Genomic DNA, 113322 nt, shown 5'->3' with positions numbered 1-113322 from the left:
TTGGCGACGGCCTCCTCGATCTGCGCGTTCTGCGCGAACTGCCAGAACGGGCTGCCGGTCGCGGTCCGCGTGATCTTCTCGGTCCACTCGGCGCTGAACGTGTCCTTGGCGACCTGCGGGTCGGCCAGGCCCTTCGTGGTCGACGGCGGCAGGGCGCGCTCGGTGAAGTACTGGGCGACGGTCTTCTGGTCGGAGGTGGCGTGCAGCGCGAAGTCCGTGGCGGCGTCCTGGCCCTTGCCCTTGACGATCGCGATGACTCCGCCCCACAGCAGGGCCTGCGGGGTGTCACCGGACTTCAGCACCGGACGCTTCATCGGCTGCATCGCGTCGGCCAGCGTCTTGTCCTTGGACTGGGAGGCCGTCACGCCCTTGCCGATGATGGCGTCGTCGTAGAAGGCCGCCTTGCCCTGGCTGAACAGGGCGCGGGCGTCGAAGCGGTCCACGTCGGCGGCGATCAGCCGCTCGTCGTGCAGCTTCTTGTACCAGGTGACCGCGTCGACGGAGGCGTCGTCGCCGAGGGTGACCTTCTTGCCGTCCAGCAGCGTGCAGCCGAAGGTCTGCATCCACGGGAAGATGTCCTTGAGCTGCGCGACCTTGGTGGCGGCGGCGTAGGGCACGACACCGCCGCCGAGACCCTTCAGCGCCCGCAGCGCGTCCTCGAACTCCTCGACGGTGACCGGGTGCTTCTTGATGCCCGCCTTCTCCAGGAGCTTGGAGTTGGCGATGACACCGATCGAGCCGGTGTTCCACGGCAGGCCGTACTGCTTGCCGTCGTACTTCCCGCTGTCCAGCGCCACGTCCGTGTAGCCGCCCTTGCCGGCCACCGGTCCGAGGTCGGCGAGCTTGCCCATCTGGGCCACCGCGGCGAGCCAGGCGATGTCGAGGTGGACCGCGCCGGTGGTCTCGCCGCCGCCGAGCTTGAGGGTGAGCTGGCTCAGGTACTCGTTGTACGGGTACGAGACCGCGCGGATCTTCGACCCCTGCTCCTTCTCCCACGCCTTGATGATCTTCTCGATCGACGGCTTGGCGGCCTCCTCGTTGAGCGACCACGACGTGAAGTCGAAGTTCTTCGACTTGGTGTCGCCGCCGTTGGAGGAGGTGCTGGCGCCGGACGGGGCGCAGGCGCCGAGCGCGCCGACGCCGGCCACGCCGAGGGCGCCGATGCCGAACATGCGCAGCGCACCGCGACGGCTGATGCCAGAGGTGGTCATGGTGTCTCCATGGGGAGTGAAAGGGAGGGTGAGGTGCGTGGGGGAGCAGCGGGGAAGGTCAGCTCTTGACCGAGCCGGCGGTCATGCCGCCGACGAGGTAGCGCTGGAGGAACATGAAGGCGACGACCACCGGGACGGACACGACCAGCGAGGCGGCCATCAGCTCGGGCCAGGCCGTCTGGAACTCGCCGATGTAGGTGGAGACGAGGCCGGGCGGCAGGGTCTGCTTCTCCTTGTCGGCGAGCGTCACCGCGAAGATGAAGTCGTTCCAGCCGCGTACGAAGGCGAAGAGACCGGCGGCGATCATGCCGGGCGCGGCGAGCGGCGCGACGATGGAGTGCAGGGTGCGCCAGCGGGACGCGCCGTCGATGGACGCGGCCTCCAGGAGGGCGTCCGGGATGGTGTCGAAGATGCCCTTCAGCATCCACACGCACAGCGGCATCGTGAACGTGGTGAAGGACAGCACCAGCGCGGTGTACGTGTTCAGCAGGCCGAAGCTGGAGAACACGGCGTACAGCGTCACCAGCAGCAGGGCCTGCGGGAACATCTGCGAGGCGAGCACCAGGTGCATCAGGGAACGCCGGCCGCGGTAGCGGAACTTGGAGAACGAGTAGCCCATGTACGTGGCGACGACCACGCTCAGGACGGCGGTGATGGTCGCCACGATCAGCGAGTTGACCAGGTACTTGATGAGCTGGTCGTTCTCGGCGAGGGCCGTGAAGTTGCCGAGGGTCAGATCGGTGGGGATCAGCTTCGGCGGGAACTGGAAGGTCGAATCGGGGCTGCTGAGGGCGGTGGCGAGCAGCCAGTAGACCGGCAGCAGACCGAAGGCGCCGATGACGACGACCGCGGTCCAGGCCGCGATCCGCGAGCGCAGCAGGTCCTTGCGTATCCGGCGGCGCGAGGTGCGCCCGGCCGGCGTGACGGCCGTCGGAGCCGTCGAGGTGGCTCGCGTCATGGGGGTCGTGGAGGTCATCAGGCGTCGTCGCCCTTCCGCTCGCTGATTCTGAGGTACACGACGACGAGGACGAGCAGGAGCAGCATCCACAGGCCGCCCAGCGCGGTCGCCCGGCCGATGTCGAAGCCCTTGAAGGCGGTCTGGTACACGGCGGTCGCGAAGGTCTCGGTGGATCCGGCCGGGCCACCGCCCGTGAGCACGTAGATGGTGTCGAAGTGCTGGAAGTTCCAGATGAACTCAAGGAGCAGCACGATCGAGGCGACGCCGCGCACCTGCGGCCAGGTGACGTTGAAGAAGCGGCGGATCGATCCGGCGCCGTCCATCGAGGCCGCCTCGTGCAGTTCCTTGGGCACGGTCTGGAGCCCGGCGAGCAGCATCACCATCATCCAGGGGAAGCTCGCCCAGGTCTTGGTGACGATGACGGCGAGCATCGCGGTGCCGGACTGGCCCAGCCAGGACACCGACTCCTCGATGATCCCGGCCTCCATGAGGATGCCGTTCAGGACGCCGTAGTTGGCGTTGAAGATCCACATCCACAGGAAGGAGACCACGACGCCCGGGATCACCCACGGGAAGAGGAACAGACCGCGCAGGAAGCCGCTGCCCTTCAGGCCCGTGTTGAGGGCGAGTGCGAGGGCGAAACCGAGGACGAAGGGGACGATCGTCGCGCCGACGGTGAAGATCATCGTCTGCTTGAAGATGGTCAGGAAGTCGCCGTCCAGCCAGTACGTGAAGTTCTCCAGCCCCACGAACTCGCGGCCCGGCAGCCGCAGGTCCTGCTTGAAGAACCCGGTGAACAGCGCCGACAGCAGCGGATAGATGATGATCGCCGCGAACAGGGCGAGTCCGGGGGCGGTCAGGAGCAGGGCGAACGCGCCGTTGGAGAGCCGTCCGCCGGTCCGCTCGCGGTCCCGCCGACGCGGTGGAGCCACCTTCTGGGGAGGTGCGGCCGTACTCATGGGTGTGTCCTCTCGAACGGGGCGGGAGCGCCGGGGCCCTGTGTGAACGCCAACCATGCTCCATCGAATGCCAGTTGCAGCATGCGGGATCGTTCTCCATATAGCGCGACGGAGTCAACCCTTTTGGTCGGTGAATCGTCGCTTCTGTACGGGACCGCTGAACTCGTCCCACCTGCCAAGAACTTGTACTGCGGCTCGTGCCGGCCACGTTCGGTGGCCGCGCCGGAAACTTACAACGAATCCCACTGTCGGAACAGTGTTTGCACAATATGGATGTGATGTACGTTCAAGGCCGCTCCGTTGCGCGGGGCGTATCCCAGCTGCACACCAAGGAGGCCGCACCGTGCGGGAAGAAGAGGTCCATTACGACATCGCCGTCATAGGGGGCGGGCTGGCGGGGACCTGCGCGGCCATCGCCGCGGCCCGGCTCGGCCGCCGTGTCGCCCTGGTCAACAACCGGCCCGTGCTGGGCGGCAACGCCAGCAGCGAGGTCCGCGTCTGGGTCTGCGGCGCCACCGCCCACGGCGTGCACCGCTGGGCACGCGAGACCGGCATCATGGGCGAGCTGTACACCGAGAACCAGTTCCGCAACCCCGAGGGCAACCCCTACTACTGGGACCAGGTCGTCCTCGACGCCGTCCATGCAGAGCCGAACCTCGACCTGTACCTCAACACCGATGTGCGCGAGGCCGACGCGAGCGGCCCCGAGGACGCCCGCGAGATCCACTCGTGCACCGGCTGGATGATGGGCTCCGAACGCCGCATCACCTTCCACGCGGCGCAGTTCCTCGACTGCACCGGCGACGGCCTGCTCGGCCACCTCGTCGGCGCCCGCCACCGCATCGGCCGGGAGGCGCGCGAGGAGTTCGACGAGCCCTGGGCGCCCGCCGAGGCGGACCGGGCGCTGCTCGGCTCCACCATCCTGTTCCACACCAAGGACACCGGCCGCCCGGTGAAGTTCGTACCCCCCGCCTACGCCAAGGACCTCTCCACCACACCCATCCTGCGCAACCGGGTGCTGCGCACCGGCGACAACGGCTGCGACTACTGGTGGGTCGAGTGGGGCGGCGAACTCGACACCGTCCACGACAACGAGCGCATCCGCGACGAGCTCCAGGCCGTCGTCATGGGCATCTGGGACCACATCAAGAACTCCGGCGAGTTCCCCGACGCCGAGAACCTCACCCTGGAGTGGGTCGGCAGCCTCCCCGGCAAGCGCGAGTACCGCCGCTTCCTCGGCGACCACGTCCTCACCCAGCAGGACATCCTCCAGCAGCGCCAGTTCGACGACCGCGTCGCCTTCGGCGGCTGGTCCGTCGACCTCCACCCCGTCCAGGGCATGTACGCGGACGAGCCCGGCGCCCGCCAGCGGTACGCGGACGGCGTCTTCCACATCCCGCTGCGCTCCCTGTACTCGGTGAACGTCACGAACATGCTGATGGCCGGCCGGAACATCTCGGCCACCCACATCGCCTTCGGCGCCACCCGCGTCATGGCCACCTGCGCCACGCTCGGGGAGGCGGCGGGCACAGCGGCCGCGCTGTGCGTCACCGAGGGCCTCACCCCGCGCGAACTCGCCACCAAGCGGCCCGAGTTGGTGCGGCGCACGCTGCTGCGGCAGGACGCCTCCGTCATCGGTCTCGCCGACGACGACCCCGACAACCTGGCCCGCGCGGCCCGCGTCAGCGCCTCCTCACAGCTCACCCGCCTGGCCGCCGAGCCCACCCCGGACACCCCCGGCGAGCCCCACCCGCTCACCCGCGACCTCGCGCTCCTGCTCCCCGTCGACCCGGCCCTCGACACCCTCGACCTGCTCGTCCACGGCGCTCCCGCCGAACCACGGGACCTCACCGTCGAGTTGTGGTCGACCGGCACCCCGGAGAACGCGGTCCCGGTCGACCGTCTGATCACGACGACCGTGACCGTCCCGCCCGGCGGGCCGCACTGGGTCACGGCGCCGCTCGGTCACCGCCCCGACGCCCCCGACAACGTCGTCGCGATCGTGCGGGCGTGCCCGGACGCGGCCCTGGTCCTGCTGCCCGACCGCACCGACGGCGTCCTCGCCCTGCGCAGCCGCGTCGAGGGCGACGCGGCCGTCGACCACGACATCCCGGAGGAGGACGGCCAGTTGGTCCTGGAATGGCAGGCGCGCGGGCTGCGCCGCCGGTCCTTCGCATTCCGCGCGACGCCGGACACCGCCGCGTTCCTGCCCGAGCGCGCCGCCGGAAGCTACCAACGCCCGTACGGGGGACCGCAGATGTGGTCCTCGGCGCCAATGCCCGACCCGGCGCGGGCCGAGCAGTGGCTCCGCCTCGACTGGGACACGGAGCAGCAACTCACCGAGGCCCGGCTGGTGTTCGACGACGACGTCGACGAGTACCTCAACAACCTGCACCGCCACCGCACCCCGTACGAGGTGATGCCGGAACTGGTCCGCGACTACCGCCTCCAGAGCCGCGACCCCGACGGCACCTGGCGCACGCTCCTCACGGTGACGGACAACCGCCGCCGGCACCGCGTTCACGCCCTGCGGGACGCGGACGGCGGGCCGGTGCGCACCGACGCGCTGCGCCTGGTGGTGGACGCGACGCACGGGGCGCGGCACGCGCACGTGATCGCGTTCAAGGCGTTCGGCGCGTAACGCGCACCGCGTCACGCACAGCGCTCAGCGCTCAGCGCGAAGGGACCCGGTGAAGGCCGACGCCTTCACCGGGTCCCCTGGTGTCGTACGGGTCAGAGCGCGCCGAGCGCCTGACTGATGGCGTCCGCCGCCTCGATCACCTCACGCACCAGCTCGGGCCGCTGCCCGTCGCCCTCGTCGCGGTTGCCGAGCAGTGAGGTCGGCCCCCACAGGGAGATGGCGGCGACGACGTCGTCCGAGGCGTCCCGCACGGGCGCGGCCAGCGAGGCGCGGCCCAGGGCGCGCTCCTCCGCCTCGATCGCGTAACCGGTGCGCCGCACGGTCTCGATCTCGGTGTCGAGCAGATCGTGGCTGGTCGTCGTGTAGTCGGTGTGCGCGCTCAGCGGTTCGGGCAGCAACGTGCGCCGCTCCTTGGGGCCGAGCCCGGCGAGCAGGCACTTCCCGATGCTGGTGGCGTGCAGCGGCGCGGTGTGCCCCGCCTGCGTGTACGACTTGGGGGCGCGGGCCCCCTCGAAGTTGCACAGGAACATCAGCTCGGTGCCGCGCCGGACCGCGACGTTGGCCCCGAGCCCGGTGCGCGTCGCGAGGTCCTGCAACACCATCCGGGCGGCGCGGTGCACGGGGTGGCGGTTGGCGGCGGTGGCGGCGAGCGGCAGCACGCCGAGGCTCAGCCGGTAGAGATTGCTGACCGGGTCGCGCTCGACCATGTCGAGGCGCTCAAGGGTGGACAGCAGACGAGAAGTGGTCGAGGATCCGAGACCCGTGAGTTCGGCGACATCGGAGACCCGCAGTTCGGCGCGGCCGGAGTCGAGTGCACGCAACACCGAGACCGCTCGTTCGACGCTCTGGTTCGTCCCGGCGTCGGACGTCCGATTGGCCATGACCCTCCTCGCATTCTGCAAATCGCTTGCACTATCTGCATCAGCATATCGCGTGGACCCGCGGGCGTGGGTGGTTCGGGACGTCACCGCGCCTGCCTGCGGGCCTCCCGCAGCTCCCGATCGACGGCCCAGGCGTCGGCGACCGGGCCGAGGTGACCGAGCTTGTCCGGATTGAGGACCGAGCGGACGGTCAGGACCTGACCGTCCAGCACGTCGAGGACGAAGACGCGCAGGATCCTCCCGTCGCGGTCGTGGAAGAGCGCGCCCGGCTGCCCGTTGATCTCGCGGGGCTCGCAGGTGATACCGGTCCGCGCCATGAGCGGGTGCACGGTCGCGAGCAGCCGGGCCACCTTCGCGGCACCGGCCACGGGCCGGGCCAGCTGCGGCGCCTTGCCGCCGCCGTCCCCGACGAGCTGGACATCGGCGGCGAGCGGACTCCGCAGCCCGTCCACGTCACCCTCGAAGAGCGCCTCGAAGAACCGCTCGGCCAGCTCCTGCCGCTCCTTGCCGTCCGCCTCGAACCGGGGCCGCCCCTCGCGCATGTGGCGCCGGGCCCGGACGAGCAGCTGACGGCACGCCGCCTCCGAGCGGTCCACCGCCGCGGCGATCTCGTCGAAACCGAAGGCGAAGACCTCCCGCAGCACGAATACCGAGCGCTCCAGCGGGCTGAGCCGCTCCAGGAGCACCAGCGCCGCCATCGACACCGACTCGGTCAACTCGGCGGCGCGGGCCGGGTCTTCGTACGGGTCGTCGAGCAGGGGCTCCGGCAGCCACGGCCCGGCGTACTGCTCACGGCGTACGCGGGCGGAGCGCAGCACGTCGATCGCGATGCGGGTCACCGTCGTCGACAGGAACGCCTTGACCGACACCGGGCGCGTGGAGGAGGCGTCGTAGCGCAGCCAGCTCTCCTGCACCGCGTCCTCCGCCTCGCTCACGCTGCCCAGGATCCGGTACGCGATCGAGAACAGCAGCGGCCGCAGCTCCTCGAACTCCTCCACCTTGCCCACGCCAACTCCCCCTCAGCGGTGCGGGATACGCGCCCGCCCGCCCTGATCATGTCTCCCCGGACGGGATCGCGGCGGCGCTTCGGCCGGATCCGCTCGCGCCGTACCGGAACATGTGGGGGCACAGTCGGGCGGGTCGGTTTCGTTGCAGCCATGGGGAGTTGCGCGATAGGGGCGCGGCTGGATGAGGTCGCCGATGACGAGACCCGCGCCGCGCAGCACCCTGACCCTGACCCAGCCGCCGTAGGTGAGTAGGTAGTTGGCAGCGCCGTCGCCCAGGCGCCCACCGCGGCGCAGGGGAGTTGTTCCGCTGAGCCCTGCACCAGCGGGTAGGGGGGGCCGACCCCATCGTGCGGGCCGCTCGGGGCGAGGCACCGATCCGCGGACCGCGCGCGTGCTGGTAGTCGCCGCTGATCCGGTTCCAGAGCCGCCGGTTGGCAGGGATGCTGTCCACGCGGCGACTCCAGCACCTTCTCCCGGGATCGGTCAACGCGATGGGCCCACGCGGAACACTCAGCCCAGCGTCAGATCGACCTGGATCGGTTCCGCGGCCCCGGCCGGGCGGCCCGCTTCGACGGAGACGGTGGCCTCGGCCGTGCCGGACGAACCCATGAGGGGATCCGCCCGGCATGTGAGGGTGTACGCACCGGGCGCCGGGGCCCCCAGTGAGAAGCGTCCCTCGGTGTCCGTCAGGGCAGCGATGTCCGGCAGTGGGCGAGGGCCCGCGGTGAACAGGACGTGCGCACCGGCCACCGGTGCGCCGGACGCGTCGCGCACGACACCGGTGATCTCCACTCCGGAGCTGCTGCCGTTCATGGGGTTCGGATCACGCCTTCCACGCCACGTAGTTGTTGTAGACCGGGGTGGTGAACCGCGTGCCGGAGTTCACCCGGGAACCACCGTAGGCGTGGATGGCGAAGCCGTAGCGGTTGTTGTTGTCGATGCGGTACACGGAGCTGCCGCTCTGCCCACCGGCGGTGTCGATGTCGTAGTACACCTTGCGCGCGGCGACCGAGTCGACGCCGCGGGCCGCGTACCACATGGTGCCGGAGGGCTTGTCGCCCGGATAGCCAGCGATGTTGCCGGTGGTCTTGAGCAGGTCCGAGTCCGAGTACACGCCGAAGCCGAACCAGCCCACGGTGTCACCGATGTTGTTGGGCGTGATGATGGCGCCGTAGTCGAAGTTCTCGTCGCCGTCGTTCGTCCAGCCGAGCACGGAACGGAAGCTGGTGCAGGTGATGCTGCCGTACGGCAGCGAACCGCCGTTGCGGCCGGGCATGACCTGGATGCTCTTGACCCACCCGTCGCGGCCCGCGACACCGCTGCCCTTGATGTACACGCAGTGGCCGGCGGTGGCGAGGGTGTGCGGCCCGAGCAGCCAACCGGTGCCCTGATACAGGGCGTTGTCGCGGGCCGTGATCAGCAGATAGCAGTGCACCCGCCACGGGTACACGCTCGTGTTGGCGATCTGTACGCGGTCGTCGGGGCCGTGCACCGTCTCCGCGGACGGCGGCGGCGGGCCGAACGACGCCTCTCCGATGTCGGGCAGCGAGGCGGTCGGGGCCGTCCAGGCCTCCGGCGCGAAGTGCTCCGGGCGGCGGTAGCCCTCGATCTGCTCCAGGCCCTCGTCCGTCGCGTGCTGGGCGGAGCCGGCGGTCCCCTGGGACGCGGGCTGGAGTACGGCCTCCTGCTCGGCGGCGATCGACGTGGTGCCGTCCTCGGGTTCGTTGCTCACTGCGCTGTGCGGGTCCTGCGGCATGCTGGATCACCTTGCTTCTCTGAGAGCTGCGAAGAGCTGTGATGTGATGCCTTGCTGGACGCCGCGGCCGCAACGTATCGGGGTAATGCTTCTTCTACTGCCGCCGGACAGACGGGGCAATGTGTCGATTGCGCCGTCCCGCCACGGCGACGGCGCGCTCGCCGGCCCGGTCCGGAACACACGAATCCGCCAACTACGTGGCCACGTACGGCACTCGGCGTGACAGTGGCCCCCGCCCCCTCACCGTGCCCGCCCGAGCCGTTCCCCAGCAGTCACGCCAAGAGCCCCGCACCCCACGTGTCGTGGGGGCGGGGCACCGTGTGCCGGGTCGGTGACACGGCGAACATGGCTCAAGCCCGTGCCGCCACCGCTCGCGTCAGAGATCGTTGCGATGGCGTCGGACGGACCGTTTCTTCAGCCACAGGGGAAGGACGTACCAGCACAGGGCGAACCAGAGCAGTACGGACCCCGCGAAGATCTCGGCGAGCAGGTCGGGCAGCACCACGTGCAGTATCAGCAGCACCGTCCCGCTGATGGTCAGCGACAGCAGGACGAGCCCCGTCACCATGAGCCGCCCGGCGATCGTCACCAGGTCGTCCTTCATCTGCTGGCCCGTCAGGATGCGGTGCAGGGAGACGGGGGCGATGAGGGCGCCGGTGGCCGCGGCGCCCAGGATCACGGTCGTCACGTAGACGTGGGTGTCGAAGGCGCCGAGATCGTCGAAGCGCGGGGTGAAGGCCACGCTCAACAGGAAGCCGAAGAGGATCTGCACACCCGTCTGCGCCACCCGGGTCTCCTGCAGCACCTCCGCCCACCGCCGGTTGACCCTCTCGTGGGCCTCCTCGACGGAGCGCCCCGGGGACGTCTCCGGCCTCACCATCTCGTCCGTACTCACCGACAACCTCCATTCCGGAAACGGCAGTTGACCACGCGCACCTGTATCGTGCGACTCCCCGCGTACTCGGCTTGCGCGCTCAGCGCCGACGCGACGACCGGCTGCTCGCCCAGCCACCGGCGCCCGCCAGGTGGAGGGCCAGAACGGTGAGCCCGAGCAGCATGATGTTCACGGACGAGAAGACATCATTCGTCGAGATGTCGGCGGCATTGATCAAGAAAGCCACGAAGAACAACACGGCGGCGGCTACGGCGAACATGGCAACTCCCTCAACTCGGCGCTGTTTTGGCGCCGGAGTAGGCGCCCGCACCGCCCGTATGCCCGCTTTCGTGTTCTCTACCGCATCCCGGGTAGTCGCACAGCGAGCGGTGCCGCGACGGAGCGGAACCCCGCCGTACGACACCATGGAGGAGCCATGCCCGGAATTCTCAACCGGATCAAGCAGTACAGCCGCACCCCGCAGGGCCGCCGCACCATCGCCGCCGCCCGCCGCACCGCCTCGGACCCCCGCAGGCGCGCCCAGGCCCGCTCGTGGCTCGGGCGGCTGCGGCGTCGGTGACCTGGAGCCTGACAGCCGAGGCATGCCGTCGCGGGACCTCAGAGCGAGGCCGGCCCTTCGTCGGGCTGGGCCGCGGCGGCCCCGATCCGGTCGTAGATCCGGACGGCCAGCCTCAAGTCGGCCATGCAGCCCTCGAAGTCGCCGGAGAGCAGTCGGCTCCTCGCGGCGCCCTCCAGTGCGGTCGCTTCGTCGAGGGGACAGTGTGCCCGGCGGGCGAGGGCCAGGGCCCGGTGGTGCGCGAGGAGTCCGTCCCGGGGCGCGCCGGTGCCGGTCCGCAGCGCCCCCAGGCTGTTCCAGACCTCTGCTTCGCCCTGCGGGTCTCCCACTTCCTGGAAGAGCCGCAGGGCCTGCTCGTAGAGCGCCACGGCCGTCGTGTGCTCGGACTTCGCGCAGTGGGTGCGGCCGAGGTCATGAAGGGCGTTGGCCTTGCCGTGCCGGTTGCCGATCGCGTCGCAGAGGGCCAGGGCCCGCCGGTGCAGGGCGGCCGCGCCCTCGAAGTCGCCGGTGGCGAACCGCTGACGCCCCAGGTGTATCAGGCCGTTCGTCTGCCCGTGCCGGTCGCCCAATTCCTCGAAGAGGGCCAGCGCGCGCTCGTGGTGGTCCGCGGCCGCCGCGTAGTCCCCGGTCACGTACCGCACGCGCCCCACGTTGTTCAGACCGTTGGCCTGCCCGTGCCGGTCGCCGAGTTCCTCGAACAGGGCCAGGGCCCGTTCGTGGAGGTCCGCGGCGGCGGCGTAGTCCCCGGTGATGAAGCGCACCCGGCCGAGGTCCTGGAGCGCGCTCGCCTGCCCGTGCCGGTCACCGAGCGCTTCGAACGACGCCAGTGCGCGTTCGTGGAAGTCCGTGGCCGCGGCGTACTCCCCGGTCAGGTAGCCGACGAAGCCGAGACCGAGCAGGACATTGCACTGACCCCGCAGATCACCCAGCGCGCTGAACAGTGTCAGTGCGCGCTGGTTGAAGTCCGTCGAGGCCGTGTAGTCAGCCGTCATGTACCGGACGCGGGCCAGACCGTGCAGCGCGGTGGCCTGACCGTGTCGATCGGCGAGTTCCTCGAACAGTGACAGCGCCCGCTCGTGGTGGTCCGTCGCGGCCCCGTAGTCGTCGGTGGTGGCGCGCACCCGGCCCAGATGGTTGAGGGTCGCGGCCTGCCCACCGCGGTCACCCAACGCCTCGAAGAGGGCCAGGGCGCGCCCGTGGAAGCCGATCGACGCCGCGTAGTCGGCGGTCATGTACCGCACGAGGCCGATCCGGTTGAGGGCATGGGCCTCACCGTGCCGGTCCCCGAGCCGGTGTGCCATGTCGGCGGCGCGTTCGTGCAAGGCGGTGGCCTGGGGCCAGGGGCCCTCGCGCAGCAGGAGCGGGGCCAGGGCCGTATCCAGTTCGACCACATGCACCGCCAGGCCGTGGGCGCCCGCGTGATCGAGGCACGCGAGGATGTTGGCGCGCTCCGTCCGCAGCCACGTCAGCGCGCTGTTCGCGTCGGGCAGCGGCGGCGTCCCGCGGCGATGGGCGGCGATGACGTCCTCGGCCGACTCAACGGTGCGCCGGTAGTACGCCAGGAGCCGTTCCAGCGCGAGATCGCGTTCGTCGGCGGGCTCGTGGTCGGTGCAGCACGTGGCGGCGAACTCGCGGAGCAGATCGTGGAGGCGGTACCGCCGCGGGGCCACTTCCTCCAACAAGTGCCCGGTGTAGAGCGCTTCGAGCGCGCGGACCGCTCGCTCGTGCGGGACGCCGTCCAGGGCGGCCGCCGCGTACGAGTCGATGTCCGGTCCGGGGTGCAGGCTCAGTCGGCGAAAGAGCCGCTGCCCGGACGGGGGCAGATTTCGGTACGACAGCCTGAACGCGGCATCGACGGCCCGCGTACCGGCCGCCAGATGGCCGATCCTGTCCTTCGCGTCGGCGAAGTCGGCCGCGAGGTCGGCCACGGTCCACGCCGGACGGTGGGCCAGGCGCCCGGCGAGCAGCACGATCGCCAGCGGCAGGTGACCGCAGAGCCGCACCAGATGGTCCAGCACGGCGTACCCGTCCGGGTCGGAGCGCAGCGGATCCTGGCGGGCCAGGAGACGGAACAGAGCGACCGCCTCATCGTGCGGCAGCGTCTCCAGCGACAGCAGTTCGGCGCCGTCGAAGTCCACCAGGCGGCTGCGACTGGTCACCAAGGTCAGACAGGTGGCGCCGCTCGGCAGCAGCGGCTCGATCTGCTCGCTGTCGGCGGCATCGTCGAGCACGAGCAGAACGCGTCTGCCCGCGACTTGGTCGCGCCACAGGCCGCTGCGTCCGTCCAGGGTCGCGGGCAGGCTGCGGGGATCGATACCGAGTCCGGCGAGCAGATTCGCGAGGACGTCGTGCGGATCCGCGGCGGACTGGCCCTGGGCGTGGGCGCGCAGATCGACGAAGAACTGCCCGTCGGGGAACTGTTCCCCAAGGAGATGCGCGGCCCGGGTGACGAGGGCGGTCTTGCCGACGCCCGGCATGCCGCTGACGGTGCGGATGCGTACCCGGCCCGAGGCCGCCGCGTGCAGAAGCCCCTTCAACTCCCGCTCACGGCCCGTGAAATAGGGCGAGTCGCGGCGCAGGCCCCGGATGACGGACGGTCGTGCCGGAGCCGGCGCCTCGTACACGTGGGTGGCCCTGTGCACGTCCCGGCCCGCCTGGTTGACCTCCGCGGACCCCGAGGCCGTCGCACGCTGCTCGACCCGTGTCGAGGGCGGATGCTCCGAGCCGGTCATGGTGGCGGAGCGACGGGGCCGTGCACATCCCGGCCGGCCTGGATGCTCACGCCGCCGGACACCGTGGCGTTCTGCGCGACGGACCGCACGGCGACCCGTTCGCGCTCGCTCAAGGCGGGCACCAGATGCACGTCGAGGAGATGCCGCAACTCCGCGTACGAGGACGGGTCTTGGTGGAGCAGCTGGTGCAGGCGGAGACGGCACGCGCCGACCAGCGCCTCTTCCGCGTGCGCGTCGCCCTCCCCGCGGGCCTGTACGACCTGGCTCCTCAACTCCTCGAGCTCCGTGACGGCTTCGGCGGCCCGCTCGGGGCTCATCCGTCGCCACAGCGCCGCCGTCGCCTCGCGAATCTGCCCCCAGGCATCCGTGGCCATCGCCCCCACCAGAGCGGTGCCGGCTGCCACGACCATCGGGTCCATCTCCACGTCCTCTCCGAGAAGCCGCCGCGACAACTCTAGAAGCGACCCGGGTGGAACATGAGGGTTCAGCGCGTATTGGACGGTCGAATCCCGTAATAACGTTACGTGCGCGGGGAGTTGAGCGGAGCCGTCGCGGTGATGGGCCGACTGTGACCGCGCTGTGCGCCGCCGTCGGCCGCACCGGGAGCGTGGGCGGCGAGAGCCGCATCGGTGGCCGTCAGATGGTCGGCGACCGGGCCGAAGGTGAGCAGGCCGCTGCCGGCGCCGGCGTACTCGGTTTCGGCGGCGGTCAGTTCGGCGCGGGCGCGGCGCAGGACCGGCAGGTGGCCCACGGCCGCGGCGGCGCGGGCGAGGACGCACCACAGGGCTTCCTGGAGGAGGTCGTGCGGTGGCCGGGGGACAGCCGTCAGGGCGTCGTACGCCTCGGTGGTGGCGCCGGAGGCGGCCAGCAGCAGGGGGTCGAGCCAGGGGCGGTACGGGCCGGCGTCGAGGTGGGCGAAGTCCGCCGGGTCGGGCAGGGCTTCGCCGCGCAGGGCGGGGACCAGTGCGACGAGGGCGGCGGCACCTTGGGCGAGGCCGGACATGCCGGAGTCGGCGGTGTCCGCGAGGACGGACTCGTACCGGGGGCGTGCTGCCGCCCAGCCGTCGGTTTCGGTGGTGCGCAGCGCCCGGTACCAGGAGGTGAAGACGGTGGCGAGCGGGCGTTCGTTGCGCAGCGCGAGCCGGTCGATCTCCTCGGCCTCGGTGTCCGCGGCGGCGAAGTCGCCCAGCCCCGCGAGAGCCTGGAGGCGGACGATGCGGCCGAGGACCTCGTGCCCGGGAAGCTGATGGTCGACGGCCAGTCGGGTCAGTTCCGCGCCGAGGGCGGCCCGGGGCGCGGCCGAACCGCAGTGGGCGTACGACTGCATGAAGGCGCCGTTGAGGGCGAACGCGAGGAGCGCGGGATCGCCCAGGCGGCGGGCGAGCCGGACGGCTTCCTCGGCGGCGCGTTCGGCGCGCAGCCGCCACGGTTCGGTGGCGGGCGCGGCGGCCGCCCGGGGGAGCGGCGCGTCGGCGGTGGCGTCGCCGCGTGACTCCACCGCCACGACCGACAGCAGCCGGGCGCGCAGCGCGGCGGGGCCCTCGGGGCCGAGCCTGGCGGCGGCGCGGGCGGCGGCCCGCGCCAGCTCACCGGCGCCGGCCGGGTCGTCGGCGCGGGTCCACACCGCCGGGACGTCGTAGGAGCCGATGATCCGGGCGGCCAGCTCCGTGTCGCCGGTGGTCTCGGCCACCGCGACCAGGTCTTTTCTGTGTCGGCGGGCTTCTTCCAGGCCGTCGGCGCCGGTCACCGCGAGATCGCGCAGCAGTCCGGCGGTGGCGTGCAGCCGGGCCCGGGACCGCGCGGGCACCGAGCGGTCCCAGGAGGCCGCCGCCCGGCCCCAGACGCTGTCGGCCGCACCGGCGGGTTCGGCCGGAGTCGGCGTGGTCGCGCTGAGGATGCGTGCCTCGGTCCGTGCCAGGGCGGAGCCGCTCCCCCCGGCGGCACGTGCCTGGGCCAGCGCCTCCCGTGCCTCGCCGCGCCGCCCGGCCCGGTCGAGCGCGGTGGCCAGCAGCACCCAGCCGTCCTCCCGGCCGGGATGCGCGGCGACGTGGGCCCGCAGATCGGCGACGGCGTCGCGGGCGGCGCCGGTCGCCAGCAGGGCGTCGGCCCGCCGTTCGACCGCGTCGAGGCGGAGCGCGTGGAGGCGGGCCCGTTCGGCGGCGGCCCAGTCGGCGGCGGGGAAGTCGGCCAGCACCGGCCCCCGCCAGCAGGCGAGCGCCTCGTCCCACAGGGCGACGGCGGTGCGGGGCGGCGCGTCGGCGGCCTGCGCGACGGCGTCCTCGAAGCGCCAGGCGTCCACCGCCTCGCGGCCCGCCCGCACGGCGTAGCCGGGGCCGTCGGTGATCAGCAGGCGGGACGGCTGCCGGGGTGGACGGCCCGGCTCCAGGGCGCGGCGCAGCGCCGCCACGAAGGTGCGGACCGCGCCGACCGCCCCCGCGGGCGGCTCGTCGCCCCACAGGTCCGCCGTCAGCCGGCCGACCGGTACGACGCGGCCGCGGGCGATCAGCAGCCGCCCGAGCACCTCGCGGTGGCGCGGTGCCCCGAGCGGGAGCGGCGAACCGTCGCCGTCCCAGGCGGCCACCGGCCCCAGCAGTCCGAACTCCACGCCCACGACAGGGTCCTTCCGCGGGCGGCGCCGTCCCGAAACGGGTGCCGCGTGCTCACTCATCGATCGCTGATCCGGGGCCCACACCCTGGGTGACGTCCCCGGAACGAACCGGACCACCGAGGTCAGCGGTCCGGGACGTCCACTCTGCCACGAACCTCACGCACCACAGGAGTCACTGTGACCACCCCGACCGCCCCGACCACCCCGACCATCCCTGGCTTCACCGAGCACCAGGTCCGCGTCGACGACGGCGACGCCAACGGCGGCGACAACAACGGGCACGCCGACGGCGTCACCCTGAACGCGGCCGTCGGCGGCCAGGGCAGCCCGGTCGTCCTGCTGCACGGCTTCCCGCAGACCCGTCTGATGTGGCGGCACGTCGCGGCCGACCTCGCCGCCGACCACACCGTCATCTGCCCCGACCTGCGCGGCTACGGCGCCAGCGACAAGCCCGCCGAGACCGGCCCCGACGTCTACTCCAAGCGGACCATGGCCCGGGACGTCGTACGCCTCGCCGCCGAACTGGGACACGACCGCTTCACGCTGGCCGGCCACGACCGCGGAGCCCTGGTCGCCTTCCGCGCCGCGCTGGACCACCCGGACGCCGTCTCCCGCGCCCTCTTCCTCGACGTCCTGCCGACCCTCGACATGTGGGACGCGCTGCGCGGGGTCTCCGGGGCCGTCGGCTTCCACCTCTACCTGATGGCCCAGGCCCCCGGACTGCCCGAGGAGATGATCCGGGCGGCCGCCGACCCCTTCTTCGCGTACTTCCTCGACGCCTGGACCCAGGACCCGGACGCCATCCCCGCCGACGTACGGGCCCACTACCTCGCCGCGTCCGCGGCGGCCGTGCCGTCCATCGTCGCCGACTACCGCGCCTCCGCCGGCGTGGACGTGGACCACGACACCGCCGACAGGGCGGCCGGCAACCGGCTCGCCATGCCGGTGACCGTCCTCCAGCAGGACTGGGGCGCCGCGCTCGGCTACCACGCCCAGGGACTGTGGAGCGCCTGGGCCGACGACCTGGAGCACCGCACGGTCTCCTGCGGCCACTTCATGGCCGAGGAGGACCCCCAGCTGATCGCCGACGAGATCCGGGCCCTCGCCGACCGCTGAGCGGGGGCCGATGTCACGCCCCCGTGCCCTGATCGAGTGCGGGTGGTTCGTGAACGGGCTCAACGGCTCCTGCGCGGGTACGTGGTTCCGGACCTGAGACGGTCGGCCCGCAAGGGGCGACCCGGAGTGTTCGGCCTGAGGCGGGAGGGGTGGCGGTGGCGTTGCGGGAGGTTCCGCTGGTGGGGGGTCCGGTGGAGTTCCGGGGTGCGCTGGACCTGGAGAGCAGGCCGGCGGGGGTGATGCCGCGCCGGCTGCCCGCCTGGACCGCGGAGCAGTACCAGGACCCATCGGTGCACGGGGTGACCGTGATGCCCTCGGGGGTGCGGCTGGTGTTCCGTACCGACGCCCGGACGCTGGAGTTCGAGGTGCTCACCACCACCGGGCAGCTCGAGACCGACGCCGAGCCGCGTCCCACCGGGATGCTGGAGCTGGTGGTCGACGGCGTCGTGACCGGGCGGCGGCAGGCGCCGGTGGGCAACGTGCTGCGGATGGCGGGCCCCGGGGACGTCCAGGAGGCGGTGTCGGGGGAGCCCGGGACCGTACGGTTCACCGGGCTGCCGGCCGGGATGAAGACCGTCGAGCTGTGGCTGCCGCAGCAGACCCCCACGGAACTGGTGGCCCTGCGCGCCGACGGAGAGGTGCTCGCGCCGCTGCCGGACGGACGCCGCCGGTGGGTGCACCACGGCAGCTCCATCAGCCACTGCGTCGAGGCCGACGGCCCGACCGGCACCTGGCCGGCGGTGGCGGCCGCGCTCGGCGGCGTGGAGGTGATCAACCTCAGCCTGGCGGGCAACGCGCTGCTCGACCCGTACGTCGCCCGGACGATCCGTGACCTGCCCGCCGACCTGATCAGCCTCAAGGTCGGCATCAACATCGTGAGCCTGGCCGCCTTCCGGGCGCGGACCTTCGGCCCGGCGGTGCACGGGTTCCTGGACACGATCCGGGACGGCCACCCGGACACCCCGCTCCTGGTGGTGTCCCCGGTGAGCTGCCCCGCCGTCGAGGACACCCCCGGCCCGACCGCGGTGGGACCGGACGGGAGGATCGCGGCCCTGGGCGACCCGGAGGACGTGGCCACCGGGGCGCTGACCCTGTCCGTGGTCCGCGAGGAACTGGCCCGGATCGTGGCGGCTCGCGGCGCACACGACCCGCACCTGCACCATCTCGACGGCCGTGAGCTGCTCGGCCCCGACGAGGCGGGCGACCTCACCGACGGCCTTCACCCCGACGCCGCCGCGTACCGCCGGATGGGCAAGCGCTTCGCCGCCCACGCCTTCGCGGACGACGGCCCCTTCGGCCGCTCCGCGGAGTAGGGGGCGGCCCGGCGTGCCACCCCGGGGCGACCGGAGGCGTGCGGCGGGTCGACCGCCCCCGGGACGGACCTCCCGAGAGGCGCACCGGCGGAACCTGTGAGTGCCTGGGTGGTGACGGGATGCGTATCCGTCACGCTTCGTCTCACTCAAGGAGTCTTCATGAAGCCCATGATCAAGCTGGGTCTCACGGCCGCCGCGGCCGGTATCGCCGTCCTCGGAACCGCCGGGATGGCCGCCGCGGACACCGACCCGTTCGGCGTGGCGCAGAACTCGCCCGGTGTGGTCTCCGGCAACGTGGTCCAGGTACCGGTGGAGGTGCCGGTCAACGCCTGCGGCAACTCCCTGAACGTCGTCGGCCTGCTCAACCCGGCCCTCGGCAACGCCTGCTTCAACGGGTGACGCGAACACCCTTCTTCCGAGGCCCCCGGGACACCGTCCCGGGGGCCTCTCGCCCTTGCCGCGGGCCCAGTTGGACGTGCGGCCCACCCCCTTGATCGCCTCTGGGGCGGCACCTAGGCTCTGGTGCCCATGGGGACAGGGGCGGGGCCGGGAAGAGGGCTCGTACGTCGCGCGGCGGTGGGCCTCGCGGTGGTGGCGGGGCTGGTGGCCCTGGCCACGGTGTTCGTCGTACTGCCCGGGGTGATCGTCGACCACGATCTCGGCGGAGCGAGCGTCGCCGCGAAGGAACGCCTGAAAGCGGTGAACGACGTCCGTACGACGCTCCTGCAAGTGGTCGGCGGCCTGGTCGTCCTCTTCGGCGCGTACGCCACCTGGCGGCAACTGCGCGTGAGCCAGGACGGGTTGAGGGCCACTCAGGAGGGCTACGTCACCGACCGGTTCAGCCGGGCAGTCGACCAGCTCGGCAGCGACAAGCTGGACGTGCGCATCGGCGGGCTGCACGCGCTGTGGCGGATCGCGGAGCAGTCCGGCCGCGACCGGGAAGCCATCATCTCCATCCAGGCCGCGTATCTGCGGACCCACCTGCCGTGGCCGCCCACCGCTGCCGAGGCACCCGCGGCGGACGCGCCCATCAACGACATCGCGCCCCTGGAGACGCGCACCGCGGACGCCCAGGTGGCACTGACCGCGCTCGGCGTGCTGTGTCAGCACCGGGAGCAGTCCTGGGTCAACCTCAGCCTCACCGATCTGCGCCGGGCCGACTGCGACGGACTGTGGTTCCCCGAGGTCAACTTCGACCGTGCCTGCATGGAGGCCGCGGGTCTGTACCGCGCCAACCTGACCCAGGCCTCGCTGGTCTCGGTCAACCTCCGGCACGCCGACCTCACGACCGCCGTCCTGCGCCGGGCCCGCTGCGTCCTGGCCGACCTGCGGGCCGCGAAGCTGGTCCACACCGACCTGCGCGACGCCGAGTTCACCGAAACCGACCTGCGCGAGGCGAACCTCCGCAAGGCCGATGCCCGCGGCGCCGTCTTCCACCGCGCAGACCTCCGTACGGCCGACCTCCGCGGCACCGACCTGAGCACCGCCGACCTCGCCGGAGCGCGGCTGACCGGTGCGCTGGCCAGCGACCGGACCCGCTGGCCGGCGGATTTCGACCGTACGGCCGCCGGAGTCGTCGACGGCGAGGACCCGGGACCCGAGCCCTCGCCGCTGCTCCAGCCGCCCGGCATGACGTGGCAGGCGCCTCCGCTGCGGTCCACTCCCTAGGTCGTGTCTTCAAAGTGGTCGGAGCCAGAGCAGTGTGGCGGCGAGGGTGATGACGGCTTCGAATGAGGTAGCGGTCTTGTCGTAGCGGGTGGCGATGGCGCGGTAGTGCTTGAGCCGGTTGAAGCAGCGTTCGACGACGTTGCGGCGCCGGTAGTGGGCTTTGTCGAAGCCGCAGGGACGTTCGCCGCGCCTGATCCGTCCGTTGAGCTGGTCGATGCGCTCGGGAATGGTGTGCTTGATACCGCGTCTGCGCAGGTAGGCGCGGATCGAGCGGGAGGAGTAGCCCTTGTCGGCGACCACACGCGCGGGGCGGGTGCGTGGCCGTCCCGGGCCGGGGCCTGCGACGCGGATGCGGGCCATGACCTGCTCGAACTGCGTGCAGTCATTGCGGTTGCCGCCGGTCAGGACGAACGCGAGGGGACGGCCTCGGCCGTCGCAGGCCAGGTGGAGCTTGGTGGTTAATCCTCCGCGGGATCGACCGAGGGCGTGATCTGCCGGTTCGTCCCCCGCCCGGCCCCCTTTTTCGCGCCGGCGGCATGCTGGTGGGCATGGACGAGTGTCGAGTCGACCGCGACGAGCCAGTCCACGTCCGCCCTCGCCTGCCGGTCAGCCTGAACCGCGGCGAGCATCCGGGTGAAGGTGCCGTCCAGGGCCCATCTGCGAAAGCGGGTATAGAGCGACTGCCAGGCCCCGTACCGGGCCGGCACGTCCCGCCAGGCGGCACCGGCCCGAATCTTCCACACGATTCCGTTCAGCACCGTTCGGTCATCCGCACGCGGGCGACCGAACGACCCGGCCGGAAGGAGCGGGCACAACAACTCCCACTCCTCATCCGTCAGTTCATAGCGACGACTCACCGACCCATGGTCTCGCAAACCCACTTTGAAGACACGACCTAGGGCCTGATCCAAACGACAGGCCCTAGGTCGTGTCTTCAAAGTGGTCGGAGCCAGAGCAGTGTGGCGGCGAGGGTGATGACGGCTTCGAATGAGGTAGCGGTCTTGTCGTAGCGGGTGGCGATGGCGCGGTAGTGCTTGAGCCGGTTGAAGCAGCGTTCGACGACGTTGCGGCGCCGGTAGTGGGCTTTGTCGAAGCCGCAGGGACGTTCGCCGCGCCTGATCCGTCCGTTGAGCTGGTCGATGCGCTCGGGAATGGTGTGCTTGATACCGCGTCTGCGCAGGTAGGCGCGGATCGAGCGGGAGGAGTAGCCCTTGTCGGCGACCACACGCGCGGGGCGGGTGCGTGGCCGTCCCGGGCCGGGGCCTGCGACGCGGATGCGGGCCATGACCTGCTCGAACTGCGTGCAGTCATTGCGGTTGCCGCCGGTCAGGACGAACGCGAGGGGACGGCCTCGGCCGTCGCAGGCCAGGTGGAGCTTGGTGGTTAATCCTCCGCGGGATCGACCGAGGGCGTGATCTGCCGGTTCGTCCCCCGCCCGGCCCCCTTTTTCGCGCCGGCGGCATGCTGGTGGGCACGGACGAGTGTCGAGTCGACCGCGACGAGCCAGTCCACGTCCGCCCTCGCCTGCCGGTCAGCCTGAACCGCGGCGAGCATCCGGGTGAAGGTGCCGTCCAGGGCCCATCTGCGAAAGCGGGTATAGAGCGACTGCCAGGCCCCGTACCGGGCCGGCACGTCCCGCCAGGCGGCACCGGCCCGAATCTTCCACACGATTCCGTTCAGCACCGTTCGGTCATCCGCACGCGGGCGACCGAACGACCCGGCCGGAAGGAGCGGGCACAACAACTCCCACTCCTCATCCGTCAGTTCATAGCGACGACTCACCGACCCATGGTCTCGCAAACCCACTTTGAAGACACGACCTAGCGCGAGACCCCGCACATGGTGTCTCGCGCCGGGCGTCAGTCCTCGACCTTGCTGCGGCTCTGGTAGGCGAGCTCCTGGTACTCCGGGTGTCGGGCCATCCAGCCGGACATGAACGGGCACACGGCCAGCACCCTGAGCCCGTCCGCCCGCGCGGCGTCCAGGGCCGCGCGCGCCAGCGCCGAACCGACGCCCTGCCCGTTGTACTGCGGGTCGACCTCGGTGTGGGTGAAGACGACGAGCCCGCTCTCCTTGGTGCGCATGTACTCGGCGACACCCGCGCGCTGCCCGTCGACTCGGGCCTCGAAGCGGTTGTCGTCGGGGAAGTCGGTGATCTCGATGGCCATCGTGGGCCCTCCATGTCGTGTGGTCGGTACGTGTGTGGTCAGTACGTGGGTGGTCGGTACGTGTGGGGTGGGGTCGGTGCCGCTGGGGGCGTACGCGTAGTTTCACCCAGTGAGGAAGGTGAGGGTGCGCGGTGGGTGTATCGGGTCACTGGACCGCCGGGTTCACCATGGCGGCCTGGCGTACGGGGTGCTTGCTGAGGATGGAGACCCGGTTGAAGGCGTTGATGCTGATCGCCGCCCAGATCGCCGCGGAGAGCTCCGCCTCGTCGAACACCTCCCGGGCCGCGCCGTACGCCGACTCCTGCGCGACGGCGTCCTCCGGGTGTGTCACCGTCTCGGCCAGCGCGAGCGCCGCCCGCTCCCGCTCCGTGAACACGTCGGTGTCCCGCCACCCCGGCAGGACCCCCAGACGCAGCGGTGACTCGCCGGCGCGCAGGGCGGCACGGGTGTGCGTGTTGAGGCAGAAGGCGCAGCCGTTGATCTGAGAGACCCGTATGTTGATCAATTCGAGCAGGGCGGGCTCCAGTCCGGCCTCGACGGCCGTGGCACGGACCGTCTCGGCCGCCTGCCGGAAGGCCTGGTACGCGTCCGGGGACTGCTTGTCGATGAAGACGCGGCGTCGGTCCTGTCCGCCGGTGGTGGTCACCGTGCTGCTGCTCATGGCTGAGCCCTCCCTCGTTCGGGGCCGCCGGGGGAGTGGCGGCCCACGCCAATATAGTTTACATTTCAAGCACCTTGCTACGGGCAAGATCCACAGAGGGGGCAGAGCACCATGGCCGCAAACGAGCAGGCGCCGACCGACACGCGCCGCACGACCGTGACGCCGCATCAGGGCGGGGTCGAGGGGCGCCGCGTGGAGGTGATGCCGGCCCGCGAGGTACCGCTCGGCGGCCCGCGGGCGATGACCGTACGGCGCACCCTTCCGCAGCGGCAGCGGAGCCTGATCGGCGCGTGGTGCTTCGCCGACCACTACGGGCCCGACGCCGTCGCCGCCACCGGCGGGATGGATGTCGCGCCGCACCCGCACATCGGTCTCCAGACGGCGAGTTGGCTGTTCGACGGGGAGATCGAGCACCGCGACAGCCTGGGCACGCACGCCATGGTGCGGCCGGGCGAGCTGAACCTGATGACCGCCGGCCGGGGCATCAGCCACTCCGAGGTCTCCACCCCGGACACCACGATCCTGCGCGGCATCCAGCTCTGGATCGCGCTCCCGGACGAGCACCGCGACGTGGCACCGGCGTTCCGGCACCACGCCCCGGAGGCCGTCGCCCTCGACGGGGGAGAGGCCAGGGTCTTCCTCGGCACGCTCGCCGGTGACACCTCCCCGGTCGCCACGTACTCCCCGCTGCTCGGCGCGGAGATCGTGCTCGAACCGGGCGCGCACACCACCCTCGCGGTGGACCCGGCCTTCGAACACGGCGCCCTCGTCGACGAAGGCACGGTGCGGGTCGACGGGACCCCGGTTCCGAGCGGCGAGTTGGGCTACCTGGCTCCGGGCGGTGACACGATCACGCTCACCAACGAGGGCAGCGGCCCCGCCAGACTTCTGCTGCTGGGCGGCACGCCGTTCGGCGAAGAGATCGTGATGTGGTGGAACTTCATCGGCCGCAGCCACGAGGAGGTCGTCGCCGCGCGCGCCGACTGGGCGGCCGCCGCGGAACGCTTCGGCACGGTCTCCGGCTACCCGGGCGCCCGTCTGCCGGCCCCCGAACTTCCCAACAGCACCCTCAAACCGCGCGGCAACCACAGGCCCCACTGACCACGCCCAGAACACACCACGCCACACACCCACCGGTACCGAGAACCGCAAGGAACCAGGAGCCCAGCGTCATGACAACTGCCACCCCTCCGGTCGTGGAACACCGCCCCGACGAGCAGCGCTACGTCATCATCGTCGACGGTGAAACGGCCGGTTTCACCGAGTACCGCGACCACGACGAGCAGCGTGTCTTCTTCCACACCGAGGTCGACGAGCGCTTCGCCGGACAGGGTCTGGCCTCGATCCTGGTGACCGAGGCCCTGGCCGACGTCCGCGCCACCGGCAAGCGCGTCGTCCCGGTCTGCCCGTACTGGGCCAAGTACGTCAAGAAGCGCGAGCAGGAGACGGCCGACGTCGTCGACCCGGTCACCCGGGACATCATGGGCTGGCTGCGGGGCCGTATCGGCTGAGCCCCCGTACCGGGGGTCGATGGCCCCCGGTACGGACCGTGGGGCCGAGGCGGCGGATCAGCGCGCCGCCGCGGTCAACCGGTCGCGCAGCACCGCGAGTTTCGCGGCGGCGTCGGTGTGCGGAGCGGCCCAGTTCAGGACGATGTGCAGGTCGGCGCGTTCGATGGTCAGGATGTCGCAGTCCAGGACGATCCCGCCGAGTTCGGCGTGCACGACCGTCTTGCGCGAGCGGCCGATGGGCACGGTCTCGTAGCGGTCCCAGAGGTCCGCGAAGCGCGGATTGGTCTCGCGCAGGCCGCTGATGAGTTCGGTGACGGCGCGGTCGTCGGGATAGCGGTCGGCGGCCCGCCGCAGATCGGACACCATCATGCGTTCGAACGCGTCGGCGTGCGCCGCGTCGCGCTCGATGCGGGACGTGCCGACCGCGTCCGGGGCGCTGCCCGGAGCGGCGAAATGGCCCCGGATCAGATTGGTCGGCGCGGCGTCGGGCCCGGCAGGTGTACCGAACAACGCGCCCCAGAGCGGGTTGCTCTGCACGGTGTCCCACGCGGCGGTGAAGACCGCCAGCGGGGTGTCGCTCATCCGGTCGATCATGCGCTGGACGCCGGGCGGCACCTCGCGCGGCACCGACCCCGACGGCGGGACCACCGCACCGGCCAGCCGGTAGAGAAGCTCCCGGTCCACGGCGTTGAGCCGCAGCGTCCGCGCGAAGGCCCCGAGCACCTGGGGCGAGGGGTTCCCCGCGCGGCCCTGTTCGAGCTGCACGAGGTAGTCCACGGAGATGCCCGCCAGGACGGCCAGTTCCTCGCGGCGCAGCCCCGGAACCCGCCGGTTGCCCGCGACCGGCAGGCCCACGTCGGCCGGACCGATGCGGTCGCGCCACGCACGCAGGGCCGGGCCGAGCTCGGTGTGAGTGCTCATGGGCCCAGTATGCGCCGGGGTGTCAGCAAGCTGGGTGGTACTCGGACTACCAGGGACGGCGGCGCCTGGTGCGCCCCTGGGGGCAGGCCGAACATCGGCTCGTGGGTCCAGAAGCGGGGAGGACGCGAGACACCTCCCGCCGGACTCGCATCCCTGCCGTGAGCTACGAGAAGGACATCAGTGATGACGCGGACCATCGGAATCATCGGATCCGGCCTTGTGGGTGGCGCCGTCGCCCGCCTGGCCGTCGACGCGGGCTACAAGGTCGTGATCAGCAACTCGCGGGGCCCGGAGACCCTTTCGGAGCTCGTCCGGGAGCTCGGTCCGCTCGCGCGCGCCGGAACCGTCGACGAGGCGATCGAGGCCGGTGACATCGTCACCCTCCCCCTCCCGCTCGCGACCTACGAGGCACTGCCCGCCGACAAGCTCGCCGGGAAGGTGGTCATCGACCAGACGAACTACTACCCCGAGTTCTGGCGCGACGCCGAACTCGACGAAGGGGAACTCACCTCGACCGGGCTCGTGCAGCGCCACCTCAAGGACTCCTTGGTCGTCAAGGGCCTGCACAACCTGGACTGGAACCACATGTACTCCAACGCCCGGCCCAAGGGCGATCCCGAGCGGACCACGCTGCCGATCGCCGGCGACGATGCCGCCGCGAAGGAGATCGTCACGCGGTTCCTGGAAGCGGTCGGCTACGACGTCGTCGATGCCGGTTCGCTCGCCGACAGCTGGCGCATCGAGCCCAACACCCCCATCTATTTCTGGCCTTACGCTCCCGCCGTGCCGGACGGGCTGACCGCGGACGAGGAGAAGACCTACTACCTCGAACACGCGGTCCCGCCCGTCACACCCGAGGCCGCCCGGCGCATGATCGACGACGCGGAGCGCCCGTCGCCCGCGGGAGGCACGCTCGCAGGCATGCCGCCGGCCCACGTCGCCATCTTCATGGACCTCGCGAGCGCGAACACCGTACGGAAGTAGCGCGTTGATGCACCGATCCCACACGCCCATGCCTTCGGTCGTCGGAGGCGCGGGCGTGCGGGCTCCCTGCGTACTATGCGTAACGTGAGCGCTGTGAAACCTTACCGATCGTCCAAGCGGAATGGTGCCGTCGGCTCCGGCGACCCCATCGTCGACGTCCTGAAGCTCCTGCGCACGCAGGCCGTCGTTCCGGCGCCCGTGCACGCCGCCTCGCCGTGGGCGGTGCGCTTCGAGCCGTACGCGCACGTCAAGCTCGGGGTCGTTCTCGAGGGCGAGTGCTGGATGAGTCTCACCGGGTGCGAGCCGGTGCTCCTGCGCGAGGGGGACTTCTTCCTGCTGAACAACCCGCCGGGCCACACGCTCGCCAGCGCGCTCGACGTGGCACCGCGCGAGGCCGCCGACCTCCAGGAGCGCGGGACGGTCGGGGGAGAGGTGCGTGTCGGGGCGGAGGCCGACGAGGACACCTACGTGTGCTGCATCGACTTCGCGTTCCAGGAGGCCAACGCCTCCGTGCTGTTCGACGTGCTTCCGCCCCTCGTGCTGGTCCGCGCCGGCGACCCGCGCGGAGCGCTCCTCACCCACCTGTCCGCGCTCACGGTGGCGGAGATGGAGTCGGCCGGCGTCGGCCGCTCCCTCGTGCTCGAACACCTCGCGCAGCTCATCCTCGTTCACATGCTGCGGGTCCATGCCGACGCGACCGAACGGCCCGTCGGCTGGCTCGGCGCGCTGGTCGAGGACGGCATCGGCGCGGCGCTGCGCGCGATGCACGCGGACGTGGGCCGACGCTGGACGCTCGACGAACTCGCCGCGATCAGCCACATGTCACGTTCGGCGTTCGCCGCCGCGTTCAAGGCCAAGGTCGGCACCGCCCCGCTGACGTATCTGATCGAGTGGCGCATGAGCCTGGCCCGCGACGCCCTGCGCGGCGACACCCGGTCGATCTCCGAACTGGCCGCCGCGACGGGTTACGAGTCCGAGAGCGCCTTCAGTACGGCATTCCGGCGCGTGGTCGGGCTCTCGCCCCGCCGCTTCAGAGCGACCGCCGCACGCGGCGTGGACGATCGGTAAACTTTCCCGGACTGTACGTTATGGAACGTACTCGGCCGTTCCTGGAGAGTGAGGAAAGGGAGCAGCGCACCAATGCGCGGCCCTTTTCATCTGCCAAGGAGTTCCGAATGTCACGGCCACTTGCTGGAAAGACCGCCCTCGTCACCGGAGGATCGCGAGGCATCGGACGCGCGATCGCCGAACGCCTCGCACAGGACGGGGCGACCGTCGCGCTCACCTACAACGCTAGCAAGCGCGGCGCCGACGAGACCGTCGAGGCCATCGAGAAGGCGGGCGGCAGCGCATTCGCGCTCCACGCGGACCTCGCCGACGCCGACGCCATTCCGGAGCTGTTCACGCGACTCGACGCCGAATTCGTACGACGCACCGGCAGCGAAACCCTGAACCTGCTGGTCAACAATGCCGGAAACGCGGGATGGGGCGGCCTCGCGGACGCCACGCCGGAAAGCTGGGACACCATGTTCGCGGTGCATGCCCGCGCCCCGTTCTTTCTCGTGCAATCAGCCCTGAGCCGCCTTTCCGACGGCGCCCGGATCGTGAATGTCTCCTCCGCCGCGGGTACGCGGCCGATGCAGGCGGTCCCCGTCTACTCCATGGCGAAGGCGAGCATCAACAACCTGACCCATGCACTCGCCATGGAGTTGGGTCCGCGCGGAATCACGGTCAATGCCGTGGCGCCCGGCTGGGTGCGCACCGACATGAATGCCGCCGTCCGCGAAAACGCCGGTATGACCGCGGCCATCGAGGCGGACACCGCACTGGGGCGTTTCGGTGAGACCCCCGACATCGCCGCCGTCGTCGCCTTTCTCGCGTCCGACGAGGGGCGTTGGGTGACCGCCCAGGTGATCGAGGCGAGTGGCGGCTACAAGCTCTGACCGCAGCCGCAGCCGCAGCCGCAGCCGCACCCGCACCCGGACCCATCGGTCACGAGGACTCCCGCACCACCAACTCCGTATCCAGCACCAGCCGGGTACGCGGAGCCGCGGGATTCTCGATCTCGCGCAGCAGCGTGCGCGCGATCGTGCCGCCGATGTTCTCCGTCGGCTGGCGGACCGTCGTGAGCGGCGGGTTGGTGTGGCGGGCGAGGTAGGAGTCCTCGAATCCGACGACCGAGACGTCCTCCGGCACCCGGCGTCCCTGGGCGCGCAGTTCGAGGAGGACGCCCGCGGCCATCAGGTCGGAGGCGGCGAACACCGCGTCCAGGTCCGGCGCACGTTCAAGTAGCGAACGCAACGCCACGCGGGCCCCCTCCTCCGTGAAGTCCCCGACGGCGACCAGGTGTTCCTCCGCGGGGACGCCGGCCCGCACGAGCGCTTCCCGGCAGCCGCGGAGCCGGCTGCGGCCGACCTCCATGTCCTGGGGCCCCGCGACGGTGGCGATACGGCGCCGGCCGCGGTCCAGGAGATGGCGTACGGCGGCGGCGGCCCCGCCCCGGTTGTCGGCGCAGACGTAACTGAGCGGGTCGTCCTCGCGGCGGCGGCCCGCGAGGACGGTCGGCAGCCCCGCCGACTCCAACAGGCCCGGCAGCGCGTCGTGTTCGTGCACCGAGACCAACAGCACGCCGTCGACCCGGCGTTCGGCGACGGACTGCGTGAGCTGGTCGCGTTCGGCCTGGTCGCGGACGAGCATCAGCTGGAGCTGGGTGCGCGTGTCGGCGAGCGCGGCGCTCACACCGCGGATCACGGCCGAGAAGTACGGCTCCGAACCGAGCCGGCTCTCCGACTCCGGAATGACCAGGGCGACGGCGTTGGTACGGCTGGTGACCAGGCCGCGGGCCACCGAGTTGGGAACGTAGCCCAGTTCCGCGATGGCCTTGAGCACGGCCTCCCGCGCCTTCTCGCTGACCAGCTCCGAACCGTTCACCACACGCGAGACGGTGGTGCGCCCGACACCCGCACGGGCCGCGACGGTCTTGATCGTCGGCCGCCCGCCGGAGCCCCTGCCGACGTCGCCGCCCGCATCGTGACTCCCGCCGCGTCGGCCCTCGCTCCGTTCACGGCCCGGCGTCCGTCGTGTGGTGTCGCCGCTCATCGTCCCGGTTCCTCCAATTCGCCTCCACGGCCGCCCCGTTGCGTGCCCGACCCTCCCGGCCTGCGCATTCTGCCAGGTGCCACCCCGATTCTGCCCGCCCCGCGGCCCCTCCCGGGAAGCGCCCGTCGATAACGAGGTGGAAACGAGCTGGATTCGACTTCTTGACACGGGAGTTGTCGGGCGGCCACTCTTCCAGCAACTCAGTGGGCACGTTCCCACCAACTCTCCAGCAGGCGGACCAGAGGCCGCGAACCATGTTCGTCGGCCTCCTGCAAACCTGCTCTGAGCTGGGAACTCGATGATGCCCACCGCGGGCGGCCGCGCTTCTGGCCGACTCGTGCCACCGATGCGTCGGCGCCGTCTCATGGAGGACGTTCATGCTCAAGGTCGAGCGGAAACTGCGTACAAAAGTCACAGCTGTGCTGGCCTGCACGGCGGCGAGCGCCCTGCTCGTGGGCTGTGGCGGAGAGGGCGCGGGCGCCACAGGCGGTGGCGTCAAGGACGGCAAGGTCACCATCACCATGGGCCTGTACGGCGTGATGGGCTTCAAGGAGACCGGCCTGATCGAGAAGTACGAGAAGGAGAACCCCGACGTCACCATCAAGGTCGAGGCGGCCGGTGACGAGCAGACGTACTACACCGCCCTTCAGACCCACCTCGCCAGCGGCTCCGGACTCAAGGACGTCCAGGGCATCGAGGTGGCGCGGGCGAAGGAGATAACCGAGACGCAGGCCGACAAGTTCGCGGACTTCGCCGGCACCAAGGGCACCGACCACTTCCAGCCGTGGAAGCAGGCCCAGATCACCACGGAGGACGGCAAGGTCCTCGGTCTCGGCACGGACACCGGGCCGATGGCGGTCTGTTACCGCAAGGACCTGTTCGAGAAGGCCGGGCTGCCCACCGACCGCGACAAGGTCGGCAAGCTGTGGGAGGGGGACTGGAAGAAGTACGTCGAGACCGGCGAGAAGTTCGCCAAGGGCAACAAGGACAAGAAGGTCTCGTACCTGGACTCCGCCTCCGGCCTGTTCAACGCCATGGTCTACGGCAACTCCGAGCAGTACTACGACAAGTCCGGCGAGCTGATCTACAAGACCAACCCGGCGATCAAGGAGGCCTGGAACCTCGCGACCGACGCCGCGCAGAAGGACCTCACCGCCAAGTTGCCGCAGTTCCAGCCCGGTTGGGACCCGGGGCTCGCCAACGGCACCTTCGCCACGACGGTCTGCCCGGCCTGGATGCTCGCCCACATCAGCGACAAGGCCGGCAAGGCCAACAAGGGCAAGTGGGACGTCGCCAAGGCCCCCAAGGGCGCCAACTGGGGCGGCTCCTTCCTCGGGGTCACCGAGAAGAGCCCGGTGAAGGCCGAGGCCAAGAAGTTCGTGGCGTGGCTGACCGCCCCCGAGCAGCAGGCCCACCTCTTCGAGAAGCTCGGCAACTTCCCGTCCTCCAAGACCGCTCTTGAGGACCCGAAGGTGAAGGACGCCAAGGCGGAGTACTTCTCCGACGCCCCGACCGGCCAGATCTTCGGCGCGGCGGCCAACGAGGTACCCGCCGAGCAGGTCCTCGGACGCAAGGACGGCACCATCAAGGACGCCTTCTCGCAGGGCCTCCAGCTGGTCGAGAACGGCAAGTCCCCGGCCGAGGCGTGGAAGACCACCGACGAGCGCGTGAAGAAGGCCGTCGGCTGACGCGTACGGCACCGGGCGGGTGCGGCCGGAGTCTCTCCGCCGGCCGCACCCGCCCCGGTGCACCGCTCGCCCCGCCAGCTCGCCCGCCCGACGGAAGGACCCCGGTGGCCCCCTCCACTCAGCTCGGCTCGTCCGCCGAGCCGCCCCCGACAGCCGGCTCACCCGCGAAGCCGGATCGCGTTCCGGATCCACGCCCCGGCAAGCCCCGCCGAGACAAGTCCGGTGCCGGCACGGCCCATTCGAAGGTTCCGCTGCTGCACCGCCTCGACGTGAAGGGCGCGCCCTACGCGTTCGTGGCCCCCTTCTTCGTCATCTTCGCGGCGTTCAGCTTCTACCCGCTGATCTACACCGCGTGGATCTCCTTCCACCAGGTCGAGCTGTCCACCTTCGACGTCATGACGTGGCAGGGCCTGGACAACTACACGGCGCTCCTCGCCGACGACCGGTTCTGGAACGCGCTGCGCAACACCATCACCATCGGTGTGATCTCCACGGTGCCGCAGCTGCTCATGGCCCTGGGCCTGGCGCACCTGCTCAACTACAAGATGCGCGGCTCGACCTTCTTCCGGGTCGCCGCCATCACCCCGTACGCCACCTCGGTCGGCGCCGCCGCGCTCGTCTTCACGATGCTCTTCCAGCGCGACTTCGGAATGATCAACTGGGGCCTCGGGCTGATCGGCATCGACCCGATCGACTGGGAGAACTCCACCGGAGCCTCCCAGACCGCCATCTCCACCATCGTGATCTGGCGCTGGACCGGCTACAACGCCCTGCTCTACCTGGCCGCCATGCAGGCCGTGCCGCTGGAGCGCTACGAGGCCGCCGCCATCGACGGCGCCAACCGCTGGCAACAGTTCCGCACTGTCACCGTCCCCGGCATCAGGGCGACGATCGTCTTCACCATCGTCCTGTCGACGATCGGCGCCACCCAGCTCTTCGGCGAACCACTGATCTTCGGCCAGGGCCCCAACGGCGTCACCGGCGGCACCGACAACCAGTACCAGACGCTCGGACTGCTGCTCTACGAAGAAGGCTGGAAGAACTACCAGATGGGCCGCGCGGCCACCGTGGCCTGGGCGATGTTCCTGCTGCTCGTCCTCGTCTTCGTCCTGCAGCGCGTCATCGCGCGCCTGCGCAACCGCACGCACTGACCGGGGAGCCATGCCATGACCACCGACACCGCTCCGGTCCGCACCCGCGCCGCAGGCCGCGGCACCGTCGCACCGTTCGCGCCCGCCCGCCGAAGGCGTTTGAGGCAGGGCGCCGGAAAACAGCACCACGCCGGGCCACTCGCCTACATCCTGCTCGGGATCACCGCGCTGGTCTCCCTCTTCCCGCTCTACTGGACGCTGGTCGCGGCCTCCACGGACAGCGCCCGGATCTCGCGGACACCACCGCCGTTCCTGCCGGGACCGAACCTCTTCACCAACCTCTCCCGGGCCTGGACCGAGGCCGCCATGGGCAAGGCGATGATGAACTCGCTCATCGTGGCCGGGGCCATCTCGCTGTCCACGGTGCTGTTCGCGACCCTCGCCGGTTTCGCCTTCGCCAAGCTCCGCTTCAAGGGCCGCAACGCCCTGCTCATGATCGTCATCGGAACCATGATGGTGCCGCCCCAACTGGGCGTCGTCCCGCTGTTCATGATGATGAGCGACCTCGGCTGGGGCCAGCAGCTGCCGTCCGTCATCTTCCCGACGCTGGTCAGCGCGGTCGGCGTGTTCTTCATGCGGCAGTACTTCGCCGAGGCGCTGCCCGACGAGCTCGTCGAGGCGGGCCGCGTCGACGGCGCGCACTCGCTGCGCATCTTCTGGTCCATCGTGCTGCCGATCGCCCGCGCCCCCATGGCCGTGATCTTCATGATCACGTTCGTGCACGCCTGGAACGACTTCTTCTGGCCGTTCATCGCCCTCGACATGACCAACCCGACCGTGCCCGTCGCCCTCACGCAGCTGAGCGCCGGCTACGTCCGCGACCAGTCCCTGATCATGGCGGGCGCACTGCTCGGCACACTGCCGCTGCTCGCCATGTTCATCGTCTTCGGCCGCCAGATCGTCGGCGGCATCATGCAGGGCGCCGTCAAGGGCTGAGCCCTGCTTCCCGGCCGCCAACTCCCGTACCCGTCCCGCCCGTTCTCCCCGGAGGAGCCCTCCATGTCATCCGCGCTCACGTTCCCCGCCGACTTCCTGTGGGGCACGGCGACCGCCTCGTACCAGATCGAGGGCGCCGCCCAGGAGGACGGCCGTACGCCGTCCATCTGGGACACCTACGCACGCACGCCCGGCAAGGTCCTCAACGGCGACACCGGTGACATCGCCTGCGACCACTACCACCGGTGGGCCGAGGACGTCGACATCATGGCCGACCTGGGAGTCAAGGCGTACCGCTTCTCGCTGGCCTGGCCGCGCATCCAGCCGACCGGCCGCGGCCCCGCCCTCCAGAAGGGCCTCGACTTCTACCGGCGCCTGGCCGACGCGCTGCGCGAGAAGGGCATCAAGCCGGTCGCCACGCTCTACCACTGGGACCTGCCGCAGGAGTTGGAGGACCTGGGCGGCTGGCCGGTCCGCGAGACCGCCGAGCGGTTCGCCGAGTACGCGGCGCTGGCCGCCGAGGGCCTGCGCGACCACGTCGACACCTGGACCACCCTCAACGAGCCCTGGTGCAGCGCCTTCCTCGGTTACGCGTCCGGTGTGCACGCCCCCGGCCGCACGGAGCCCGTCGCCGCCCTGCGCGCCGCCCACCACCTCAACCTGGGCCACGGCCTGGCCGTTCAGGCGCTGCGCTCCCAGCTGCGCCCGTCCGCCCAGGTCTCGGTGACCCTCAACGTGCACCACGTGCGCCCGCTGACCGACGAGGCCGGGGACACGGACGCCGCCCGGCGCATCGACGCGCTGGCCAACCGGGTCTTCACCGGACCGATGCTGCGGGGCGAGTACCCCGAGGACCTGCTCAAGGACACCGCGGGGCTCACCGACTGGTCCTTCGTCCAGGACGGCGACCTGACCGAGATCCACCAGCCGCTCGACTTCCTGGGCGTCAACTACTACTCGCCGACGCTGGTCTCCGAGGGCGACCCGGCGCACGGCAGCGACGGCCACGGCGCCAGCGCGCACAGCCCCTGGGTGGGCGCGGACCGCGTCGCCTTCCACCCCACGCCCGGCGACCGGACCGCGATGGGCTGGACGATCGACGCCTCCGGCCTGGAGGAACTCCTGCTCCGCCTGGGCGCCGACCACCCCGGCCTGCCCATGGTGATCACCGAGAACGGCGCCGCGTTCCACGACTACGCGGACCCCGAGGGCAACGTCAACGACCCGGACCGCATCGCCTACGTCCGCGACCACCTCGCCGCCCTGCACCGCGCCATCGCCGCCGGCGCGGACGTCCGCGGCTACTTCCTCTGGTCGCTCCTGGACAACTTCGAGTGGGGCTACGGCTACAGCAAGCGCTTCGGCATGGTCCACGTCGACTACCCGACCGGCACCCGCACCCCCAAGGCCAGCGCCCGCTGGTACGCGAAGGTAGCGACGACGGGCGAGCTGCCGCTGTAACGGCCGCGTGGGCCCGGCCGTCCCCGGGCCGCGCGGCCGCAGACGGTCACCACCAGCCGAAGGCGAAGCGGGCCAGGGCGCCTCGACCGGGCGGGCCTCCACGGGGCCGGCACAGCAATCCCCTACGTGTCGCCGGAGGGCTCCCGGTCGAAGCCGGGGGCCTCCGCCGCGATGGTGGTGCTGGGGCCGTGGCCGGTGTGGACGACCGTGTCGAGCGGCAGGGTGAGCAGGCGGCGCCGGATCGAGTCGACGATCGTCGGGTGGTCGGAGAACGACCGGCCGGTGGCGCCGGGACCGCCCTGGAAGAGGGTGTCACCGGTGAACACCACCCCGAGGGCGGGCGCGTACAGGCACACCGCGCCGGGTGCGTGGCCCGGTGTGTGCAGCACGTGCAGTTCGACGCCGGCGACGTGGACGACCCGGCCGTCCGCGAGGTCGCCGTCCGGCTTGCGGCCGGGGTGGGTCAGCTCCCACACCGGCAGGTCGTCGGGGTGCAGGAGGACCGGGGCGCCGGTCCTCGCGGACAACCGCGGGGCCTCGCGTACGTGGTCGTCGTGCGCGTGCGTGCACACGATGGCCTTCAGGGTGCGCCCGCCGACGGCCTCGGCGATCGCGTCCGCGTCGTGCGGGGCGTCGATGACGACCACCTCGGTGTCGTCGCCGACGAGCCAGACGTTGTTGTCGACCTCCCAGGTGCCGCCGTCTAGGCTGAACGTGCCGGAGGTGACGAGGTGTTCGACGCGGGCGCCCATCACAGGACCACCACCGAGCGCAGGACGTCGCCGTCGTGCATCCGCGCGAACGCCTTCTCGACGTCGTCCAGGCCGACGGTCTCCGTCACGAAGGCGCCGAGGTCCAGGCGGCCCTGCCGGTGCAGGTCGATCAGCATCGGGAAGTCCCGCGACGGCAGGCAGTCGCCGTACCAACTGGACTTCAGCGCGCCGCCGCGGCCGAACACGTCGAGCAGCGGCAGCTCGACACGCATCTCGGGAGTCGGCACGCCGACGAGGACGACCGTGCCCGCCAAGTCGCGCGCGTAGAAGGCCTGTTCGTACGTCTCCGGGCGGCCGACCGCCTCCACGACGACATCGGCGCCGTTGCCCCCGGTCAGCTCCCGGACGGCCTCGACGGCGTCCTGCGTACGGGAGTTGACGGTGTGGGTGGCGCCCAGCGCGCGGGCCTTCTCCAGCTTGTCGTCGTCGATGTCCACCGCGATGATCCGCGCGGCGCCCGCGAGCCGGGACCCCATGATCGCCGCGCCGCCGACACCACCGCAGCCGATCACGGCGACGCTGTCGCCGCGGCCCACGTTCCCGGTGTTGATGGCGGCGCCGATGCCCGCCATGACACCGCAGCCGAGCAGGCCCGCGACGGCCGGCGAGACACTCGGGTCCACCTTGGTGCACTGCCCGGCGGCCACCAGGGTCTTCTCCGCGAAGGCGCCGATGCCCAGGGCGGGCGACAGCTCGGTGCCGTCGGCGAGGGTCATCTTCTGCCGCGCGTTGTGGGTGTCGAAGCAGTACTGCGGGCGCCCGCGCCGACAGGCCCGGCACTGCCCGCACACGGCACGCCAGTTCAGGACGACGAAGTCACCCACGGCGACCTCGCTCACCCCCTCGCCGACGCTCTCCACGACACCCGCCGCCTCGTGGCCGAGGAGGTAGGGGAACTCGTCGCCGATGCCTCCCTGCTTGTAGTGCAGATCGGTGTGGCACACCCCGCACGCCTCGACCCGCACCACGGCCTCGCCCGGTCCCGGATCCGGGACCACGACGGTGGTGACCTCCGCCGGGGCGTCCTTGGCGGTGACCACGACTCCGCGAACCTGCTGTGACATGTGACGTCCTCAAAGTACGGGATACGGAATTCGGCCCACGAGAGGCAGGCACGGGGCGGTGCGACGGCCGCCGCCCCCGGGACTTACGATCACGCAGCACGCCCGCCCCACCCAGCCGGCGCGGGAAAAGCGGCAGACACCGTCACCAGTGGAGGGCAGCGTGACCGATACCAGCATCCCGGACCGGCTCGACCGGCAGCTGCTGCACGCGTTGCAGCTCGACGGCCGCGCCCAGTTCCGTCGCATCGCGCCCGTCCTCGACGTCTCCGAGCACACCGTGGCCCGCCGCTACCGGCGACTGCGGGGCGCGGGTCTGCACATCGTGGGCGAACCCGACGCCGAGCGCCTCGGCCGCACCCGCTGGCTGCTCCGCCTGCGCTGCGCCCCGGACGCCGCCCTGCCCATCGCCGAGGCCCTCGCTCGCCGCCCGGACACCGGCTACATCAGCCTCGCCTCCGGCGGCACCGAACTGCACTGCACCATCCACACGGGCGGCGCCGAAGAGGACGAAGAGGTCTTGCTGCGCGCCCTGCCCCGCACCCCGCGGATCATCTCCTTCGACGCCCACTGCTTCCTGCGCACCTTCTGCGGCAACCCGCCGCGCTGGTACACCAAGCTCGGCGCCCTCACCGTGCAGCAGCACACGGCCCTCATGCCGGAGCACACCCCGCCGCCGACACCGCCCGTCCCGCCGCTCGCCGACCTCGGCACCGCCCAGCAGACCGTCGAACTCGACGCGGCCGACCAGGCGCTGGTCGAGGCGCTCGCCAAGGACGGTCGCGCCGGCCTGCCCGAACTCGCCACCGAGACCGGCCTCTCCCCGTCCAGCGCCCGCCGCCGCCTCGAACGCCTCCGCGACACCGGCGCGATCCGCGTCAACGTCGACTTCCCGCCCGCCCGGCTCGGCTACCGCAAACGCGCGATGCTGTGGCTGCGGGTGGCGCCGGGCGCGCTGCAACGCGTCGGCGAAACCCTGAGCGCCCACCCGCAGACCGACCTCGTCGCCGCCACGACGGGCCCCTCGAACCTGATCGCCACGGTCATCTGCCGCAACGCCACCGAGCTGTACCTCTACCTCAACCACCACATCGGCGCCCTCCCGGACATCCAGTCGATCGAGACCGCCCCGGTCATCCGCGAGATCAAACGCCTGACACCACGCACGCCTGCTTGACGCCCCTGAGGTGTGGGCGAAGGACCCTATCGGTCCTCAGCGCCCCGGTGATCCAGTTCCCGGAATGTGAGGACGTCGACCGTCGCGGCACTCTAACTTCCGTGCCTTCAAGCCGCATTGAGCCGAAAGGGCACCCACCTGTGAAGAACGTCTTTCTGGCGCTCCTCCTCTCCACCGCAGCCATGGCCCCCCTCGCACTCGCCGTCGGCGCGGGCCAGGCGTCGGACCGGCGTACCACCGCCAAGACCGTTCCTGGGCAGTGGATGTGGAGCGGAGACCAGTGGATGTGGAGCGGGGATCAGTGGATGTGGGACGAGGAGGTGTCGGCCGAGGCCCGCGTGAAGGTCTGACACGGCGGATGTCAGCCCCGGTCCGTGAGGAGCCCCGACGTGCGGGTCAGGCCGTCCTCGGCCCGGCCCGTCGCCAGGCCCGCCTCACGGGCCACCGCCAGCGCCTGCCGGTAGAGGTGGCGCGCGGCGTCGCGCTTTCCCGAGTCGTGGTGGATGTCGGCCATGCAGAGCAGGGCCCGTTGCCGCTCGTAGGCGTCGTCGATGGCTCGGGCCGCTTCCTCGGCCCTGGTCAGATGCAGGAGTGCCTCGCCCCTGTGGCCCGCCGCGGCGTACGAAGTGCCCATACTGATCAGTACGTTGACCTCTCCGAGGGTGTCGCCGGAGGCCTGGTGCGCGGCCAGGGCCTTGCGAAAGCGGGCGAGGGCCCGGTCCGGGTGCCCGGTCGCCTGGTGGACCGCGCCGAGGTTCGTGTCCAGGATCGCGGACTCCGCGGGGCCGCCGTGGTGCCGCGCGAGGGCCAGCGAGCGCTGGTAGCAGTGCCGTGCCTCGTCGAAAAGTCCCTGAAGGAAAGCGAGTTCGCCCAAGTTGTTCCAGGCGCGCATGCGGCCCGGTGCGTCGCCCAGCTCCTCGTAGAGGCAGAGGACCTCGGTCGCGGCCTGCCGGGCCTCGGCATGCCGGTCGCTGTAGTGGAGCGCGAGCCCGCGCACGTTGAGGCAGTCGGCCTGCCCGGCGAGGTTCCCGGCGGCGCGGAAAAGGGCCAGCGCCTTGTCGAACTCGTGGAGCGCGGGAGCGGGGCGGCCCGCCGCGAGGCGCGCGCGGCCCGACTGGAGATACGAGTCGGCGCACCCCGCCTCGTCGCCGAGGGCCAGGAACAACTCCTCTGCCCGATCGGCGTATTGCTGTGCCGTGCCAGGGTCCAGCTGGGCCGTGATGTCGGCCAGTTCGATCAGCGTGCGGGCGAGCAGCGGGCGATCGTGGCGGGACGCGTACGCTTCGGCGGCCCGACGGTACAGATCGGTGGCGGCTTCCCGCATCCCCCACAGCCGCAGCGACGGCCCGAGGGCATGCGTGAGGCGGTGGCCCGAGCCGTGTCCGTCGGCCGCGGCCGTGGCTGCGCGCGCCAGGGCCAGCAGGTTTCCGCGTTCGAGCGACAGCCAGACCGTGGCCGCGTCGGCGTCGGAGAAGTCCGGTGCGTACGCGCAGGTGTGCCGGGGCGGCAGCGGCAGGGTACGGCGGTGCGGTCGCAGGACCCGGTCCGCCCGGTGAGCTGCCGTCAGATAGTGGTTGAGCAGCCGACCGAGCGCAGCGCGACGCGGGTACGCGCCGCCGACCGACTTCGCGAAGGACCGGGTCAGGTCGTGGAGGCGGTAGCGCTCCCGTACGGACTCCTCCAGGAGGTTGCGGTCGAGAAGTGCCCCCAAGTCCCGTCGTACGTGGGCGAGATGGTGCTGCGCGGTGACCTGGTCGGGGCGGTGCGTGAGTGCCGCCGCCGCGCCGACGGTGATGTCCGGACCTGGATGCAGGGACAGCGAGCGCAGCAACTGCGCCTGGTGCGGCGTCAGCTCGGTATACGACAGCCGGAAGGACCGGGCCACGGTCTCCTCGAATGCGTCCGGCGGGCTTCCGGTGGGCCGGGCGAGGTGGGCGGCCAGGTCGTCCAGGCTCCAGCCGCGCCGGTGCCGGAAGTGCCCCGCGACGAGGTGCAGCGACAGGGGGTGACGGCCACAGGCCTCGACGACGTGGCCCAGCGCCGCGCGGTCCCCGGCCCCCGCGTCGGCACCCGACACCGAAAGGAACAGGGTGGCCGCCTCGGCCGATGACAGCACGTCGAGGTGCAGGGGAGTGGCACCGCCGAGCCCCGGGAGGCGGTGCCGGCTGGCCACCAGGGCGCGGCAGCGGGCCGAGCCCGGCAGCAGCGGAGTGACCTGCTCCATGCCGCGGGCGTTGTCGAGCACCACCAGGACCCGGCGCCGCGACGTCCACTCCCGCCAGCGCGCCGCCCGCTCGTCCACGGTGTCGGGCAGCGGGTCGGGGACGCCCGCCGCGTGCAGGAGCGCGGCCAGGGCCTCCGCCGGCGCGACGGGTGGGCGACCGCCGTACCCGTGCAGGTCGAGGTAGAAGCGGCCGTCCGGGCAGAGGTCGCGCATCCGGTGCGCGGCGTGCACCACGAGCGCGGACTTGCCGACGCCCGGCATCCCGTCGACGGCGACGACCGCCAAGGCGCTGCCGCCCCCGGCGCTCAGCATGTGGCCCAACTCCGTTGACCGGCCGGTGAACTCACCGATGTCGCGGGGGAGCGTGTCCGGCGGGCCCGGTGCGTCCGCGGCCTCGACCCGGGCCGTCCCCCGGTCGGCCGGCTCGGGCGGGGGAGCGGCGGCGGCTGGAGGGTTCGGGGGCGCCGTGGCGGGCGCGGCCGACGTGTGTGGTGTGTGGGGGTGCAGGAGTTCGGGGTCCTGCCGGAGGATGCGGTGGTGGAGGTCGCGCAGCGGCGCGCCGGGCTCCATCCCCAGGGACGCGCGCAGCCGCCGGTGCGCGTCGCGGTACACCGCGAGAGCCTCGTCGTGGCGTCCGCACCGGTACAGCGCCACCATGAGCGAGCAGAGCAGGGGCTGGGCCAGCGGATTCCGCGCCGTCAACTCCCGTAACTCGCCCAGCAGATCGGCGTGCCGACCGTCGTCGAGCTCCAGCCGGATCCGTTCCTCCTGGACATGCCGGTGATCCTCGAAGAGACGGTGCCGGACGGCGGTGGTCCAGCTGCCGTCGAACTCAGCGAGCGGATCGCCCCGCCACAGGGCCTCGGCCGTGTGCAGCAGTCCGATCGCCAGATCGAGCCGACCGCCGTCCGCGGCGCGTCCCGCGTCCCGCCGCAGGCGGGCGAAGCGCAGCAGGTCCAGGTCGTTCGGGGCGACCCGCAGCCGGTACGTACCGCGTGACGGACGTTCCAGCACGGCCCGGTCGCCCGCGGCTCGGGCCAGGTGCCCGCGCAGCCGTGACAGGTAGCTGTGCAGGGTGTCGAGGGCGGTCCGCGGCGGTTCCCCGTCCCAGACGCGGTCCATGAGGGTGTCGGCGCCGACCGCGCTGCCGCGGGCGTGCACCAGCACGGCCAGGACGCAGCGCTCCTTGAGGGAGCCGAGGTCGTGCTGCTGCCCGTCCTGCCACAGTTCGAGAGGGCCCAGAGCGAGAAGGTCCACGATCACCCCATCCGGGTGCACGTACACGTGGCACTCGCGTCCGAGTGCCATCCGTACAGATGTACGGACTTGAACGGGTTGCCGCCATGGGGGAGTCGGGGGCGCAAAAGGGCGCATGGGAGTGAGCTGAGCGCATTGGGGGGCGTGCAGGGTGAGTGCAGGATTCCTGCAAGCCGGGTGCGGGAGCGGCCGGTCATGGTCCGGGTTCAGAGCAGGTGCCGGGACATCCGACCCGGCACCGACGACCTACGGGGGACCGACGCTCATGAGTGACATCGCAGCGCACCCGCACAGCCGGCCCGTGCCGGTGCGCCTCGACGCCGACCGGTGGGCCAGCCGCAGGATCCGCAAGCGCGTCCTGGCCGTCGTCCACACGGTGACCAGCGGGCAGCGCCTGATGGACGCCGTCCGGCTGCTGGAGGGCGATGCCCGGGTACAGGTGTGCTTCACCGCCGCGCCGGACGTCTTCGGCCACGGCGTCGACGACTTCCTGGGCGGACTCGGCGGTCTGGTGGTGCCGTGGGAGCAGGCCGTCCAGACCCCGTTCGACCTGGCGCTCGCCGCCGCCTACGGGGGAGTGCACGACCTGTACGCGCCGGTGATCGTCCTCCAGCACGGCGTGGGCCACAACAAACTCGTCGCGGCCGCCCGGCCCGGCCGGCCGACGGCGGAGCCCGCCGCGTACGGGCTGAGCCGCCAGCGTCTGGTGCGCGACGGCGCCGTCGTACCGCGCGCCGTAGCCCTCGCCCACCACGACGAACTGGTCAGGCTCGGGCGCGAGTGCCCCGAAGCGGTGCCCGTCGCAGAGGTGGTCGGCGACCCGGCGTGCGACCGCATCGCCGCGAGCGCCGCCTGCCGCGCCCTCTACCGCAAGGCCCTGCGCACCGGCCCCGGCCGCACGCTGGCGCTGGTCACCTCGACGTGGGGGCCGCACTCGCTCCTCGCGCACGACTGGGAACTGCTGGAACGGCTCGTGACCGAACTGCCCCCGGACGAGTACCGGATCGCCCTCACGCTCCACCCGAACGTCTGGAACGCCCACGGTGCCTGGCAGGTGCGCAGCTGGCTCGCGGGCCTCGCCAGGGCCGGCCTCGTCCTCGTGGACCGGTACGCCCACTGGGAGGGCGCGCTGATCGCCGCGGACGTCGTCGTCGGCGACCACGGCTCGCTTCCCCTGTACGCGGCCGCGGCCGGCGTCCCCGTGGTGCTGGCGGGGGCTGGGGACGCGCAGCTCGACGCGGACTCGCCGATGGCCCAACTGCGCTGCCGCGCGCCACGGTTGAGGGTCGACCGGCCGTTGCGGGGGCAACTCCGGCGGGCTGTCGCGACGTACGACGGCCAGTCCCACGCGACGGCGGCCCGGTGCCTCACCTCCCACCCCGGAACCTTTGCCACCCGCATGCGGACCCTGATCTACCGCACCCTGCGCCTGCGTGCCGTGGGCACCGCCCCCGCGCCGGAACCGGCCCGGCTGCCCCTCACCGTCGCGTACGACGATCCCGGCAGCGTGACGACATGACATCGACCGGACCGAAGACACGCAGGGTCGAGGTGGCCGTCGTCGACCTCGCGGCCGGGACCGCCGCGTACGACGAGCACCTGCGCGCGGAACCCGGAGCGGACGCGAGGTGGCTGGCGCTCGCCGACGTCGTGATCGGTGAGGCGGACGATGCAAGGGCCGAACTGCGCCGCCTGGCCGGCGCCTGCCCTGGCGCGCAGGTCGTCGCCGTACCGCAGGGGGCCCGGTGCTGGGTGGCGCTGGGGAGCGCCGGAGGCGGCCGGGTCGCGACCCTGGTCCGCTTCCTCGGCCCACCACCGTCCAGCGAGCTCTGGGCGCTGTGGGGTTCCGCGGCGCACGCCTGGGTGACGAGGGGCTTCTGAACCGGGCCTGGACGAACGAGCCGCCTCGCACCCCGGGGCTTCAGGGCGCGGGCGGCTCTCCGACGCGTTCCAGCCGGGCCCGCGCCGCTCGTGCCTCCGGTGCGTCCGGCCGCCCGGCCACGTCAAAGAGGGCGAGTGCCTCCTGGCAGCGCTGTGCGGCGGTCGCGCTGTCGCCGCGCAGCTCAGCCAGTTCGGCAAGACACTCCAGGGCGCGCGCCGTTTCGTAGTGCGCGCCCATCCCACGCAGCAGATCGCCCGCGACGGACAGCCGCTCCTGCGCTGCAATCAACCGCCGAGCCATCAACTGCGCCTTGCTTGCAACCAGTTCAGCACGCGCCGCGTTGTAGGCGTCGCCCGCCTCGCGGAGGACGGCGCCCGCGGCCTCCGCGTCCACGACGGCCTGCTCCGGGAGGGCCCGCGCGAGAGCGACGTCCGCGAGATTGAGCCGGGCCAGTGCGCCCGCCCGGACGTCTCCGCACGCGGGCAGCCGCTCGGCCGCTTCGGCGAACAGTCCCCCGGCCTCGTCGAGGTGGCCCAGGCGGCGGTGGGCGAGGCCGCGGCCGAGCGCGTCCCGCTGCCCGCGGAAGATCGCCGCCGCACGCTCGAACATCTCCAGCGCGTGATCGGCTCTCCCGCGGCCCAACTCGCCGAGCCCGCCCGAGGTCAGCATGCGGCACTCGGCCTTCGCGTCCCTCAACTCCCGTGCGGCGGCCAGCCCTTCGCCGTACGCATGGTGCGCGCTGTCGTGCATCTTGCGGCGCAGGAACAAGGGCCACATCGCGTCCGTCAGCTGCCAGGCCACGGTCGGGAAGCCGTGGCGCCGTGCGGAGCGCACGACGGCCATGAGGTTGGGAAGCTCCAACTCCAGCCAGTCCAGAGCCTGTTCCGGTCCTTCGAAGTCGTCCCGGTCGAACGTCGGCAGAGGGCCGGGGCCGTAGTCGCGTCGCATGGTGCGGTGCTGCGGATCGGCCACCTCCTCCGCGCGTGTGGCCGTGGCCAGATAGTGGTCGGCGATCCGGCGCAGGGCCGCGGCGCGCTCGGGCGCCGTCTCGTCCCGCTCGGCGCATTCGTGGGCATGCAGCCGTACGAGATCGTGCATCCGGTAGCGGTCGTCGTCGCCGTGCGCCGCTCCGACCAACAGGTGTGTGTCATAGAGGGCTTCGAGCGCGGCGTGGACATCCCGTACCTCCCGCGCGCCCAGCGCCGCGGCCGCCGCCGGGGCGGCGAACTCGGTTCCGGGATGCAGGCCGAGCAACCGGTACAAGCGGGCGGCGCCGGACGGCAGCGCCTCGTACGCGAGCGAGAGCGCCGCCCGCACGTCCTTGGAACCGTCGTCCCCCGCCACGGTCAGCAGGCCGAGACGGCGGTGCGCGTCGGTGAGCGAGCGGACCATCGCGCCGAGCCTGCGGCGGGGCCGGGCCGCGAGCTGGGCCCCGGCGACCCGCACCGCGAGCGGCAGCCCCGCGCACAGCTCTACCAGGGCGCGGGCGTCGTCCGGCTGGGCGGCCACCCGGCCGTCGCCCAGGACGAGTCCGAGCAGCTCCAGTGCGGCGTCGGACGGCAGGGGATCCAGATCCAGTGCGACGGCCCCGTCGACGACGAGCCCGGTCAGCCGCCGCCGCGCGGTCACCACCGCGACCCCCGTGCCGCCCGGCAGCAGCGGCCTGACCTGAGCGGCGCTCACCGCGTCGTCCAGCAGTACGGCCAAGTGGCGTCCCGCGGTCAACGAGCGGTAAAGGGTAGCCCGTTCGGCGAGCGACACGGGAACCGCGTCATGGGGAACACCCAGCGCCCGCACGAATCCGCCCAGCACCTCGCCCGGATCCGTGGGGCCGTCCGGGGCGTGCCCGCCCAGTGCGGCGTACAGCTGCCCGTCGGGCAGGTCCTCGCGCAACCGGTGCAGCCAGGCCAGCGCGGTCGCCGTCTTTCCGACCCCGCCGAGTCCGCTGAGCGCGACGACGACCGGTCGCTGCTCGGGCAGGGCGCGCTGCCGGTGCCGATCGAGGATCGCCAACTCGGAGACCCGGTCGACCACCCGCCCCGCCGGCGGCAACTGCCATGGCGGCGGCGGCCGCTCACCCGCGCGCGCCGCCTCGATGCGTACGTCCCCGTGGACGACCCCTGCCTGCACGACGGCTCCGTGCGTCCCACCGCGAACACTGTTGCGCGTACTGCTGTCGCGCGTACCGCCGTCCGCCTGCCCCGCCATCCGCCCGTCCCCCTCGCCCCCGCGACGCCCCTGCCTCTGCATCATTTCCGTACGCATGAGCGATATCCATGGCTGGGACGTGGTTCGGCCGACACCACCCACTGCTTCCGGCCTGCCGCGTGCGCGCCCCTGTGCGGTCTCCGGCTTCCCCTTCGGCGGGGCGCCGATGAGCAGGGTCCCGCTGATCCGGACCCAGGCCCGGCGCTCCGCGATGTCGGTCAGGAACGGTCGCAGTCCCGCGGCGAATACCACCAGCGCGAACCACCGCGGCAGGACGGCGTACGCGTCGGGTCCGCGCGCTGCTAGGTAGGCATGCATCACCACACCCAGAAAACCGAGCAGGCTCGCCCGGGGTGAGGCACCCAGTTCACGCCGGAGCGCCTCAGCGTCGACCCGCCTCAGTGGCTCGCGCCGAGAGCCCGCTCAAGCGCATCGAGGGTGACGTCGACGATGGCGCGCAGCTGCCGCGTGCTCGTACCGGCTCTGCTCATCACCGCGAGGGACTGGTTCACGGCCGCGAGGTGGGTCGCGAAGGAGTCGGCCGCCTCGTCGGGCAGTCGGGCGGCCTTCAGCGCGGCATGCAGGCGGGTGTGCTGGAGGCCGATCGCCTCCCGTGCGCGCGCCGCGACGTTCGCGCTCAGCGCCGGGGTCGCCATGACCGTCTGCGCCACCAGGCACCCGTCGGGCAGGCCGGGGTCCGCGATGCGGTCCAGGGTGATGCCGAAGAAGGCCCGCGCGGCAGCCACGGGCCGTTCGGCGGCGCAGGACAACGCGGCGTCGTACTTGTCTCCGTAACGCGTGGTGTACCGCTCCAGGCAACGGATGAAGAGCGTGTCCTTGTCGCCGAGGGAGGAGTAGATGGAGCTGCGGTTGAGCCCGGTGGCCCGTGAAAGGTCGTCCAGCGACGTGTCCGCGTAACCGGCGCGCCAGAACTGGATCATCGCGGCGTCGATCGCCGTGGCGATGTCGAACTGCTTCTTGCCTGCCACGCCGCACCTTCGTCTCGTCTGCCGGGAGGGGCCATCGTCTCATCTTGAACTGACCAGTTCAAGATGAGATACGGTGAAGGCCCGAGTGTGGGCCGAGGCCCCTCGGAGAGCGCCACGACGCAGCGTCGCGCGCACACCAGCGAAGGAGAGTCATGAACGACCCCGCCAGCGCCACCCGTGACCGAGGCAACCCCGTCCGTGATCTGCCGCTGCCCGACCTCCCCGGTTTCGCCCACCACTGGGTCGACGCGGGCGGCGTCCGGCTGCACGCGGTCGAGGGTGGTCGGCCGGACGGGCCGGCGGTCGTGCTGCTCGCCGGGTTCCCGCAGACCTGGTGGGCGTGGCGCGCGGTGATGCCGCACCTGGCCGACCGGTTCCGCGTCATCGCGATCGACCTGCCGGGCCAGGGGCACTCCGAGCGTCCGGACATCAGCTACGACACGCACACGGTCGCCGCGCACGTCCATGCCGCGGTCGAGGCGCTCGGCGTCCCGTCGTACTGGCTGGTCGCCCACGACATCGGCGCGTGGGTCGCCTTCTCCCTCGCCCTGAAGCAGCGGAGCCGGTTGCACGGCCTGGCGCTGCTGGACGCGGGCATCCCGGGCATCACACTCCCCGACGCCGTGCCCACCGACCCCGAACACGCCTGGAAGACCTGGCACTTCGCCTTCCACCTCGTGCCCGACCTGCCCGAGACACTGCTCGCGGACCGCGAACGCGCGTACGTCGACTGGTTCCTCAAGGCAAAGGCCCGCTCCTCCGACACCTTCGACGACACCGAGATCGACCACTACGCCGCTTCAGTGGCCGCCGACGGCGGTCTCCGCGCCTCCCTGGCGTACTACCGGGACGCCGCCGAGTCGGCACGGAGGAACCACGAAGCGCTGGAGCGGCAGCGCCTGACGGTCCCGGTTCTCGGGATCTCCGGCAGCCACGGCTCCATCCCCGACATGGCGGCTTCCCTCAAGCCGTGGGCCGACCGCGTCACCGGTGTCGTCGTGCCGGACGCGGGCCACTTCATCCCCGAGGAGCAGCCCGCCGCCGTCGCTGCCGCGCTGGTCGACTTCATCGCCGAGAGCGCGTGAGGCCGAGCCGAAGCGAATGCGCGGGTCGCGAGGCCCCTTGCGCCCGTCGACGGCCGGAGCGGCTACGGTGAAGGGCACCAACTACGGGGAGGATGCGGCATGTTCCTGGCAGCGGAGAAGGGCGACATCAACACGATCATCGGCGGGATCGCCCCCGACTGGGGCCCGTTCGGCGCCCTGGGTACCGAGGCCCGCACCATGGTCCAGGTCATCATGGCCATCGCGATCCTGATCTGCCTCGCCCTCGCCATCTGGGGCGCCGCGAAGCAGCGCATCGGCGCCACCGCCCTGCGCGACACCTTCAGCGCCGAACAGGGCAAGGGCCTCATCGTCGCCGGCCTCACCGGCGTCTTCATCATCGGTTCGCTCGGCACGATCTTCACCATCGTCTACGGCATGGCCGTCTGACGCTCCCGCCGGACACGCCCCGCGCCACGGACCACCGCCTAGAGCTGCGTCACGCCACCATCGACGACCAGCTCCGCACCCGTGGTGAAACTGCTCTGGTCGCCCGCCAAGTACAGGGCGGTGGCGGCCACCTCGTCGGGGTGGCCGACGCGGCCGAGCGGGGTGGCCGCGTCGCTCCCGTCGTCGACGGGGAACGCGGCGCGGAGTGCGTCGCCGCCCGGCGTCTCGACGGGGCCGGGGGTGAGCGTGTTGACGCGGATGCCGCGAGAGGCGAGTTCGGCGGCCCAGGTGCGGGAGAGGCTGCGGATCGCGGCCTTGGTGGCGGCGTAGACGCCCAGGCCGGGCTCGGCCCGCAGCGCGGCGCTGGAGGACAGCAGCGTCACCGAGCCGCCGGACGTCAGCAACGGCAGCGCCTTCTGCACGGTGAAGACCGTGCCCTTGAGGTTGATCGAGGTGGTGCGGTCGTACTCCTCCTCGGTGATCGTGCCGAGCGGTCCGTAGTCCCCGACCCCGGCGTTGGCCACGACGATGTCCAGGCGACCGCTGCGGTCGCCGATCTCCGCGAAGAGCCGGTCGAGGTCGCCGAGGTCCGAGGCGTCGCCCTGTATGCCGATGCCCCGTTCGCCGACCTGCGCGACGGCGGCGTCCAGTTCGGCCTTGCGCCGGCCGGTCAGGTACACGGTCGCGCCCTCGGCGGCGAAGCGGCGGGCTATCGCCAGGCCGATGCCGCTCGATGCCCCGGTGACGAGGGCGGTCTTGTTCTCCAGCTGTCCCATGGGATTCTTCCGTTCGTTGATGTAACCATTGCTGTTACGTTTCTGAGCGCGAAAACCGAACGCCGAAAACCGAAAACCCAAAAACCGAAAACGCCGAGGCGTGCGGCGAAGTTCTCAGGCCGCGCTCAAGACGTCCCGCAGCACGTCCTCCAACGTGGTCTTCGCCAGTTCCCGGCGCAGCGCCGCCTCCACGTCGTCGTACACGGCGGTCATCGCCGGTCCGATGCCGTGGCCCACGACGCACTCGGGGTTCGGTGTCGCGCGGTGCAGCGCGAAGACCGGTCCCGGCTCGATCGCTTCGTAGACGTCGAGCAGGGTGATCGCCGCCAGGTCCCGCGTGAGCATCCAGCCCGCGCCGGCCCCGCGCCGGGAGTCGACCAGGCCGGCCTTGCGCAGTTCGCCGAGCAGGCGGCGGATCACGACCGGGTTGGTGTTGACGCTCGCCGCAATCTGCTCGGAGGTGGCGACCTCGTTGCCGCGCCGCTGGTACAGCCCGATCCAGGACAGGGTGTGTGCCGCGATGGTCAGTCTGCTGTTGGCGCTCATGCCGGTCGCCGCCTCCTCTCGTTCTCGAACGTAACCATATTGGTTACGTCGGCGTTCGGCAAGCAAGGCGGAGGAGATGCCTCACGGCGCAGCGGGTGGAGGCGGGGGGAGTGGCGCGTACGCGGGGAGTCGGGCGCCCGCCCCGTCGCCCGGCCGGGAAGGGCGAAGCGGCTGTCCTTCCCGGCCCGCAGAGGATGTCGCGGTCGGCGGCCGCCTCCCCACGGCGTGGAGCCGACGGCTGAGGGGAAGGCGGCGCGGACATTCTCATGCCGGGTGTCAGTGGACCACCGCCGGGACGGCCGCGGGAGGCCTCTTCACCCGTTCGCCCGCAACGTCACCCCAATTGGGGCCGCGGGGCACGGGCGCTCGGTTTCGTTCCGTACAAGGCCCCGTGGATGAACGGAGGTTGTGTGCGCGAGGCGAATCCGGCTGTTCGGTGGGCGCTCACCCATGAGGGTGACGGGAGGCGGTCGTCGAGCGGCGCACGAATGGCGTCATACACATTCATATGACTGAGTGTCAGGAATGGAGCGAGTGCGGAACGAGGAGAAGGCATGGACGGAAAGCCTCATTGGACGAGCCGGAGACGGCTGTCGCTGATCGCGGCGGGCGTACTGATCCCGCTGGTGGTCGCGGCAGGACCCGTGTCCATCGAGCGCGCGGACGCCACCCCGCGCAACGGGCCGGGCCCGTCCGGCCCGGCCGCCCCCTCATCCTCGCCCTCGCCCCCGGTCCCCGCGAGTCCGGAGCCGTCGGCCTCGGAGAGCGCGTCGGCGAGTGCGTCCGCGAGCCCCGACGCGACCCCCAGTCCGAGCGCGTCCACGGGGACGGACTCCAAGCACGAGTTCCCCGCGTTCGGCGCCTATCTGGACTACGGCCCCGACGGCGTCACCCGGATGAAGGAGCTGTCGAACTGGCTGGGCGGGGCCGAACTCCGCGTCGGACACACCTATCTGCCCGGTGACCGGTGGAGCAACATCGAGGGCGCGCCGACGTTCCTCGACAGCTGGGCCGACTGGCGCAGGAAGAGCGACGACCGGCTCTTCGTGCTCAACGTGCCCATGCTGGAACGCAACGAGGAGGGCGTGCCCGACCCGCAGGTGCGAGCGCTGCTGCGGCGCGGCGCGGCAGGCGAGTTCGACCAGCACTTCAAGAAGCTGGCCGAACGTCTGGTCGACCTCAAGGTGCCGGACACCGTCGTGGTGCTCGGCTGGGAGATGAACGGCGTCACCTACACGCACCGCTGCGGCCCCGACCCCGAGGCATGGAAGAAGTACTGGAACCGCATCGTCACGACGATGCGCTCGGTGCCGGGCCAGAAGTTCCGCTTCGACTTCACCCCGAGCCGGGGCCGGGACGCCGTGCCGTGGACCGAGTGCTATCCGGGCGACGACGTCGTCGACATCGTCGGCCTCGACTCCTACGACCAGCCGGAGGGCAGGTCCTTCGACGAGCAGGTGTCCGAGCCCTACGGACTGCAGGCGCAGGTCGACTTCGCGAAGGAGCACGACAAGCCGATCTCCTACCCGGAGTGGGGGCTGTTCCGCAACGGCGACAACCCCGAGTACATGCGGCGCATGCTCGCCTGGATGGACAAGCACAAACCGCTCTACAACACCCTGACCGACTACTGTCCGCACGGTGTGTGGCAGTGCGACGAGAACCCGGAGACGTCGAAGGTCTACCGGGCCACGCTCACCGGACGGGACAAGCCGGTCGCGCCCGAGCCGCCGGTGAAGCCGACACCCCCGCAGAAGTGTCACCGCATCGACCTGGGCGACTGGGTCGAGCGCTGGCTCGGCGGCTCGGTGTGCATCCGGTTCGACTGGCTGGATGGCATGTCCTGAGGGAGCGCGCGTCCTGAACCCGTTTCCTGGGTCAGGACGGCCGCTCGCGCGGTGGTGGCCCGGCTGTTACGCCGGGCCACCACCGCGCTCACGCCAGGCGCGGCGCACCCGCTTGGCGACGGACCGGGCCCGGACACCGGCGAGGAGCGCGGCCAACTGGGGTGCGGAGCCGGTCCGCGCCAGCAGGAGCCGCTGGTTGACGAGCTGTTCGGGCCGCCAGTGCAACTTGTACGGCTCCGTGCCGCGCAGCAGGCTCAGCACCTCGGCCCGCGACCCCTCCTGGAGGTGCTGGGCGCACGAGCGCAGCAGCATCGTCGCCACATCGACCTTGCGCTCCCGCAGCTGCGGGTGGGCGCCGTAGAGATAGCCGCCCGCGAGACGCGGGGACACGAAGGTCAGGTCGGCCGCCACCACGGCGCCGTCCAGCGTGAACTCCGTGACGACGGCGTCGCCCGCCTCCGCCATCAACGTGGCCGAGCGCGACAGGTGCTCCGCGAAGCGCGGCTTCACGTGCTCGGTCGTCACCTTGCGCCCCTGCCACTGCAATTGGTGCAGGTCGAGCAGGCGGCGCACCGACGGACCGACCTCCGCCGCGGGCACGACCCGGCGCTCGATCCCCGCGGCGTCCAGCTTGCGCATCTTGGCGCGCGCCCGCTGCGCCCTGGGCCGCGGCAGACGCTGCACCAGGTCGTCCATCGGCAGGGCGGGCAGCTCCAGGCACGCCGAGTCGTCGAAACGACGGCGCGCACCCGGCCAGTTGGCGTGCAGGGCCTCCGCCGCGCTGCCCGGCCGGACCTCCCGGAGGTCGATCACCGCGCCCCGGGCCAGCCTCCACAACCCCGCGCCCAGCGCGTCCACCGCGTAACCGGTCGCCTCCTCGTCGACCAGTACGTCGCCGAAGTCGGAGATGCCCGCCCCGAGCGGCGTCAGCACGGGGAAGGGGCGCAGCAGCCGCATCAGCGGGGCGGCGGCGACGAGCCGGCCGTCCCGGCGCACCAGGACGACGCGCAGCCGGCCCGCACCGCCGTACGACAGCCACCACGAGTGCAGCCAGGCGTGGCTCTGGAACGGTGTCGCGGTCGGCGAGGACCGGTGCAGCCGGTTCCACTCCTCGCGCAGCGCACCGAACTCGGCCGGGTCCGTGCACACCGTGACGGACGTCCCGGACCCGCCCCGTGTCATCAGGCGCCACCCCGCAGTCCACCGGCCGTGGCGGGGCCCGGCACCGCGGCCGTCGCGGCCCCGGTGTCGCGCCGCGGGCGGACCAGCAGCGCGAGCCCGCCGAGCAGCCCGCCCGCGCACCCGCCCACGAGGGTCGTCAGCGCGGTCGAGGGCGTCGACGGCTCCGTCGGCGCCACGGCCTTGGTGAAACGCAGCAGCTTCACGTGGGTGTCGGACTTGGCCTCGCTCGCGCTGCTGGTGAGGGCGCGGGCGACGGCGTCGGCCATCGTCTTCGCCCGGTCGGGCTCGGCCGCCGTCGCTGTCAGCGCGACCATGGGGGCGTCCGGCGACGTCTCCGCGCGCACCTGCGACTTCAGCGTCCGGACCGACACGCCCGCGGACTCCTGGGCGTCGGCCAGCACCGCGACCTGCGTGGCGACCCGGCTGTAGGCCTGGGCGAAGCCGAGCGCCGACATCGGGTCGGACTTCTTCGTGGGGACGGCGATCACATAGCTCGTCGCCGTGTACTGCGGTGCGCTGACCGCGCCGTAGGTGCCGCCGGCGAGGGCGCCGACGACGATGCCCACGGGCAGCGGCCACCAGCGCGGCAGCCGCCTCGTGCTGGTGCCGATCCGGGCGAGCGGCGTGCGCGGGGCGTCGGTGTCCGGTGCGGTTTCGGTCTTCACGTGTTCACTCCTGATGAGCTGATGCCGATGTCGGTGCGTCCCAGCGCCGTCGCGTACACCTCGTGGTGCAGGGCGGCGCTGCGGGCGATGCTGTAGTGGAGGGCGGCCTGCGACGGCAGCCTCGGGCCCGCCGAACCGGCGCGGATACCGCGGACCTCGCGGGCGAAAGCGGCGGGATCGCAGGGCAGGCGCACGGCGTGCGCCCCGGTCCCCTCGGGCAGGTCGTCGACCGCCGGGCAGTTGACGTAGAGCACGGGCAGTCCGCCGGCCTGCGCCTCCACCACCGCGAGGCCGAACGCCTCGTCGGCCGAGGGGGAGGCCAGGACGTCCATCGCGGACATCAGGGCCGGCAGATCGGTCACCGGGCCGGACGGGCCGGTGGCGCGAGCCGTGTGCGGGCGCTCCCCGGCGAGCACGACCCGGTCGAGCACGCCCGCGCGGCGCGCCGCCTCCCGCAGGGACTCCTCCCGTGGTCCGGTGCCGACGAGCAGCAGGCGCACATCGCCGGGCAGGTCGCGCAGCGCGTCGATCAGCACGTCGAACCGCTTGCCGTCGACCAGTCTGCCGACGCCGCCGACCACGAACGCGTCCTCGGGCAGGCCGAGTTCACGGCGGGTGGCGGCGCGGGCCGCCGCGTCGAAGGCGAACCGGTCGACGTCGACTCCGTTGGGGACGACATGTACCCGGTGCCGCGCCACCCCCCATCGGCGCAGCCGCTCGGCCACCGCCGGGGAGACGGCGATGGTGGCCCTGCCCAGCCGCTCGCCCGCCAGGTACAGGGCGCGTACCCCCGCCGTGAGGGGACGCCCCTCGATCTGGGCGTCGCCCAGGGAGTGCTCCGTGGCGACGACCGCCCGGACGCCCGCGAGCCGCGCCGCGACACGGCCGTACAGACAGGCCCGGTAGAGGTGGGTGTGGACGAGGTCGTAGCGCCCGGCCCGGATGAACCGCACCAGGCGGGGCAGCGCCCGCGCGTCCCGGTTGCCCGCCATGCCGAGGTCGGCGACGCGCACCCCGTCGCGGCGCAGCGCGTCGGCGACCTGCCCGGGATTGGTCAGGGCCAGCACGTCGTGGGTGCCCGGCAGATGGCGTACGAGCAGGCGCAGTTGCTGTTCGGCGCCGCCCGCCCCCAGGCCGGTGATGATGTGCAGGACCTTCACCGGGCGCCCTCCTGGACCCGCCAGGCGGGCTTGCGGCCCGGGTGGATGCGGCGCTTGAGTTCGAGCCGCCACGGCGTGTCGCGCTGTCCGACGAACACGCGCGGCATGGCGTGCACACCGGCCAGCGGGCCGGGGGAGACGGCACAGCCGTAGCGGTAGCCCGCGCCGCGCACCGCTTCCACGGTCCGCGCGTCCACACGTCCGTACGGGTAGCAGAAGCCGTGCACCGGGCCGCCGATGAGCTCCGAGAGCTGCGCCTTGCTGCGCTGGATCTCGGCCCGGCGCTCCGCTTCGTCGACCTGCGTGAGGTCGACGTGCAGGAGGCCGTGCGAACCGATCTCCATGCCGGCCGCCGCGGCCGCCCTGATGCCCTGCGCGGTCAGCAGGGGCTTGCGCGGGCCGGAGGTGTCCCACGCGTTCTCCCCGCCGAGCCGGCCGACGAGCACGAAGACGGTGGCCGAGCACTCGTAGTGCTTCAGCAGCGGCAGGGCGTTCTCGACGAAGTCGCCGTAGCCGTCGTCGAAGGTGAGGCCGACCAGGCCGCGCCCGGCTCCGCGCTCGCGGGCGTCGAGGAGTTCGGCGACGCCGACGCCGCGCAGGTTGCGCGAGCGCAGCCAGCTCAGCTGCTGGCGCAGGCGCTCCGGGGTGACGGTGACGTTGTAGGGGTCGTCGGGGCAGTCGTCCACGGAGTGGTACATCGCCACCCAGGGGGACCTGCCGGGCAGCAGGCTTCTCGAGCGGGCTCCACAGGGTTCTGGGATCGCTGATTCAACGGGCATTGCGGAGCTTTCTGGTCGCGATGCGGACGGCGGGCAGGAATGCCTGGACCTTCAGGGCCCACAGAAGGAGGCCGAACACGGCCCCGATGGCCAGGCATCCGACGGCGAGGGAGCCCAGCGGCTGCGCGACGCGGGCCGCGCACAGCAGCCCCGCGGCCGTGGCGGCCACCGCCGCGAGCAGCGTCTTGACGAGTTCGAGCAGCACCACGGGCAGCCGTACGGGCACACTGCGCTTGTTCATCTCCGCCAGGAGCAGTACGGCGGTGAACGTGATGCCCAGCGCGTTGGCCGCGGCGATGCCGCCGACGCCCCAGGCGCCGACCGCCCACGTCCCGGCGCCGGCCGTGAGCGTCATGCCCAGGGCCATGGCGGCCACGGGGTACCAGCTGGGCCGGCCGGCGGAGAAGTAGGAGCGCACCAGCGCCCCGACGAGACAGTGCCCCAGCAGGCCGAGCGAGTAGACGCGCATCACGGCCGCGGTGTTCGCGGTGTCCTCGGCGGTGAACGCGCCGTGCTGGAAGAGCAGTTCGATGATCTGCGGGGCGCAGGCGAACACCACGGCCGCGCCGGACAGGACGACGCAGGCCGCGAGCGCGATGTCACGTTCCACCCGGTGCCGGGCGTGCTCGACGTCGCCGCGCGCCATGGCCTTCGCCACGACGGGGAAGGTGACGGTGCACAGCATCAGGGAGAGCACCATCGGCAACTGCGCGACCTTCTGCGCGTAGTTGAGCTCGGAGATCGCCCCGGAGGGCAGCGACGAGGCGAGGAAGCGCTCGATGAAGACCTGGGCCTGCCGGCACAGGGCGAAGAGCAGCACGGTGGCGATCATCGCCAGGTTCATCGACTGCCGGTTCTGCGCCTTCGTGTCCGCGCCGTCCGCGAGGGACTGCGCGGCCGTGCCCCGCAGCCGCCGCCGCAGCGACGGCGCCTGCACGAGCACCATCAGACAGCCGCCCACCGCGACCCCCGCCGCCGCGGCCCGCACGCCCCAGCGGTCGGCCAGCACCAGCAGCGTGCCGATGATGCCGATGTTGTACGCGACGTAGATGGCGGCCGGGGAGAGGTAACTGCTGTGGGCGCGCAGCGCGGCGCTGCAGTACCCGGCCAGCCCGAAGGTCAGGACACAGGTCGCGGTCAACCGCGTGCAGTCGACGGCCAGTTGCGGATCCGGCAGCCCCGGGGCCAGCAGCGCGACCAGCGGCCGCGCCCCGATCATCAGCAGCGCGGCGCACGCCAGGAACGCCAGCGTCAGACGGGGCAGTGAACCGGCCACCAGGGCGCGCACCGGGTCCTGCCCCCGCGGGTTCGCCCCGTCCGCCGCGCGCGCGGCGATCGCGGCACTGAACGCGGGCACGAGCATGAAGGCGAGCCCGTCCTCGATGAGGAGGGTCGACGCCACCTCGGGCACGGTCCACGCCACCAGGAAGGCGTCCGTCTCACTGCCCGCCCCGAACAGCCGGGCCAGGGCCTGGTCGCGCACCAGCCCGAGCAGCGACCCGGCGGCCGACAGCCCGGCGGTCAGCAGGGTGACGCGCGCCAGGAAGGAGTTCGACGCGCGGTGTCCCTCACCGCCCGGACCGGCATCGGCCGGAGCCGGCATCTGGGCCGGCACCGCGGACGACAGCAGAGCCTTGTCCCGGCCGGGCAGAGTGCGCTTCACCGCTCACCCGCCGTCCGGGCCGCCGCCGGGGACAGACCCCACCAGGCGGCCAGACCGAGCACGACGGCGGTGAGCACCGTGGACGGCCCCCCGATGTCCGAGTAGAAGAAGTCGGTCATCTGCCAGGCCAGCAGCCCGCATCCGATGAGCCCGCAGTCGAGGCCGTGACCGCGGCGGCGCGCCGTGACGAGTCGCCGCGCCCCGCACACCAGCAGCGCCAGCCAGGACCCGGCGACGGCGCACAGGCCCAACAGCCCCTGCTCGCTCAGGACCAGCAGGTACATGTTGTGCGGCGACAGCAACGGCTGCCGCTGGTACGCCGCTCCGGCACCGGCCACGTCGCTCCCCGCGGACAGGGCGATCGACGCGTGGCTGTCGCGGTAGGCGGGGAAGTTCTTGAGCCCGACCCCGGTGGCGGGATGCTCCTGCCACATGTCGATCGCCGCCGCCCACATCGTGTACCGGTCCGTGACGGACTGGTCCGGGGCCGCGGTGACCTGCGTGATGCTGCTCAGCCGCTCCTCCAGCATCGACGTGCCCACCCCGAACCCGCCGACCAGGACCACCGCCGCGGCGACCGCGCCGGCCAGCAGCCGCAGGGCACGGCGCAGTCCGCCGAGCACGATCTGCGCCACACAGACCACGGCCGTGGCGATCCAGGCGCCGCGGCTGAAGGACAGCGCCAGCGGCACCACGAGCGCCAGGGCGCAGACCCGGGCGGTGATCCGCACGCGCGGCGTCTCCCCGCCGAGGGCCAGGGCCACCGCACACACCAGCCCGTACGAGACCACGGTGGACATGCCCATCACGTCCGTGGCGCCGAACGTGCCGACGGCCCGGATGTCCTCACCTGCGTACGAGGCGCCCGTCCCGGTCAGGTACTGGTGGACGCCGATGGCCCCCTGCCACAGGGCGAGGGCCACCAGCGCCCAGCCGACGAGCCGGAAGTCGTCCCGGTCGCGTACGAGCAGCAGCACGGCGGCGGGGACGAGCACGAGGATCTGGTAGTAACGCGCCAGTCCTCCCAGGGCGTTGGCCGGCGAGTCCGCCCCGAGGGCGGCCACCGCGACGGCCACCAGGGGCAGCCCCAGCACGAGGAACGCGGTGCGGGTCAGCGGTCGCTCCCGGCTGCGCGCGAGCCGCACGGCGCACAGGACGACGACCAGGCCGGAGACGGCGTCGGCCGGAGAGGCCCCTTCGCCGCCGCCCACCGGCAGGGCGAGCATGCCGACCAGGAGCAGTACGGCGAGCACGGGTCCGGTACGGCGCACGCGCCGCAGTCCCGCGCCCAGGGGGCTGGTGCGCGGTCCGCCGTAGGCGGGGAGAACGGTCACGTCGTCAGCTTCCCGTCGGCCGGAAGAACTCGGTCGCCGTGCGCAGCAGGATGGTGATGTCCTGCCACAGCGACCAGTTGGTGATGTACGCGTTGTCGAAGCGGCAGCGGTCCTCGATGGACGTGTCGCCGCGCAGCCCGTTGATCTGGGCGAGCCCGGTGATCCCGGTCTGCATGCGGTGCCGGTCGCCGTAGCCCGGGTGCGACTCGCTGAACTGCACCACGAAGAACGGGCGTTCGGGCCGGGGGCCGACGAGGCTCATGTCGCCGCGGAAGACGTTCCACAGCTGGAGCAGCTCGTCGAGCGAGGTGCGGCGCAGGAACCGGCAGAACCACGGCATGTGGTTCTCGTTGGCGACACTCCAGCGCGTCGCCGACTCGATCGGGTCGGCGGGGCGGTGCGTGCGGAACTTGAGCAGGGTGAACGGCCGGCCGTCCTTGCCGATGCGCTCCTGACGGAAGACGACCCCCGGCCCCTCGCTCACGCGCAGCCACAGGGCGCACGTCGCCAGCACCGGCGAGGCCAGCACCAGCAGCAGCGCGGAGGCCGCCATGTCCAGCGCCCGCTTGCCGGGGTGCGGCCCGAGGCGCGGCCCCACCAGAGGACGGCAGCGGAACCCCGCCAGGTGGTGGACCGGCTCGCCCGGCCGCGGGACGTACGGCGACGGGTCCGGGTCCAACTCCCACACCTCGCACCGCAGTTCCGACAGGCCGTGCAGCCAGGCGCGCTGCTGCGGGGCGCTCGCGCTGCCCAGCACGATCGCCCGCCGGACACCGTTCTGGATCACCGCGCGCCGCATGTCCTCCACGGTCGTCAGCACCGGCAGGGCGGCCGCCGCGACGTCCTGCGGCTGCTGCTCCACGGCCCCGCCGTCACCGACGATGCCCACGACCCGGACCCCGCTCGCGGGGTGGCGCTGCAACGCGGAGGCGACGCGCGAGGCGGCCGGCTCCGGACCCACCAGAAGCGTCGTGCACGGCCGCCGCACCAGGGCCGCCCGCCGCCGCCAGTGGACGAGGCCGCGGCCCGCCAGCGTGACGACGATCTGCGCCGCGCAGCCCAGGAGCAGGTCCCGCACCGGAAGTTCCGGCAGCAGGGACAGCCCCGCACAGACCGCCGTGAGCACGCACCACGCGGCCACGGTGCGGGCGACGACCGCCGGGCAGTCCTCCAGCATGCGCTGCTCGAGGGCGAGCCGGTACAGGCCCGCGCCCCGGAACAGCGCGAGGACCAGGACGACGAACCCGGCCACCAGCAACGGGTGCGCTCCGAGCGGCGTGAGGACCACCGGGCCGAGCAGCGCGGCCGAGCCGTCCGTCGCGAGCAGCAGCGCCCGTGACGGGTCCTTGGGCGCGCCGCCGGTTAGGGTGACCCCGGAAGTGCCGGGGCCGCGTTGGGTGATGACGACGGCGGAGGCTCCCGTGTCGTCCCCGGCGGACTGCCGGGCGGGCGAAGAGACGGTCCGTTCCCGGCTCACGTCGTGATCGGCTCTGTGCACTCGATGGTCTCCAGCCCCAGAAGTTCTCTGTACACGTCCGCGACCGCCGAGGCGGTCCGCCGGACGTCGTGATGCGCGCGTACGTGCCGGCAGCCGTCCCGGCCCAGTGCCCGCAGCCCCTCGGCGTCGCGCAGCAGATCCACCAACGCGCCCGCCAGGGCCGCGGGATCGTCGGGGGCGGTCAGGCAGCGCGGCGCCAGGTGCGGCGGCAGACTCTCGCGGGCGCCGTCCACATCCGTGGCGAGGACCGGGCTGCCGCAGGCCATGGCCTCCAGCGGAGCGAGCGCCATGCCCTCCCACCGGGACGGCAGCACCACCAGGTCCGCTGCCCGGTACCAGGGCACCGGATCGTCCAGCGCCCCCGCGAAGGTGACCGAGTCCGGCGCCGTCGCCCGCAGCCGCGCCGCGTCCGGCCCGTCCCCGACGAGGACGAGTCCGGCCCCCGGCACCGCGCGGAGCACCTCGGGCCACGCTTCGAGGAGAACGTCCTGGCCCTTCTGCCGGCACAGCCGCCCCACGCACACGACGAGCGGTCCCTCCCGGGTGCGGCCGGGGAACGACCGCTCGGCCGGGCCCTCCGGGTGGAAGCGGTCGAGGTCCACGCCGTTCGGCACGAGCCGCCACTGCGCCTCGATCCCGTGGCTCCTGCCGGTGCGCTGCTCGGCCCGGCTGACGCACAGCAGCCGGGAGGCCCAGCGCGCTCCGCGCCGCTCCCACGTCCGGGCCAGGCGCGCGCCGATCCCGTCGACCGCCTCGAAGGACCAGGCGTGCGGCTGGAAGACGGTGGGGACGCGGCCGCGCACCACGAGCCGCGTGACGAGGCCCGCCTTGGCGCTGTGGGCGTGGATGACGTCGGGGCGCACCCGCGACACCACCTCGGCGAGCCGGCGCCCTTCGCGCAGCAGCCCCTTCCCGGGGGACCGCGAGGCCTCCCACTCCAGGACCTCGCATCCGAGGCCGGCGACGCTGCGCCGCAGACCGCCGGAGGTGGGGCAGGCCACCGAAACGGCCATGCCCGCGGCCTGTTGCATGCGCACCAGGTCGGCCACCACGCGCGCCACTCCGCCGTCGGCCGGCTGGGTCACGTGCAGGACCCGCGGCAGCAAGGGTGCGGACGTCACGCGCATCGCCGCCTGCATGTCGCCGTCACGCGGTGGAGGAAACAGCCTTTCGAATTGGGCACGGCCTGCTTCCCTTTCAGGAATGTGTGGGCGCTCTGCGGCGCCAGGAGAGAACTGAGAAAGTCATATTTTCCGGCGGCATCCTCGGTGGATGTCGCCCCCGAATGCGGGGGTGGATGTGAAGGCGCCGGGGTGTGGCTTCACTTGATACACCACTGTGTTGGACTTGTGAAATTGTCTCCCATCGCGCAACTGGGCTTCGGTGTGCGCGTCAATGACGAGGCCTTTATTCACTCGACCGGAGTCGAAACTCCTTCGGTGCTGACCCGTTGTTGGGTATGTCGGACACCGGTCCCGCCTGAAGTGGGGAAATGTCCATGTCGTGTTCATGTCTCATCTCAAGAAGGGCTTTGACGAAGCCTTTTCATGAGAACGTCGGGCGGAAGGTTTCAGCTACGGCGTGACTATGTTGGAGTTGTGAATGTCGCGCCCGGCGTGCGACGGCGCCGCCCGGCGCGCGCCCTTTGTCGAACAGGCATTCATGTTTGCGCGGGCCACCGGACTTACGAGGAGGAGATGATCGTGAATCCCCATGCGCTGCCGGCCGGCGCACAGCCATCGTGGACGAGGCCGCTCCTGACCCGGCGCAGCGTGGGTCTGATTCTGCTCGGAGCCGTCTCCAGCGCGGCCGCGGTCCTCGGGGTCCGCCCGTCCGGACGCGGGGAGCCGAGGGCGGCCGAAGGGTTCGACGAGACGTACCTGGGCCGGCGGATCGTCGGCGCCCGGCTGCCCGGTGCGGCGGCGGGGGCGGCCGCGTGGCACGTCACCGTCGACGGACGCCCGTTGCACCTCATGGGCCGCGCCGACGGCACGTATCTGAGCATGGTCGACCACTACACCTGCCATCCCACCCCGCTGGCCGCCGCCAAGGCGGCCGTGGCCGAGCTCGGCGGTCAGGAACTGCGGCCCCACGAACCGGAGATGTGAGGTACATGGTCCACACACGTCAGAACCAGCGCACGCTCACGAAGGCACAGAAGCGGCGCTTCGTGGACGCGGTGCTCGCCCTCAAACGCTCCGGCCGGTACGACGAGTTCGTCCGCATGCACATCGACTTCTACGTGGGGGACGGGGACGGTGGCCTGCGGGTCGCGCACATGACGCCGTCGTTCTTCCCCTGGCACCGCAAGTTCCTGCTGGAGTTCGAGAAGGCGCTGCAACGGGTCGACTCGGGCGTCACGGTTCCCTATTGGGACTGGACCGCGGACCGTACGCCCGCCGTCTCCCTGTGGGGCGACGACTTCCTGGGCGGCAACGGCCGCCGCTCCGACCGGCAGGTCACGTCGGGCCCCTTCGCGCACCGGAGCGGGCACTGGAACATCACGGCGGCGGTGACCGACGGGGACTTCCTGATGCGGGACTTCGGCCGGCCGCAGTCCCCGGTCGACCTGCCGACCAAGGCGGACCTCGCGGGCGCCATGGACGAGACCGAGTACGACGTGGAGCCGTGGAACTCGCTGGCGCCGCGCGGCTTCCGCAACAAGCTGGAGGGCTGGCCCCTGCGGCGCGGCGGCGCCTGGTTCAACCACAACCTGGTGCACCGCTGGGTCGGCGGGCACATGCTCGGCGCGGCGTCCGTCAACGACCCCGTCTTCTGGCTCCACCACGCCTTCGTCGACCTGTGCTGGTCGCGATGGCGGCAGCGCCACGAGAAGGCCGACCGCTACCTCCCCGCGCGGCAGCCCGGCCTCGGTGACGCGCAGCGCGGTCGCGTGCTGGCGCTGGGCGACACCATGCCGCCGTGGGACACCCCGCTGCGCGACATGCTCGAACACAAGTCGCTGTACCGGTACGACTGACGGCCCCCACGGGCAATGGCCCCCGGCACGGTGTGCCGGGGGCCATTGACAGAGTTCAGCGCGAGCTTCAGCCGCCGTAGCCGTAGCCGGCGTCGTCGCCGTAGCCGCCGTCGTCGTGACCCGCGTCGCCGTTGACGCAGGTGTTGCCGAAGGCCGGGTTCAGCGCACCGATGACGTTCACGGTGTTGCCGCAGACGTTGACCGGGACGTGGACCGGGACCTGGAGCAGGTTGCCGGACAGGACGCCCGGCGAGTTGCTGGCCGAGCCCTGAGCGCCCGCGTCAGCCATGGCCAGGCCGGCACCACCGAGCACCACGGCGCCCGTGCCGAGCGCGACAGCGGCTGTCTTCGCGATGCGAGACATCACGTTCTCCTTTTGTTCAGCAAACGCGGCCGCGTGGTCGCAGCCGTCGGCTCATTCAACGGCGTCCCCCGCACGGGGACACGGTTGATACGCGGATACATCCTGAAAAAGACAAGAATTCAGCCTCAATGGGTGATCATTCCGCGAACCCCTCAAGAACCTGACGGCCGCCGGGTCGTTTCGCCTTAGTGTCAACCGGCACATCCGCGAGAGAGCGCCGCGTCCTGCGGCAGAAGAGAGCGCACATGAAGGTGGTCTGCGCCGGCGGCGGACCCGCGTCCCTGTACCTGGCCATCCTCCTCAAGCTGCACGACCGCGGCTGGGACCTCACCGTCCACGAGAAGAACCCTGCTGGGTCGACCTACGGCTGGGGCGTCACCTACTGGCCGGACATGCTGGGCCTGCTCGCGGAGCACGACGCGGTGTCCGCCCGCGCCATCGAGGAGCACTCGGTCCGCTGGAACGACGGCGTGGCGCACGTCGGCGACCGGATCACCACCCACCACGGCGACGAGGGCTTCGCGATCGGCCGCCACCGCCTGCTGGAGATCCTCACCGAACGAGCGGACTCCCTGGGCGTCGACGTCCGCTTCGGCCGCCCGGTCACGCCGTCGAGCCCCGAACTCGAAGGCGACGTGATCGTCGCGGGCGACGGCTCGCGGAGCGCGCTGCGCGAGCAGCACGCCGAACACTTCGGCACGCGGACCGCCTTGGGTGCCAACCGGTTCATCTGGCTCGGCACCACACGGGTGTTCCGCTCCTTCACCTTCGCCTTCGTGGAGACCGAGCACGGCTGGCTGTGGTGCTACGCGTACGGGTTCGACGGCGAGCACAGCACCTGCATCGTCGAGTGCTCGCCGGACACCTGGACGGGGCTCGGGCTCGACTCCCTGGAGCGGGGCGTCGCCCTGAAGCTCCTGGAGGGCCTCTTCGCGGAGGTGCTGGAGGGCCACCCGCTCATCGGGCGCACCGACACCGACGGCCCGTCGCAGTGGCAGCGGTTCCCCACCGTCACCAACCGCGTCTGGTCCCGAGGCAACCTGGTCCTGCTCGGCGACGCCGCCCACACCACGCACTACTCCATCGGCGCCGGCACCACGCTGGCGATGCAGGACGCGATGGCGCTCGCCCGCGCCCTGCGACAGCCGGACCCGCTGCCCGCCGGGCTCGACCGCTACGAGCGGGCGCGCCGACGCGAGTTGCTGCCGATGCAGAGCGCGGCCCGGCACAGTGCGAACTGGTACGAGAACCTGACGCGCTACATCCACCTGGAACCGCACCAGATGTTCGCCCTGCTCGGCCAGCGCCACTCCCCGCTGCTCCCGTACGTCCCGCCCCAGCTCTACTACCGGGTCGACCGCGCGGTCGAACACACGCAGGCGCTGCGCTCGCTGAAGCGCTGGCTCGGCCCGCGCGTCGCGCGGATCCTCCAGAACAAGTGACCTAAGGGCGGGGGCGTGCGGCGGCCGCGGTCCGCGGGGAGAGGGCCGGAGCGAGCCAGCGGTCGAGGAAGGCGCGGAGCCGGTCCTCGTCCCGCGGGGTCTCGCCGGGGTGCTCAAGGAGCGAGGTCAGCAGGCGCATGATGATCTCGGCGAGTCCGTCGAGATCGTCCTCGCCGATGCCCGCGGCCGCCCAGTCGACGGGGAACCGCTGGAGCATCTTGGCGCCGTACGTGAGGGTGTCACTGGTGGTGGCGCCGCGGCCGAACGCGGTGGTGTCCCCGCGTTGCAGCAGCAGGCTCAGGCGCGGTTCGGTGGGGATGGTCCGTACGCAGAAGACCATGCCCTCGACCACGGCCTCGGCCGGATCGGTGATCCCCTGAAGGTGAGCGATCATCAGGTCGACGAAGGATTCGGCGCCCTGGGCCGCCACCTCGGCGATGATGTCGCCGACGCCGCTGAAGTGTCGGTACACCGTCTGGCGGGTGACGCCGAGTTCGCCGGCGACGTCGGACAGCGTCGTCTTCGTGACACCGTGCCGGTCGATGCAGCGGGCGGTCGCGTCGATGATCCGCTGCCGTGCCTCCGCATCCGATGCGGGAGGGCGGCCTCCCCAGCCGTGGTGACCCATGTCCTCAGGATCGCACAGGCTCCTCGGCCCGCCGGGGCACGGTCGCGCGGACCGCCGCCACGACGAGAACGGTCGCGGCGACGACGCACAGCGCGGTGTACCAGAGGCTGCCGACCGGGGTGCTCTGCGCGGTGACACCGTCGGAGGCGTCGAGGAGGGCGGGCAACGCGACCAGCCAGAACACGACATGAACGCCGAGGTACAGCGCCGGACAGATCCGGGCGAACCACGGCGACGCCACCGGGCCCGCGGCCGTGCGCCGCGCGCGCCACGCGTCCGCGAGCAGCCACAGGCCCACGGCCCAGACCAGGCCGATCTCCACGCCCAGGATCGCCCGCTGGATCCCCAGGTGGTCCCCGCCCCGGAAGAGGTTGCTGGGTATCCCGGCGATCCCCATGGCGAGAGGCGTCAGGGCACCGGCGGCGAGCGTGCGCAGCGCGATCCGGCGCCCGGTGAGCGGGCCCCGGCCGCCCCGCGCGCCGACCAGCCGTACGACGAGGTAGGCCAGCGCGCCGAAGGACACCGAGGCGAAGAGGAACATGCTGTTCATCGGCACCGAGGCGAGCGCCGGCTCGTTGATCGTCCGGTTGCCCGGGTTCCAGGCCCACCACTTCAGCTGGGGGCCGAGCTGATCGAAGATCTCGTAGAACACCTGGCAGACGAACGCGACGGCCAGTGAACCGGCCAGCGGGCCGCGCCGCGTGAACACGCCGAGGACGCGCACCAGTTCGTAGGCGAGCTGCGACAGGGCCGGGTAGAAGGCCACGATGTACAGCGGCAGCCGGTCGTACATGAACTGCACGGTGAACACGTTGTGGGAGAAGATGAACCCGACGTGTTCCTGAAGGCCGAACCAGCTCGGGAAGTAGAGCGGCGGCTCGATCACCGCCAGGTAGACCACCGAGGCGCACCACAGGGAGATGTTGACCGGGTCGCCGTCGCGTCGCCAGCGCCGCCACGCGTGGACGAGGGCGAACAACGCGCTGCCGATGACGAGGAGTTCGAGGAACGGCATCGTGCCGTGCTCGAGTCCGAACGGGTCGCGGACGTCCACGACGGGAGCCGCGTCGTGGCAGGAGAAGCCGAGCCCTTGCGCGAGGCGCTCGGCCGCGGCGTCGCAGGAGTAGCCCATTCGTCGCTCCTCGGTTCGGTGGGGCCGGACGGCTCAGTCGTTGACGAGGCCGGAGTCGGTGGCGGGCGTCCGGCCGGCGCGGGCGCGGACGGTGCCGTCGGTGAGATCCGTGAAGTCGGTCGCGGGCGGGTCCTGCTGGTCGTCGAAACCGCCTGGAACGACGGTGCGGCCGAGGAGTTGTCGCACCTTGTAGCGGGCGATGCGCAGCCAGAACCGGGGATCGGTGGCCATCTCGCGCAGCGACTTGTCGAGGTTGAAGACCTCGGCGAACGTCCGCTCCACGTAGGCGTCCTCACGGCTCGTGGCGGTGATGGCGTTGAAGACCGGCCAGCTCATGCGCGCGGCCAGCTTGCGACGCCAGGCGGCCACGACCTCGCTCCCGGTCGCGAAGTCGTACGCCTGGTCGCGGGCCATGGCGAGCATCCACGGGACGTCGAGGGAGGTCTTCTGCCGGTCGAGGAAGTCGCGGAAGAAGGCCGCGTCGAGGGTGTTCCGGCCGGTGAGCGCCTCGTCGAGGATGAGTGCGGAGCGGGCCGCCGAGCTCATGCCCTGGGCGTAGAACGGGTTGAACGCGCAGATCGAGTCGCCGATGCTCACCAGGCCGAGGGGCGGCCGGTCGAGCAGGTCGAAGCGGCGCCACTTGTTGCCGGTCGAGCGGGTGAGGTGCACCTCGGAGGTCGGCGTGCAGGTGTGCATCGCCTGCCCGAAGGCCGTCGCCCGTACGCGGTCCGCCGCGGCCTCGAACGTCTCCACCTCGCGGGGCATCCGCAGGCCCCACGCGCCCATGCACACGATCGCCCGGTCGCCTTCGATGGGGAAGAAGTTGCTGAGGAACTCGTGCTCCTCGGGGTGGTCGCCCGTGTCCTGTGTCGGCGTGACGACCAGGTGCTTCCACCACCACGATGCGGGGCGCCGGTCGGCGGGCGGCAGGTCGTACCACCGCGAGGTGTAGGTGACCTTGGCGTCGAGCGTCTTCTCCCGCGTCGCGGGCCACCCCGCCGCCGACAGCCACTCCGCCACCGACGAGCCGCGCCCCAGCGCGTCGACGACCAGGCCCGCGGCGAGATGGCCCGCGTCCTCGTCGTCCGTACGGAAGTCGACCCCGTCGACGCGTCCGGCCGTGGTGCCGCCGCCGGTGGAGCGCAGCCCGGTGACGGTCACCCCCTCGCGGACCTCGATGTTCGTCAGCTCACGGACCTTGTCGCGCAGGACCCGCTCGATGAGCACGCGGGAGCTGTAGACCATCGTCATCGAGCCGGCCTTGCGCGGGGCGTAACCGTCGTTCTCGCAGTACGCCGCGTCCAGCGACGGCATCAGGAGCATCCCGCCCGCGTCGATCAGCGCCTCCTCGAAACCGGGGAAGATCTCGCCGATCGCGCGACGCCCGGAGTTGAGAAGGAAGTGCGGGTGCTTGCTCTGCGGCACGCCCCGCCGGTGCCGCGCGTCCGGCGGCAGCCGGTCCCGCTCCAGGACGATCACCTGCTCGAAGTGGCGCGCGAGCACCCCCGCCGCGCACAGCCCCGCCACGCTGCCGCCGAGCACCACGGCCGTCTGTCCCTGCATGCCTGCTCCATTCATACACATCATGACTGAATGTATGATCGATGGAGGGGGAAGCTAACAGGCGCGGCGTGAAGGTGCCAGCCTTGTGCGGCCAACTTCTGTGCGGAATCGCGGAGTTGACGGCTCACCAGTCGTGCAGCGAACCGTCCTGGAGCCGGTTGACCGGCAGGTAGGCCTGGTCGTAGGGGTGGTGGGCGGCCAGGGACTCGTCCAACTCGACGCCGAGACCGGGCTGTTCGCCGGGGTGGAGATAGCCGTCGGTGAAGGTGTAGGCGTGCTGGAAGACCTCGTCGGTGCGGGCGGTGTGGCCCGAGTACTCCTGGATGCCGAAGTTGTGGACGGCGAGGTCGAGGTGGAGTGCGGCGGCCAGGCCGACGGGGGAGATGTCCTCGGGGCCATGGGTGGCGGTGCGGATCTGGTAGAGCGCGGCGAAGTCGAAGAGCTTCTTCAGCGGGGTGATGCCGCCGAAGTGGGTGACGGCGGAGCGGACGTAGTCGATGAGGCGCTCCGTGATGAGCGTCTGGTAGTCGTGGACCGTGTTGAAGACCTCGCCGACCGCCAGCGGAGTGGTGGTCGCGGCGCGGACCTGACGGAACGCCTCCTGGTTCTCCGCGGGCGTGCAGTCCTCCAGCCAGAACGGACGGTACGGCTCCAGATCGCGCCCGAGCCGCGCCGCCTGGGTGGGGCTGAGACGGTGGTGCGCGTCGTGCAGCAGCGGCAGTTCGGTGCCGAACTCGGCGCGGACGGCCTCGAAGACGCTCGGCAGGTGGCGCAGGTAGGCCTCGGTGTCCCAGTCCTCCACCAGCGGGCGGCGCTGCTGGTGGGCGACGCCGGCATGCACTCCGTAGACCGCCTTGAGGCCGGGGATGCCGGTCTGGATGCGGACGGCCCGGTAGCCCTCGTCGAGGCGGGCGCGCACCGAGTCGAGCAGCTCGGGGAGGGTGGCGCCGTTCGCGTGCCCGTAGGCGCGGATGCGGTCGCGGCTCGCCCCGCCGAGAAGCTGATACAGCGGCATGCCCGCCGCCTTGGCCTTGATGTCCCACAGGGCGGTGTCCACGGCGGCCACGGCGGCCATGGTGACCGGGCCGCGCCGCCAGTACGCGCCGCGGTAGAGGTACTGCCAGGTGTCCTCGATGCGGTGCGGGTCGAGGCCGGTGAGCAGGGGGGCCACGTGGTCCTGGAGGTAGCTCACGACGGCGAGTTCGCGGCCGTTGAGGGTGGCGTCGCCCAGGCCGGTGAGGCCTTCGTCGGTGGTCAGCTTGAGCGTGACGAAGTTGCGGCCGGGGGAGGTGACGACGACCTTCGCGTCAACGATCTTCATGGGTCACTTTCTGTGGAACGGGGACGTGCCGAGGGCGGGAAAGGAGTGGCTCAGCCCTTGGCGGCGCCCGAAGTGAGCCCGGCCACCAGGTACTTCTGGCCGAGCAGCGCCGCGATCAGCACGGGCACGGTGATGAGGGTGGCGGCCGCCATCAGGCCGCCCCAGTCGGTCGAGGCGTAGGACATGAACTGGAACAGCGTCACCGGCACCGTCTGCGTGGTGTCGTCGGCGAAGACCAGGGCGAACATGAAGTTGTTCCAGCTGAAGACGAACGCGAGCAGGCAGGCCGTGGCCGTGCCGGGCGCCGCCAGCGGCAGCGTGATGCGCCGGAACGCGCCGAACGCGCTCAACCCGTCGGTGCGGGCGGCCTCTTCGAGCTCGACCGGCAGTCCCGCGAAGAAGCTGATCATGATCCAGAGGATCAGCGGCACCGAGACGAACATGTGGCTCAGCACCAGGACCGTGTAGGAACCGACCAGGCCGAGCTGTGCGAAGAGGTAGTACCAGGGAACCAGCAGTGAGATGGCCGGGACGATGCGGGCCACCAGGATCAGCGAGCCCGTGCGGTGCATCCCGAACCGCCCCACCGCCCACGCGGCCGGTACCGCGATCACGGCGGACAGCACCGTCGACACCACGCCGACGAGCAGCGAGTTGCCCATGGAGCGCAGGATCGGGCTGTCGGTGAGCACCGTGCGCAGGTTCTCCAGCGTCGGGGTGAACCACAGCCCGACGGACGGGTCGGTCACCTGCACGTTCGTCTTGAACGCGGCGGCGAACATCCACACCATCGGCAGTGCGAAGACCAGCATCACGCCCACGATCGCGGCGGCCCGGAGCCGTCCCAGCCAGGCCCTGCCGTGCGCGGTGCTCATACGTCGTTCCTTCCGCTACGGCGCCGCAGGGCCACCACGACGCCGACGATCACGAGGGTGAACAGCACCAGCAGCGCGGCGGCGAGGCCGTACTCCTGGTAGTCGAAGGTGAGGCCGTACGCGTACACGTTGAGGGTCTCGACCTCGAAGTCGGCGCCGCCGCCCGGCCCCTTGGTGGCGTACAGCAGGTCGAAGGTCTTCAGCGCGTCCACGGCCCGCAGTACGAGCGCGGTGCCGAGCGCGGGGGCCAGCATGGGAAGGATCACGTGGCGGAACCGCTGCCAGGGCCCGGCGCCGTCCACGAGCGCCGCCTCCTCCGGCTCCTCGGGGAGCGTGGTGAGGCCGGCGAGCAGCAGCAGTGCCATCATCGGCGTCCACTGCCACACGTCGATCAGCATGAGCGTCGGCAGCGACTGGCCGACCGAGCCGAGGAACTCCAGTCGGGGCAGGCCGAGTCCGGACAGCAGGTGGTTGGCGATGCCGTTGGTCGGGTCCAGGATCAGCAGCCACAGGATGCCGATGGCGACCGGCGTCGTCAGCAGCGGGATGATCAGCACGGTGCGGACCCAGCGGATGCCGCGGAACGGCTTGCGCAGCAGCATCGCGACGGCCAGACCGAGCACGGTCTCCAGCAGCACGGCCACGACGGTGAACTGGAGGGTGCGCCAGGCGGCGGGCCAGAAGCGCCGGGTGTCGGTGAGCAGGTCGCCGAAGTTGCGCAGCCCGACGTGGCTCGACCCGGCGTTCACCGCGCCGAACGCGTCGGTGAGGGACAGGCCGACCGTGTACGCGAGCGGAAACACGATCATGAGGCCGACGAAGAGCAGCGCCGGGGTCAGCATCGTCCACTTCAGCCGCCGGTTGGCCGACTCGAAGGAGCGCGGGGGTCTGTGCGCACGGCCCGGTCCGGACGGCTGCTTCCGGGTGCGGCCGGGGATCTGGAGGGTCGCCATCACGACTCCTTGTGCCGGTTGTCGCGGACGAGGAACTCGCCGAACTCGGCGTCGGCGTCGCGGGCCACCGAGGCCACGTCCTGGCCCAGGATCCCGGCCACCAGCGGGCGGCCGACGATGTCCCGGGCCCGCCCCACCTGGAGCACCTGGGGCCGGTCGTGGCCCAGGCCGTGCGCGGCGTTGACGCGCATCGCGGCGGCCAGATCGTCGGGGAAGGCCCCGAGCGTACGGGCGTCCTCCCACACCGAGCCGCGGGCGCCGGGTATCCCGGCCGCCTGGAGGGTGCGCGACATCTGTGGCCCCGCCGCCCAGCGGATGAACTCCCAGGCGTCGTCCTGGAGCCGGGAGAAGCGGTTGATGCCCAGGCTCCACGACGGGATGTTGTGCGGCCTCGCCCCGGCCGGGCCCGCCGGGAACGGCGCGAAGCCCACATGCTTGCGCACGGTCGACACCTTGGGGTCCAGGAAGCTGCTGTACACGGCGTCCGCGTCCACGCAGAACGCCGCCTTGCCCTGCGCGAAGATCGGGGTGACCTGCTCCAGGCTCATGTTGGTGGCGCCGGGCGGACCCGCGCGGTGCAGCAGCCGGCCGTAGTAACGGTAGGCGGCGAGCGCCTGCGGCGTGCCGATGCCGGAGCGGCCGTCGACGGTGAAGTCCCCGCCGTGCGAGTACAGGAAGCTCGACCACTGGGAGACCGCGCCGTTGCGCTGGCCGCGGCCGGTGTAACCGTAGAACTGCCGGTCCCGGTCGGTGAGTTCGAGTGCCTGCCGCATCAGGGCGTCGAGGGTGCGCGGCGGGTCGGCCAGGTCCTTGCGGTAGTAGAGCACCGGCCGTTCGGTCACGACCGGCACGCTCAGGATGCGGCCGCCGGTCACCGAGGCCCGGCGGGGCGCCGGCTGGAAGTCCTGCCAGTCGAAGGCGCGGTCGCCGCGGATCCGGTCACCGAGATCGGTGAGCCAGCCGTTGTGCGCGAAGACCAGCTGGTCCTGGAGGGCGCGGACCATCATCACGTCCACGTCGGTGCCGGACGCGTTGAGCTTCACGTTGTAGCTGCTGGTGAGCTGGTCGGCGGTGAGCAGGGTGATGCTGACCCGGCGGCCGATCCGCTCCTCGAACTCCGCTGCGCGGCGGCGGACGGCCTGCGACCAGACGTGGTTGATCGCCATGATCCGCAAGGGGGTGTTCGCCGAGGGCGGCCCGCCGGAGCGTCCGCAGGCGCTGAGCGCCCCGGCGGCACCGACTCCGGCCGCGAGCCGGACGAAGCCGCGGCGGCCCGTCCTGCGTCGGCCCATCGTGTCCAGGGGGGACATCGTCGTCTCTTCCTCTGAAGTCCGGTCCAACTGGTAGGACCAGTTGGGATGCGAGTGGACGCTAACAGCCCCCGGGGCGGGTGGGAACCCCTTGTTTTGGAATACGGACGGCTCGGCGCCGACGGGTCAGCCGGTCCGGCCCTCGCCGAGCAGGGTCTCGATGTGCCGCCTCGCCATGGTGTCGAGCTGGACGTCCAGGTCGGCGCCGTAGGTACGCAGCCCCAGGCTCAGGTGCTCGCGCATCCGGGAGCACGCCAGGTCGGCGTCCCGGGCCTCCAGGGCGGCGTAGATCTCCGGGTGGTGCGGCACGCCGGGCTCGCCGATCGACGGGTCGGAGTTCGACCGCAGCATCATCTCGAACATCATGCCGCTGATCGACGACAGCATGATCCGCAGTACCGGATTGCCGCTCGCCATCGCGATGGCGTCGTGGAACTCCAGGTCCGCCCGTGCCTTCGTCACGACGTCCGTGGCGCTCTCCGTCGTCTCCATGGCGGCCCGCACCGTGGCGAGGTCCTCGTCCGTGGCGCGTTCCGCGGCGAGCCGGATGATCTCCACCTCCACCGGCAGCCTGGCCTCGATGAGCTGCCGCACGGTGGGCCGCTCGGCCCGGTACAGGGCGTCGTACCCGCGCGCCTGCTCCGAACCCTGCTCCCGCACGAACGAGCCGCGCCCCGGCGCCACTTCGATGAGGCGCTTGGCCTCCAGCTGCCGCAGCGCCTCCCGTACGACGTTCCGGCTCGACCCGAACTGCGCGGCCAGCTCCCGTTCCGACGGGAGCTTCACGCCGACTTCGAGGGCCCCGGAGCGGATGTCGTGCTCCAGCCGGCGCGCGATGCGCTCGGTGAGAAGGCCGCTCTGACCGGAAGGTGTGGACATGATCAGCAGGATACCGAGCGATGGCGCGGCGGGCGTGGGCGGTGCGCGGGTGCCGGTGGGGCGGCCCCGCCGGTCAGAGGCCGAGGGAAGCGCGTACGGCGTCGATCTCGTCCAGCAGTTCTTCCATGATCTCGGGGGCCCGGTCCTCGTCGACGTCGTCCATGTCGACGCCGCACTCGATCTGGCGGGCCCGGGTCAGTGGGTGGTCCGGCAGGTGGAGGGGGAAGGCCAGGGGGTCCAGGCCGGGGGCCTCGCGCTGGAGTTGGCGGACGGTGTCGTCGTCGTTTCCGGTGCCGTCGCCGATCGTGAGCCAGTGATGGTGCTCGGCGTCGTACCGTACGAAACCGGCCTCGATGGCCTGCGTCCACGTCGTGAAGAGCGCGGCCGGGCTCGTGGCCGCGCGGGACGCGTCCCAGCTGTCGGGCGGGAGCGTGTAGCGCCAGATCTCGCCCGCGTGGTCTCCGTCGAGCACGATCGTGAAGAAGAGCGATTCGAAGTGGAACAAGGGCAGTTGGTGCCGCCAGGGGAACGGGACGCCGACCGACAGCGCCAAGTCGTCGAGCGCCGTGCCGTCCTTCGGCCACGGCAGGGCGAGCCCGCCGCCCGGCAGCAGCCTGCGCCCCTCCCAGCCCTGGTTCATGAGCCATGTCACCTGCTCCGGGACGTGTTCCACGTCGAAGAGCCGGTGGACCAGCTCGGGCGGCCGGTCCTCGGCGACGGCCGCGGCCTCCGGCCAGGCGAGGCCCGCGGCCGTGGCCGCCGCCCGGTAACCCGCCACCGCTTCACGCAGCACGGACATGTCGTCCAGCACGGTCAACCTCCTTGTTTCGCACTGTTCTTGGACAGCGGTCCGCCCGCCGGGCCGACGTGCGGCTCGGCGGGCGGACCGCCTACGTACCGGCGTACCCGCTCACTACGGTTTCGCGGGCGCCATGCACAGGTTGGCGCCGCTTCCGTTGACCCGGAAGCCGAAGCTCGGCGCGCCCGCCTGCACCCACGACTTGACGGGCAGCACGATGAACTTCTCCGCGTCCTTCACCTTGCACTTGCGGTAGAACCCGGAGATGTCGGAGCCCTGCGGCCCCGCCTCCGCCAGCGGCACCGGCTTCATCGACGCCGTCGGGCCCGACAGGTTGACCGCCTGGGTCGTCGTCCAGAACGGGAACTCGTCGCAGACCTTCGCCACCCGGCCCGTGCAGTTGTTCGGCTGGAACTGCGCCGTGTCGAACCAGCCGCGCGAGAAGCCCGCGGTCCGCGCCGCCTGGCCGCCCTGGCTGCGTCCCGGCGCGAGCCACTGGATGCGCTGCGGGGCCTGCGGCTGCTGGTAGTCCATGGCGTCCACGATGTGCTCACCGGTCTGCTGCATGTCCCTGAACCGGTAGTTCTTCCCGCCCGGGACGTAGAAGGCCACGTCGTCGTCGCACGCGGCGATGCTGCTCGACGCGCCCTTCTGCTTGGCGCACGCCTCGTCGATGGTGCGCCGGATGCGGGAGTCCTCGGCGCTGGTCCAGGCGAACGGCAGGTTGAACTCCTTGGTCAGGTCCTTCGTCGTTCTGATCAATTGAGCGTACGCCGCCAGGCTCTGGTACCACTGCCCTTCTTCGAGCCCCCAGTCCTCGTAGGTGTCGAAGTCGGTGGTGTGGTCGATCGGGTACTCGAGGAGCCCGCCGATGGCGATCGGGGACGCGTCGATGATCGACCAGAGCGTTCCGAGCAGCACCCCGACGATGATCGCGCCGGCGATCACGACGACCCAGTAGATGACCGCGGCGAGCACGGACGACACGGCGGCGCCGGCCGCCGCCTCCACCGGGGGAGCGAGCAGGATCGTGCAGGCGCGCGTCTCCAGGCACCAGACGACCGGCTGGATCGGATTGCCGGGATTGAACAGCGGTTTCACGTCGCCGGAGGAACCGCTCGACGACGGGAGCGAGGAGAGGGCCGGGCCGCCACCGGGTGACGTGACGTCGCGCAAAACCTTGGTGACGTCGTCCGAGCAGTCGAACTTCTCGTCCTCGTCCGGCGGCATGTGCTCGTCGACGCAGCTGGCGTCGGCGACCTTGTAGCAGCCGGGGAACACCTCGGTGCTGCCCTCGGGCGCCGTGACGTCGGCGCGTACGCTCTGCGCGGCGTAGAAGTCACCGCCCTGAGCCACACATTGCGAACTCTCGCTGGTGACCTGCTGCGTCACCGAGTCCGGAACCGCGGGCGCGACCGTCTTGGTGGTGAAGTCGCCCGAGAAGTCCCGCCACTTCGTGCCGTCCTCCTGCACCGCTTCGACGCGGAACGAGTACGAGGTGGCCGACTCCAGCGACTCGATGGGATAGGTGACGGTGCTGTCCGCCGTGCACGGATCCGCCGGTTCGCCCGCGTCGTCCAGGCAGTACTGCTTCATCGGGAACTCGCCCAGCAGCTCGCCGTCCAGGTACGTGCGGTATTTGGCGTCCCCGTTGGGGTCGGGCTGCCACGTGGCCGTGGCGCCGCCGTCCTCGATGTCGAGCTTCAGCTCGGGATCGGGATCGGGCGGCGTCGCGGCGGTCCGGAACGTCTTCGTCGCCGGGGTGGCCGACTTGTTGCCGGCGAGGTCGACGGCGACGACGGACACGGTGTGCTCGGTCTCCGGGGGCAGACCGGTCATCGTGTACGAGCGGGTCGCGCTGTTGGTGCGGACCGCGGGGCCGCCGTCGACGCTGATGTCGTAGCCGGCCAGGCCGTAGTTGTCGGTGGCCGCGGACCAGCTGGCCGTCGCCGAGTTGTGCGTGATGTCGCCGACGGAGAGGCCGGTGACGTTGCTCGGCGCGATCTTGTCGACGATGTTGAAGGAGCGCAGCACGCGCGCGTACCGCTTCGGCTCGCGCTCGGCGCGGGCGCACACCAGGTTCTCGCCGAGCTGCGGCGGACGCAGGCGCGTCTTCCACGACGAGGCCCACCCGGCCACGCCGTCCGGCGCGTCACCGATGGCGAAGTCGGTGGTGACCGTGCGGCCCATCGAGACGTCGACCATCTTCGCCTGCTTGTGCAGGACGCCGGAGAGGTCGATCTTGCCCTGTTCGTCGACCGCCACGTCCTCCGTGGGGGCCGGAAGGTCGAGCCGGACGGCGGCGTGGTTCTCGTCGTCGACCGAGTTCCCGTCGTCCCCGGGCGCGGTCATTCCGGCGCACGCGGACGGTGGCAGCTGTGCCTTCTCGGCGGCCTGCGCCTCGATGGCCGGCAGGTTCACCAGCGCCACGGGTATCGCGAGCGACAGCAGCAGCGCCTTGATTCTTAAGCGGGATCGGTCCCGTCTCTTGCGTGTCTTCCGTGCCTTGCGCATAGCCCCTCCCCTTGGGTCGTTCCGGTTTTTTCCGGCTTTTCGGCTGGTTCCGCCGTGTGCGACGCGGCGCGGCACGGCGGTGGAGCGTGTGGGGGGAGGTCGAACACGCGCGATGGCCCGCGGGCCACGGCGGGGCTCCTGAGGCTAGGGCACGGCGTTGCGTCTTGTCTGCGTACAGACAAGAAAGGCGGCACGTTTCGCGTTGCGGGCGGCGATCGCCCCCGCTGCGTGCGACGCCTGGGTAACAAGCGGTGGCAGGGGATCGATGCGCACCGTCCGACGCCCATAGGATGAACCCCGCACGGTCAACGCGACTTGACGGTGCCGGACGGACAGGACAACGGGGGAACGATGACCAGCCCGACCACCCAGGCCTCGCCGCGGGCCGAGGACGCCTACGAGCCCCACCCGTACATCGGGGGACGCAACGCCGTGCTGCGCGCCCTCGCCGCGTGGCGGATGGAATGGCCCGGCGCGCCCCGCGTCGTCGTCCTGACCGGCAGTCCGGGCACCGGCTGTTCGCGGCTGCTCACGGGATTCCTGATGCTGTGCGACCCGGAGTACCGCAAGGAACTCGACCTGGACGCGTTCGACCCCGCGACCGTGCCCCCGGACCTGCCCGCGCCCGCGGTGCCGAGCACGGTCGGGCTCACGGCGGCGCAGACCCTGTGGCTGCTCGCCGACCACTACCAACTGTCCGCGACCCGCACCGCCGACATCTTCCCCGAACTCGGCCGACTCCCCGCCGCCGGACGCCCGGTGACCATCGTGGTGCCGGACGTGGACCGGGCGGGGCCCGTACGGGCGGCGGGGGAGCCCGCGCGCCTGGTGCGGGAGGTGCTGAAGCCCCTCGCCGCCGTCGAGTCCGTACGCCTGCTGGCCGACGTGCCGAAGGAGCACGCCGCCGAACTCACCGAGGGACTGCCGCCCGGCGTGGCCCAGATCGTCGACCTCGACGCCCCCGAGTGGGCCGACGCCGAGGGGCTCGCGCGGCAGGCCGAAGCCGTCCTCGATCCCCGGTTCGGCGCCCCGGAGCTGCCGTTCACGGTCGAGCCCGGCGCCCGCCGGGCACTTGCCGAAACGATCGCCCGGCGCGCCGGGGACGGCGCCGGCAGCCGCCTGACCGTCCACCTCGCCGTGCAGTCGATCCTCACGCACCCGGACGGATTCGATCCGCACGACGAGAACCAACTGCCGGGCAGCGTCGGCGAAGCACTCGATCTGCACGCCCAGCGACTCGGCGCCCACCCCCGCACCCTGCGGCGGATCCTCGCGCCCCTCGCCCTCGCCGAGGGTGACGGCCTGCCCGTGCGGCTGCTGGTCCCGCTCGCCTCGGCCGTCGCCGAACGGGACATGAGCGACGACATGACGCGCGGCATGCTGCTCGCCGCGCCCTTCATCCGCCCCGTCGAGCGGGCGGGCGACGACATACCCGAGGACGAGCGGACCCTCGTGGCGCTGCGACACCCCGGCATCGGCGAGGCCGTTCGCGCGGGCATCGCGGACGTCCCCGGCGCACAGGCACGTATCGCCATGGAACTGCTGGAGGCCGTTCCCGACCAGGACTGGTCGAAGGCCGACGCGTACGTGCGCGACCACATCGCGGGCCACACCCTGGAGGCCGGGCTGCTCCCGCGGCTCCTCACCGACCCCAACCTGTTCGCCCACGCCGACCCCGTGCTGTTGCGGGCCGCGGTGGAGGCCGTCCCGCTGGAGCGACTGGACGCGGCCGCGCGTACGTATCTGCGGACGGCCCCGCTGCTGACGCGCACCCAGGCGCCCGCCGTGCTGCGGGCGGCGCTGCTGGAGACGGCGTTCGTGGAGGACGGGCTGCCGGAGTACGCGGCGGTGTTGCGGCGGGCGCTGCCCGAACTGCCCTGGCACACCGTGTGGAGCGTGCCGGTGGGCGGGGTGGACGCGGTGACCGCGGGCAGCCTGCTGCCGGGCGCGGGCGCGGGCGAAGGCGCTGAGGAGGCTCCGCGGCCGGTCGCCGTGTGCGTCGTGCCGCAAGGCACCCCCGGCGCACGGCCGTTGGGGGACGGCGACCCCGCGGCCCCGGCCGTCCTGGTGCTGGATCTCGCCACCGGCTCCGCCCTCGACGCCGGCCCGGCCCGCGTCCGGCGCCCCTCGGACGACGAGCGCGCCGCGCTGCCGCTCGGATTCAGCCGCGGCGCCGACTACGTACGTGTCTGGCGGCGCGGCGAGCGGAAGGGAGACGAGAGGATCGTCGCGGCGCTGATCTCCGCCGCGCCCTTCACGGGAACCGACATCACGCCCGAGGGCATCCTTCTTGTCGCCACGGAGAGCGGCGTGAAGGCGCTGCGGATCCGCCCGGAGCGGACCGATAGCCTCGCGCCGGAAGGCGCCGACGACCGGACCGCACGGCTGTAAGGCCGCACATCCGCGTGGCCGAGTGGCCGCGCGGCCGGAATGCCTCCGGAAGAAGGCGCCCGTACCAGACCGCCTGCACCCAGGCCCGAAGACTTGATGGGAGTTCCCGTGATCAGCCAGGAGCAGGCGCTCACGACCGCCGAGGGGTGGCTCAACCCCGAGGGACAGCCGCGCCGTGAGGTGCGTGTCCACGAGTTCGACCTGGGCTGGGTGGTGTGGGCCGCACCCCCGCCGCTGGAACGCGACCCGGTCACCGGCAAGCGCCGCCCGCCCGCCACGATCGGCCACTCCTGCGGTGTCGTCGACCGACGCACCGGCGAGCTGAGCACCTGGCCGTCCGTGCCGGTCGAGGAGGTCGTGCGGATGTACCAGCAGAAGCACGGCGGCGGTGAGGAGGCCGCGCCGCCCGCGCCACAGCCGGTCACCGGCCCCGGCAACACCACCGTCTTCACGTACGTCGACCCGGGCACCGGCGAGGAGACGAGCCTCGTCAAGAACTCGGCGCCCGGTGAACCGCACTCCGAGTACCAGGCCCTGATCGAGCTGGAGGACCTCGGCGTCCCCGCGCAGAACGTGGTCGCGATCCACACCGACCTCAGCTCCAGCCCGCTCCCCGGCGGCTACCCGGGCCTGCTGCTCGGCCGTCGCTTCCCCCACGCCACGTTCACGTGCGTGCAGCAGTACGGCCTGCGGGGCGAGGAGCGCGCCGAGGCGGTCGCCGGACTCGTCGAGCACGTCGAGCAGATGCACCGTGTCGCGGGCCAGCAGCCGCCGCCCCGGCCCCACCGGACGCCGGTGCCGACCGACGTGGAACCGGCCGAGCCGCTCCGCGACGTGGCTCTGGGCCGGGAGCTGACGGAGGCGTTCGGCGCCGACGGAGTACGTCGCTACGACGCCGACGACGTGGCGGGCACCCCGCTCCCGGAGGCGGCCAAGGCCACGCTGACGTGGGCCGGGCTGCCGTCCGACGTCCCGTTCTTCTTCACGGCCGACAACGCGGAGGCGGGGCTCCCCGGCGGGCTGTTCGGCAACGCCGCCGCCCACCTGCGCGAGGTCGGCTCCGGGGCGGGCGACGCGGCCCTCGCGTTCCTCGAAGGTCACGTCCGGATCGGCACCGACGGCGTCGCGCTGATCACCGTGCAGTGCACCGGATCCGAGCTGGAGGGCGAGCCGGTCGGCCAGGTCTGGGCCGTCACCCCGGAGACCGGCGCGGGCCGCCGCGTCAACACCTCCGTCTCCGCCTTCGCCCGCTCCCTCGCGCTCCTGAACACCACGCGCGCGGAGATGATCGCCCTCGACCCGGCCCTCGCGGGCGACGCCGTCGCCGCCCTCCAGGAACACCTCGTCGCCATCGACCCGTCGTCCCTCGACGACCCCAGGAACTGGTGGTCGGTCATCATCGAGCAGATGTGGCACGGGTTGTTCTGACCGCCCGCTGTCGAGCCGAGCGAGGACGAGGTGCGGGTGACGCCTTCCGTTGGCGGACCCGCCAACGGGGCCTCTGCCGCTCGCCCCTGAGCCGCCGCGGTCGCCCCTGGTGCCGGCCGCTCATTCGTTGACGAAGACGTACTCCCAGGCGAGCGCCTCGCCGCCCGCCGGTTCGATCTCCGTCAGTGCGGCGGCGACCTTGCCGAGGATCGTGGGCTTCTCGGGGTGGGGGAGGGGGAGGGTGTCGCGGGTGCGCAGGCCCGTGACCCACCAGCCCACCATCGTCAGGAACGCTTCCAGGCTGTGTGCCGCCGGGAGGGCCGCGAGTTCTTCCTCGTCGGGTTCCGTGGGGACACGCAGCACATGTCCCGTGGGACCGTCGATGACGATCTCGGCCCCCATCCACTTGCCGATCTGGAAGAACGGCCCTGTCTCGTCGACGGGGTCGATGTCGTCCGGCCAGGACGGCATCATTTCGAGGAGTTCGACGTCCCAGTCGCAGTAGGGAAGGACCCGCATCCCACCCTCGTCCACGTCGGGGAGGCCGAAGTCGAGGAGGAGTTCGCGGGTCGGTTCGTGGGCGAGCTCGTCAGGGAGTTCGTCGGGTTCGACCGGGAAGATGTCGTCGAACAAGAAGGACAGCACGGTGTGGTCGGTTCGGCCAGGGGGTGAGGCGTCGACCGGCATGCTCGCGCCGGCGTCCGAGTAGGTGTCGAGCAGGGACCGGCCGCGGGAGCCGATGGTGGTCACGTCCGTGGAACCGGTGGACTCCAGGGCGATCAGCCCCGCGTCGCTGCCGAGGACGGTGACGTCGCCGACGGTCAGCGGGCCACAGGGCAGGAGGTAGGAGTGGGCGCTGCGGCGAGCGGGAGCCGTAGAGAACAGCTCCCGGGAGGTGGCGGGGTTCGCAGAGGTCCCCTCGGCCGGCAGCGTGAGGCTCTCGCGGTGCTCCGCGGGGATCTCGTCACCCTCCCAGGGGCCGGCGAGGCGATCGCCGGTCTCCGCGTCCCAGACGGAGGTGTACGTGTCGTGCGAGTCGACCACGAACGAGCGGTGTCTGCCCGCGACGGCCAGGCGTCCCTGCCAGCGCACCTCCGTCAACGCGTCGATCTTCCCGGAGCGCAGGTAGGCGGGGTGAAAGCCGCCCGGCGGGCGCCAGTTCGTCCACTTCGCCCGCCACGGCAAGGACACACCCGAGGCGGCGATCGCCTCCGCTGCCTCGTGATCGCCGCGCGCGCGGGCCATCAGATGCAGCCAGGAGGCCCATGCCCCCTGGCTGTCCGGGGTGATGCCCCACGTCCACAGATGCATCGCGTCGGCGGCCGGGCTGTCTCCCGGAGCGAAAGAGCGCAGTGCGGTGGCACCGGAGTCCATCAGCACGCTCTGCGGGATGTTCGCGATCGTCTTGCCGTCCCGCAGCAACGCCTTGTACGTGCCCGCCTGTACGGCGTGCATGGCGAGGCCGGTCGCGGCGTACAGGCCCAGAGCGCCGCGTCTCGCCCACCCCTCGGGGTGGCGCAAGGCGGGCACCGAGCGGAGCAGCCAGTCCACCAAGTGCCGGTTGACGCGCTGGAGTTCGTCGGACGCGACCTCCGCGCGGAGGGCCTCGGCCACGCCCTCGTCGATGAACGAGACACCCAGGGGGCCCGGCCGGACGACCTCACTGTGCTCCCGTACGAACGCGGTCAGTTCGTCGTGGGTGACCGTCGTGCCGGTCGAGGCGGCGACGAGTTCGGCCCACACCTCCAGGGGGACCACGCGTGGCTCGGCGAGGGCCAGGGCGCGCAGAGTCGACGAGTCCGGCGCCGGAGCGGCGGGGCCCGACGCGGGCAGGTGGAAGACGGCCTTGGGGTTCGTACCGCGCAGGATCAGTTCGGGCAGTGCGTCGGTCAGCACCGCCAACTTGGGGAACGCCAGGGAGCGGAGAGCGTAGGTGATCAGTAGCTCGGGCTCGTGCGAACGCCTGGTGGGCCCGGCTCGATGGGCGTTGGTGACGAGCAGCAGGCGCTGCTCGGTCCAGGCGCCTCGCGCCTGCCACCAACCGCGCCGCTTGTCCGCGGACAGCTCGACTCCGAACGCGGTGACGGCCTGGTGCAGGACCTGTTCCGCGGTGAGACCCGTGGCGTCGACGAGCACACTGCCCGGGATGCGGTCGTGCACCTGACGTACGGCCGAGGCGGCGTCGGCCCCGGGAGCGGAGACGACATGGGCGACACCGACACCGCTGTCCTGCCGGACCTCGTGCCACCACTCCGTGACGTCGTCGACGATTCCTCCCGGAGAGGAAGGCGTTGTCGGCTCTGGCATGTCACTCCTTGACGTTGGTTCTCGCGTCCCCCGTCACGGTATTACGGCCCCGGGCGCCGTATGACCGGCGGGCATGCGGCCCTAGACCGAAGCCGTCGAGACGCGACGCAGCTTGACGATCCAGTCGTCCTCGCTCGGCCACCCCGTCAAGTCGGCGAGCTGCCAGGTCTCTTCGCCCACGGGGAAGGTCTCGCCGACACGGAGGGTGTGGTACTCCTCCTGGTCGGCGACGATCCCGAGCCGCACCCTGACCGCGGCGTCGGCCTCCCGGTAGATGTCCATCACTGCGAAGCTCGCGGTGCCGGTGTTCCGCTGGATCCCGTGCCAGAGGGCAATCGTGTCGGCGCTGCTCACTTCTCGTCCTCCAGAGTGGTGTACTGATTGCTGCAGTATTTCATGAACTCCTTGATGGTCAGCGGCTCGGGGTGCCTGGAGTTGTGCGGATTGCGCAGCTGAATCAGACCCTTTTCATCGACCGAGACGACCTCGTAGGCGTGTGAACTCAGAAGGTTCTTCTCCATCTTGTTCTCCACGCCCGCACCGCGTGCCTGAGTGCCGATAATGACCGGCCTGCCGCTTTCCGTGAGCTGCCGCAAATGATCCAGAAGCTGCTTCTGCGGGCTGTGGCCCTGCATGTTGTACTGCGTCGGCACTTCGTAGTTCTCCGCCGTACGCCCTGTCATCTGGGCAAGGAGTTCGGCGCGGTCGCCGGAATTCGAGCCCTGGGTGATGCGGGAGTACCCCGTCAGCAGGTTGTCGTCGAAATCCTTGTACTTCGCGAACTGCGACAGGCTTTCGCGCCGTTTGTCGTCCCAGAACTGGTCAAGCCCCGCGATGGCCTTTTCCATGATCGCGGGCCAGGCGACGCCGGTGGCATTGGCGTCGGCGTAGACGGTGGTGCCCGGGAAGTCGCTGTACACGGGCAGTTCGGGAGTGACGCGCACGGTCAGGATGCGCCCCGTCGGCGCCATGTTGCCCAGGTTGTTGCGCGCGACCTCATGGAAACGGACTTCGTAGTTGCCGTCCTCCGTCTCGCGAATCATGTCCTGGAGGACGTCGGGATACCTGCTCGCGACGGCTCCCATGGTGGCGATGATGCCGCAGTCGCCGATCGCCCCTTGCTGGGTCTGCTCACGTGAGGGAGGTCCCTCGAACAGTGGCGTGCGTGTTCCGTCGGGACGGTCCAGCGGGGTGCCGTAACGGTCGGGCTGGATCTCCGGCGGCTTCTGGTGGTTGCCGAAGCGCGGCTGGTCGACGTCGGTGGTGACCTCGACGGGCTCCGCCGGGCCCGAGTGCGTCAAGGACTGCCAGATCTGCTTGATCCGGCCCGGCTTCCGCTGCTCGCCGTCCGAGGCGGGGGAGCCCTCGCGGCTGTCGTCGGAGGACGGATTCGCGGCGCCGGCCTGCTCACCGGGGGAGACGGCGGCGGGGGCGCGAGGAGTCTGCCCCGCGCTCGCGATCTCGGTCTCCGACTGCGAAGCGTCACGGTCGGAGCGCGGCGGATCTGACGGTACGGACGTGCCGTGGTGCGTCGGCTCGCCGCCCGTGCCGCCGGTGGTGGGCGTGCCCGCGGGGGCGGTGGGGGGACGGCGGTGCGTGCCTGCGGGGTCGGAGGGGGGCGTGCGGGGGGAGTCCGTGGACGGGGAACCCGACGCAGGGGCTTGGGAGGGCGGTGTGGTCTGGTCGTGAGCCGGAGCGGACGGAGCCGACGGAGCGGACGGCGGGTTGGATGCGGCATCGGGATTCGCCAGGGTCTGCGCCAATTCCCGGACGAAGTCCACGTGCTGCTGGATTTCCGCGTCCATGATCCGCTGATTCGGCGTGCGGTACTCCTTGACCTTCCTGTCGATTTCGGCCGCAGAGTACTTGTTCTCGTCCTTCAGGCGCTGGCGCTCCTGTGCCCGCAACGCCTGGCGCTCCGGGTCGACCCGGTAGGTGGTGCTGTAATACACCGGAACGCCCTGCATCGCGGTGGAATCACGGATCGTCAGGGAACAGTCCGCGTGACCCGAGTTTCCCTTGCGTGAGCCGCAGGGCTCACGTTCCGTGTACAAACCGGCGATGGTGTACTGGGGTTTGCCCTCCTCCGCCCGGTTGTTGTTGAGGCTTTCCACCCATTCCAGGATGTGGCTCTCGGAGTGACGGGGGCGCACCGCGTCACCGGCGGCCGGAACCGACGAGTCGATGATGTAGTGGCTCTCGCCCTTGTCGTCGATGATCTCGACAACCGCGTAGTTCTTGTCCGAGAAGTCGGGGGAATTGCGCTCGATCGCCTCCAGCAGTTCACGGAGTTTCTCCGGATCCTGAAGACTGTCGTCCTTGGGCCGTGTCGAGGACTCGCGACGCCAGGAAGCCACGGACTCGGGGTGCTCGGCCGCCGGGTCGGGCTTGTTGCCCCGCTTCGGCGGAGCGTCGGCATAGGGCGAGTTGTCCTTCGCGGCCTCGGGAGCCATACCGACCGCGTTGTTCGCGTGGAACGAGTGGCTCATGCGGCCGAGCGTCGCCAGGACTGCGTAACGGTCACCGTCATGCATGCTCGACCACTCGGGGTCGAGGTGACGGCGCATGTCGCTGTCCGTGAAGTTGGTCTTCGGCACCTGGACGGTCCGGTGGGCCTCCTGCGCCTGCTGGTGGGCCGTCGTGGCCGCCGGAAGGGCGGCTCTGGCGTCCGCCAGCCGCTGCTCGGCAACTTCCTTTCGCTGTCGAGCGGTCTCTTTCGCCGCTTCGGTGGTTGCTTCCTTCTCAGCCTTGATCGCCGCCTTGCGTTCCTTGTCGGCGGCTCCGATCTCCTTGCGAGCGGCGTCCAGGGCCTGCTTGGAGTCGCGGACGTTCTGCGCCGACTGCACATAGTCCTGGCGACGCTGGAGGGAATCCTGAAGCAGACCGCCCAAGCGGGACGGGTCGGGCGGCGTGGCCTGCGCCCAGGTTCGCATCTGCTGCTGCACCGGAGTCAGATCGATCCGGCGTACCTCGTGGTTCCCCTTCTTCCGGAGTTCCTGTTGCGATGCGTCCGGAGGGAGGTTCGCGTGTACCTGGCCCGGGTCCTCCGGGTCGGGGAGGCTCTGGTTGCGCTGCTGGCGCGTGGCCTCGGCACTGTGCTTGCTGTCGGTCGGGCCGGAGGAGCCCGCCGGGCGCTGCGGAGACGGGCGGTCGGCCACGGCCGGGTCGGTCTGGCTCTGGTTCTGCGCGGTCGGCTGGTTGGCGGTGTCGATGGGGCGGCGGTTGGCGTCCAGCGGGATCGCGAACACGCCGTTGTTGCCGTCGTGGAGCGGGGTGGTGCCGCGCTGGCCCGTCTGCGGGTCGGCGTAGATGATCTGGCCGTTGTGGTTGACGACGTTCCAGGCGTGCGCGCGGCCGTCGGCGCTCTGGGTGATGATCACGGCCTGGGAGCCGTGGCCCTGGTCGCGGAGGGTGTTCTCCAGGTTGTCGTACGCGTCCCGGCCGTCGCCGAAGTCATCGAACCGGGCGCCCAGCGTGTTCTCGATACGGTCCCGGCCGCCGGGCTCGGGCGTGCCGGCGGGGGAGCCGTCCTCGTTCGGGCTGCGGCGGGCGGCGACCGTGGGGTTGCCCGAGTACGAGTCGGCGAACGCCAAGGCCCCGTCGGGGCAGTTGACGTCGCGGCCCGTTTCGTCGGGGTTCTGGCCGCGGATGTCGTCGAGCCAGGTCCCGTCGCGCGGGTCCGGGGCGTGCTGGAACGAGCCGTCCTCGTTGCGCGGGAATCGTTCCTGCTGCGCGCGGGCGTCGGCGTCGGAGGGATCGTCGTAGCCGTCCGGTGGGCCGGAGGGGCGGGTGGCCGTGGAGGGGGTTGGTTCCGGCGCGTCCGATTGCTGCTGATCGGTGTCGCCGGTGTTGTCGGTCTCGTCGGGGGTGTGGGCGGTGTCGTCGGTGTCGGTGTCGGTGTCGGTGTCGGTGTCGGGCTGCGGGGTGTGCTGGTCCGTCGCTTCCGGGGTCGGGGTGGTGTCCGACTCCTGGGACGGGGTGGTCTCCGGTGCGGCGTTCTCGTTCTGTTCCGAGGCCGGGCCGTCGGTGGCCTCGGGTGTCGCGTCAGGGGACGGCTCGGTGGAGGGCGTGGTCTCGGAGGTCGTGGTCTCGGAGGGGGACTGGTTCGCCGACGCGTCCGGGGACGCGGTGTTGTTCGTGTCCGGGGTGTTCGTCGTGGCCGGATCGGGCGCGGGCGGCGTCAGGAAGTACGGGGTGATCGGATTCCGGTTGGCGTCCAGGGGCGTGTAGAAGACCTCTTGGGCGCCCAGGTGGATCGGGTTCTCGCTGACGACGCCCGTCTGCGGGTCGACGAACAGAACCTGGCCGTTGTGGTTGACCGCCGCGAAGGCGTGGCCGCCACCGCCGGGCCAGTTGACACCGATCATGGCCGCCGAACCGTGCCCGGCCTGCGACAGCTCGTGGGCGATGCGCGCGTACGGGTTGGGGTGGTCGTTGCCCGCGTACGTGCTGGGTGCGCCGGCCCAACGCGTCTGGTTGTCGACCGAGTCGCGCTCCGCGGAGACGCGGTTCAGGGTGCCGTCCTCGTTGAGGTCCAGGGTGCGCGGCGCGGAGACCGTCGGGCGGCCGAACCAGGTCTCCAGGAACGAACGGGTGCAGTCGGCGCAGTTGTTGGACCTGCCGGGCACCCCCGGGCCGCCGTCGTTCTGGAGGGAGGCCCAGTTGCCCTGCCGTGGGTCCGCGTACACCTGCGGGGTGCCGTCGGGGTTCTTCGGGTGGGCGTTCTCGAGGTCCGACTGGTGGGCGGGGTCGGGAGTGGTCAGGCCCTCGTGCGGGATCGCCAGGTCGTTGCGGATGTCCGAGAGGTTGTCCGCCTGCGGCGGGGGCGGGGGAGCCGTGGGCTGCTGCTGGCTCTGCTCGGGCGTGGCGGGAGTGTCGGGGGTGGTGGGAGCGGCGTCCGGCTGCTGGGACGTCGGCTGCTGGTGGTGGGGCGGCTGGTTGCTCGGTGCCGGCATCCCCTGGTCGGTGGGCGTGGCAGGTGTGGAGGGCGTGGAGGGCGTCGAAGGCGTGGGGGATTGGGCCGGGGGCTGTTGGTTCGCCGGGCGGTCCGCGCGCGGCGGCGTGGCAGGGCGGCTCGGGGTCTCCGTACGAGGTGTCTCGGTGCGAGGTGTGTCGGCGCGAGGAGTGGTGGTACGAGGTGTGGTCGTACGGGGGTTCTCCGTACGGGGGTTCTCCGTACGAGGTGTCTGCGTACGAGGTGACTCAGCGCGAGGTGTCTCGGTGCGCGGTGTCGTGGCGCCCGGCGTCGTGGTCCGGGGTGTCGTCGTCGGTGTGCCTGCCGCCGGTGCCTGGGTCGGGACGGGGCCCGCGGTGGGCGGCGGCATCGCTCCCGGCGTCGACGTCGAGGGCGACGCGGACGACTGCGCCGCCTGCTGCGGGATGCCCGCCTCACCGTGCTGCGTACCCGGCGCCGGGGGCGCGGCCGTGGCGCCGCCCATGAGGCCGATCTCGGCGTCGTCCGGGTCGTGCGGGGTCGGGGTCGACTGGGTCGGGGCGTGGCCCTGGCCGGGACTGGGGTGCGAGGAGGGCGCGTTGCCGGGCATGGCGCCGCCGCTGGGGATGCGGCCGCTGCCGGTGCCGCCGCCCTGGTTCTGGTTTCCGTCGTTGTTGCCGTCGCCGGAGTCGCCCGGTGTGGGGCCCTGGGCCTGGGCGGGCATGGTGGTGACCGAGTCGGGGTCGACCTGGTGCACGGCCGGTTCGGGGCGGGAGTTGTCGGGGGCCGGGGTCGGAGTGGGCTCCGGGCCGTTCGCATCCGGCGTCGCGGACGGTGCGGGCGTCGGCTCGGAGGTGCGCGGGTCGGGGATCGACGCGCCCTGGTCGGGCGTGGCCGCGCCGCCGCTTTCGGGGGCACTGGGGCGAGCGCCCTCCGGCGTGGTGTCCGGCGTCGGGGAACTGTCGATCCCCGGATTGGCGCCCTGGCCCTGGCTCGGGCCGTCGCTGCTCGGGCCGTCGTTGCTCGGGCCCCCTTCGATGGGGGAGGAGTTGGCGGGCTGGGACGGGTCGTTGCCCGGGGGCGTGGTCGGCGTCGAGTCCGGTGCGCTGTCGGGGCGGGCGTAGTCCGGGGTGGTGTCCGGGGCCGGGCCGCCCTCGATGTCCGGCCGCGTACTGGAGGACGGCGCGGAGGAGTCGGGCGTGGAGGTGTCCGGGGTCGACGCGTCGGGCGTGGACGAGTCGGGCGTGGACGAGCTGTCGCCCGTGGAACCGCCCACGCTGTCGTAGTAGGCCTGCGTGCCCACGTCGAAGGGGCTGGGGGCGTCGGAACCACGGTCCGGTGAGGGCGAGGACGAGCCAGAGGGGGAGTTGGACGCATCCGTGCCGCCACCCGTGCCGCCACCCGTGCCGCCACCCGTGCTGCCCGTCGGCGTACTCGACGGCGAGCCGTCCGAACCGCCCGACGGCGACGACGAGGAGCCGCCGAGGTCCGGCGCCCGGCGCCCGGAGTCGCCACCGCTCGAACCCGACGAACCACCGGAGCTCGGCGAGCTGCCCGACGAACTCCCGTCGCTGGACGAAGAGTTGGACGAGCCTCCGGTACCGGTCGACGAGCTGGAGGAGCCCCCGTCGCTCGACGACGAACCGCCGGAGCCCGACGAGCCGTTGCTGCCGGAACCGGACGAGCCATCGCTGCCCGAACTCGTCGAGCCATCGCTGCCCGCACTGGATGAGCTGTCGCCGCCGTCGCTTCCGCCGGTCAGCCCGTTGCGGGCGCCGTGTCCTGCCCGGGACCCCGCGCCGTCGCGCAGGGACTCGCCGAAGGTGGAGCCGGAGTTCTCCAGGGCGCTCTTGCCCTCTTCGTAACCCGTCTTGGCGGTGCGGCCCAGGTCGTAGCCCGACTGCTTGCCGAAGTTCTGCTCGACGGTCTGGGCGACCACGTCGGAGATCATCGCTTCGAGCGCGGAGACGAAGGGTTCCTTGGCGGTTTCCAGTACCGCCTGCAGAATCTGTTGGGCTATCTCCTTGAGGAGCTTGCGCAGGATCATCCGCGTGGCCGCGGCCGCGCCCATCGCGCCGATCTCGGACAGGCCGAGCGTGAACGGCGCGGCGGCCTGCGCCGCCGCGATCTCGATCGCGAGGATGACCAACTGGGCGATCACCGCGATCTTCAACCCGATGATGAGCATCGCCGCGGCGTCCATGCAGATGGCGATCAGCTCGGCGCCCTGGCGGGCGTCGTCGAGGTAGCCCGAGCCCCCGGCGAACTTGTCCCAGGTCTTGTTGAACCCGTCGATGGAGTCCCCGGCGTTCTCGGCGAGGACATTGCCGGCGGCGACCAGGCCGCGGGACTGGAGCTCCGTCACGTCGGCGGCGAACTGGCGCCAGGTGTTGGCGCACTCCATCATCTTGTCTTCGTCGCCTGTGGGCCAGTCGAAGCCACACATCTCGAGAAGCCACTCAAGCCCGTTCGGCAGCATCAGTGCCACGACGAAGACCCCCGTTGTCGCCATGTATTTCGTGTTGTCCCGGCCCGGTGGGCCGACCGGCGCCATACGGAGCCACGGCAGTGCTCAATCGGCATGCCTCGTGACGGAGCCATGCCCATGCCAGAGAGTACCCAACGACCCGTCCGTTCCCTCAACGCTCCCGTGTCACAGTGCTGTTGCAGGAATCGGGCCGTCCGGAATCGCCCGGCGTCCGGGCGGCCGCCTCAGGTGCGGGGACGGCGCATGCTGCGGTACAGGTCGATCGCGGAGTCCGGCGGGAAGTTGGGGATGTAGGTGACGGCTCCGTCGTCCTTGGCGATCACCATGTGGCTGCCGCCCAGCGGTGCCTGGACGCCGGGCGGCGGCGGGGGCATGACGGCGTGCACGAGGAAGCCGATGTCGAACTCCGCCACGTGCAGGGGCGCCGGGTTCCCTTCCGTGTCCAGGACCTCGAAGCGGGATCGGGCGGCGGTCAGGGCCTCTTCGGCGGTGGTGGGGACGGGCTGCACCGGTTCGGGCGCGACGGGCTGGGACATGGACTCTCTCCTGTAGGTGAAGGAAGGGCTGCGGGGCGGATCGGGCTACTTGCTCGCGGAACGCAGGATGTGGACCTCGCCGCCGAACTGGTTCTCCGGCGTCTGCTCCTTCACCAGGGCCTCGTTGAAGTCCTCGTTCTCCTCGTGGTTCTTCGCCATCCGCTCCAGCGCCTTGCCGATCTCGTTGAGCTTGGTGGCAAGGTGGTCCATCGAGTCCGTCATGCCGTCGCGCAGACCTTCGTAGACCACGCCGAACTTCTCGCCCAGTTCGTCGTCGCCCCAGGGCGGGGTGCCCTGCTTGTCGCTGAAGGTGGTCATGCCCTTCCAGGCGTCCTGGACGACGCTCCCGAACGACATGTCCTTCGGCGCCTCGCCTCCGCCGCCGCCCCCGTCGCCCTGTGCGGCCAGGCCGTTGCGCAGTCGCATCGTCGCCTGGTAGAAGTCCCTGCCGATCTCGGAGAAGTTCTTCCCCTCGGTCCTCAGCGTCTCCGGATTGCTCCTGAATCCGTCTCCCATGACCACGCCCCCGTTTTCAGCAACCGGCGGCAGCTCGCCGCCGGTTCACGTCCGTCTCATGTCTGTGACAGCGTACCCAGAGCCACTGACAGGACTTCAACCCCGATGGCCGCCGGGGCCGCGCTTCTTCGGGCCCGTGAACAGGTTGGTCGAAGGGCCGTCGCGCTCGGCGCGCTCCCTGTCCTCCTGCTCGGCCCGCTTGCGCTCCCACTCCTCGCGCTTTCCGCGCTCGGCCTCGCGGTCCTCCATGGTCTGCGACTCGGCGGCGCGCCGGATCTCGGTCATGCGGTCGCCGAGCGCGTCCATGTAGCGCTCGTTCTTGATGGCGTCCGTCATTCCCATGCGTCCCGACAGGATGCCCTGGGCCATCTCCTGCAACGGGCCGTGCACGTTGGGGTTCCTGGCGAGGGTGCGCAGCGCCTTGTGGAGGCTGTGGGCCTGCTCCGGGTCCTGCGCGACGTCCATCAGCTCGGAGTCGTCGATCTCCCGATCGCCCGACCCCGGGCCGCCCGCGCTGCCGCTTCCCGGCCTGTTGGTCATGAGTTCCCCCTTCGGGCCCGGAGGGCCCTGCGTGCGCACCGATCGCGGCTTTCGCACTCGCTCCAGCCGGTCGCAACCGTCCACGAGCTTATCCAGCCACCCGTTCGAACCGTCAACCCGTGCCGTTGCGGCGCACCGACGCGCGTATGTGCGTCATGGCCAGGACGGCGCTCATGTGCGTCGTGCCCTCGGTGTGCCGAACATGGTCCTTGCAGAACCAGAGGGCGTTTTCGGGATGCCCCGCGTGGTCGAGGGGCGGGGCGATCGCACGGAAGCGTACGAGGGTGAAGCTCTTGGCGTCGTGGTCCCGCGTGGACGCCCTACAGATCACGCACAGCGGGGGCTCCACGGTAGGTCAACTCCACTCTGCCGGACGGGTCGTGTGCGCCATCGTACGGTCGGCCCGCTCATCGACGCGGCCGACCGGCGCCGTTGTGCGCCATACATAGAAAGTGCATGATGCACAGACAGTGCATGATGCACTTTAGTTGAACGGTGCACCGCGCCGGCCCCTTCGTCACCGTGGACACCCGCCGCCTCCACCCCCACGAGGAGACGCACCATGACCGACCAGGCCGCCCGCCCCTACGTCCAGCCGCCCGTCCGGCTGCCGCTGTCCGGCGACACCCCGCTCGATCCGCCCGCCGTGTGGGAGGAGTTGCGCGCGAAGTGCCCCGTCGCCCGTGCCACGCTCCCCAGCGGCGACACGGCCGTCTACCTGACCCGCTACGACGACGTCCGCGGCCTGCTCTCGGACGCCCGCTTCGTCCGCCCCACCGAGGAGGACAACGCCGCGCGGATGGCCCCGGAGGGCGCCGGGGGAGCCGCCGCCACCGGCAGTTCCGCCGTCGCGACCCCCAACCGCGGTGAACCGCACCAGCGGTGGCGGCGCCAGGTGGGCCGGTACTTCACCGCGAAACGCATGACCGCCCTGCGCCCCGGCATGACCCGCCTCGCCGAGGAACTCGTGGACGCCATGCTCGCCGACGGCGCCCCCGCCGACCTGCGGGCGAGCCTCGGCTTCCCGTTCCCCGTGTACGTCATCTGCGACCTGCTCGGCGTTCCCGCGCGGGACCGGGACCGCTTCTCCGGCTGGTCCGACAGCTTCCTCAGCGTCACCCGCTACACCGCCGACGAGATCCGTACCGCCCAGGCGGAGTTCGTCGCCTACATGTCCGCGCACATCGCCGCCAAGCGTGCCGCGCCGGCCGACGACCTCCTCAGCGTCCTCATCACGCAGAGCGCGGAGGCGGGCGGCGCGCGCAGCGGGGTCGAGGGCGTCGGGCTCAGCGACGAGGAACTCGTCTCCACGGGGATGGGCCTGCTCGTCGCGGGCCACGAGACCACCGCCAACTCGATCGGCAAGATGGTCTCCCTGCTGCTCGGCGACCGCTCCCGCTGGGAGCGGCTGCTGGCCGACCCGTCGCTGGTGCGCACCGCCGTCGAGGAGTCGCTGCGCTTCGACAGCAACCTCGGCTTCGGGCTGCGCCGTTACCTCGGCGAGGACGCCGAGATCGGCGGGCAGGTCGTACCGGCGGGCAGCACGGTCGTGTGCAGCATGCCGGCCGCCAACCGCGACGAGCGCGCCTTCGACGGAGCCGACGCCATGGACCTCGCCCGCACCCCCAACCCCCACCTCACCTTCGGCGTGGGACCGCACTCGTGCCTCGGCCAGGCGCTCGCCCGCACCGAACTCCAGGTCGTCCTGGAGGTGCTCCTGTCCCGCGTGCCCACCCTGCGCCTTGCCGTCCCGGTCGCCGAACTGCGCAGGACGGAAGGGCTCCTGGTCGGAGGGTTGCGCGAGGTCCCCGTCAGCTGGTGACGCCCCGCACCGCGCACCACCACAGCCCCGCAGAGGAGCAAGGAGTACGGACCGTGAAACTCACCGTCGACCAGGACAAGTGCTGCGGCGCCGGTGCCTGCGTCCTGTCCGCGCCGGAGGTCTTCGACCAGCGCGACGAGGACGGCATCGTGACCCTCCTGACCCCCGAACCCGACGCCGAGCACCACGCCGCCGTGCGCGAGGCGGCGGCCATGTGCCCCACGTCGGCGATCGCGGTGGACGGATCCGGCTGAGCGCTCAGCGCGGCTCCCCGCGCACCGGACGCCCGGGAAGCGCGTCGGGCTGGAGGGCGCCGTCCGAGACGACCGGCACCCCGGCCACGTACAGGTGCCGGACGCCGAGGGACGGGCGGGTGGGGTCGGCGTACGTGGCGGTGTCCGTCACCGTGGCCGGGTCCAGGACCACGAGGTCGGCGTCGGCGCCCACGCCCAGGTGGCCCTTGGTACGGGCGGCGGGCGTCACGTCGTCGAGGATCCGCGCCGGGAGGTACGAGCAGCGGCGGAAGGCCTCCAGCCAGGTCCAGGCCCCGCTCTCCCGCACCATCAGGCGCAGTGTCTTCGCGAACGTCCCGGCGGTGCGCGGGTGCGTCGCCGCGCCGGGCGGCAGGGGCCACCGCATGCTGTCGTGGCTGCCGTCCGGCCAGCGGACGGGCATCGCGTCGCTGGCGACGACGGCGTCGGGGAAGGCGAGCGCCTGCCGCAGCAGCGCCAGGTCCCGCGGGTTCTCCTCGTCGAGGAACTCCAGGAGGCAGGGCGCGCCGGGGTCCCGCGCCCGCAGCTGCTCCAGCCGCGCCGCGTCCGCGATCCGCTCGCCGGTCTCGACCATGACGACGCTGCGGGGGCCGAGTCCCTTCAGGCGCAGCCGCTCCGGGGCGATGAACGCGGCGCCGACGGCGGTGCTGCCCGCGCCGTACGGATACGCCTCGACCGTGACACGCGAGCCCGACCGCCGTGACTCCTCAAGGGTGCCCAGGACCCGGCCGACGTGCCGGCCCGACGTGCTGTTGACGTGACAGTGGTGCATCGCCGCGCCGGTCTCGGCCGCCGCGACGGCGATCTCCGTGGAACCGTCCACGGGGGTCGCCGGATCCGTCTCGGCCAGTTCCCGTACGTGGGTGAACGTGGGGGCTCCGGCCTTCGCGGCGAGCCGCGCCACCGCCAGGAACTCGGCGGGCTCGGTGGCGGGCGCGTAGCCCATCAGGACCCCGATGCCGAGGGCGCCCGCGGCCAGCTCGCCCTCCAGCAGGGTCAGCCAGGTCGCCAACTCCCTTGGGGTGGACGTCCGTTGCCAGCGCGGATCGCCCAGCACGGCGAGGACGGACGCGATCCGGGCGTCGGGCGTCAGCCCGGAGAGCACCTGCGCCCGCGCTCCGGCCCAGGAAGCCGAGAAACCGTAGTGCAGGGGCCGTCCCGTGGCCGCAGCCTCGGCGTAGGCCCGCTCCACCGGCATCAGCCCGGCCTCCAGTTCGAGCGCCGTCGTCACACCGTCCAGCGCCTGCAAGCGGTGCCCGGCCACGGAGTGGACATGGCTGTGCAGGTCGACGAACCCGGGACCCACGACGAGCCCGGAGACGTCGACCACCCGCGCGTCCGGCGGCGGCGCGAGAGGCGCGCCGTCCGTGCCGACGGCCGCGATCCGCCCGTCGGACACGAGCACGTCGGCCGTCCCGTCGAAGCCTTGGGCGGGGTCGATGACGCGACCGCCCCGCAACAGTGTCCGCATACGCGATTCCTTCCGACTGCTCGTTTCCTTCCGAACCTTGCGCGGATGTCGACGAACGGGATCACGGATTCACGATCTCCTCAAGGGGGCCACCGGGTCGTCACCTCCGGGACTTGGGCCCGAGCCCGATCCTGTGTTCGCATGTGGTGATGATCGAGAACGGACCCTCCGCTGCCCGCACGGCCGACCCCATGTCGGCCCCCACGCCGGACCTCACGGCAGACCCCGCCCCCTCGGACCGCAAGGAACGCCGGGCCCGGCGGCGCGCGGCACGCAGGGCGCGCCGCTCACCCGCCCGTACGGCCGTGAAGGTGACCGCCACGCTCGTCGTCGTCCTCGCGTTCCTCGCGCTCGGCGACCGCTGGGCGGTGCTCTACGCGGAGAACATGGCGGCCGAGAAGGTGCAGGAGGAGCTGAAGCTGCACGCCCAGCCCGAGGTGCACATCGACAGCTTCCCCTTCCTGGGGCAGGTCGCCCTGGGCGGCATCGACCACGTGGAGGTCAACGTCCCCCATGTGTCCGCCGGTCCGGTCTCCATCGCGCAGGTGAAGGGGACGGTCGACGACATCGAGATCGTCGGCAGCCTCCCCTCCTCGGTCAAGGGCGCCGTGCTGGGCAAGGTGCGCGGCGACATCCTCCTCGACTTCGACGACCTCAACCGCGAAGTCGGCGCCTCCCAGGTGAAGTTGGCGCCCGGCAAGCAGCGCAACACCGTGCAGGCCAAGGGCGAGCTGCCGGTCGCCGGGACGCAGGCGCAGATCCGCGCGCGGGCGCACCTGGAGCGGACCGGGGAACGGGGCCTGGCCCTGTCCGTCGAGGACACCAAGGTCGTGGTGCCCGGCCTTCTGACCTACACCCCGGGCAAGGGCGGCGGCCTCCAGCTGACCGCCCCCGCCGTCGACAAGGTGGACGAGCGCGAGGCCGAACAGGCCACCGGGCAGCGGCTGTTGCCCGGCAGGCTCATGAACGGCGGGGCCCTGGACGCGCTGGCCGCCCACCCCTCGCTGCTCGAACCCGCGGGCATCGACCCGTCGCTCATCAAGGGCCTGCAGAAGCTCCAGGAGCCGAAGGTCGCGCAGAAGATGGAGTTCTCGGCGAAGCTGCCCGACGACATGCCGGGCGACCTGCGGCTGCGCGGTGTCACCGTCTCGGACGACGGCATCCGCGCCCGCCTGACCGGCTCGGACGTCCCGCTGGGCACCTGAGGCGAACGGGGGTGCGGAGGGGGCGGCACCGGAGCCGCGGGGTGCCGTCAGCGGCCGTGGCGCCGGGGCGGCGGCGAGACCCGAGCCGCCACCCGCACCGCGAGATCCAGCAGATGCAGGTCGCTGCCCCGCGGCCCCACCAGGCACAGACCCACCGGAGCGGTGCGCGAACGGACGGGAACGCTGACGGCGCACCGGCCCGACAGGCCCGCCAGACACGTGAGCTGGAAGGTCTGGGCCCGCGCCTGCTCGATCACCGGGCCGCCGAGGGAGGCCTCCTCGCGGGTGGGCGCCACGGAGGACGCGGACGGCAGCACCAGGACCCGGTCGCCCAGCAGATCGTCGACCCGCGCCCGCGCCTCGCGCAACACGCCCTCGGCGGCTGCCAGATCGGCGGACGTGTACCGCGACGCGCTCTCGAAGCGGGAAAGCACATCGGGGTTGAGCGAGTCCCAGTGCCGTGACACCCACGGCCCCCACTGGCGCCACGCCTCGACACCCTGCTTGGTCTGGAAGGCCCGCACCCACCCCGGCAGCACCGACGCGTCGAACCGTACGGTGCGCAGGCGCGGCAGCTCCCCGGCGCCCCGCCACCCGGCGACCGCACGCCGCACCGAGGCGGCGACCTCCGCCGACGCCACGTCGACGATCTCCTGCGAGAGCACCGCGCCCGACGGCGCGGGCCCGCCGGAGCGGGGCAGGAGGACCCGGCCCGCGGCGCGCAGGGTGCGCGCGTCGCGGGTGATCCAGCCGACCGTGTCGAAGGACGGCGCCAGCGGCAGCAGCCCCGAGGTGTCCACCGCGCCGTGGCTCGGGCGGATCCCGTACAGGCCCTGGTAGGAGGACGGGATCCGGATCGAGCCGCCGGTGTCCGTGCCGAGCCCGATGTCGGCCTGGCCGAGCGCGACGGCGCTGGCCGGTCCCGACGTCGAACCGCCCGAAATGCGTTCCGGGGCCGCGGGGTTGGGCGGCGTCCCGTAGTGGCCGTTGGTGCCGGCGAGGCTGTACGCGAACTCGTCGGTGCGGGCGATGCCCGTGACCGAGGCGCCCGCGCCGAGCAGCGCCGCGACCGCCGCGGCGGTGCCGGTCTCCGGGCGGCTCTCGGCGAGCCACGCGGGATTGCCCGCGCCCACCCGGTGCCCCGCGACGGCGAACAGGTCCTTCACGGCGACACCCAGCCCGGACAGCGGGCCGCGCCCGGTCGCGGGCACCAGCGGGGAGCCGAACTCCCGCCACACGGTGGGGTCGTGGGCGACGGGCGCCGCGGCGGCGGGGTGGGCGCCGAGCGGCAGCACCGTCCCGGCGCCCGCCGCGGCCGCCAGGGCGAGGAAACCTCTCCGGTTCACTTCCTGCATGCGTACGCAACTCCTCAACTGCATTCGACGGGTGGGGTGTTGACGGGCGGCTCGGCGGATGTCCTAGCGGCCGAAGTCCTGCTTCCTGATGACCGCGTGCACCCCGGTGGTCCGGTCCACGACCTGCGACACCTCGAAGTCGGCCGCCGCCGACAGGTACGCGTACGCGACCTGACGGCTCATGCCCAGGTCGGCCTGGAGGAAGTCCAGGGCGTTGACGACCGCGCGGCGCATCGCCGAGTCGAGGTCGGAGCCCTGGCCCGCCCCGGCGGAGCCGTCCGGGTCGGAGAGCCCGATCGGCAGCCAGGCCTCCTCGGTCTCGCCGAACGGGTAGTGGAACGCGACCGTCGGGGCGTCGCCGGAGCCCGGCTTGCAGACGGTGAGCCGGAACGTCGTGCGCAGCGAACCCTCCAGCGCGGTCAGCGCGACCTCGCCGTTGCCCATCGCGAAGTGCGGGTCACCGGTGTGGAAGAGGGCGCCGTCGGCGTGCACGGGGAGGTAGAAGGTGGAGCCCGTCCCGAGGTGGCGGATGTCGATGTTGCCGCCGCCGAGCGTGGGCGGAATGGAGTTGAGCAGCGGGTCGGTGAGCGAGGCGGCGTCGGCGAACGCGGTGCCCATGAGCCCCATGTGCGGGTTGAGCGGGAAGGTGACCTCGCCGGGCCCGTCCAGGGGCAGCACTCCGTGTCCGGCGTCGCTCCCGCGGCCGCTGCGGATCGGGGTGAACACCGAGACGTTCCCGTACTGTTCGGGATCCTCGGCGGACGCCCGGCCGTCCGCCGCGACGGGCGGCATGACCTCGTCGAGCGTGATGCCGTCGGGGGCGCCGCCGTCCCGGGTGCGCGCCAGGGCGCCCTTGCCGTGCCGGCTCGACACGACGCCGTAGGGCACGCGCGGCAGCAGCGACAGCGTCTCCACCTTCAGTACGTCACCGGGCTCGGCGCCCTCGACGTGCACCGGGCCGAGGACGACGTGCGGGCCGTCGGTGTCGAAGGAGCGGGGCGTGCGGGTGTAGTCGCGGGCGAGGTCGACCGCGTCGCGCAGCACCTGGTCCTCGCGCACCCCCTGCTCCCCGAACCAGGCGACGGGGTCGCGCCCCTGATCCTCCAACAGGCCCTCGTGCGAGAGGGCGTCCACGGTCAGGGTCTGCCCGGAGCGCATGCGCAGCACCGGGTCGGCGTCCCGGGCCGGGAGGTAACCCCAGCGGACGGTGTCCGGTGTGGCGCGCAGATAGTGCTGACCGTGGATGGGGCCCTTGCCGGGCTGGAGGATGCGCTGCGGGCGTGAGACGGCGGCGGGCCGGGCGGGCGCCGCCGCGGCGGACGGGGTGCCCGCCGCCACCATTGCGCCGGTCGCGCCGAGCCCCGCGGCGATCCGCAGGAGGCCGCGCCGTCCGAGCCGGGACGCCAACGTTTCGTACACAGAAGGGAGTTCGGCGGATCCGTCGACGGTCCCGGCGGAAACGTGGTGCTGTGTGCGCGGCTCGTGTGACATCGAGGCCCCTCGTCGTATGGCGGTGCGGGGAAGTGCACGGTGGTGTCCACGCGTCATGGGGTGACGTGTGGTGTGCACCGGTGATGTGCTCTTCCTATGCACCGCCTGTTACCGGGAGGGGCGGCCTCCGGTTTCCCGCGCGTAACGCACGGGTGGAGCGGCCAGTCCGGTGAGCTGGGCGGCGAGGACGCGCCGCAGGCGGGGTTCCAGCTCCACGAGGGCGTGACCGAGCCGCGGGTCGCTCGCGTACAGCTCCTTCAGGCGCGGACCGGGCGTGGCCATCTGCCACAGCGCACCCGCCATGCCGGTCGCCGTCGCGATCACGTCGACGGCCTCCTCCTCGCCCAGGCCGAGCAGCCGGTGCAGCTCCCCGCAGATCCGCGCGACCTCTTCGACGGTGCCGAGCTTGAAGGAGCGCACCGCCTCGATGGACACGTTGCGCTCCAGGTTCAGGGGCGCCTGCGCCAGCAGATCGCAGAACAGGGGGCGCGCGGCCAGCGTCGCCGCGAAGGCCGTCGCGACCTCCGCGGGGGTGGCCCGTTCCTGCCCGGCGAGGTCCGCGCGCAGCGCCGCCGACCACTCCCGCCAGCCCTCCGCGGTGAGGTCCAGGAAGATCTGCTCCCGCGTCTCGAAGTACCGCAGCAGCGCCGACTTGTGCATGCCCACCTCCGCTGCGATGTCGGTGAGCGTCACCTCCCGGATGCCGCGCCGGCCGCCGAGAACGCGCGCCGCGTCGAGGATCGCGGCTTCGCGCGCCTGCTTGGCGAGAGGGCTGCGGGCCCGTTGGAAGGCGGATTGATCAGTCATGCGGCCATCATAGGAGCAGTTAGCAAAACGGCGTTGCGTTATTACCGCAACGGTGTTTCACTAAGTGCATGAGCGATAGCATGAGCAACCACATCGGCACTGACGTGAACGACGGCGAAGGCCGGAAGGTCTGGTTCGTCACCGGCGCCTCCCGCGGCCTCGGCCGCGCCCTGGCGACCGCCGCCCTGGAGGCGGGCGACCTCGTCGTCGCGACCGCCCGCCGCCGCGAAGCCCTCACCGAAGCGTTCGGCGAGTACGGCGATCGTGTGCTTCCCGTCGTCCTGGACGTCACGGACCAGGACGCGGCGCGCGCGGCGGTCCGTACCGCCGTGGAGCACTTCGGGCGGATCGACGTACTGGTGAACAACGCGGGGTACGCGAACGTGTCGGCGATCGAGACGTCCGACGACGCGGACTTCCGGGCGCAGTTCGAGACGAACTTCTGGGGCGTCTACAACGTGACGAAGGCGGCCCTGCCCGTCCTGCGCGAGCAGGGGTCCGGCACGGTCGTGCAGTTCTCCTCGATCGGCGGCCGCGTCGGCGGCACACCGGGCATCGCCTCCTACCAGGCGGCCAAGTTCGCGGTGGACGGCTTCAGCCGCGTCCTGGCGGTCGAGGCCGAACCGTTCGGGGTGCGGGTGATGGTGGTCGAGCCGAGCGGCTTCGCCACCGACTGGGCGGGCTCGTCGATGACGGTGCACGAGGTCCCGCAGGCGTACGACGCGACGATCGGCGAGATGACCCGGCGGATGCGGGAGGGCGAGGCAGGGGCGGCCGGCGACCCGCGGCGCGCCGCCGAGATCATCGTCCGCGCCGCCCACCGCGCCGAGGTCCCCAGCCACCTCCCGCTCGGAGTGAACGCGGTGAACATGGCGCTCGCGCACTCGAACCGTCAGACGGCCCAGGCGACCGCATGGGAGAAGGTCAGCCGCTCCGCCGACTTCGGCGAGCCCTACCCGGTGGACCTGCCCTGAACGAGCGCGTCATGGGACTCGATGAGCCGGTCGACCGCCGTGTCGAGCGCCTCGGTCGGCAGGGTGAACGGCAGCCGCAGGCAGCGGTCCAGGGCGCCGTCGGGGGAGAAGTGGAACCCCGGGGTGAGGGAGAGGCCGCGGCCGGCCGCCTCGGCGGCCAACCGCCCGGAGTCGGTGTCCAGGAGCTCCAGCCACAGCGACAGACCGCCCTGCGGCAGCCGGAACCGACACCACGGCAGGGCGGCCAGCCGGTCGGCCATGTGGTCCCGCTGTACGCGGAGTTGGGCGCGCCGCGTGTCGAGGATCGCCTCCTGGTGGGCCAGCAGCCGCGTCGCGACGAGCCGGTCGAAGGGTGACGGGGCGAGCGCGGACGCCAGGGGCAGCGCCGCGAGCCGCCGCACGACGTCGGGGTGCGCGCGGATCCATCCGGTCCGCAGCCCCGGCCACAGCGACTTGCCGAGCGAACCCACGTGCACGACGTTCCGGTCTTCCGCGCGCGTACCGACGTACGACGGCGGGGCGGCGCCCACCCGGAGGTCGAGTAGGCGCATCGTCTCGTCGACGACGACGAGGGTGTCGTGGTCCCGCAGGCGGCGCCCCAGCTCCCGGCGCTCCTCCTCGCCCATGAGCAGCCCGGTGGGGTTGTGGAAGTCCGGCACGAGATACGTCAGCGCGGGCCGCGCCGCCCGCAGCGTCCGGTCCAGGGCGGGGACGTCCCAGCCGGTGGGGTCGAGCGGCTGGGCGACCGACCGGGCACCGGCGGCGCGGAACGCGGCGAGCGCACCGGGATAGGTCGGGGAGTCCAGGACCACCCTGCTGCCCTGGCGCAGGTACGCGGCGCTGAGCAGGCTCAGCGCCGCGTCGGCGCCGCTCGTGAGCAGGATCTGGTCCGCGCGGGTGGCGAGTCCCTGGGCGCGGTAGGCGTCGGCGACGGCGGTGTGCAGCGCCGACGCGCCGCCGGTTCCGGTGTCCTGGAGCAGGGTGGCGGGGAGGGCCTCGGCCGCGGAGCCGATGGCCTCCAGCAGCTCGTCCACGGGCGCCGCCGGCTCCGCGATCGTCAGATCCAGCGCCGCGCCGCCGCGGCCCGCCAGCCCCAGGTCGCTGGCCCAGGGCGACAAGCGCTCGTGCAGCCGGGACGGCAGCGAGACCGTGCTGCCGGAGCCGGTGCGGGTGCTGATGAACTCTTCGGTGCGCAGGATCTGATAGCCCGCCGCCACCGTTCCCCGCGCGAGACCGAGCTCGGCGGCCAGCAGGCGCTCGGCGGGAAGCTGCGCGCCCAGCGGCAGCCGCCCGTCGCGCACGGCCTTCTCCACGGCCGCGGCCAACTGCCCGGCGAGGGAGCCCTCGCCGCCGCGCCAGTCGCCGAGCAGGCGGGGGAACTGGGACGCGGGAATGCGCCGCACCATGCGAGTCACATGGTCCAGTTTATCGGGATTGGCCCATGACGACCGTACGGGACCGCCCCTAGCGTCGAACCATCACAGCGCCCCAGGAACGCAGGATCCCTCATGCCCTTGAGTTATCGACATGTCGATGTGTTCGCCGACAAGGCCTTCACCGGCAACAGCCTCGCCGTCTTCCCCGAGCTGCCCGGCCCCGGCCCCACCGACGCCCAGATGCTGGCCATCACGCAGGAGCTCCGGCATTTCGAGACCATCTTCCTGAGCGAATCAGGCGGTGCGGACGGTCCCGGCGAGCCCCGTGACGTCCACGCGCGGGTCTTCGACCTCTTCGGCGAACTGGACTTCGCCGGGCACCCCGTCCTCGGCGCCGCCGCCGTCCTGCACGAGCGCGAAGCCGGCCCCGGCGAGCGGCCCTGGCGCTTCCACCTGCCCCACAAGACGGTCACGGTGACCACTCGCCGGACCGCCGCCGGGTACCACGCCGAACTCGACCAGGGGCGGCCGGAGTTCCGCGCGACCGTACCGGCGCGGGAGCGGGCCGCGTTCGCCGCCGCCCTCAGCCTGCCCGAGGAGGCCCTCGCCGAGCTGCCCCTGGAAGTCGTCTCCACCGGCCTGCGCTACCTGATCGTCCCCGTGGTGAAGGGCCTGGCGGGAGCCCGGATCGTACGGCGCGACTTCGACGACCTCGTCGCGGCGCACGGCGCCCAGTTCGCCTACCTCGTCGACGTCGAGGCGCTGGAGGGCCGCCACTGGAACAACGACGGCGTCATGGAGGACGTCGCGACCGGCAGCGCCGCCGGATGCGTCGGCGCCTACCTCGCCCGGCACCGGGTCGTCCCCGTCGACGAGCCGTTCGTGCTCCGCCAGGGCCGCTTCACCGGCCGCCCGAGCCTGCTCACCGTCCTCCCGCAGGGGCGCCCCGACGACCTGCACAACGTCCGCGTCGGCGGCCACGTCGCCATGGTGGCCCGCGGAACCCTCGACCACGCGCCCGCGTAAGGACCCCCACCCATGCCCAGCTTTCCCGTCCACACGGCGGACCGGATCCGCGCGGCCGTCGGCCTGGCCGACCTCGTCGAACCCACGGCCGAGGCCCTCGCCGCGTACAGCACCACCGACGGCGCCCGTGCGCCGGTCATGGTGCTGCCGCTGGCCGACGGCGGCGACTCCCACATCAAGGCGGCCCACCTGCCCGGCGGGCGGCACTTCCTCGTGAAGATCGCCAACTGGTTCCCCGGCAACCCGGCGCGCGGCCTGCCCGAAGGCGGCGGGTTCGTGGCCCTCTTCGACGCGACGACCGGCGCCGTCACCGCCGTCCTGGAGGACGAGCACCACCTCTCCGACCTGCGCACCGCCGCGGCGGGAGCCGTCTGCGCCCGCGCCCTGGCCCGCCCCGACGCCACCCGCGCCACCGTCCTCGGCACCGGCAGGCAGGCCGGGCTCCAGGCGCACGCCCTGACCCTCGTCCGCCCCGTCGAGCATCTCACCGTGTGGGGCCGCTCTTCCGAACGGGCGACCGCCCTCGCCGCGCGCCTCGGCCGCGAACTGCCGGACGTCGAGGTCACCGCCACCACCGACGCCGAGCGGGCCGTGCGACGGTCCGACATCGTCGTCACCGCGACCGCCAGCCCTACCCCCGTCCTGTCCGGGGACTGGCTGCGCCCCGGCCAGCACGTCACCGCGCTCGGCGCCGACGACCCGGACAAGCGGGAACTCGACGCCGCCTGCCTGCACCGCGCGACCGGCGTCTTCGTCGACAGCCGCGAACTCGGCCTGCGCTACGGCGACATCCACGCCGCGCTCGCCCGCGGCGAGGTGACCGAGGACCGGATCGACGGCGAGATCGGCGAGATCCTCGCGGGGCGGATCCCGGGACGCCGGGCGCCGCGGGACATCACCGTCGCCAAACTCATCGGCATCGGCCCCCAGGACCTCGCCGCCGCAGAAACCACCCTCGCGCTCCTGGAGCGACGAGAGCAGGGATGAGCGCCGGGGCTCCTCGGCTTGCAGCGCCGTGGTTCCTCCGGATGATGGGTGAGGGGAGAACGACCAGGGGGGATTCCTCACCCTGATATGGGTGTCCGCACGTACTGGAGCGCACCATGACGCAGCTTCCCCCGCCCGTCACGCCCTACCTGGAGCCGGCCGCCAAGGAACTCGCCGAGGCCACCGACCCGCACCCGCGGATCTACGAGGTACCGCCGGAGCAGGGCCGCGACATCCTCGCCGGCCTGCAGAGCGGCGAGGGCGTGGACCGGCCGGAGGTCGACGAGGAGTGGGTGGACGTCGACGCCGGCGAGTGGGGCACCGTCCGCACGCGCATCATCAAGCCGAAGGGCGCCACCGGGCCGCTGCCCGTGGTCTTCTACATCCACGGCGCCGGCTGGGTGTTCGGCGACGACAAGACCCACGACCGGCTCTTCCGCGAACTCGCCGTGGGCGCCGGAGCGGCCGGGGTGTTCCCGGTGTACGACCGGGCCCCGGAGGCGAAGTACCCCACGCAGGTCGAGCAGAACTACGCGGTGGGCCAGTGGGTCCTGAAGAACGGCGCCGACCACGGCCTGGACACCTCCCGCATGGCGGTCACCGGCGAGTCCGTCGGCGGCTGCATGTCCGCCGTCTTCGCCCTGATGAACAAGGAGCGCGAGGACGGCATCGACCTCAAGGCGCAGGTCCTGCTCTACCCGGTGACCGACGCCGACTTCGACACCCCGTCGTACCTGCAGTTCGCCGAGGGCTACTACCTCACCCGCGACGGCATGCAGTGGTTCTGGGACGCGTACACCACCGACCCCGAGGAGCGGAAGCAGCACTACGCGTCGCCGCTGCGCTCCACCCTCGATCAGCTCAAGGGGCTGCCGACCACCCTCGTCATCACCGACGAGGCGGACGTGCTGCGCGACGAGGGCGAGAAGTACGCCAACAAGCTCCGCGAGGCCGGGGTCGACGTCACCTCGGTCCGGGTCGCCGGCATGGTCCACGACTTCCTGCTCCTGGACAGCCTGCGCGACACCCGCGCCGCCAACGTGGCGCGCAAACTCGCCATCGACGCCCTCAAGACCGCCCTCCACGACAGCTGAGCGCGTGAGCCCCAGCCCTGTCGTCCTGCATGGCGCCCGGCTCATCGACGGGACGGGCGCCGACCCCGTGCCGGAGGCGGCGCTCGTCGTCGACGGCACGACGATCCGCTGGTGCGGTCCCGCGGCGCGGCTGCCGCGGGACCCGGACCTGCACGACGCCCCGCGGGTGGACCTCGCGGGGCGCACCGTGTGCCCCGGCTTCATCGACACCCACGTGCACTTCGCGCTGCCCGGACCGGGCGAGAGCCCGCTGACCGCCGTCGGCCAGCCCGTCACGTACCGGACGCTGAAGGTGCTGGACCGGCTGCGTACGACCCTGCACAACGGGGTGACCACCGCCCGCGACCTCATGGGCCTGGACGCCGGGTTCCGGCGGGCGGTGGCGGAGCGGAGGATCGCGGGACCCCGGCTGCTCGTCGCCGTCACGATGCTCAGCCAGACCGCGGGCCACGCCGACTTCCGCCTCGGCGGCATCGACGGCCTGAAGGAGGCCGTCGCGTTCCCCGGCAGCCCGGACAGCATCGTCGACACCCCCGACGAGATCCGCACCCGCGTCAGACAACTGGTCGCCGCGGGCGCGGACGTCGTCAAACTCGCCAGCAGCGGAGGCGTCACCTCACCGCACGACCAGCCCGAATGGCTGGGGCTGCGGCCCGAGATGGTGCGCGCGGCCGTCGAGGAGGCCGAGGCGTACGGCGGACTGCCCGTCGCGGTCCACGCCATCGGCGAACCCGGCATCGCCGCCGCCGTGCACGCCGGGGCCCGCAGCATCGAACACGGCTACGCCCTGACGGACGAGCTGCGGGCGCAGATGAGCGAACGCGGCCAGTTCGTCGTCCCCACGCTCGTACAGACGATGACCGAGCCGGATCCGGCGCGGGTCCCGGCCGCCATCCACGACAAGGCCGTGCGCTGGCACCGGGTCGCGCAGGAGTCCTTCGCGCGCTCCGTCTCGGCGGGCGTCCGCGTCGCCATGGGCACCGACGCCGGACTCGGCGCCGCCCACGGCGCGAACCTCAGGGAACTCGGCCTGATGGTGCGCTTCGGCGGCATGACGCCGCTGCGGGCGATCTCCGCCGCGACCGCGGACGCCGCCGAACTGTGCGGTCTGGGCGACACCGTCGGGACCCTCGCCGCGGGCAAGGCGGCCGACCTGGTGATCTGCGGAATCGATCCGCTGGCCGACATCGACGCCCTCGCCGACCCGCGGAACATCCACGCCGTCGTCAAGGAGGGCCGCGTCGCCGTCGACCGCGCGGGACTCCTCACGGCCGCGCCCCTGCCGGCCCTCGTCGCGTAGCGCTCAGACCGCGACGCCCGCGTGGGCGAGCGCCTGCTTGAGCAGGGCGCCGTGCCCGCCCGGCATCTCGCTCTGCACGGCGATCGACAGGGCGTCCTCGGGGCTGAACCAGACCAGGTCCAGCGCGTCCTGCCGCGGCTGGCAGTCCCCGGCCACCGGCACGATGTACGCGAGCGACACCGCGTGCTGGCGCGGATCGTGGTACGGCGTGACGCCCTGCGTCGGGAAGTACTCCGCGACGGTGAAGGGCTGGAGCGAAGCCGGTACCCGGGGCAGCGCCACCGGGCCGAGATCCTTCTCCAAGTGGCGCAGCAGGGCGTCGCGGACCCGCTCGTGGTGCAGTACGCGGCCGGAGACCAGCGTGCGGCTGACGTTCCCGTCGGGGCCGATGCGCAGCAGCAGGCCGACGCTGGTCACCTCGCCGTTGTCCGCGACACGGACCGGCACGGCTTCGACGTACAGGATGGGCATACGGGCACGGACCAGCTCCAACTCGTCGGAGGCCAGCCACCCGGGCGTTGTCTCGGTCATGTCGGGCATGGCGTGATCATATTTCAGTGCGCCCGCTCCGCGGCCGAATCCCTTATTCGGTCGTGTGCGTGGGGTAGACCTCGACGTCCGTGTAGGCGCCCTTGATGGCCCCCGCGCCCGCCGGCCACTTCAGGGTCACCGTGTGGGTCTCGTTCGGGGGAGTGACCAGGATGTGGGTCGGGGAGGCGAGGCTCTCGCCGGTGTCGTCGATGGCGTAGGCGAGGTTGAAGACGGCGGCGTCGCCGGGCTTCAGGGTGGTGACGCGGGGCTGCGCGTGGCCGCGCGCGATGGGGCTCGACGTGTGGTCGGCGTCCTTGATGTCGACGCCCGCGAAGCCCGTGGCCGAGCAGGTCGTCGAACCCCGGTTGACCATGGTGATGTTGATGCGGCCCGAGCTCTCGTCGGGCGCGGCGTCCACGGCGTCGATGGCCAGGTCCGCCGTCCTGCAGAAGTCGACCTTGCCGCTGGTGTCCGACGCGCCGTTCGCGGTCGCGTCCGCCGCGGTGTCCTCACCGGAGCCCGTCTTCGTGTCACCGGACTCCGAGCCGCCGTCCGTCTTCGCGTCACCGGCACCGCCCGTGGACGACGACGAGGAGGACGACGCGGAGGTGTCGGCGGCCGGGTCACCGCCGGATTCGCTGCCGTTGCAGGCGGTCAGCGAGAGGGTGGCGGCGACGCCGAGGGCGGCGAAGGCGGAGATGCGGGTGTACTTCACGATGTCCCCCTGGAGTGGTGCGATGTGTGCGGTCGGAAATATTTGTATCCCGCACCGAGTCACGGGCAGTCCTCTGCCAAGTCTTGGTTCTGTCACAGGCGTTCATGCTCAGCAGTCCAGTGAAGGAGCAGTTCATGAGCACATCCCCGCACCCCGCCGACACCGCGCACGACGTCGACCGCGCCCGCCTCCCCGGGCCCCGCACGGTCGTCGCGCTGCCGGGAACCTTCTGTTCCCCGCTGATCTTCGAGCGCGTCACCCGTCTGCTCGGCGACCGCTTCGACGTGCGCGCCCCGGACTGGATGACCCAGGCGCCGACCTGCACCCTCGACGGCGCGGCGGCCTGGGTCGCCGGCCGACTCCCCGGCGACGGGCGCGCACCGGTTCTGCTCATGGGGCACTCCACCGGCGGCGCGATCGCCCTGCGGCTCGCCCTGAGCCGGCCGGACCTCGTCGGCGGACTCATGCTCATCAACACCGGCCCCCACATGCGGGGCCACGGCGACGTCACCGCACTGATAACGCGCATGGAGCGCGACGGAACCTCCGACGTGGTCGGCGCGGTGCTCGACCGCTCCTTCCACCACCCGCCGACCTCCGAGGACCGTCAACGCCTGCTCGACCACGGGCTGAAGGCGCCCCTGAAGGCGGCACTGGAGGTGCTGCGCAGCCAGCACGCCACCGACTTCACCTCCGCGCTGCCCTCACTGCGGATGCCGGTCTCGATCGTCCACGGCCGCTTCGACGCCGTCCGCACCGTCGATGTCGCCCAGAACATGGCCGACGCGCTGCCCGACGCGCGCCTGCACCTGGTGGACGCCGGACACACCCCCGTGTACGAGACTCCCGCCGCCGTGGCCGAGGCCGTCGAGGAACTGGACCGCCGCGCGAGAGGGTGCGCGAAACCCCTCAACTGACCCAGGGCGTCTCACCATTCAAGATCCGGGACGGGGTTCACTCGAACGTGGGGCGGGAGGTAGGGTCGCAGCGGCAGGCGGGCTTTCGGGCCTGCCCCTGCGTCGTCCACCCCCCTTCCGTCCTCTCCTCGCAGTCGGCCCCCACGCCCTGTACTCCTCGAGGTCCGCATCCATGATTGAGATACCCGAGCTGGCCGCGGGAACCCTGGCCGCCGGGACCGTGTCGGCGTTCGTGCTCGGCGGCGGGCTGCTCAGAGCCCGGCGGCAGGGCGACAGACAGCGCGGCGAGGCCGAATCCCTGCGCGCCCGCCTCGAAGCGACCCGTACGGACCTCGAAGCCGCCCGCGCGGACCTGGAAGCCTCCCGCGAGGAACTCGACGACCTCACCGCGGCGTTCGTCTCCGAGGTCGCCCACCTCTCCGGCAAGCGCATCCCCGCCGCCGCCACCCACGCGGCCCACCCGCACTACCGGGTGCCCGGCCCGCTGCGCCCCGAACTCGGCGGCCCGGCACTGGCCGAGGGCCTCGACTCCGTGCTCGACGGACTGCGCACCGCCATCGCCCAGGAGCGCAAGCGGGTCGACGCCGCCGCCCGCGCCGGGATGCGCGGCGCGACCCGCGAGATCCAGGCGGGCCTGTACCGGTTGCAGGACGTCCTGCGCGGACTCCAAGAGCGCTACGACGACCCGGAGTTGGCGCAGACGCTCTTCGCGCTCGACCACGAGAACGAGCAGTCGCTGCGCCGCGCGCAGGTCGCCGCCGTGGTCTGCGGCGCCTGGGTCGGGCTCGCCCGTGGCGAGTCGCACCTGGTGGAGGCCGTCACCGGAGGCCAGTCGCGGCTGGCCGGCTACGAACGCGTCAGCGTCCACAACCACCTCGAGGACGGCACCGGGCTCATCTCGCACGCCGTTGAACCGGTCGCCATCATCGTGGCCGAACTGCTCGACAACGCGCTGCGCTACTCCTCGCCCGACACCACCGTCGACGTGCACCTCGAACGCGTCCACCACGGCGTCAGCGTGACCGTCGACGACGCCGGCGTCGGCATGAACTCCGACGAACGGGCCTACGCCCAGCGGATGGTGGCGGGGGAGGAACCGATCCTGCTGTCGGAGCTCGGCGACCCGCCGCGCATGGGCCTCGCCGCGATCGGCCAGCTCACCCGCCAGTTCGACCTGTCCGTCGACCTGTCGTCGCCCTCCCCGTACGGCGGCGTCCGCGCGGTCCTGCTCGTACGGGACCACCTGCTGTGCCGGATCGCGCCGGAGGAGCGGCGGCCCGCCGCCGCGGCCCCCCGGTCCACCCACAAGTCCGGGCACCACGCCGCCCACGACGCCACCCACGCCCTCGCCGCCGACGAGACACCCGCGGCCCCCGCCCCGGCCCCCGCGGTGACGCCCACCCGGCCCACCGCCCAGCCGGACGCGCGGCCCGACGGGCCCGGGGCCGCCGACGGGGACGAACTGCCCCGGCGCCGCCGCAGGACCCGCTCCGACGCCGCCCCCGCCGCCCGGCCGGAGCCGACCCGGCAGCAGGCCGCCGCGCACCGCAGCCCCGAGGAGCAGGCCGCCGCGCTCGGCGCCCTCCAGGCGGCCACCGCCGCGGCACGGGCCGCCACGCCGCCGGACGACGAGCCCGCGCGGCAGGAGCAGGACACCAACGCCGCAAAGGAACCGCACGACACCGCCGGCAACCGCCCCGGCACCAGCGAAGGGAACGCCCCCCGATGAGCAGCCGTGACCTCGGTGACAGCGCCTGGGTCCTCGATCCGATCCTGGAGATCCCGCACGTCCAGGCCGCCGTCCTCCTGACCAGGGACGGCCTGGTCTCCGGCTACACCGACGCGCTGACGCAGGCCTCCGCCGAGCGCGTCGCCGCCATCACCAGCACCGTCCAGGGCGCCTGCCGCACCGCGGCGGCCGCCTTCGCCGACCAGGCGTCCGCGGAGGTGCGCCAGGTGGTCATCGAGTCCGACCACGGTTACATCCTCGTCGCGCCCACCGCCCACGGCACCTGCGTGGCGGCCTTCGGCGACCCCGAGGTCCGGCTCGACCTGCTCGGCCACCGGGTCCACTCCCAGGTGGCCAGGCTCGGCGAGAAGGCCATGGCGGCCGCGCCCCGCGGCACCGACGGCGGCGCAGAGGCATGACGGGGCGGCGGAGCGGCCGACCCCTGGTCCCCGCGTACCTCGCCACGGGCGGCGTCGCACGGCCCAGCCGCAACAGCCTGGAGCGGCTCTCCGTGCTGACCGGCGTCGCCCCGCCCTGGCCCACCGGCCTGCCCGCCGCGCAGCACGCCCTGCTGCGCACCCTGGACGGCGGCTCGCTCACCGTGGTCGAGTCCGCCGCCCTGCTCGAACTGCCGGTCTCCGCGGTACGGGTGCTCGCCGCCGCACTGATCGACCAGGGGCTCGTGGGCGCCCGCCCGCCGGTCCCGATCGCCGCGCAGCCCGATCCCGATCTGTTGAAGAGAGTCGCCGATGGCCTCCGCGCCCTCAAGCGCTGAATCCGCGCCCGCCGACGCCGAGTCCACGCCCGCGGGCGCCAAGAGCTCGGTGCATCTCCCGGACACCGCACGGGAGTTGGTGAAGATCCTCGTCACCGGCCCCTTCGGGGTGGGCAAGACCACCCTGATCGACTCCGTGTCCGAGATCCGCCCGCTGCACACCGAGGAACAGCTCACCGAGGCATCCGTCGCGGTCGACGACCTCGCGGGCGTGCGGGAGAAGGCCACCACGACCGTCGCCATCGACTTCGGCCGCATCAGCCTGCGCGGCGGGGCCGTGCTCTACCTGTTCGGCACCCCCGGCCAGGAGCGCTTCCGCGCGCTGTGGGACGACATCGCGTACGGCGCGCTCGGCGCCCTCGTCCTGGTCGACACCCGCAGGATCGACGAGTCCTTCGACGCCCTCGGCCTCGTCGAGGAGTCGGGGCTGCCCTACGCCGTCGCCTTCAACACCTTCCCGGACTCCCGCAGTTACACCGAGGAGCAGCTGCGGCTCTCCCTCGACCTGGAGCCGGACACCCCGATGGTGACCTGCGACGCCCGCGACACCCACTCCTCCGTCGACGCCCTGCTCGCCCTCGTGCAGCACCTCATCGACCGCAACAGCCCGGAGCCCCGATGACGTACCCCGCGCAGGCCGAGGCGTTCCACCTGTCCGCGCCGGTCCGCCTGTGGGAGGACGGCTTCGCCGCCGACCCGCACAGCTACTACGAGGCGCTGCGCGCCCAGGGCCCCGTCGGCCACGCCGAACTCGCCCCCGGAGTGGCCGCGTACGTCGTGACGGACCGCCGGGCCGCCCTCGACCTGCTCCACGACACCGAGACGTGGTCGCACGACCCGAGGGCGTGGGAGGAGGAGGTCGACGGCGACTCGCCGATCCTCGGCATGATGCGCTGGCGGCCCAACGCGCTGTTCAACGACGGTGCGCTGCACGTGCGTTACCGGCGCGCCCTCATCGACGCCTTCGACCTGGTGGAGCCGCACGACCTGCGCGAGCGCGTGCACCACGCCGTGGACGTGCTGGCCGCCCGGATCGCCCCGCGGGGGCGCGCCGACCTCGTGAGCGAGTTCGCCCGCCCGCTGATGTCACTGGTCTTCAACAACCTCTTCGGCCTGCCCGACAGCGAGAGCGAGCGCCTCCAGGGCGCCATCGCCCAGGTGATGGACGGCGGTGACCAGGCCGCGCGCGGCGAGGAGGAGTTCGGCCGCTACATCCTGGACCTCATCGCCGCCAAGAGCGCCGAGCGCGGTCAGGACCTCACCAGCTGGCTGCTCGACCACCCCCTCGGCCTCACCCCCGAGGAGGTCACCTGGCAGGTCTTCCTCATGCTCGGCGCGGGCCACGAGCCCACCGCCAACCTCGTCTCCAACTCCCTGTCGCGGATCCTCGGCAACCCGGCGTACTACTCGACGCTCACCAGCGGCTCCCGGCCGGTCATGGACGCGGTCGTCGAAGTCCTGCGCCACGAGACCCCGTTGGCGAACTACGGCATCCACTACGCCCGGGAGCCCCTCACCTTCCACGGGGTGTGGGTGCGCGCGGCCGTTCCCGTCGTCATCTCGTACGGCGCCCTCGGCCGCACCGCCGAGGAAGAGGCCGCCGGGGCCGCGACGTCGCGGCATCCGCAGGACGCCTCGCACCTGTCCTGGTCGGCCGGGGAGCACTCCTGCCCGGTCAAGCAGCACACCCTGCTGATCGCCACCGAGGCCATCGAACGGCTCACCCAGTGGCTCCCCGACCTGGAGCCGCTCACCCCGCGGGAGCGACTGACCTGGCGCACCGGACCGTTCCACCGGTCGCTGACGGAACTGCCCGTGCGCTTCGTGCCCCGCACCTCGTCCCAGTCAGGAGCAGAAGAGTGACCGAGACCGCGTCTTCGCCCCGTATCGCCATCGACCCGTTCGGCGCCGACCTGCCGGCCGAGGCCGCCCGACTGCGCGCGGCGGGGCCCGTGGTCCCCGTCGAACTGCCCGGCGGCATCCCGGCCTGGGCGCCGACCCGCTACGACACCCTCAAGTCGCTGATCCTCGACCCACGGGTGAGCAAGGACCCGCGCAAGCACTGGTCGCTGTGGCCCCGCATCGCCGAACACCCCGAGTGGGGCTGGGTGCTCGGCTGGGTGGGTGTGGTCAACATGCTCTCCACGTACGGCCCCGACCACACACGGCTGCGCAAGCTCG

100 protein-coding genes (2 of these 100 only partly in view) are annotated in these 113322 nt (G+C 71.9%); 42 read left to right on the top strand and 58 right to left on the bottom strand.

Annotation, left to right across the window (positions count from 1 at the left end; all coding sequences use genetic code 11):
• The 3 genes in view from ACYBSK_RS23175 to ACYBSK_RS23165 are tightly spaced (at most 58 nt apart) and all read right to left on the bottom strand, a layout consistent with a single transcriptional unit that may run on beyond the window.
• On the bottom strand, positions 1-1211 hold the 5' portion of the coding sequence (locus ACYBSK_RS23175; RefSeq protein ID WP_460243162.1) for a sugar ABC transporter substrate-binding protein. It extends 91 nt beyond the left edge of the window; the window shows 1211 of its 1302 coding nt (coding positions 1-1211); it begins with the start codon at positions 1209-1211; the stop codon falls past the left edge of the window.
• 58 nt (positions 1212-1269) lie between these two features.
• Entirely contained in the window at positions 1270-2187 is a 918-nt protein-coding gene (locus tag ACYBSK_RS23170) for a carbohydrate ABC transporter permease (RefSeq protein WP_457479139.1), read from the bottom strand.
• A complete protein-coding gene (locus ACYBSK_RS23165; protein WP_460243161.1) occupies positions 2187-3128 on the bottom strand; it encodes a carbohydrate ABC transporter permease in 942 nt (313 codons plus the stop codon). Before ACYBSK_RS23165 ends, ACYBSK_RS23170 begins: the two co-directional genes overlap by 1 nt.
• Before the next feature lie 343 nt (positions 3129-3471).
• On the opposite strand from ACYBSK_RS23165, the gene ACYBSK_RS23160 reads away from it, so the two are divergent.
• Positions 3472-5769, top strand: a complete 2298-nt coding sequence (locus ACYBSK_RS23160) for an FAD-dependent oxidoreductase (RefSeq protein ID WP_460243160.1) — start codon at positions 3472-3474, stop codon at positions 5767-5769.
• Between the two features lie 92 nt (positions 5770-5861).
• Here the strand turns inward: ACYBSK_RS23160 and ACYBSK_RS23155 are convergent, their stop codons facing one another.
• The 6 genes from ACYBSK_RS23155 to ACYBSK_RS23130 form a co-directional block, all read right to left on the bottom strand.
• A complete protein-coding gene (locus ACYBSK_RS23155; protein ID WP_457479136.1) occupies positions 5862-6650 on the bottom strand; it encodes an IclR family transcriptional regulator in 789 nt (262 codons plus the stop codon).
• Between the two features lie 83 nt (positions 6651-6733).
• Complete coding sequence (locus ACYBSK_RS23150) at positions 6734-7657, bottom strand: RNA polymerase sigma-70 factor (protein ID WP_460243159.1); 924 nt, start codon at positions 7655-7657, stop codon at positions 6734-6736.
• Between the two features lie 510 nt (positions 7658-8167).
• Complete coding sequence (locus ACYBSK_RS23145) at positions 8168-8470, bottom strand: carboxypeptidase-like regulatory domain-containing protein (protein ID WP_457479134.1); 303 nt, start codon at positions 8468-8470, stop codon at positions 8168-8170.
• A gap of 10 nt (positions 8471-8480) precedes the next feature.
• A complete protein-coding gene (locus ACYBSK_RS23140) occupies positions 8481-9413 on the bottom strand; it encodes a trypsin-like serine peptidase (RefSeq protein WP_457479133.1) in 933 nt (310 codons plus the stop codon).
• A gap of 376 nt (positions 9414-9789) precedes the next feature.
• Positions 9790-10293 carry a DUF6328 family protein gene (locus ACYBSK_RS23135; protein WP_460247081.1) on the bottom strand — a complete coding sequence of 168 codons (504 nt, stop codon included), beginning with the start codon at positions 10291-10293 and terminating at the stop codon, positions 9790-9792.
• Between the two features lie 94 nt (positions 10294-10387).
• A complete protein-coding gene (locus tag ACYBSK_RS23130; protein WP_457479132.1) occupies positions 10388-10567 on the bottom strand; it encodes a hypothetical protein in 180 nt (59 codons plus the stop codon).
• 156 nt (positions 10568-10723) lie between these two features.
• Between ACYBSK_RS23130 and ACYBSK_RS23125 the strand changes: the two genes are divergently transcribed.
• A complete protein-coding gene (locus ACYBSK_RS23125) occupies positions 10724-10867 on the top strand; it encodes a hypothetical protein (RefSeq protein WP_457479131.1) in 144 nt (47 codons plus the stop codon).
• A 38-nt stretch (positions 10868-10905) separates the two neighbouring features.
• Here ACYBSK_RS23125 and ACYBSK_RS23120 read toward each other — a convergent pair whose 3' ends face one another.
• The 3 genes from ACYBSK_RS23120 to ACYBSK_RS23110 all read right to left on the bottom strand — a co-directional run bounded on the left by ACYBSK_RS23120 (position 10906) and on the right by ACYBSK_RS23110 (position 16207).
• Positions 10906-13596, bottom strand: a complete 2691-nt coding sequence (locus ACYBSK_RS23120; RefSeq protein ID WP_460243158.1) for an ATP-binding protein — start codon at positions 13594-13596, stop codon at positions 10906-10908.
• Positions 13593-14015, bottom strand: coding sequence for a hypothetical protein (locus ACYBSK_RS23115; RefSeq protein WP_460243157.1), 423 nt, complete (start codon positions 14013-14015; stop codon positions 13593-13595). Before ACYBSK_RS23115 ends, ACYBSK_RS23120 begins: the two co-directional genes overlap by 4 nt.
• Before the next feature lie 101 nt (positions 14016-14116).
• Positions 14117-16207, bottom strand: coding sequence for an AfsR/SARP family transcriptional regulator (locus ACYBSK_RS23110; protein ID WP_460243156.1), 2091 nt, complete (start codon positions 16205-16207; stop codon positions 14117-14119).
• A 174-nt stretch (positions 16208-16381) separates the two neighbouring features.
• On the opposite strand from ACYBSK_RS23110, the gene ACYBSK_RS23105 reads away from it, so the two are divergent.
• The 4 genes from ACYBSK_RS23105 (at position 16382) to ACYBSK_RS23090 (ending at position 20301) form a co-directional block, all read left to right on the top strand.
• Positions 16382-17320 carry an alpha/beta fold hydrolase gene (locus ACYBSK_RS23105; protein ID WP_460243155.1) on the top strand — a complete coding sequence of 313 codons (939 nt, stop codon included), beginning with the start codon at positions 16382-16384 and terminating at the stop codon, positions 17318-17320.
• A 161-nt stretch (positions 17321-17481) separates the two neighbouring features.
• A complete protein-coding gene (locus ACYBSK_RS23100) occupies positions 17482-18633 on the top strand; it encodes a GDSL-type esterase/lipase family protein (RefSeq protein ID WP_460247080.1) in 1152 nt (383 codons plus the stop codon).
• A 159-nt stretch (positions 18634-18792) separates the two neighbouring features.
• Positions 18793-19032 (top strand): chaplin, encoded by a 240-nt coding sequence (locus tag ACYBSK_RS23095; protein ID WP_457479125.1) that lies wholly within the window; start codon positions 18793-18795, stop codon positions 19030-19032.
• Between the two features lie 129 nt (positions 19033-19161).
• Complete coding sequence (locus tag ACYBSK_RS23090) at positions 19162-20301, top strand: pentapeptide repeat-containing protein (RefSeq protein ID WP_460243154.1); 1140 nt, start codon at positions 19162-19164, stop codon at positions 20299-20301.
• A 9-nt stretch (positions 20302-20310) separates the two neighbouring features.
• Here ACYBSK_RS23090 and ACYBSK_RS23085 read toward each other — a convergent pair.
• The 4 genes from ACYBSK_RS23085 to ACYBSK_RS23070 all read right to left on the bottom strand — a co-directional run bounded on the left by ACYBSK_RS23085 (position 20311) and on the right by ACYBSK_RS23070 (position 23130).
• A protein-coding gene (locus tag ACYBSK_RS23085; protein ID WP_460243152.1) for an IS5 family transposase occupies positions 20311-21158 on the bottom strand; the annotation gives its coding sequence in 2 pieces (ribosomal slippage) (positions 20311-20819 and positions 20819-21158; 849 coding nt in all).
• A 77-nt stretch (positions 21159-21235) separates the two neighbouring features.
• Positions 21236-22083, bottom strand: a protein-coding gene (locus ACYBSK_RS23080; RefSeq protein ID WP_460243150.1) for an IS5 family transposase whose coding sequence is annotated in 2 segments (ribosomal slippage) — positions 21236-21744 and positions 21744-22083 — 849 coding nt in all. Because the reading frame shifts where the segments join, the coding sequence is not laid out codon by codon here.
• 77 nt (positions 22084-22160) lie between these two features.
• A complete protein-coding gene (locus ACYBSK_RS23075; protein WP_457479123.1) occupies positions 22161-22469 on the bottom strand; it encodes a GNAT family N-acetyltransferase in 309 nt (102 codons plus the stop codon).
• 145 nt (positions 22470-22614) lie between these two features.
• Positions 22615-23130, bottom strand: a complete 516-nt coding sequence (locus ACYBSK_RS23070; RefSeq protein ID WP_460243149.1) for a carboxymuconolactone decarboxylase family protein — start codon at positions 23128-23130, stop codon at positions 22615-22617.
• 111 nt (positions 23131-23241) lie between these two features.
• Between ACYBSK_RS23070 and ACYBSK_RS23065 the strand changes: the two genes are divergently transcribed.
• On the top strand, positions 23242-24231 hold the full coding sequence (locus tag ACYBSK_RS23065; protein WP_460243148.1) for a pirin family protein: 990 nt from the start codon (positions 23242-23244) through the stop codon (positions 24229-24231).
• Positions 24232-24302: 71 nt separating this feature from the next.
• A complete protein-coding gene (locus tag ACYBSK_RS23060; protein WP_457479120.1) occupies positions 24303-24641 on the top strand; it encodes a GNAT family N-acetyltransferase in 339 nt (112 codons plus the stop codon).
• A 57-nt stretch (positions 24642-24698) separates the two neighbouring features.
• On the opposite strand, the gene ACYBSK_RS23055 is transcribed toward ACYBSK_RS23060, so the two are convergent.
• Complete coding sequence (locus tag ACYBSK_RS23055; RefSeq protein WP_460243147.1) at positions 24699-25562, bottom strand: helix-turn-helix transcriptional regulator; 864 nt, start codon at positions 25560-25562, stop codon at positions 24699-24701.
• Positions 25563-25745: 183 nt separating this feature from the next.
• On the opposite strand from ACYBSK_RS23055, the gene ACYBSK_RS23050 reads away from it, so the two are divergent.
• From ACYBSK_RS23050 to ACYBSK_RS23040, 3 genes are all read left to right on the top strand, one after another.
• Positions 25746-26546: an NADPH-dependent F420 reductase gene (locus tag ACYBSK_RS23050; protein ID WP_457479118.1), complete on the top strand. Its 801-nt coding sequence runs from the start codon at positions 25746-25748 to the stop codon at positions 26544-26546.
• Between the two features lie 84 nt (positions 26547-26630).
• Positions 26631-27614, top strand: a complete 984-nt coding sequence (locus tag ACYBSK_RS23045; protein WP_460243146.1) for an AraC family transcriptional regulator — start codon at positions 26631-26633, stop codon at positions 27612-27614.
• 107 nt (positions 27615-27721) lie between these two features.
• Positions 27722-28489: an SDR family NAD(P)-dependent oxidoreductase gene (locus ACYBSK_RS23040; RefSeq protein ID WP_457479116.1), complete on the top strand. Its 768-nt coding sequence runs from the start codon at positions 27722-27724 to the stop codon at positions 28487-28489.
• Positions 28490-28538: 49 nt separating this feature from the next.
• Here the strand turns inward: ACYBSK_RS23040 and ACYBSK_RS23035 are convergent, their stop codons facing one another.
• Positions 28539-29645: a LacI family DNA-binding transcriptional regulator gene (locus ACYBSK_RS23035; RefSeq protein ID WP_457479115.1), complete on the bottom strand. Its 1107-nt coding sequence runs from the start codon at positions 29643-29645 to the stop codon at positions 28539-28541.
• Positions 29646-30022: 377 nt separating this feature from the next.
• Here ACYBSK_RS23035 and ACYBSK_RS23030 point away from each other — a divergent pair, with 377 nt between their 5' ends.
• The 4 genes from ACYBSK_RS23030 (at position 30023) to ACYBSK_RS23015 (ending at position 34881) form a co-directional block, all read left to right on the top strand.
• Entirely contained in the window at positions 30023-31333 is a 1311-nt protein-coding gene (locus ACYBSK_RS23030; protein WP_457479114.1) for an ABC transporter substrate-binding protein, read from the top strand.
• Between the two features lie 104 nt (positions 31334-31437).
• Positions 31438-32484: a carbohydrate ABC transporter permease gene (locus tag ACYBSK_RS23025; protein ID WP_460243145.1), complete on the top strand. Its 1047-nt coding sequence runs from the start codon at positions 31438-31440 to the stop codon at positions 32482-32484.
• Between the two features lie 15 nt (positions 32485-32499).
• Positions 32500-33420, top strand: coding sequence for a carbohydrate ABC transporter permease (locus ACYBSK_RS23020; RefSeq protein WP_457479112.1), 921 nt, complete (start codon positions 32500-32502; stop codon positions 33418-33420).
• Between the two features lie 63 nt (positions 33421-33483).
• Complete coding sequence (locus ACYBSK_RS23015) at positions 33484-34881, top strand: GH1 family beta-glucosidase (RefSeq protein WP_460243144.1); 1398 nt, start codon at positions 33484-33486, stop codon at positions 34879-34881.
• 122 nt (positions 34882-35003) lie between these two features.
• Here ACYBSK_RS23015 and ACYBSK_RS23010 read toward each other — a convergent pair whose 3' ends face one another.
• Together ACYBSK_RS23010 and ACYBSK_RS23005 are read right to left on the bottom strand one after the other, a co-directional pair.
• Positions 35004-35633: an MBL fold metallo-hydrolase gene (locus ACYBSK_RS23010; RefSeq protein ID WP_457479110.1), complete on the bottom strand. Its 630-nt coding sequence runs from the start codon at positions 35631-35633 to the stop codon at positions 35004-35006.
• Positions 35633-36718 (bottom strand): S-(hydroxymethyl)mycothiol dehydrogenase, encoded by a 1086-nt coding sequence (locus ACYBSK_RS23005; protein WP_457479109.1) that lies wholly within the window; start codon positions 36716-36718, stop codon positions 35633-35635. The genes ACYBSK_RS23010 and ACYBSK_RS23005 overlap by 1 nt, the downstream gene beginning before the upstream one ends.
• 160 nt (positions 36719-36878) lie before the next feature.
• Between ACYBSK_RS23005 and ACYBSK_RS23000 the strand changes: the two genes are divergently transcribed.
• Together ACYBSK_RS23000 and ACYBSK_RS22995 are read left to right on the top strand one after the other, a co-directional pair.
• A complete protein-coding gene (locus tag ACYBSK_RS23000) occupies positions 36879-37892 on the top strand; it encodes an Lrp/AsnC family transcriptional regulator (protein ID WP_460243143.1) in 1014 nt (337 codons plus the stop codon).
• A 140-nt stretch (positions 37893-38032) separates the two neighbouring features.
• Positions 38033-38242, top strand: a complete 210-nt coding sequence (locus ACYBSK_RS22995; protein WP_457479107.1) for a hypothetical protein — start codon at positions 38033-38035, stop codon at positions 38240-38242.
• Positions 38243-38253: 11 nt separating this feature from the next.
• Here ACYBSK_RS22995 and ACYBSK_RS22990 read toward each other — a convergent pair whose 3' ends face one another.
• On the bottom strand, positions 38254-41424 hold the full coding sequence (locus ACYBSK_RS22990; RefSeq protein WP_460243142.1) for an AfsR/SARP family transcriptional regulator: 3171 nt from the start codon (positions 41422-41424) through the stop codon (positions 38254-38256).
• A 214-nt stretch (positions 41425-41638) separates the two neighbouring features.
• Here ACYBSK_RS22990 and ACYBSK_RS22985 point away from each other — a divergent pair, with 214 nt between their 5' ends.
• Positions 41639-42892: a hypothetical protein gene (locus ACYBSK_RS22985; protein ID WP_460243141.1), complete on the top strand. Its 1254-nt coding sequence runs from the start codon at positions 41639-41641 to the stop codon at positions 42890-42892.
• Positions 42889-43254, top strand: a complete 366-nt coding sequence (locus tag ACYBSK_RS22980) for a hypothetical protein (RefSeq protein ID WP_460243140.1) — start codon at positions 42889-42891, stop codon at positions 43252-43254. Before ACYBSK_RS22985 ends, ACYBSK_RS22980 begins: the two co-directional genes overlap by 4 nt.
• 40 nt (positions 43255-43294) lie before the next feature.
• On the opposite strand, the gene ACYBSK_RS22975 is transcribed toward ACYBSK_RS22980, so the two are convergent.
• Together ACYBSK_RS22975 and ACYBSK_RS22970 are read right to left on the bottom strand one after the other, a co-directional pair.
• Positions 43295-45781 carry an ATP-binding protein gene (locus tag ACYBSK_RS22975; RefSeq protein WP_460243139.1) on the bottom strand — a complete coding sequence of 829 codons (2487 nt, stop codon included), beginning with the start codon at positions 45779-45781 and terminating at the stop codon, positions 43295-43297.
• A gap of 80 nt (positions 45782-45861) precedes the next feature.
• Entirely contained in the window at positions 45862-46452 is a 591-nt protein-coding gene (locus ACYBSK_RS22970; protein ID WP_460243138.1) for a TetR/AcrR family transcriptional regulator, read from the bottom strand.
• Positions 46453-46604: 152 nt separating this feature from the next.
• On the opposite strand from ACYBSK_RS22970, the gene ACYBSK_RS22965 reads away from it, so the two are divergent.
• Both ACYBSK_RS22965 and ACYBSK_RS22960 read left to right on the top strand, forming a co-directional pair.
• Complete coding sequence (locus ACYBSK_RS22965; RefSeq protein ID WP_460243137.1) at positions 46605-47537, top strand: alpha/beta fold hydrolase; 933 nt, start codon at positions 46605-46607, stop codon at positions 47535-47537.
• Between the two features lie 99 nt (positions 47538-47636).
• Positions 47637-47945, top strand: a complete 309-nt coding sequence (locus ACYBSK_RS22960; RefSeq protein ID WP_457479100.1) for a hypothetical protein — start codon at positions 47637-47639, stop codon at positions 47943-47945.
• Positions 47946-47983: 38 nt separating this feature from the next.
• On the opposite strand, the gene ACYBSK_RS22955 is transcribed toward ACYBSK_RS22960, so the two are convergent.
• Together ACYBSK_RS22955 and ACYBSK_RS22950 are read right to left on the bottom strand one after the other, a co-directional pair.
• Complete coding sequence (locus ACYBSK_RS22955; protein ID WP_460243136.1) at positions 47984-48721, bottom strand: SDR family NAD(P)-dependent oxidoreductase; 738 nt, start codon at positions 48719-48721, stop codon at positions 47984-47986.
• 114 nt (positions 48722-48835) lie between these two features.
• Positions 48836-49267 (bottom strand): Rrf2 family transcriptional regulator, encoded by a 432-nt coding sequence (locus tag ACYBSK_RS22950; protein WP_460243135.1) that lies wholly within the window; start codon positions 49265-49267, stop codon positions 48836-48838.
• Between the two features lie 554 nt (positions 49268-49821).
• Here ACYBSK_RS22950 and ACYBSK_RS22945 point away from each other — a divergent pair.
• Entirely contained in the window at positions 49822-51114 is a 1293-nt protein-coding gene (locus ACYBSK_RS22945) for a glycoside hydrolase family 26 protein (RefSeq protein ID WP_460243134.1), read from the top strand.
• A gap of 66 nt (positions 51115-51180) precedes the next feature.
• Here ACYBSK_RS22945 and ACYBSK_RS22940 read toward each other — a convergent pair whose 3' ends face one another.
• The 8 genes from ACYBSK_RS22940 to ACYBSK_RS22905 all read right to left on the bottom strand — a co-directional run bounded on the left by ACYBSK_RS22940 (position 51181) and on the right by ACYBSK_RS22905 (position 60522).
• The gene (locus ACYBSK_RS22940; protein ID WP_457479096.1) at positions 51181-52296 is read right to left on the bottom strand and encodes a GNAT family N-acetyltransferase; all 1116 of its coding nucleotides are present in this window, start codon (positions 52294-52296) and stop codon (positions 51181-51183) included.
• On the bottom strand, positions 52296-52961 hold the full coding sequence (locus ACYBSK_RS22935) for a YveK family protein (protein WP_460243133.1): 666 nt from the start codon (positions 52959-52961) through the stop codon (positions 52296-52298). Before ACYBSK_RS22935 ends, ACYBSK_RS22940 begins: the two co-directional genes overlap by 1 nt.
• Complete coding sequence (locus ACYBSK_RS22930) at positions 52958-54121, bottom strand: glycosyltransferase (RefSeq protein WP_460243132.1); 1164 nt, start codon at positions 54119-54121, stop codon at positions 52958-52960. The genes ACYBSK_RS22935 and ACYBSK_RS22930 overlap by 4 nt, the downstream gene beginning before the upstream one ends.
• Positions 54118-54819: a polysaccharide deacetylase family protein gene (locus ACYBSK_RS22925; protein WP_460247079.1), complete on the bottom strand. Its 702-nt coding sequence runs from the start codon at positions 54817-54819 to the stop codon at positions 54118-54120. Before ACYBSK_RS22925 ends, ACYBSK_RS22930 begins: the two co-directional genes overlap by 4 nt.
• A gap of 70 nt (positions 54820-54889) precedes the next feature.
• Positions 54890-56503 (bottom strand): murein biosynthesis integral membrane protein MurJ, encoded by a 1614-nt coding sequence (gene murJ, locus ACYBSK_RS22920; RefSeq protein WP_460247078.1) that lies wholly within the window; start codon positions 56501-56503, stop codon positions 54890-54892.
• 56 nt (positions 56504-56559) lie between these two features.
• Positions 56560-57897 (bottom strand): O-antigen ligase family protein, encoded by a 1338-nt coding sequence (locus tag ACYBSK_RS22915; RefSeq protein ID WP_457479093.1) that lies wholly within the window; start codon positions 57895-57897, stop codon positions 56560-56562.
• A gap of 4 nt (positions 57898-57901) precedes the next feature.
• The gene (locus ACYBSK_RS22910) at positions 57902-59374 is read right to left on the bottom strand and encodes a sugar transferase (RefSeq protein WP_460243131.1); all 1473 of its coding nucleotides are present in this window, start codon (positions 59372-59374) and stop codon (positions 57902-57904) included.
• Positions 59371-60522, bottom strand: coding sequence for a glycosyltransferase family 4 protein (locus tag ACYBSK_RS22905; RefSeq protein WP_460243130.1), 1152 nt, complete (start codon positions 60520-60522; stop codon positions 59371-59373). The genes ACYBSK_RS22910 and ACYBSK_RS22905 overlap by 4 nt, the downstream gene beginning before the upstream one ends.
• A 570-nt stretch (positions 60523-61092) precedes the next feature.
• Here ACYBSK_RS22905 and ACYBSK_RS22900 point away from each other — a divergent pair.
• Together ACYBSK_RS22900 and ACYBSK_RS22895 are read left to right on the top strand one after the other, a co-directional pair.
• Positions 61093-61503, top strand: a complete 411-nt coding sequence (locus ACYBSK_RS22900) for a tyrosinase family oxidase copper chaperone (protein ID WP_460243129.1) — start codon at positions 61093-61095, stop codon at positions 61501-61503.
• Positions 61504-61508: 5 nt separating this feature from the next.
• Entirely contained in the window at positions 61509-62375 is an 867-nt protein-coding gene (locus ACYBSK_RS22895) for a tyrosinase family protein (protein ID WP_457479089.1), read from the top strand.
• A gap of 67 nt (positions 62376-62442) precedes the next feature.
• Here ACYBSK_RS22895 and ACYBSK_RS22890 read toward each other — a convergent pair whose 3' ends face one another.
• Positions 62443-62739, bottom strand: coding sequence for a chaplin (locus tag ACYBSK_RS22890; RefSeq protein WP_457479088.1), 297 nt, complete (start codon positions 62737-62739; stop codon positions 62443-62445).
• A 245-nt stretch (positions 62740-62984) separates the two neighbouring features.
• Between ACYBSK_RS22890 and ACYBSK_RS22885 the strand changes: the two genes are divergently transcribed.
• Complete coding sequence (locus ACYBSK_RS22885; protein WP_460243128.1) at positions 62985-64181, top strand: FAD-dependent monooxygenase; 1197 nt, start codon at positions 62985-62987, stop codon at positions 64179-64181.
• A 1-nt stretch (position 64182) separates the two neighbouring features.
• On the opposite strand, the gene ACYBSK_RS22880 is transcribed toward ACYBSK_RS22885, so the two are convergent.
• The 10 genes from ACYBSK_RS22880 to ACYBSK_RS22835 form a co-directional block, all read right to left on the bottom strand.
• Positions 64183-64809, bottom strand: coding sequence for a TetR/AcrR family transcriptional regulator (locus tag ACYBSK_RS22880; RefSeq protein ID WP_460243127.1), 627 nt, complete (start codon positions 64807-64809; stop codon positions 64183-64185).
• A 4-nt stretch (positions 64810-64813) separates the two neighbouring features.
• Positions 64814-65941 carry a hypothetical protein gene (locus tag ACYBSK_RS22875; RefSeq protein WP_460243126.1) on the bottom strand — a complete coding sequence of 376 codons (1128 nt, stop codon included), beginning with the start codon at positions 65939-65941 and terminating at the stop codon, positions 64814-64816.
• A gap of 33 nt (positions 65942-65974) precedes the next feature.
• On the bottom strand, positions 65975-67504 hold the full coding sequence (locus ACYBSK_RS22870) for an FAD-dependent oxidoreductase (RefSeq protein ID WP_460243125.1): 1530 nt from the start codon (positions 67502-67504) through the stop codon (positions 65975-65977).
• A 124-nt stretch (positions 67505-67628) separates the two neighbouring features.
• On the bottom strand, positions 67629-68825 hold the full coding sequence (gene manD, locus ACYBSK_RS22865; protein ID WP_460243124.1) for a D-mannonate dehydratase ManD: 1197 nt from the start codon (positions 68823-68825) through the stop codon (positions 67629-67631).
• Between the two features lie 50 nt (positions 68826-68875).
• A complete protein-coding gene (locus ACYBSK_RS22860; protein WP_457479082.1) occupies positions 68876-69700 on the bottom strand; it encodes a carbohydrate ABC transporter permease in 825 nt (274 codons plus the stop codon).
• On the bottom strand, positions 69697-70653 hold the full coding sequence (locus ACYBSK_RS22855) for a carbohydrate ABC transporter permease (protein WP_460243123.1): 957 nt from the start codon (positions 70651-70653) through the stop codon (positions 69697-69699). The genes ACYBSK_RS22860 and ACYBSK_RS22855 overlap by 4 nt, the downstream gene beginning before the upstream one ends.
• Entirely contained in the window at positions 70653-71963 is a 1311-nt protein-coding gene (locus ACYBSK_RS22850; RefSeq protein WP_460243122.1) for an ABC transporter substrate-binding protein, read from the bottom strand. The genes ACYBSK_RS22855 and ACYBSK_RS22850 overlap by 1 nt, the downstream gene beginning before the upstream one ends.
• Positions 71964-72089: 126 nt before the next feature.
• Complete coding sequence (locus ACYBSK_RS22845; RefSeq protein ID WP_460243121.1) at positions 72090-72842, bottom strand: FadR/GntR family transcriptional regulator; 753 nt, start codon at positions 72840-72842, stop codon at positions 72090-72092.
• A 73-nt stretch (positions 72843-72915) separates the two neighbouring features.
• Positions 72916-73653 (bottom strand): hypothetical protein, encoded by a 738-nt coding sequence (locus ACYBSK_RS22840; protein WP_460243120.1) that lies wholly within the window; start codon positions 73651-73653, stop codon positions 72916-72918.
• 102 nt (positions 73654-73755) lie between these two features.
• Positions 73756-76155 carry a fibronectin type III domain-containing protein gene (locus ACYBSK_RS22835; protein ID WP_460243119.1) on the bottom strand — a complete coding sequence of 800 codons (2400 nt, stop codon included), beginning with the start codon at positions 76153-76155 and terminating at the stop codon, positions 73756-73758.
• Between the two features lie 351 nt (positions 76156-76506).
• On the opposite strand from ACYBSK_RS22835, the gene ACYBSK_RS22830 reads away from it, so the two are divergent.
• Entirely contained in the window at positions 76507-78546 is a 2040-nt protein-coding gene (locus ACYBSK_RS22830; RefSeq protein WP_460243118.1) for an ATP-binding protein, read from the top strand.
• A gap of 108 nt (positions 78547-78654) precedes the next feature.
• Positions 78655-79974 (top strand): SUKH-4 family immunity protein, encoded by a 1320-nt coding sequence (locus tag ACYBSK_RS22825; RefSeq protein WP_460243117.1) that lies wholly within the window; start codon positions 78655-78657, stop codon positions 79972-79974.
• 120 nt (positions 79975-80094) lie between these two features.
• Here the strand turns inward: ACYBSK_RS22825 and ACYBSK_RS22820 are convergent, their stop codons facing one another.
• The 7 genes from ACYBSK_RS22820 to ACYBSK_RS22790 form a co-directional block, all read right to left on the bottom strand.
• Positions 80095-82281, bottom strand: coding sequence for an SUKH-4 family immunity protein (locus tag ACYBSK_RS22820; protein WP_460243116.1), 2187 nt, complete (start codon positions 82279-82281; stop codon positions 80095-80097).
• A gap of 81 nt (positions 82282-82362) precedes the next feature.
• Positions 82363-82635: a DUF6406 domain-containing protein gene (locus ACYBSK_RS22815; protein WP_460243115.1), complete on the bottom strand. Its 273-nt coding sequence runs from the start codon at positions 82633-82635 to the stop codon at positions 82363-82365.
• Entirely contained in the window at positions 82632-89726 is a 7095-nt protein-coding gene (locus ACYBSK_RS22810; RefSeq protein ID WP_460243114.1) for a toxin glutamine deamidase domain-containing protein, read from the bottom strand. Before ACYBSK_RS22810 ends, ACYBSK_RS22815 begins: the two co-directional genes overlap by 4 nt.
• 200 nt (positions 89727-89926) lie before the next feature.
• Complete coding sequence (locus ACYBSK_RS22805) at positions 89927-90238, bottom strand: hypothetical protein (protein WP_457479071.1); 312 nt, start codon at positions 90236-90238, stop codon at positions 89927-89929.
• Between the two features lie 45 nt (positions 90239-90283).
• Complete coding sequence (locus ACYBSK_RS22800) at positions 90284-90754, bottom strand: hypothetical protein (RefSeq protein WP_457479070.1); 471 nt, start codon at positions 90752-90754, stop codon at positions 90284-90286.
• 96 nt (positions 90755-90850) lie between these two features.
• Positions 90851-91294 carry a hypothetical protein gene (locus tag ACYBSK_RS22795; protein WP_460243113.1) on the bottom strand — a complete coding sequence of 148 codons (444 nt, stop codon included), beginning with the start codon at positions 91292-91294 and terminating at the stop codon, positions 90851-90853.
• A gap of 112 nt (positions 91295-91406) precedes the next feature.
• Positions 91407-91643, bottom strand: a complete 237-nt coding sequence (locus ACYBSK_RS22790) for a hypothetical protein (RefSeq protein WP_457479068.1) — start codon at positions 91641-91643, stop codon at positions 91407-91409.
• Between the two features lie 213 nt (positions 91644-91856).
• Here ACYBSK_RS22790 and ACYBSK_RS22785 point away from each other — a divergent pair, with 213 nt between their 5' ends.
• Together ACYBSK_RS22785 and ACYBSK_RS22780 are read left to right on the top strand one after the other, a co-directional pair.
• A complete protein-coding gene (locus ACYBSK_RS22785; protein ID WP_460243112.1) occupies positions 91857-93116 on the top strand; it encodes a cytochrome P450 in 1260 nt (419 codons plus the stop codon).
• Between the two features lie 53 nt (positions 93117-93169).
• The gene (locus ACYBSK_RS22780; protein WP_457479066.1) at positions 93170-93370 is read left to right on the top strand and encodes a ferredoxin; all 201 of its coding nucleotides are present in this window, start codon (positions 93170-93172) and stop codon (positions 93368-93370) included.
• A 4-nt stretch (positions 93371-93374) separates the two neighbouring features.
• Here ACYBSK_RS22780 and ACYBSK_RS22775 read toward each other — a convergent pair whose 3' ends face one another.
• A complete protein-coding gene (locus ACYBSK_RS22775; RefSeq protein ID WP_460243111.1) occupies positions 93375-94859 on the bottom strand; it encodes an amidohydrolase family protein in 1485 nt (494 codons plus the stop codon).
• Positions 94860-95008: 149 nt separating this feature from the next.
• On the opposite strand from ACYBSK_RS22775, the gene ACYBSK_RS22770 reads away from it, so the two are divergent.
• Entirely contained in the window at positions 95009-96064 is a 1056-nt protein-coding gene (locus tag ACYBSK_RS22770) for an LmeA family phospholipid-binding protein (protein ID WP_460243110.1), read from the top strand.
• A 47-nt stretch (positions 96065-96111) separates the two neighbouring features.
• Here the strand turns inward: ACYBSK_RS22770 and ACYBSK_RS22765 are convergent, their stop codons facing one another.
• The 3 genes from ACYBSK_RS22765 to ACYBSK_RS22755 all read right to left on the bottom strand — a co-directional run bounded on the left by ACYBSK_RS22765 (position 96112) and on the right by ACYBSK_RS22755 (position 99717).
• Positions 96112-97419, bottom strand: a complete 1308-nt coding sequence (locus ACYBSK_RS22765; RefSeq protein WP_460243109.1) for an amidase family protein — start codon at positions 97417-97419, stop codon at positions 96112-96114.
• Between the two features lie 63 nt (positions 97420-97482).
• Complete coding sequence (locus ACYBSK_RS22760) at positions 97483-98910, bottom strand: acetamidase/formamidase family protein (RefSeq protein ID WP_460243108.1); 1428 nt, start codon at positions 98908-98910, stop codon at positions 97483-97485.
• 108 nt (positions 98911-99018) lie between these two features.
• Entirely contained in the window at positions 99019-99717 is a 699-nt protein-coding gene (locus tag ACYBSK_RS22755; RefSeq protein ID WP_460243107.1) for a TetR family transcriptional regulator, read from the bottom strand.
• A gap of 68 nt (positions 99718-99785) precedes the next feature.
• Between ACYBSK_RS22755 and ACYBSK_RS22750 the strand changes: the two genes are divergently transcribed.
• Positions 99786-100691 (top strand): SDR family NAD(P)-dependent oxidoreductase, encoded by a 906-nt coding sequence (locus ACYBSK_RS22750; protein ID WP_460243106.1) that lies wholly within the window; start codon positions 99786-99788, stop codon positions 100689-100691.
• Here the strand turns inward: ACYBSK_RS22750 and ACYBSK_RS22745 are convergent.
• On the bottom strand, positions 100670-102097 hold the full coding sequence (locus ACYBSK_RS22745) for an aminotransferase-like domain-containing protein (RefSeq protein WP_460247077.1): 1428 nt from the start codon (positions 102095-102097) through the stop codon (positions 100670-100672). The two genes, ACYBSK_RS22750 and ACYBSK_RS22745, sit on opposite strands and share 22 nt — an antisense overlap.
• A 102-nt stretch (positions 102098-102199) precedes the next feature.
• Here ACYBSK_RS22745 and ACYBSK_RS22740 point away from each other — a divergent pair, with 102 nt between their 5' ends.
• The 4 genes from ACYBSK_RS22740 to ACYBSK_RS22725 all read left to right on the top strand — a co-directional run bounded on the left by ACYBSK_RS22740 (position 102200) and on the right by ACYBSK_RS22725 (position 106474).
• On the top strand, positions 102200-103093 hold the full coding sequence (locus tag ACYBSK_RS22740) for a PhzF family phenazine biosynthesis protein (RefSeq protein ID WP_460243105.1): 894 nt from the start codon (positions 102200-102202) through the stop codon (positions 103091-103093).
• A 12-nt stretch (positions 103094-103105) separates the two neighbouring features.
• On the top strand, positions 103106-104080 hold the full coding sequence (locus tag ACYBSK_RS22735; protein WP_460243104.1) for an ornithine cyclodeaminase family protein: 975 nt from the start codon (positions 103106-103108) through the stop codon (positions 104078-104080).
• 116 nt (positions 104081-104196) lie between these two features.
• Positions 104197-105174: an alpha/beta hydrolase gene (locus ACYBSK_RS22730; protein ID WP_457479060.1), complete on the top strand. Its 978-nt coding sequence runs from the start codon at positions 104197-104199 to the stop codon at positions 105172-105174.
• A gap of 4 nt (positions 105175-105178) precedes the next feature.
• Positions 105179-106474 carry a metal-dependent hydrolase family protein gene (locus ACYBSK_RS22725; RefSeq protein ID WP_460243103.1) on the top strand — a complete coding sequence of 432 codons (1296 nt, stop codon included), beginning with the start codon at positions 105179-105181 and terminating at the stop codon, positions 106472-106474.
• Positions 106475-106477: 3 nt separating this feature from the next.
• Here ACYBSK_RS22725 and ACYBSK_RS22720 read toward each other — a convergent pair whose 3' ends face one another.
• On the bottom strand, positions 106478-107014 hold the full coding sequence (locus ACYBSK_RS22720; RefSeq protein ID WP_457479058.1) for an NUDIX hydrolase family protein: 537 nt from the start codon (positions 107012-107014) through the stop codon (positions 106478-106480).
• Between the two features lie 43 nt (positions 107015-107057).
• On the bottom strand, positions 107058-107720 hold the full coding sequence (locus tag ACYBSK_RS22715) for a DUF4232 domain-containing protein (RefSeq protein WP_457479057.1): 663 nt from the start codon (positions 107718-107720) through the stop codon (positions 107058-107060).
• 134 nt (positions 107721-107854) lie between these two features.
• Here ACYBSK_RS22715 and ACYBSK_RS22710 point away from each other — a divergent pair, with 134 nt between their 5' ends.
• From ACYBSK_RS22710 to ACYBSK_RS22680, 7 genes are all read left to right on the top strand, one after another.
• Positions 107855-108637 (top strand): alpha/beta fold hydrolase, encoded by a 783-nt coding sequence (locus ACYBSK_RS22710; RefSeq protein ID WP_457479056.1) that lies wholly within the window; start codon positions 107855-107857, stop codon positions 108635-108637.
• 172 nt (positions 108638-108809) lie between these two features.
• On the top strand, positions 108810-110366 hold the full coding sequence (locus tag ACYBSK_RS22705) for an ATP-binding protein (protein WP_460243102.1): 1557 nt from the start codon (positions 108810-108812) through the stop codon (positions 110364-110366).
• Positions 110363-110785: a roadblock/LC7 domain-containing protein gene (locus ACYBSK_RS22700; RefSeq protein WP_457479054.1), complete on the top strand. Its 423-nt coding sequence runs from the start codon at positions 110363-110365 to the stop codon at positions 110783-110785. The genes ACYBSK_RS22705 and ACYBSK_RS22700 overlap by 4 nt, the downstream gene beginning before the upstream one ends.
• Entirely contained in the window at positions 110782-111141 is a 360-nt protein-coding gene (locus tag ACYBSK_RS22695; RefSeq protein WP_457479053.1) for a DUF742 domain-containing protein, read from the top strand. Before ACYBSK_RS22700 ends, ACYBSK_RS22695 begins: the two co-directional genes overlap by 4 nt.
• The gene (locus ACYBSK_RS22690) at positions 111116-111763 is read left to right on the top strand and encodes a GTP-binding protein (protein ID WP_460243101.1); all 648 of its coding nucleotides are present in this window, start codon (positions 111116-111118) and stop codon (positions 111761-111763) included. The genes ACYBSK_RS22695 and ACYBSK_RS22690 overlap by 26 nt, the downstream gene beginning before the upstream one ends.
• Positions 111760-113004 (top strand): cytochrome P450 family protein, encoded by a 1245-nt coding sequence (locus ACYBSK_RS22685; RefSeq protein ID WP_460243100.1) that lies wholly within the window; start codon positions 111760-111762, stop codon positions 113002-113004. The genes ACYBSK_RS22690 and ACYBSK_RS22685 overlap by 4 nt, the downstream gene beginning before the upstream one ends.
• On the top strand, positions 113001-113322 hold the 5' end (the start) of the coding sequence (locus ACYBSK_RS22680; RefSeq protein WP_457479050.1) for a cytochrome P450 family protein. 914 nt of this gene lie beyond the right edge of the window; 322 of the gene's 1236 nt are visible here — the first part of the coding sequence; its start codon is at positions 113001-113003; the stop codon falls past the right edge of the window. Before ACYBSK_RS22685 ends, ACYBSK_RS22680 begins: the two co-directional genes overlap by 4 nt.

Source organism: Streptomyces sp. BYX5S, from assembly GCF_054724165.1.
The sequence above is the reverse complement of the archived record's forward strand: the minus strand, read 5'-3'. Positions and strand labels throughout refer to the sequence as shown.

What these genes read in the sequence shown, in the direction of transcription:
- ACYBSK_RS23170 (WP_457479139.1), bottom strand. Translation starts at nt 2,187, where the DNA reads ATGACCTCCACGACCCCCATGACGCGAGCCACCTCGACGGCTCCGACG.
- ACYBSK_RS23165 (WP_460243161.1), bottom strand. Translation starts at nt 3,128, where the DNA reads ATGAGTACGGCCGCACCTCCCCAGAAGGTGGCTCCACCGCGTCGGCGG.
- ACYBSK_RS23155 (WP_457479136.1), bottom strand. Translation starts at nt 6,650, where the DNA reads ATGGCCAATCGGACGTCCGACGCCGGGACGAACCAGAGCGTCGAACGA.
- ACYBSK_RS23145 (WP_457479134.1), bottom strand. Translation starts at nt 8,470, where the DNA reads ATGAACGGCAGCAGCTCCGGAGTGGAGATCACCGGTGTCGTGCGCGAC.
- ACYBSK_RS23140 (WP_457479133.1), bottom strand. Translation starts at nt 9,413, where the DNA reads ATGCCGCAGGACCCGCACAGCGCAGTGAGCAACGAACCCGAGGACGGC.
- ACYBSK_RS23135 (WP_460247081.1), bottom strand. Translation starts at nt 10,293, where the DNA reads ATGGTGAGGCCGGAGACGTCCCCGGGGCGCTCCGTCGAGGAGGCCCAC.
- ACYBSK_RS23130 (WP_457479132.1), bottom strand. Translation starts at nt 10,567, where the DNA reads ATGTTCGCCGTAGCCGCCGCCGTGTTGTTCTTCGTGGCTTTCTTGATC.
- ACYBSK_RS23125 (WP_457479131.1), top strand. Translation starts at nt 10,724, where the DNA reads ATGCCCGGAATTCTCAACCGGATCAAGCAGTACAGCCGCACCCCGCAG.
- ACYBSK_RS23120 (WP_460243158.1), bottom strand. Translation starts at nt 13,596, where the DNA reads ATGACCGGCTCGGAGCATCCGCCCTCGACACGGGTCGAGCAGCGTGCG.
- ACYBSK_RS23115 (WP_460243157.1), bottom strand. Translation starts at nt 14,015, where the DNA reads ATGGACCCGATGGTCGTGGCAGCCGGCACCGCTCTGGTGGGGGCGATG.
- ACYBSK_RS23095 (WP_457479125.1), top strand. Translation starts at nt 18,793, where the DNA reads ATGAAGCCCATGATCAAGCTGGGTCTCACGGCCGCCGCGGCCGGTATC.
- ACYBSK_RS23090 (WP_460243154.1), top strand. Translation starts at nt 19,162, where the DNA reads ATGGGGACAGGGGCGGGGCCGGGAAGAGGGCTCGTACGTCGCGCGGCG.
- ACYBSK_RS23075 (WP_457479123.1), bottom strand. Translation starts at nt 22,469, where the DNA reads ATGGCCATCGAGATCACCGACTTCCCCGACGACAACCGCTTCGAGGCC.
- ACYBSK_RS23070 (WP_460243149.1), bottom strand. Translation starts at nt 23,130, where the DNA reads ATGAGCAGCAGCACGGTGACCACCACCGGCGGACAGGACCGACGCCGC.
- ACYBSK_RS23065 (WP_460243148.1), top strand. Translation starts at nt 23,242, where the DNA reads ATGGCCGCAAACGAGCAGGCGCCGACCGACACGCGCCGCACGACCGTG.
- ACYBSK_RS23060 (WP_457479120.1), top strand. Translation starts at nt 24,303, where the DNA reads ATGACAACTGCCACCCCTCCGGTCGTGGAACACCGCCCCGACGAGCAG.
- ACYBSK_RS23055 (WP_460243147.1), bottom strand. Translation starts at nt 25,562, where the DNA reads ATGAGCACTCACACCGAGCTCGGCCCGGCCCTGCGTGCGTGGCGCGAC.
- ACYBSK_RS23050 (WP_457479118.1), top strand. Translation starts at nt 25,746, where the DNA reads ATGACGCGGACCATCGGAATCATCGGATCCGGCCTTGTGGGTGGCGCC.
- ACYBSK_RS23040 (WP_457479116.1), top strand. Translation starts at nt 27,722, where the DNA reads ATGTCACGGCCACTTGCTGGAAAGACCGCCCTCGTCACCGGAGGATCG.
- ACYBSK_RS23035 (WP_457479115.1), bottom strand. Translation starts at nt 29,645, where the DNA reads ATGAGCGGCGACACCACACGACGGACGCCGGGCCGTGAACGGAGCGAG.
- ACYBSK_RS23030 (WP_457479114.1), top strand. Translation starts at nt 30,023, where the DNA reads ATGCTCAAGGTCGAGCGGAAACTGCGTACAAAAGTCACAGCTGTGCTG.
- ACYBSK_RS23020 (WP_457479112.1), top strand. Translation starts at nt 32,500, where the DNA reads ATGACCACCGACACCGCTCCGGTCCGCACCCGCGCCGCAGGCCGCGGC.
- ACYBSK_RS23015 (WP_460243144.1), top strand. Translation starts at nt 33,484, where the DNA reads ATGTCATCCGCGCTCACGTTCCCCGCCGACTTCCTGTGGGGCACGGCG.
- ACYBSK_RS23010 (WP_457479110.1), bottom strand. Translation starts at nt 35,633, where the DNA reads ATGGGCGCCCGCGTCGAACACCTCGTCACCTCCGGCACGTTCAGCCTA.
- ACYBSK_RS23005 (WP_457479109.1), bottom strand. Translation starts at nt 36,718, where the DNA reads ATGTCACAGCAGGTTCGCGGAGTCGTGGTCACCGCCAAGGACGCCCCG.
- ACYBSK_RS22990 (WP_460243142.1), bottom strand. Translation starts at nt 41,424, where the DNA reads ATGGCACTCGGACGCGAGTGCCACGTGTACGTGCACCCGGATGGGGTG.
- ACYBSK_RS22985 (WP_460243141.1), top strand. Translation starts at nt 41,639, where the DNA reads ATGAGTGACATCGCAGCGCACCCGCACAGCCGGCCCGTGCCGGTGCGC.
- ACYBSK_RS22980 (WP_460243140.1), top strand. Translation starts at nt 42,889, where the DNA reads ATGACATCGACCGGACCGAAGACACGCAGGGTCGAGGTGGCCGTCGTC.
- ACYBSK_RS22975 (WP_460243139.1), bottom strand. Translation starts at nt 45,781, where the DNA reads ATGCATGCCTACCTAGCAGCGCGCGGACCCGACGCGTACGCCGTCCTG.
- ACYBSK_RS22965 (WP_460243137.1), top strand. Translation starts at nt 46,605, where the DNA reads ATGAACGACCCCGCCAGCGCCACCCGTGACCGAGGCAACCCCGTCCGT.
- ACYBSK_RS22960 (WP_457479100.1), top strand. Translation starts at nt 47,637, where the DNA reads ATGTTCCTGGCAGCGGAGAAGGGCGACATCAACACGATCATCGGCGGG.
- ACYBSK_RS22955 (WP_460243136.1), bottom strand. Translation starts at nt 48,721, where the DNA reads ATGGGACAGCTGGAGAACAAGACCGCCCTCGTCACCGGGGCATCGAGC.
- ACYBSK_RS22950 (WP_460243135.1), bottom strand. Translation starts at nt 49,267, where the DNA reads ATGAGCGCCAACAGCAGACTGACCATCGCGGCACACACCCTGTCCTGG.
- ACYBSK_RS22945 (WP_460243134.1), top strand. Translation starts at nt 49,822, where the DNA reads ATGGACGGAAAGCCTCATTGGACGAGCCGGAGACGGCTGTCGCTGATC.
- ACYBSK_RS22940 (WP_457479096.1), bottom strand. Translation starts at nt 52,296, where the DNA reads ATGACACGGGGCGGGTCCGGGACGTCCGTCACGGTGTGCACGGACCCG.
- ACYBSK_RS22925 (WP_460247079.1), bottom strand. Translation starts at nt 54,819, where the DNA reads ATGTACCACTCCGTGGACGACTGCCCCGACGACCCCTACAACGTCACC.
- murJ (WP_460247078.1), bottom strand. Translation starts at nt 56,503, where the DNA reads ATGCCGGCTCCGGCCGATGCCGGTCCGGGCGGTGAGGGACACCGCGCG.
- ACYBSK_RS22905 (WP_460243130.1), bottom strand. Translation starts at nt 60,522, where the DNA reads ATGCGCGTGACGTCCGCACCCTTGCTGCCGCGGGTCCTGCACGTGACC.
- ACYBSK_RS22900 (WP_460243129.1), top strand. Translation starts at nt 61,093, where the DNA reads ATGATCGTGAATCCCCATGCGCTGCCGGCCGGCGCACAGCCATCGTGG.
- ACYBSK_RS22895 (WP_457479089.1), top strand. Translation starts at nt 61,509, where the DNA reads ATGGTCCACACACGTCAGAACCAGCGCACGCTCACGAAGGCACAGAAG.
- ACYBSK_RS22890 (WP_457479088.1), bottom strand. Translation starts at nt 62,739, where the DNA reads ATGTCTCGCATCGCGAAGACAGCCGCTGTCGCGCTCGGCACGGGCGCC.
- ACYBSK_RS22885 (WP_460243128.1), top strand. Translation starts at nt 62,985, where the DNA reads ATGAAGGTGGTCTGCGCCGGCGGCGGACCCGCGTCCCTGTACCTGGCC.
- ACYBSK_RS22880 (WP_460243127.1), bottom strand. Translation starts at nt 64,809, where the DNA reads ATGGGTCACCACGGCTGGGGAGGCCGCCCTCCCGCATCGGATGCGGAG.
- ACYBSK_RS22875 (WP_460243126.1), bottom strand. Translation starts at nt 65,941, where the DNA reads ATGGGCTACTCCTGCGACGCCGCGGCCGAGCGCCTCGCGCAAGGGCTC.
- ACYBSK_RS22870 (WP_460243125.1), bottom strand. Translation starts at nt 67,504, where the DNA reads ATGCAGGGACAGACGGCCGTGGTGCTCGGCGGCAGCGTGGCGGGGCTG.
- manD (WP_460243124.1), bottom strand. Translation starts at nt 68,825, where the DNA reads ATGAAGATCGTTGACGCGAAGGTCGTCGTCACCTCCCCCGGCCGCAAC.
- ACYBSK_RS22860 (WP_457479082.1), bottom strand. Translation starts at nt 69,700, where the DNA reads ATGAGCACCGCGCACGGCAGGGCCTGGCTGGGACGGCTCCGGGCCGCC.
- ACYBSK_RS22855 (WP_460243123.1), bottom strand. Translation starts at nt 70,653, where the DNA reads ATGGCGACCCTCCAGATCCCCGGCCGCACCCGGAAGCAGCCGTCCGGA.
- ACYBSK_RS22850 (WP_460243122.1), bottom strand. Translation starts at nt 71,963, where the DNA reads ATGTCCCCCCTGGACACGATGGGCCGACGCAGGACGGGCCGCCGCGGC.
- ACYBSK_RS22845 (WP_460243121.1), bottom strand. Translation starts at nt 72,842, where the DNA reads ATGTCCACACCTTCCGGTCAGAGCGGCCTTCTCACCGAGCGCATCGCG.
- ACYBSK_RS22835 (WP_460243119.1), bottom strand. Translation starts at nt 76,155, where the DNA reads ATGCGCAAGGCACGGAAGACACGCAAGAGACGGGACCGATCCCGCTTA.
- ACYBSK_RS22830 (WP_460243118.1), top strand. Translation starts at nt 76,507, where the DNA reads ATGACCAGCCCGACCACCCAGGCCTCGCCGCGGGCCGAGGACGCCTAC.
- ACYBSK_RS22820 (WP_460243116.1), bottom strand. Translation starts at nt 82,281, where the DNA reads ATGCCAGAGCCGACAACGCCTTCCTCTCCGGGAGGAATCGTCGACGAC.
- ACYBSK_RS22810 (WP_460243114.1), bottom strand. Translation starts at nt 89,726, where the DNA reads ATGGCGACAACGGGGGTCTTCGTCGTGGCACTGATGCTGCCGAACGGG.
- ACYBSK_RS22805 (WP_457479071.1), bottom strand. Translation starts at nt 90,238, where the DNA reads ATGTCCCAGCCCGTCGCGCCCGAACCGGTGCAGCCCGTCCCCACCACC.
- ACYBSK_RS22800 (WP_457479070.1), bottom strand. Translation starts at nt 90,754, where the DNA reads ATGGGAGACGGATTCAGGAGCAATCCGGAGACGCTGAGGACCGAGGGG.
- ACYBSK_RS22795 (WP_460243113.1), bottom strand. Translation starts at nt 91,294, where the DNA reads ATGACCAACAGGCCGGGAAGCGGCAGCGCGGGCGGCCCGGGGTCGGGC.
- ACYBSK_RS22785 (WP_460243112.1), top strand. Translation starts at nt 91,857, where the DNA reads ATGACCGACCAGGCCGCCCGCCCCTACGTCCAGCCGCCCGTCCGGCTG.
- ACYBSK_RS22775 (WP_460243111.1), bottom strand. Translation starts at nt 94,859, where the DNA reads ATGCGGACACTGTTGCGGGGCGGTCGCGTCATCGACCCCGCCCAAGGC.
- ACYBSK_RS22770 (WP_460243110.1), top strand. Translation starts at nt 95,009, where the DNA reads ATGATCGAGAACGGACCCTCCGCTGCCCGCACGGCCGACCCCATGTCG.
- ACYBSK_RS22765 (WP_460243109.1), bottom strand. Translation starts at nt 97,419, where the DNA reads ATGCAGGAAGTGAACCGGAGAGGTTTCCTCGCCCTGGCGGCCGCGGCG.
- ACYBSK_RS22760 (WP_460243108.1), bottom strand. Translation starts at nt 98,910, where the DNA reads ATGTCACACGAGCCGCGCACACAGCACCACGTTTCCGCCGGGACCGTC.
- ACYBSK_RS22755 (WP_460243107.1), bottom strand. Translation starts at nt 99,717, where the DNA reads ATGACTGATCAATCCGCCTTCCAACGGGCCCGCAGCCCTCTCGCCAAG.
- ACYBSK_RS22750 (WP_460243106.1), top strand. Translation starts at nt 99,786, where the DNA reads ATGAGCGATAGCATGAGCAACCACATCGGCACTGACGTGAACGACGGC.
- ACYBSK_RS22745 (WP_460247077.1), bottom strand. Translation starts at nt 102,097, where the DNA reads ATGGTGCGGCGCATTCCCGCGTCCCAGTTCCCCCGCCTGCTCGGCGAC.
- ACYBSK_RS22740 (WP_460243105.1), top strand. Translation starts at nt 102,200, where the DNA reads ATGCCCTTGAGTTATCGACATGTCGATGTGTTCGCCGACAAGGCCTTC.
- ACYBSK_RS22735 (WP_460243104.1), top strand. Translation starts at nt 103,106, where the DNA reads ATGCCCAGCTTTCCCGTCCACACGGCGGACCGGATCCGCGCGGCCGTC.
- ACYBSK_RS22730 (WP_457479060.1), top strand. Translation starts at nt 104,197, where the DNA reads ATGACGCAGCTTCCCCCGCCCGTCACGCCCTACCTGGAGCCGGCCGCC.
- ACYBSK_RS22720 (WP_457479058.1), bottom strand. Translation starts at nt 107,014, where the DNA reads ATGCCCGACATGACCGAGACAACGCCCGGGTGGCTGGCCTCCGACGAG.
- ACYBSK_RS22710 (WP_457479056.1), top strand. Translation starts at nt 107,855, where the DNA reads ATGAGCACATCCCCGCACCCCGCCGACACCGCGCACGACGTCGACCGC.
- ACYBSK_RS22705 (WP_460243102.1), top strand. Translation starts at nt 108,810, where the DNA reads ATGATTGAGATACCCGAGCTGGCCGCGGGAACCCTGGCCGCCGGGACC.
- ACYBSK_RS22700 (WP_457479054.1), top strand. Translation starts at nt 110,363, where the DNA reads ATGAGCAGCCGTGACCTCGGTGACAGCGCCTGGGTCCTCGATCCGATC.
- ACYBSK_RS22695 (WP_457479053.1), top strand. Translation starts at nt 110,782, where the DNA reads ATGACGGGGCGGCGGAGCGGCCGACCCCTGGTCCCCGCGTACCTCGCC.
- ACYBSK_RS22690 (WP_460243101.1), top strand. Translation starts at nt 111,116, where the DNA reads ATGGCCTCCGCGCCCTCAAGCGCTGAATCCGCGCCCGCCGACGCCGAG.
- ACYBSK_RS22685 (WP_460243100.1), top strand. Translation starts at nt 111,760, where the DNA reads ATGACGTACCCCGCGCAGGCCGAGGCGTTCCACCTGTCCGCGCCGGTC.